The sequence below is a fragment of the Caulobacter sp. BK020 genome, assembly GCF_004342605.1.
GTDB lineage: Bacteria > Pseudomonadota > Alphaproteobacteria > Caulobacterales > Caulobacteraceae > Caulobacter.
Map to the genome: position 1 here is coordinate 1 of NZ_SLZL01000016.1, position 107,821 is coordinate 107,821.

Annotated in this window: 106 protein-coding genes and 3 pseudogenes; 50 read left to right on the forward strand and 59 right to left on the reverse strand. The window is 69.2% G+C overall.

What is annotated here, in order from left to right; translation table 11 throughout:
- The first annotated feature begins 485 nt into the window (after positions 1 to 485).
- The 3 genes from EV278_RS17850 to EV278_RS17860 all read left to right on the forward strand — a co-directional run bounded on the left by EV278_RS17850 (position 486) and on the right by EV278_RS17860 (position 1,747).
- Positions 486 to 824, forward strand: a complete 339-nt coding sequence (locus EV278_RS17850) for a hypothetical protein (protein WP_132094544.1) — start codon at positions 486 to 488, stop codon at positions 822 to 824.
- A 43-nt stretch (positions 825 to 867) separates the two neighbouring features.
- Complete coding sequence (locus EV278_RS17855; protein ID WP_347812831.1) at positions 868 to 1,104, forward strand: DUF2933 domain-containing protein; 237 nt, start codon at positions 868 to 870, stop codon at positions 1,102 to 1,104.
- A 163-nt stretch (positions 1,105 to 1,267) separates the two neighbouring features.
- Complete coding sequence (locus tag EV278_RS17860) at positions 1,268 to 1,747, forward strand: SRPBCC family protein (RefSeq protein ID WP_132094548.1); 480 nt, start codon at positions 1,268 to 1,270, stop codon at positions 1,745 to 1,747.
- 133 nt (positions 1,748 to 1,880) lie between these two features.
- Here the strand turns inward: EV278_RS17860 and EV278_RS17865 are convergent, their stop codons facing one another.
- Positions 1,881 to 2,804 carry a LysR family transcriptional regulator gene (locus EV278_RS17865; RefSeq protein ID WP_207905516.1) on the reverse strand — a complete coding sequence of 308 codons (924 nt, stop codon included), beginning with the start codon at positions 2,802 to 2,804 and terminating at the stop codon, positions 1,881 to 1,883.
- 98 nt (positions 2,805 to 2,902) lie between these two features.
- Between EV278_RS17865 and EV278_RS17870 the strand changes: the two genes are divergently transcribed.
- The 4 genes and pseudogenes from EV278_RS17870 to EV278_RS24680 all read left to right on the forward strand — a co-directional run bounded on the left by EV278_RS17870 (position 2,903) and on the right by EV278_RS24680 (position 5,981).
- Positions 2,903 to 3,736 (forward strand): oxidoreductase, encoded by an 834-nt coding sequence (locus EV278_RS17870; protein ID WP_132094552.1) that lies wholly within the window; start codon positions 2,903 to 2,905, stop codon positions 3,734 to 3,736.
- Positions 3,737 to 3,844: 108 nt separating this feature from the next.
- Positions 3,845 to 5,209: an MFS transporter gene (locus EV278_RS17875; protein WP_207905518.1), complete on the forward strand. Its 1,365-nt coding sequence runs from the start codon at positions 3,845 to 3,847 to the stop codon at positions 5,207 to 5,209.
- A 71-nt stretch (positions 5,210 to 5,280) separates the two neighbouring features.
- Positions 5,281 to 5,403 (forward strand): annotated as a pseudogene (locus EV278_RS17880) (SDR family NAD(P)-dependent oxidoreductase); the annotation flags it as partial.
- Positions 5,404 to 5,585: 182 nt separating this feature from the next.
- Positions 5,586 to 5,981 carry a Tn3 family transposase gene (locus EV278_RS24680; RefSeq protein ID WP_347812829.1) on the forward strand — a complete coding sequence of 132 codons (396 nt, stop codon included), beginning with the start codon at positions 5,586 to 5,588 and terminating at the stop codon, positions 5,979 to 5,981.
- Here the strand turns inward: EV278_RS24680 and EV278_RS17890 are convergent.
- Both EV278_RS17890 and EV278_RS17895 read right to left on the reverse strand, forming a co-directional pair.
- Positions 5,905 to 7,182: an aminotransferase class III-fold pyridoxal phosphate-dependent enzyme gene (locus tag EV278_RS17890; RefSeq protein WP_132094556.1), complete on the reverse strand. Its 1,278-nt coding sequence runs from the start codon at positions 7,180 to 7,182 to the stop codon at positions 5,905 to 5,907. The genes EV278_RS24680 and EV278_RS17890 overlap by 77 nt on opposite strands.
- A 137-nt stretch (positions 7,183 to 7,319) precedes the next feature.
- The gene (locus EV278_RS17895) at positions 7,320 to 7,991 is read right to left on the reverse strand and encodes a TetR/AcrR family transcriptional regulator (RefSeq protein WP_165916691.1); all 672 of its coding nucleotides are present in this window, start codon (positions 7,989 to 7,991) and stop codon (positions 7,320 to 7,322) included.
- A 268-nt stretch (positions 7,992 to 8,259) separates the two neighbouring features.
- Between EV278_RS17895 and EV278_RS17900 the strand changes: the two genes are divergently transcribed.
- From EV278_RS17900 to EV278_RS17915, 4 genes and pseudogenes are all read left to right on the forward strand, one after another.
- Positions 8,260 to 9,204, forward strand: a complete 945-nt coding sequence (locus EV278_RS17900; RefSeq protein WP_243692253.1) for a PfkB family carbohydrate kinase — start codon at positions 8,260 to 8,262, stop codon at positions 9,202 to 9,204.
- A complete protein-coding gene (locus EV278_RS17905) occupies positions 9,204 to 9,875 on the forward strand; it encodes a class II aldolase/adducin family protein (RefSeq protein WP_132094560.1) in 672 nt (223 codons plus the stop codon). Before EV278_RS17900 ends, EV278_RS17905 begins: the two co-directional genes overlap by 1 nt.
- Before the next feature lie 47 nt (positions 9,876 to 9,922).
- A pseudogene (locus EV278_RS17910) lies at positions 9,923 to 10,178 on the forward strand (oxidoreductase C-terminal domain-containing protein); the annotation flags it as partial.
- Positions 10,179 to 10,247: 69 nt separating this feature from the next.
- The gene (locus tag EV278_RS17915) at positions 10,248 to 11,096 is read left to right on the forward strand and encodes a metal-dependent hydrolase (RefSeq protein WP_132094562.1); all 849 of its coding nucleotides are present in this window, start codon (positions 10,248 to 10,250) and stop codon (positions 11,094 to 11,096) included.
- A 135-nt stretch (positions 11,097 to 11,231) separates the two neighbouring features.
- On the opposite strand, the gene EV278_RS17920 is transcribed toward EV278_RS17915, so the two are convergent.
- From EV278_RS17920 to EV278_RS17940, 5 genes are all read right to left on the reverse strand, one after another.
- Positions 11,232 to 14,378 (reverse strand): efflux RND transporter permease subunit, encoded by a 3,147-nt coding sequence (locus EV278_RS17920; RefSeq protein WP_132094564.1) that lies wholly within the window; start codon positions 14,376 to 14,378, stop codon positions 11,232 to 11,234.
- Entirely contained in the window at positions 14,375 to 15,895 is a 1,521-nt protein-coding gene (locus tag EV278_RS17925; RefSeq protein WP_132094566.1) for an efflux RND transporter periplasmic adaptor subunit, read from the reverse strand. The genes EV278_RS17920 and EV278_RS17925 overlap by 4 nt, the downstream gene beginning before the upstream one ends.
- Positions 15,892 to 17,118 carry a TolC family protein gene (locus EV278_RS17930; RefSeq protein ID WP_132094568.1) on the reverse strand — a complete coding sequence of 409 codons (1,227 nt, stop codon included), beginning with the start codon at positions 17,116 to 17,118 and terminating at the stop codon, positions 15,892 to 15,894. Before EV278_RS17930 ends, EV278_RS17925 begins: the two co-directional genes overlap by 4 nt.
- Positions 17,119 to 17,195: 77 nt before the next feature.
- Positions 17,196 to 17,456, reverse strand: a complete 261-nt coding sequence (locus tag EV278_RS17935; protein WP_132094570.1) for a hypothetical protein — start codon at positions 17,454 to 17,456, stop codon at positions 17,196 to 17,198.
- Between the two features lie 83 nt (positions 17,457 to 17,539).
- On the reverse strand, positions 17,540 to 17,944 hold the full coding sequence (locus tag EV278_RS17940; protein ID WP_132094572.1) for a hypothetical protein: 405 nt from the start codon (positions 17,942 to 17,944) through the stop codon (positions 17,540 to 17,542).
- Between the two features lie 429 nt (positions 17,945 to 18,373).
- Here EV278_RS17940 and EV278_RS17945 point away from each other — a divergent pair, with 429 nt between their 5' ends.
- The 3 genes from EV278_RS17945 (at position 18,374) to EV278_RS17955 (ending at position 21,140) form a co-directional block, all read left to right on the forward strand.
- Complete coding sequence (locus EV278_RS17945; protein ID WP_132094574.1) at positions 18,374 to 19,486, forward strand: putative urea ABC transporter substrate-binding protein; 1,113 nt, start codon at positions 18,374 to 18,376, stop codon at positions 19,484 to 19,486.
- Between the two features lie 65 nt (positions 19,487 to 19,551).
- Positions 19,552 to 20,367 carry an ABC transporter permease gene (locus tag EV278_RS17950; RefSeq protein WP_132094576.1) on the forward strand — a complete coding sequence of 272 codons (816 nt, stop codon included), beginning with the start codon at positions 19,552 to 19,554 and terminating at the stop codon, positions 20,365 to 20,367.
- Positions 20,367 to 21,140, forward strand: a complete 774-nt coding sequence (locus EV278_RS17955) for an ABC transporter ATP-binding protein (RefSeq protein ID WP_132094578.1) — start codon at positions 20,367 to 20,369, stop codon at positions 21,138 to 21,140. Before EV278_RS17950 ends, EV278_RS17955 begins: the two co-directional genes overlap by 1 nt.
- A 108-nt stretch (positions 21,141 to 21,248) precedes the next feature.
- On the opposite strand, the gene atzF is transcribed toward EV278_RS17955, so the two are convergent.
- The 12 genes from atzF to EV278_RS18015 form a co-directional block, all read right to left on the reverse strand.
- On the reverse strand, positions 21,249 to 23,027 hold the full coding sequence (atzF, locus tag EV278_RS17960) for an allophanate hydrolase (protein WP_132094580.1): 1,779 nt from the start codon (positions 23,025 to 23,027) through the stop codon (positions 21,249 to 21,251).
- Complete coding sequence (gene uca / locus EV278_RS17965; protein ID WP_132094582.1) at positions 23,024 to 26,695, reverse strand: urea carboxylase; 3,672 nt, start codon at positions 26,693 to 26,695, stop codon at positions 23,024 to 23,026. Before uca ends, atzF begins: the two co-directional genes overlap by 4 nt.
- 10 nt (positions 26,696 to 26,705) lie before the next feature.
- Entirely contained in the window at positions 26,706 to 27,332 is a 627-nt protein-coding gene (locus EV278_RS17970) for an urea amidolyase associated protein UAAP2 (RefSeq protein WP_132094584.1), read from the reverse strand.
- A gap of 11 nt (positions 27,333 to 27,343) precedes the next feature.
- Positions 27,344 to 28,168, reverse strand: a complete 825-nt coding sequence (locus EV278_RS17975; RefSeq protein WP_132094586.1) for an urea amidolyase associated protein UAAP1 — start codon at positions 28,166 to 28,168, stop codon at positions 27,344 to 27,346.
- Positions 28,165 to 28,629, reverse strand: a complete 465-nt coding sequence (locus tag EV278_RS17980) for a CopG family ribbon-helix-helix protein (RefSeq protein WP_132094588.1) — start codon at positions 28,627 to 28,629, stop codon at positions 28,165 to 28,167. Before EV278_RS17980 ends, EV278_RS17975 begins: the two co-directional genes overlap by 4 nt.
- A gap of 187 nt (positions 28,630 to 28,816) precedes the next feature.
- Positions 28,817 to 30,172: an alginate export family protein gene (locus EV278_RS17985; protein WP_132094590.1), complete on the reverse strand. Its 1,356-nt coding sequence runs from the start codon at positions 30,170 to 30,172 to the stop codon at positions 28,817 to 28,819.
- The gene (locus EV278_RS17990; protein ID WP_132094592.1) at positions 30,169 to 30,891 is read right to left on the reverse strand and encodes a YoaK family protein; all 723 of its coding nucleotides are present in this window, start codon (positions 30,889 to 30,891) and stop codon (positions 30,169 to 30,171) included. Before EV278_RS17990 ends, EV278_RS17985 begins: the two co-directional genes overlap by 4 nt.
- On the reverse strand, positions 30,888 to 31,316 hold the full coding sequence (locus EV278_RS17995) for a DoxX family protein (RefSeq protein ID WP_207905519.1): 429 nt from the start codon (positions 31,314 to 31,316) through the stop codon (positions 30,888 to 30,890). The genes EV278_RS17990 and EV278_RS17995 overlap by 4 nt, the downstream gene beginning before the upstream one ends.
- Before the next feature lie 2 nt (positions 31,317 to 31,318).
- Positions 31,319 to 33,178: an amidohydrolase gene (locus EV278_RS18000; RefSeq protein ID WP_207905520.1), complete on the reverse strand. Its 1,860-nt coding sequence runs from the start codon at positions 33,176 to 33,178 to the stop codon at positions 31,319 to 31,321.
- A 92-nt stretch (positions 33,179 to 33,270) separates the two neighbouring features.
- A complete protein-coding gene (locus tag EV278_RS18005; RefSeq protein WP_132094596.1) occupies positions 33,271 to 33,531 on the reverse strand; it encodes a DUF1427 family protein in 261 nt (86 codons plus the stop codon).
- A gap of 50 nt (positions 33,532 to 33,581) precedes the next feature.
- Positions 33,582 to 34,238 (reverse strand): isochorismatase family protein, encoded by a 657-nt coding sequence (locus EV278_RS18010; RefSeq protein WP_132094598.1) that lies wholly within the window; start codon positions 34,236 to 34,238, stop codon positions 33,582 to 33,584.
- 517 nt (positions 34,239 to 34,755) lie between these two features.
- The gene (locus EV278_RS18015) at positions 34,756 to 35,304 is read right to left on the reverse strand and encodes a dihydrofolate reductase family protein (RefSeq protein ID WP_243692254.1); all 549 of its coding nucleotides are present in this window, start codon (positions 35,302 to 35,304) and stop codon (positions 34,756 to 34,758) included.
- A 435-nt stretch (positions 35,305 to 35,739) separates the two neighbouring features.
- Between EV278_RS18015 and EV278_RS18020 the strand changes: the two genes are divergently transcribed.
- The 14 genes from EV278_RS18020 to EV278_RS18090 all read left to right on the forward strand — a co-directional run bounded on the left by EV278_RS18020 (position 35,740) and on the right by EV278_RS18090 (position 44,959).
- On the forward strand, positions 35,740 to 36,687 hold the full coding sequence (locus EV278_RS18020) for a hypothetical protein (RefSeq protein ID WP_132094602.1): 948 nt from the start codon (positions 35,740 to 35,742) through the stop codon (positions 36,685 to 36,687).
- On the forward strand, positions 36,680 to 37,384 hold the full coding sequence (locus EV278_RS18025; protein WP_132094604.1) for a hypothetical protein: 705 nt from the start codon (positions 36,680 to 36,682) through the stop codon (positions 37,382 to 37,384). Before EV278_RS18020 ends, EV278_RS18025 begins: the two co-directional genes overlap by 8 nt.
- A gap of 27 nt (positions 37,385 to 37,411) precedes the next feature.
- Positions 37,412 to 37,594 (forward strand): hypothetical protein, encoded by a 183-nt coding sequence (locus EV278_RS18030; RefSeq protein ID WP_132094606.1) that lies wholly within the window; start codon positions 37,412 to 37,414, stop codon positions 37,592 to 37,594.
- Positions 37,591 to 37,983: a hypothetical protein gene (locus EV278_RS18035; protein WP_132094608.1), complete on the forward strand. Its 393-nt coding sequence runs from the start codon at positions 37,591 to 37,593 to the stop codon at positions 37,981 to 37,983. Before EV278_RS18030 ends, EV278_RS18035 begins: the two co-directional genes overlap by 4 nt.
- 44 nt (positions 37,984 to 38,027) lie before the next feature.
- Positions 38,028 to 38,690 carry a hypothetical protein gene (locus tag EV278_RS18040; RefSeq protein WP_132094609.1) on the forward strand — a complete coding sequence of 221 codons (663 nt, stop codon included), beginning with the start codon at positions 38,028 to 38,030 and terminating at the stop codon, positions 38,688 to 38,690.
- Between the two features lie 25 nt (positions 38,691 to 38,715).
- Positions 38,716 to 39,360 (forward strand): hypothetical protein, encoded by a 645-nt coding sequence (locus EV278_RS18045; RefSeq protein ID WP_132094611.1) that lies wholly within the window; start codon positions 38,716 to 38,718, stop codon positions 39,358 to 39,360.
- A 2-nt stretch (positions 39,361 to 39,362) separates the two neighbouring features.
- A complete protein-coding gene (locus EV278_RS18050; protein ID WP_132094614.1) occupies positions 39,363 to 39,584 on the forward strand; it encodes a hypothetical protein in 222 nt (73 codons plus the stop codon).
- A gap of 1 nt (position 39,585) precedes the next feature.
- The gene (locus tag EV278_RS24090; RefSeq protein ID WP_165916692.1) at positions 39,586 to 40,209 is read left to right on the forward strand and encodes a hypothetical protein; all 624 of its coding nucleotides are present in this window, start codon (positions 39,586 to 39,588) and stop codon (positions 40,207 to 40,209) included.
- A gap of 15 nt (positions 40,210 to 40,224) precedes the next feature.
- A complete protein-coding gene (locus EV278_RS18065) occupies positions 40,225 to 41,688 on the forward strand; it encodes a geranylgeranyl reductase family protein (protein ID WP_132094620.1) in 1,464 nt (487 codons plus the stop codon).
- Entirely contained in the window at positions 41,685 to 43,136 is a 1,452-nt protein-coding gene (locus EV278_RS18070) for an NAD(P)/FAD-dependent oxidoreductase (RefSeq protein WP_132094622.1), read from the forward strand. Before EV278_RS18065 ends, EV278_RS18070 begins: the two co-directional genes overlap by 4 nt.
- A gap of 22 nt (positions 43,137 to 43,158) precedes the next feature.
- Complete coding sequence (locus EV278_RS18075; RefSeq protein WP_132094624.1) at positions 43,159 to 43,353, forward strand: hypothetical protein; 195 nt, start codon at positions 43,159 to 43,161, stop codon at positions 43,351 to 43,353.
- A gap of 34 nt (positions 43,354 to 43,387) precedes the next feature.
- The gene (locus tag EV278_RS18080; RefSeq protein WP_132094626.1) at positions 43,388 to 43,762 is read left to right on the forward strand and encodes a hypothetical protein; all 375 of its coding nucleotides are present in this window, start codon (positions 43,388 to 43,390) and stop codon (positions 43,760 to 43,762) included.
- A 46-nt stretch (positions 43,763 to 43,808) separates the two neighbouring features.
- The gene (locus tag EV278_RS18085) at positions 43,809 to 44,354 is read left to right on the forward strand and encodes a hypothetical protein (RefSeq protein ID WP_132094628.1); all 546 of its coding nucleotides are present in this window, start codon (positions 43,809 to 43,811) and stop codon (positions 44,352 to 44,354) included.
- Positions 44,355 to 44,458: 104 nt separating this feature from the next.
- Positions 44,459 to 44,959: a hypothetical protein gene (locus tag EV278_RS18090; protein ID WP_132094629.1), complete on the forward strand. Its 501-nt coding sequence runs from the start codon at positions 44,459 to 44,461 to the stop codon at positions 44,957 to 44,959.
- Between the two features lie 45 nt (positions 44,960 to 45,004).
- Here the strand turns inward: EV278_RS18090 and idi are convergent, their stop codons facing one another.
- Positions 45,005 to 45,559: an isopentenyl-diphosphate Delta-isomerase gene (gene idi / locus EV278_RS18095; RefSeq protein WP_132094631.1), complete on the reverse strand. Its 555-nt coding sequence runs from the start codon at positions 45,557 to 45,559 to the stop codon at positions 45,005 to 45,007.
- Between the two features lie 366 nt (positions 45,560 to 45,925).
- Positions 45,926 to 46,741, reverse strand: a complete 816-nt coding sequence (locus EV278_RS18100) for a DUF2306 domain-containing protein (RefSeq protein WP_132094633.1) — start codon at positions 46,739 to 46,741, stop codon at positions 45,926 to 45,928.
- Between the two features lie 166 nt (positions 46,742 to 46,907).
- On the opposite strand from EV278_RS18100, the gene EV278_RS18105 reads away from it, so the two are divergent.
- A complete protein-coding gene (locus tag EV278_RS18105; protein ID WP_132094635.1) occupies positions 46,908 to 47,918 on the forward strand; it encodes an AraC family transcriptional regulator in 1,011 nt (336 codons plus the stop codon).
- Between the two features lie 33 nt (positions 47,919 to 47,951).
- Here the strand turns inward: EV278_RS18105 and EV278_RS18110 are convergent, their stop codons facing one another.
- Positions 47,952 to 48,866: a polysaccharide deacetylase family protein gene (locus EV278_RS18110; protein WP_243692255.1), complete on the reverse strand. Its 915-nt coding sequence runs from the start codon at positions 48,864 to 48,866 to the stop codon at positions 47,952 to 47,954.
- Positions 48,867 to 49,453: 587 nt separating this feature from the next.
- Between EV278_RS18110 and EV278_RS18115 the strand changes: the two genes are divergently transcribed.
- Positions 49,454 to 51,367, forward strand: coding sequence for an NPCBM/NEW2 domain-containing protein (locus EV278_RS18115; protein ID WP_132094637.1), 1,914 nt, complete (start codon positions 49,454 to 49,456; stop codon positions 51,365 to 51,367).
- Between the two features lie 76 nt (positions 51,368 to 51,443).
- Entirely contained in the window at positions 51,444 to 52,433 is a 990-nt protein-coding gene (locus EV278_RS18120) for an alpha/beta hydrolase (RefSeq protein WP_132094639.1), read from the forward strand.
- Positions 52,434 to 52,466: 33 nt separating this feature from the next.
- Here the strand turns inward: EV278_RS18120 and nadC are convergent, their stop codons facing one another.
- The 5 genes from nadC to EV278_RS18145 all read right to left on the reverse strand — a co-directional run bounded on the left by nadC (position 52,467) and on the right by EV278_RS18145 (position 59,326).
- Complete coding sequence (gene nadC / locus EV278_RS18125; protein WP_132094744.1) at positions 52,467 to 53,267, reverse strand: carboxylating nicotinate-nucleotide diphosphorylase; 801 nt, start codon at positions 53,265 to 53,267, stop codon at positions 52,467 to 52,469.
- 115 nt (positions 53,268 to 53,382) lie between these two features.
- A complete protein-coding gene (locus EV278_RS18130) occupies positions 53,383 to 53,985 on the reverse strand; it encodes a Uma2 family endonuclease (RefSeq protein ID WP_132094641.1) in 603 nt (200 codons plus the stop codon).
- Between the two features lie 29 nt (positions 53,986 to 54,014).
- Positions 54,015 to 55,544 carry an L-aspartate oxidase gene (locus tag EV278_RS18135; protein WP_132094643.1) on the reverse strand — a complete coding sequence of 510 codons (1,530 nt, stop codon included), beginning with the start codon at positions 55,542 to 55,544 and terminating at the stop codon, positions 54,015 to 54,017.
- Between the two features lie 138 nt (positions 55,545 to 55,682).
- Positions 55,683 to 56,756, reverse strand: coding sequence for a quinolinate synthase NadA (gene nadA, locus EV278_RS18140; RefSeq protein WP_165916696.1), 1,074 nt, complete (start codon positions 56,754 to 56,756; stop codon positions 55,683 to 55,685).
- Positions 56,757 to 57,016: 260 nt separating this feature from the next.
- Positions 57,017 to 59,326, reverse strand: a complete 2,310-nt coding sequence (locus tag EV278_RS18145) for a PAS domain-containing protein (RefSeq protein WP_347812830.1) — start codon at positions 59,324 to 59,326, stop codon at positions 57,017 to 57,019.
- 179 nt (positions 59,327 to 59,505) lie between these two features.
- Here EV278_RS18145 and EV278_RS18150 point away from each other — a divergent pair.
- Positions 59,506 to 59,985: pseudogene (locus EV278_RS18150) on the forward strand (Dps family protein).
- 40 nt (positions 59,986 to 60,025) lie between these two features.
- Positions 60,026 to 61,219 carry a cell wall hydrolase gene (locus EV278_RS18155; protein ID WP_132094648.1) on the forward strand — a complete coding sequence of 398 codons (1,194 nt, stop codon included), beginning with the start codon at positions 60,026 to 60,028 and terminating at the stop codon, positions 61,217 to 61,219.
- A gap of 57 nt (positions 61,220 to 61,276) precedes the next feature.
- Here EV278_RS18155 and trxB read toward each other — a convergent pair whose 3' ends face one another.
- The gene (gene trxB, locus EV278_RS18160) at positions 61,277 to 62,284 is read right to left on the reverse strand and encodes a thioredoxin-disulfide reductase (RefSeq protein WP_132094649.1); all 1,008 of its coding nucleotides are present in this window, start codon (positions 62,282 to 62,284) and stop codon (positions 61,277 to 61,279) included.
- Positions 62,285 to 62,352: 68 nt separating this feature from the next.
- Here trxB and EV278_RS18165 point away from each other — a divergent pair, with 68 nt between their 5' ends.
- Positions 62,353 to 62,727 (forward strand): hypothetical protein, encoded by a 375-nt coding sequence (locus EV278_RS18165; RefSeq protein ID WP_132094651.1) that lies wholly within the window; start codon positions 62,353 to 62,355, stop codon positions 62,725 to 62,727.
- An 87-nt stretch (positions 62,728 to 62,814) separates the two neighbouring features.
- Here EV278_RS18165 and EV278_RS18170 read toward each other — a convergent pair whose 3' ends face one another.
- Entirely contained in the window at positions 62,815 to 63,036 is a 222-nt protein-coding gene (locus EV278_RS18170; RefSeq protein ID WP_132094652.1) for a type II toxin-antitoxin system HicB family antitoxin, read from the reverse strand.
- Between the two features lie 406 nt (positions 63,037 to 63,442).
- On the opposite strand from EV278_RS18170, the gene pseI reads away from it, so the two are divergent.
- Positions 63,443 to 64,495, forward strand: a complete 1,053-nt coding sequence (pseI, locus tag EV278_RS18180; RefSeq protein WP_132094656.1) for a pseudaminic acid synthase — start codon at positions 63,443 to 63,445, stop codon at positions 64,493 to 64,495.
- A 10-nt stretch (positions 64,496 to 64,505) separates the two neighbouring features.
- On the opposite strand, the gene EV278_RS18185 is transcribed toward pseI, so the two are convergent.
- The 10 genes from EV278_RS18185 to EV278_RS18225 form a co-directional block, all read right to left on the reverse strand.
- Complete coding sequence (locus tag EV278_RS18185) at positions 64,506 to 66,962, reverse strand: P-loop NTPase fold protein (RefSeq protein ID WP_132094658.1); 2,457 nt, start codon at positions 66,960 to 66,962, stop codon at positions 64,506 to 64,508.
- Positions 66,963 to 67,085: 123 nt separating this feature from the next.
- Positions 67,086 to 67,961 (reverse strand): SDR family NAD(P)-dependent oxidoreductase, encoded by an 876-nt coding sequence (locus tag EV278_RS18190; RefSeq protein ID WP_132094660.1) that lies wholly within the window; start codon positions 67,959 to 67,961, stop codon positions 67,086 to 67,088.
- A gap of 48 nt (positions 67,962 to 68,009) precedes the next feature.
- On the reverse strand, positions 68,010 to 69,077 hold the full coding sequence (pseG, locus tag EV278_RS18195) for a UDP-2,4-diacetamido-2,4,6-trideoxy-beta-L-altropyranose hydrolase (protein ID WP_132094662.1): 1,068 nt from the start codon (positions 69,075 to 69,077) through the stop codon (positions 68,010 to 68,012).
- A gap of 166 nt (positions 69,078 to 69,243) precedes the next feature.
- A complete protein-coding gene (locus tag EV278_RS18200) occupies positions 69,244 to 69,960 on the reverse strand; it encodes an NTP transferase domain-containing protein (RefSeq protein ID WP_132094664.1) in 717 nt (238 codons plus the stop codon).
- A 111-nt stretch (positions 69,961 to 70,071) separates the two neighbouring features.
- Positions 70,072 to 70,215: a hypothetical protein gene (locus EV278_RS24095; RefSeq protein ID WP_165916693.1), complete on the reverse strand. Its 144-nt coding sequence runs from the start codon at positions 70,213 to 70,215 to the stop codon at positions 70,072 to 70,074.
- A 140-nt stretch (positions 70,216 to 70,355) separates the two neighbouring features.
- Positions 70,356 to 71,513: an ELM1/GtrOC1 family putative glycosyltransferase gene (locus EV278_RS18205; RefSeq protein ID WP_243692256.1), complete on the reverse strand. Its 1,158-nt coding sequence runs from the start codon at positions 71,511 to 71,513 to the stop codon at positions 70,356 to 70,358.
- Positions 71,514 to 71,585: 72 nt separating this feature from the next.
- Positions 71,586 to 72,059 (reverse strand): transcription elongation factor GreA, encoded by a 474-nt coding sequence (gene greA, locus EV278_RS18210; RefSeq protein ID WP_018061146.1) that lies wholly within the window; start codon positions 72,057 to 72,059, stop codon positions 71,586 to 71,588.
- Positions 72,060 to 72,351: 292 nt separating this feature from the next.
- The gene (locus EV278_RS18215) at positions 72,352 to 73,014 is read right to left on the reverse strand and encodes a glutathione S-transferase (RefSeq protein ID WP_132094666.1); all 663 of its coding nucleotides are present in this window, start codon (positions 73,012 to 73,014) and stop codon (positions 72,352 to 72,354) included.
- 141 nt (positions 73,015 to 73,155) lie between these two features.
- Entirely contained in the window at positions 73,156 to 73,443 is a 288-nt protein-coding gene (locus tag EV278_RS18220; RefSeq protein ID WP_132094668.1) for a DUF1294 domain-containing protein, read from the reverse strand.
- Positions 73,440 to 73,904 (reverse strand): hypothetical protein, encoded by a 465-nt coding sequence (locus EV278_RS18225; protein WP_132094670.1) that lies wholly within the window; start codon positions 73,902 to 73,904, stop codon positions 73,440 to 73,442. Before EV278_RS18225 ends, EV278_RS18220 begins: the two co-directional genes overlap by 4 nt.
- 105 nt (positions 73,905 to 74,009) lie before the next feature.
- Here EV278_RS18225 and EV278_RS18230 point away from each other — a divergent pair, with 105 nt between their 5' ends.
- Entirely contained in the window at positions 74,010 to 77,414 is a 3,405-nt protein-coding gene (locus EV278_RS18230; protein ID WP_243692257.1) for a DNA methyltransferase, read from the forward strand.
- A gap of 53 nt (positions 77,415 to 77,467) precedes the next feature.
- On the opposite strand, the gene EV278_RS18235 is transcribed toward EV278_RS18230, so the two are convergent.
- From EV278_RS18235 to EV278_RS18245, 3 genes are all read right to left on the reverse strand, one after another.
- Positions 77,468 to 77,896: a Dabb family protein gene (locus EV278_RS18235; RefSeq protein WP_132094672.1), complete on the reverse strand. Its 429-nt coding sequence runs from the start codon at positions 77,894 to 77,896 to the stop codon at positions 77,468 to 77,470.
- Between the two features lie 168 nt (positions 77,897 to 78,064).
- Entirely contained in the window at positions 78,065 to 81,358 is a 3,294-nt protein-coding gene (gene carB / locus EV278_RS18240) for a carbamoyl-phosphate synthase large subunit (protein WP_132094674.1), read from the reverse strand.
- A 162-nt stretch (positions 81,359 to 81,520) separates the two neighbouring features.
- Complete coding sequence (locus EV278_RS18245; RefSeq protein WP_132094676.1) at positions 81,521 to 82,645, reverse strand: PLP-dependent aminotransferase family protein; 1,125 nt, start codon at positions 82,643 to 82,645, stop codon at positions 81,521 to 81,523.
- Between the two features lie 72 nt (positions 82,646 to 82,717).
- On the opposite strand from EV278_RS18245, the gene EV278_RS18250 reads away from it, so the two are divergent.
- Positions 82,718 to 83,158, forward strand: a complete 441-nt coding sequence (locus EV278_RS18250) for a MarR family transcriptional regulator (RefSeq protein ID WP_132094678.1) — start codon at positions 82,718 to 82,720, stop codon at positions 83,156 to 83,158.
- Positions 83,159 to 83,170: 12 nt separating this feature from the next.
- Here the strand turns inward: EV278_RS18250 and EV278_RS18255 are convergent, their stop codons facing one another.
- On the reverse strand, positions 83,171 to 83,473 hold the full coding sequence (locus tag EV278_RS18255; RefSeq protein ID WP_132094680.1) for a type II toxin-antitoxin system RelE/ParE family toxin: 303 nt from the start codon (positions 83,471 to 83,473) through the stop codon (positions 83,171 to 83,173).
- 1 nt (position 83,474) lies between these two features.
- Positions 83,475 to 83,753 carry a type II toxin-antitoxin system ParD family antitoxin gene (locus EV278_RS18260; RefSeq protein ID WP_132094682.1) on the reverse strand — a complete coding sequence of 93 codons (279 nt, stop codon included), beginning with the start codon at positions 83,751 to 83,753 and terminating at the stop codon, positions 83,475 to 83,477.
- Positions 83,754 to 84,083: 330 nt separating this feature from the next.
- Here EV278_RS18260 and EV278_RS18265 point away from each other — a divergent pair, with 330 nt between their 5' ends.
- The 6 genes from EV278_RS18265 to EV278_RS18290 all read left to right on the forward strand — a co-directional run bounded on the left by EV278_RS18265 (position 84,084) and on the right by EV278_RS18290 (position 87,375).
- Positions 84,084 to 84,275: a hypothetical protein gene (locus EV278_RS18265; protein WP_132094684.1), complete on the forward strand. Its 192-nt coding sequence runs from the start codon at positions 84,084 to 84,086 to the stop codon at positions 84,273 to 84,275.
- Positions 84,253 to 84,906 carry a hypothetical protein gene (locus EV278_RS18270; protein WP_132094688.1) on the forward strand — a complete coding sequence of 218 codons (654 nt, stop codon included), beginning with the start codon at positions 84,253 to 84,255 and terminating at the stop codon, positions 84,904 to 84,906. The genes EV278_RS18265 and EV278_RS18270 overlap by 23 nt, the downstream gene beginning before the upstream one ends.
- Positions 84,903 to 85,529 carry a 5-formyltetrahydrofolate cyclo-ligase gene (locus EV278_RS18275; RefSeq protein WP_132094690.1) on the forward strand — a complete coding sequence of 209 codons (627 nt, stop codon included), beginning with the start codon at positions 84,903 to 84,905 and terminating at the stop codon, positions 85,527 to 85,529. Before EV278_RS18270 ends, EV278_RS18275 begins: the two co-directional genes overlap by 4 nt.
- A 5-nt stretch (positions 85,530 to 85,534) precedes the next feature.
- The gene (locus EV278_RS18280) at positions 85,535 to 86,356 is read left to right on the forward strand and encodes a TIGR00282 family metallophosphoesterase (protein WP_132094692.1); all 822 of its coding nucleotides are present in this window, start codon (positions 85,535 to 85,537) and stop codon (positions 86,354 to 86,356) included.
- Between the two features lie 129 nt (positions 86,357 to 86,485).
- A complete protein-coding gene (locus EV278_RS18285) occupies positions 86,486 to 86,824 on the forward strand; it encodes a DUF559 domain-containing protein (protein ID WP_132094694.1) in 339 nt (112 codons plus the stop codon).
- Between the two features lie 137 nt (positions 86,825 to 86,961).
- Positions 86,962 to 87,375: an organic hydroperoxide resistance protein gene (locus EV278_RS18290; RefSeq protein WP_132094696.1), complete on the forward strand. Its 414-nt coding sequence runs from the start codon at positions 86,962 to 86,964 to the stop codon at positions 87,373 to 87,375.
- Positions 87,376 to 87,466: 91 nt separating this feature from the next.
- Here EV278_RS18290 and EV278_RS18295 read toward each other — a convergent pair whose 3' ends face one another.
- A complete protein-coding gene (locus EV278_RS18295; RefSeq protein ID WP_207905522.1) occupies positions 87,467 to 87,769 on the reverse strand; it encodes a hypothetical protein in 303 nt (100 codons plus the stop codon).
- 108 nt (positions 87,770 to 87,877) lie between these two features.
- Here EV278_RS18295 and EV278_RS18300 point away from each other — a divergent pair, with 108 nt between their 5' ends.
- The 4 genes from EV278_RS18300 (at position 87,878) to EV278_RS18315 (ending at position 91,457) form a co-directional block, all read left to right on the forward strand.
- Positions 87,878 to 88,633: a YebC/PmpR family DNA-binding transcriptional regulator gene (locus EV278_RS18300; RefSeq protein WP_132094698.1), complete on the forward strand. Its 756-nt coding sequence runs from the start codon at positions 87,878 to 87,880 to the stop codon at positions 88,631 to 88,633.
- A 154-nt stretch (positions 88,634 to 88,787) separates the two neighbouring features.
- Positions 88,788 to 89,477, forward strand: coding sequence for an MgtC/SapB family protein (locus EV278_RS18305; protein WP_132094700.1), 690 nt, complete (start codon positions 88,788 to 88,790; stop codon positions 89,475 to 89,477).
- Positions 89,478 to 89,582: 105 nt separating this feature from the next.
- Entirely contained in the window at positions 89,583 to 90,212 is a 630-nt protein-coding gene (locus EV278_RS18310; RefSeq protein ID WP_132094702.1) for a hypothetical protein, read from the forward strand.
- A 309-nt stretch (positions 90,213 to 90,521) separates the two neighbouring features.
- On the forward strand, positions 90,522 to 91,457 hold the full coding sequence (locus tag EV278_RS18315; RefSeq protein ID WP_132094704.1) for a nucleoside hydrolase: 936 nt from the start codon (positions 90,522 to 90,524) through the stop codon (positions 91,455 to 91,457).
- A 74-nt stretch (positions 91,458 to 91,531) separates the two neighbouring features.
- On the opposite strand, the gene EV278_RS18320 is transcribed toward EV278_RS18315, so the two are convergent.
- The 11 genes from EV278_RS18320 to EV278_RS18370 form a co-directional block, all read right to left on the reverse strand.
- Complete coding sequence (locus tag EV278_RS18320) at positions 91,532 to 91,939, reverse strand: MucR family transcriptional regulator (protein ID WP_132094706.1); 408 nt, start codon at positions 91,937 to 91,939, stop codon at positions 91,532 to 91,534.
- Between the two features lie 64 nt (positions 91,940 to 92,003).
- Positions 92,004 to 93,500, reverse strand: coding sequence for a SulP family inorganic anion transporter (locus EV278_RS18325; RefSeq protein WP_132094708.1), 1,497 nt, complete (start codon positions 93,498 to 93,500; stop codon positions 92,004 to 92,006).
- 59 nt (positions 93,501 to 93,559) lie between these two features.
- Positions 93,560 to 94,255, reverse strand: coding sequence for a carbonic anhydrase (locus EV278_RS18330; protein ID WP_132094710.1), 696 nt, complete (start codon positions 94,253 to 94,255; stop codon positions 93,560 to 93,562).
- Positions 94,256 to 94,405: 150 nt separating this feature from the next.
- The gene (locus EV278_RS18335; RefSeq protein ID WP_132094712.1) at positions 94,406 to 95,728 is read right to left on the reverse strand and encodes an ATP-binding protein; all 1,323 of its coding nucleotides are present in this window, start codon (positions 95,726 to 95,728) and stop codon (positions 94,406 to 94,408) included.
- The gene (locus EV278_RS18340) at positions 95,725 to 96,495 is read right to left on the reverse strand and encodes a response regulator transcription factor (protein WP_243692258.1); all 771 of its coding nucleotides are present in this window, start codon (positions 96,493 to 96,495) and stop codon (positions 95,725 to 95,727) included. The genes EV278_RS18335 and EV278_RS18340 overlap by 4 nt, the downstream gene beginning before the upstream one ends.
- 177 nt (positions 96,496 to 96,672) lie before the next feature.
- Complete coding sequence (locus EV278_RS18345; RefSeq protein WP_132094717.1) at positions 96,673 to 96,915, reverse strand: hypothetical protein; 243 nt, start codon at positions 96,913 to 96,915, stop codon at positions 96,673 to 96,675.
- Between the two features lie 41 nt (positions 96,916 to 96,956).
- A complete protein-coding gene (locus EV278_RS18350; protein WP_132094719.1) occupies positions 96,957 to 97,604 on the reverse strand; it encodes a hypothetical protein in 648 nt (215 codons plus the stop codon).
- A gap of 251 nt (positions 97,605 to 97,855) precedes the next feature.
- On the reverse strand, positions 97,856 to 100,186 hold the full coding sequence (locus EV278_RS18355) for a beta-L-arabinofuranosidase domain-containing protein (protein WP_132094721.1): 2,331 nt from the start codon (positions 100,184 to 100,186) through the stop codon (positions 97,856 to 97,858).
- A 375-nt stretch (positions 100,187 to 100,561) separates the two neighbouring features.
- Positions 100,562 to 101,029, reverse strand: coding sequence for a hypothetical protein (locus EV278_RS18360; protein WP_132094723.1), 468 nt, complete (start codon positions 101,027 to 101,029; stop codon positions 100,562 to 100,564).
- Between the two features lie 164 nt (positions 101,030 to 101,193).
- Positions 101,194 to 102,729 (reverse strand): bifunctional glutamate N-acetyltransferase/amino-acid acetyltransferase ArgJ, encoded by a 1,536-nt coding sequence (argJ, locus tag EV278_RS18365; protein WP_243692259.1) that lies wholly within the window; start codon positions 102,727 to 102,729, stop codon positions 101,194 to 101,196.
- A complete protein-coding gene (locus EV278_RS18370) occupies positions 102,726 to 103,706 on the reverse strand; it encodes a peptidylprolyl isomerase (RefSeq protein WP_132094725.1) in 981 nt (326 codons plus the stop codon). The genes argJ and EV278_RS18370 overlap by 4 nt, the downstream gene beginning before the upstream one ends.
- 302 nt (positions 103,707 to 104,008) lie before the next feature.
- Between EV278_RS18370 and EV278_RS18375 the strand changes: the two genes are divergently transcribed.
- From EV278_RS18375 to EV278_RS18385, 3 genes are all read left to right on the forward strand, one after another.
- Complete coding sequence (locus tag EV278_RS18375; protein ID WP_165916694.1) at positions 104,009 to 104,467, forward strand: recombinase family protein; 459 nt, start codon at positions 104,009 to 104,011, stop codon at positions 104,465 to 104,467.
- An 11-nt stretch (positions 104,468 to 104,478) separates the two neighbouring features.
- The gene (locus EV278_RS18380) at positions 104,479 to 105,315 is read left to right on the forward strand and encodes a helix-turn-helix domain-containing protein (protein ID WP_132094729.1); all 837 of its coding nucleotides are present in this window, start codon (positions 104,479 to 104,481) and stop codon (positions 105,313 to 105,315) included.
- A gap of 71 nt (positions 105,316 to 105,386) precedes the next feature.
- A complete protein-coding gene (locus tag EV278_RS18385) occupies positions 105,387 to 105,932 on the forward strand; it encodes a DUF1579 family protein (RefSeq protein ID WP_132094730.1) in 546 nt (181 codons plus the stop codon).
- Positions 105,933 to 106,026: 94 nt separating this feature from the next.
- Here EV278_RS18385 and EV278_RS18390 read toward each other — a convergent pair whose 3' ends face one another.
- Both EV278_RS18390 and EV278_RS18395 read right to left on the reverse strand, forming a co-directional pair.
- Positions 106,027 to 106,518, reverse strand: a complete 492-nt coding sequence (locus EV278_RS18390; protein ID WP_132094732.1) for a hypothetical protein — start codon at positions 106,516 to 106,518, stop codon at positions 106,027 to 106,029.
- A gap of 68 nt (positions 106,519 to 106,586) precedes the next feature.
- Positions 106,587 to 107,606, reverse strand: coding sequence for a beta-eliminating lyase-related protein (locus EV278_RS18395; RefSeq protein ID WP_132094734.1), 1,020 nt, complete (start codon positions 107,604 to 107,606; stop codon positions 106,587 to 106,589).
- Between the last annotated feature and the right edge of the window lie 215 nt (positions 107,607 to 107,821).

Genomic DNA, 107,821 nt, shown 5'->3' on the forward strand with positions numbered 1-107,821 from the left:
CTGCGCAAGATCGCCGAGAACGAACTCTCCAGCCTGGGCGACACCTCCACCCTGGCCGATCCCTCCGTCGTCGATGACCTGGTGAAGAATCGCACCCACGCATGAGGTGCGGCGCTCCGCCCCAACCTGAATCCGAGGCTCGGCCGGAAAACGCCGATCGTTGGGTTCAATCCCAATCCAGAAGGCTTTAGCCTTTCGCTCATGCGTGGCCCAACTCTTGTCGTAGCGGATGACGCTGACGGGGCCGGCGCTGGGCTGGGCGCGGGACCCCAAGCCCGACCGGCTGCGCGAGATCGAAGGCGGCGGTGGCGCTGGAGGCGCGCACCGATCCCAGCGGCCGCGGCGGCGAGGTGATGTCGGGGATATCCTCAACGCTCTCCGCCTTCGCACCGCGAAACTTTGATCTCGAAGGCGTATGGTTGACTTGGATCAAGGCGCCTGACCGCTGTTCTCGGAAGCTGCAAGCATCCGCAAAGGTTTCAACCATGGCCCAGCTGCTTGAGATCCTTCCGCTCCTTGCCGCCCTGACCGCCGCGCCGGCCTTCGCCGCCCAGGCGGATCCGCATGCGGGACACCATCCGGCCGCCCCAGCGGAAACGCCCAAGGCGCCCGCCGCTCCGGCAACCGACGCCAAGTCCGCCAAGCAGGGCTGTCCGATGATGGACGGCGAGGCGCCCGCCAATCCCGTCCCCATCGCCGGCAAGGGGGCCGACGGCAAGATGATGATGGACGGTAAGGCCATGCATTGCATGTCCCCGCCGGTCGCCGCCGAGGGCGTGAGATCGTCCCCCGACCACGACCATCCCGCTCCTGCGCCGAAGTAGCTCGAAAGGAACCGGCATGGCCGACAGGACACGAAGCTTCGCGATGATGACCTTTGTGGCGGCCATCGCGGCGGGCGGATTTTGGCTCCTACGCGAGCACTGGCGGCATGTCGCCGGCTATCTGGGCTATCTGCCCTATCTGCTCTTTCTTGCCTGCCCGCTGATGCACCTGTTCATGCATCACGGTCATGGTCACGGAGACCACGGACATGACCTGTTGCAAGACGGCCGAAACACCCCTCCGGCTGGAGGCAAGCCCGGCCCAGGGCTCCCCCGCTAGCGGCTCCACGGCGTTGGTCGAACCTGCCGGCGACCCGCGCGACCCGGCGGGATGCTGTTGCGCGTCCGGCGATGCGGCGGCAACCGAAACCAAGCCCGCGCCTGTAGCGGACGCCGCGGCAAAAGGCTGCTGCGGCGGCAAGGACTGAGTCCAGGCGTGGTCGATGAAGCGAGCCTTCGAAACCGTCATCGATGTCGCGACCTCGCCCCAGCAGTTGTTCGCCCGTCTTGATGAGCATGCGAGGCTCGCCGCGCACATGCAGCGGCGCTCGGCCATGATGGGCGGCGGCCGGATGACTTACGAATTCGACGAAGGCCGCGGCCAAGCCGTCGGATCGCACATCAGGATGGGTGGCTCGGCGTTTGGTCTTTCGCTCGCAGTCGACGAGGTGGTGACCGAACGCGATCCGCCGCGCCGGAAGGTATGGAGGACGGCCGGCGAGACGCGGCTGATGATCTTGGATGCCTACGAGATGGGCTTTGATCTTGTGGCTACGCCCACCGGGTCGCGGCTGCGGGTCTGGATCACCTATGAGCTTCCCAAGGGCTTGGCCGGCCGCCTGCTTGGCCTGGTGTTGGCGCCCGCCTACGCCCGCTGGTGCGTAGGCCGAATGGCCCGCGACGCCGCCGAGCAATGGGGCTAGCGGTTCGCGGCGGAGGTCGCGACGATTCGTGTTCGGTTCTCACAATCCACCGCCGGCTCAGGCGATCTGGCGCCGTTGGAACTTGAATCGAGGCTGCGAGTCTGCTCCTGGCCCGGCGGCGCCGTCGGAAAACTCAGTCGGGCGCCGCAGCGCCTTGGCGCACCGTGTCTATGAAGGCGCGCAAGGCCGGGCTCATCTGCCGTTGCCGAGCAAAGCAAAGGTGATGGCCAGGGAATGGTTCGCACCAAGCCTCCAGCATCGGGACCAGCCGGCCTTCGGCGATAGCGTGGCGAGCGGTGCGCTCGACCGAGAAGGCGACGCCGGCGCCGTCAATGGCGGCCTTTAGCGCCATGTCCTTGCTGTTGACGATCAGTGGCCCATCGACCTCGACTTCGAACCAGGCGCCGTTCTCGAAGAACTCCCAGCGATAGGGCTGGGCGCGGCCCGGCCACCGCCAGCGGATGCAGTCGTGGCCTAGCAGGTCGCGGGGATGAGCCGGCAGGCCGCGCTCCGCGACATAACTTGGGGCGGCGACAGGAACCTGCCGCACCGGCGGCTCCAGAGGCACGGCGATCATGTCGCGCTCAATGACCTCGCCGATGCGGATGGCGACGTCGAAACCCGACGCCACCGTGTCCACCACCTCGTCATCGACGGTGATGTCCAGGACGACCTTGGGATAGGCGCGGCGGAATGCGGGCAGGATCGGCTGAACGTACAGGTCGGCGGCCGAGCGGAAAACGTGGACCCGCACCGTCCCCGAAGGCTGATCCTGATAGAGCCGGACTTGGCCGACAGCTTGGCTGAGTTCGGCCACGGCGGGGGCGACGCGGTGAAGCAGCGTCTCGCCCGCCTCGGTCAGGGAGACGCTACGGGTGGTGCGGTTCAGCAGACGCACCCCGATCCGGTCCTCGAAGGCGCGCACGACTTGACTGAGCGCCGAGGGCGTGACGCCCAGGGTCTCGGCGGCGCGGGTGAAGCTGAGCGCCCGGCCCACGGCCACGAACGCGCGCAGATGGGCGAAGTCGCCGCTGCTCAGCAGTGCGTCAGTGCTCAAGGTCATTGTTTAGCGCATCTTACAAGCTCACGCAGAATTGGCTCCATTCTGAAGACGCAAAAGGAGGCGCACAAGTCGCGCCTCACAAGGAGCATGCGATGACGAAGCATTGGTTCATTACCGGGATTTCGCGCGGCCTGGGGCTGGCGCTGGCCCAGGCCGCGTTGGCGCGGGGCGACACCGTGGTCGGCACGGTCCGTTCGGGCGCGCCGGAGATCGAGGCGGGGCCGGGGACGCTGCATGTCCTGACACTGGACGTCACCGACGGCGTGGCCATCGAGCGGGTGGTCGCCGAGGCCTTCCGCCGGGCGCAAGGGCGGTTGGACGTCGTGGTGAACAATGCGGGCTACGGCCTGTTGGGCGCGCTGGAAGACGCCAGCGACGAGGAGGCCCAGCGCCTGTTCTCCACCGACGTCTTCGGGCCATTCAGGGTGATCCGCGCGGCCTTGCCCCGGCTGCGGGCCCAGGGCGAGGCGCGGATCCTTAACATCACGTCGATCGCGGGCCGGGCGCCGGGCGTGGGGTCGGCGCTGTACGCCGCGGCCAAGTACGCGTTGGAGGGCTTGACGGCGTCTCTGCACCAGGAGGTCGAGCCGCTGGGCGTCAAGCTGACCGCCGTCGCGCCGGGGGCCTTTCGCACGGACTTCCTGTCGACGCACTCGATCCGTCTGAGCGCCCCAAAGGCTGCGGGCTATGACGCGACGGTCGGCAGGGCCAGGCAGGCTTTCTCGTCGATGGCCGGCCAGCAGCTGGGCGATCCCGACCGCGCGGCCGACGCCTTGCTGCGCATCGTCGATGCACCTGATCCGCCGCTGCACCTGCTGCTCGGCTCCGACGCCTTACGTCGGGCGCGCGCCAAGCTCGCGGCGGTCGAGGCGGAGATCGCGACTTGGGAGGACCTCACGATCAGCACCGACTTCCCGGAAGCTTGAGGTGGAAGGAGGAGCCGTCGCGCGGCGCCGGCAAACCGGAAGGAGACGAACTTGAAGCATGCCCTAGGCCCAGGCGCCCCTCGGGACCCTCGCAGATGGACCGCTCTGGTGATCCTGCTGGCAGGGGCGTTTCTGCCTCCGCTGGATTTCTTTATCGTCAATGTGGCGTTGCCGTCGATCCGGACGGACCTACACGCTTCAGCAGCCGTGATGCAGCTGGTCATCTCCGGCTACGCCACAGCCTATGCGGTGATGCTCGTCACCGGAGGGCGCCTGGGCGACCTTTACGGGCGTCGGAACATCTTCCTGATCGGCATGGCGGGCTTTGCAGCGTCGTCGGCCTTGTGCGGTTGGGCATCGACCGCCCCGACCCTGATCGTCGGTCGCGTCCTTCAGGGGGTGTCGGCCGCCGTCATGGCGCCCCAGGCCCTGGCCTCGATCAATGCGATCTTCCAGGAAGACGAAAAATCCAAGGCGCTCAGCCTGTATGCGATGACGTTTGGACTGGCGTCCATGGCGGGTCTGTTTCTGGGCGGGGCCTTGATCGCGCTCGATATCTTTGGGCTCGGCTGGCGAAGCCTATTCCTCGTCAACCTGCCCGTGATTGCGCTCGCCGCGCCGGCGGCGCTCATCCTGGTGACGGACACACGATCGGATCGTCCAAGCCAGCTGGACGTCGGGGGCGCCGTGCTGCTCGCGCTTGGCCTTTTCGTGCTCATCGCGCCGCTGATCGAAGGTCGTGAGCAGGGGTGGCCGCCGTGGGCTTTCGTCCTGCTGGCCGCCGCCGCCCCGCTCTTGCTCGCGTTCTGGCGATTTGAGCGAAGGCTGGAGATCGCCGGTGGCGACCCGATCGTCGCCCCAGCCCTTCTTCAGCTCCCTGGGCTCATGCGCGGCCTGCTTGCCGCTCTGTTCTTCTACGTCGTTGCGGCCTTCTGGCTGATCTTTTCGATCTACCAGCAAGAGGGACTGGGTCGGACGCCTTTCGCGGCCGGGTTGGCGATCCTTCCGGCCGCTGCCGGCTTCTTTCTTGGCCCGTTCTTCAGTGGGCGCGTGCGCAAAGTGTTCGGGCGGTACGCGGCGGCAGCCGGAATGGGCGTGCAAGCTGCGGGGCTGGCGGCGACGGCAGTTATGATCTCAGCCGGCGTTCCGCGCTTTCTGTTCGTGGCGTTGTTCCTCGTCGGCGTGGGGCAGGGGATCGCGCTTCCGAATCTGGTCCAGACCGTTGTCCGCGGGATCGACAAGACGCGGTCGGGACTGGCGTCCGGCTTGGTCAATTCGATGTTTCAGATCAGTGGGGCGTTGGCGGCCGCGCTGATCGGCGGACTGTTCTTTTCGGTGCTGGGATCGGCGACCGACGCAAAATCTATCGGCCACGCCTACAGCATCGCGGCCCTCGGGATCGCTGTCTGTCTTCTCATCGCTGGATGGCTGTCCAGCGACCCTGCCATCCGCAGGAAAGGTGGCCGCCCATAATCCGCGGACCAGGACGTTCAGGCCCTTCGGCGACCTCGCAGACCGAAACCATCTTACACACAGGAACTGACATGAACGTCACCGCTCTTCGTCTCGCGGGCAAACACGCGCTCGTCACTGGCGCATCCCGTGGCATAGGTGCGGCCATAGCGCTGAAGCTGGCTGAAGACGGCGCCGACGTCGCTATCACCTATGACGGGTTCGGAGGATTCTCGACCTGGGCATTGACGGGCGAGGCAGCATCGGCACGGACTAGAAGCGGTGGGGTTCAGGTCTTCGCGCCCCGTCCGACACCGGCTCCAAGCGCCGCTGGATCGAGCCTTAGCCATTTCCAATCCCCGCACCCTCAATTCTCTGAAACCCTGAACCAATTCAGGTGACTACGAATCTGAGGGTCGGGCGTTCGAATCGTCCGGGCGCGCCATTTTCTCCCAGGCTTATCAATTCGCGCTCGAACTCGGCCGCGTCGCTGAAAGCCGGATCAGTCGCGCCGTCTGTGATGCGCAAGACGCGGTCGGCGTTCAAACGCCCAAATCGCCTTGACGTGGGCTTGGCCGAGATCGGCCGGATCGAGCGCACGCTGTTCACGCTTGGTGGCGCGCCTTTCCGGGCGCAGCCAATGGCGAACCTGGACCCTGGCGAACTTCAGAGGCGCAATCGACGCGGCGAGGCGGCGAGGCGGCGAGGCGGCGGCGCTAGGCGTCGACCATGGCGTGGAGAATGGCGAGCTTGGCCACCGGCTCGAGCGGGCCGGCTTCCCGGACCGTCTTGAAGGCGTCGTCGGCGACGTTCAGGGCGAAGTCGATGTCGGCCTCGGTCATGGCCGCGCAGATGAACATGTTGTGCCAGGGGTGCATGTAGACGCCGCGCCGGATCAGGGCGTTGTTCCAGGCATAGGCCTTGGCCGCGTCGGGATCGTCCTCGAACATGATCAAGGGGATCTGGGCCGGCCCGGTCTGGCGCAGGCCAAAACCGTGGCGTGCGGCGCTTTCGTCCAGGCCTGCGCGCAGGCGCTCGCCCAGGGCGATGGTGCGCTCCAGATAGTCGGTCTCGCGCACCAGCTTCAGGGTCGCCAGCGCCGCGGCCATCGGCGCGGCCGAGAACCAGAACGACCCGGTGACGTAGATCGTGGCGGCCGCCATCCGGAAGGCTTCGGCGCCCAGGAGGGCCGAGATCGGGTGGCCGTTGGCGATCGCCTTGCCCCAGCTGGACAGGTCCGGCTTGACCCCGACCAGCGACCAGCTGCTGTCGCGCGCCAAACGCAGGCCAGCGCGGACGTCGTCGACGATCAAGAGGGCGCCGTGCTCGTCGCACAGCTCCCGGGCCCGGCGGGCGTATGCGGGGTTTGGCAGCTCCTGGTCGACGAAGGTGTCGTGCTTGATCGGCGAGGCGAAGATCGCCGCCAGGTCCGAGCCGGCCTCGCGCACGGCGGCTTCCAGGCTCTCGACGTCGTTGTATTCGTAGAACACCTGGTGGGCGCGGTCGGCGGCCGTGACGCCGCCCTTCAGCGGCGTGCACCAGGGCGCGGCGCCGTGATAGGCGCCCTTGGCCAGGACGATGGTGTTCTTCTTGGTGTGGTTGCGGGCGATCATCATCGCCATGGTCGTGGCGTCGGTGCCGTTCTTGCAGAACATCGCCCAGTCGGCGTGGGAGACCAGGCCGACCATCGCTTCGGCCAGTTCGACCATCTCCGCGCCGGGGCCGGTCAGGGTGTCGCCCTGGGCCGTTCGGTCAGAATAGGCCTTGTCGATGTCCGCATGGGCGTAGCCGAACAGATTGGGGCCGTAGCCGCAGAGGAAGTCCAGATAGCGATTGCCGTCGACGTCCCACATGTAGGCGCCCTGGCCGCGACTGAAGAACTGCGGAAAATCGTCGGGCAGCATGAACACGGACTGGTGGCCGTACATGCCGTTGGGGATCACCGCCTGGGCGCGCTCGCGCAACGCGGTGTCCTTGCTGTTGGTCCAGACCATGTCCGCCTCCCATATGGTAGTTTTCACTACCTTACGGGCGGCGCGGCAGGAATCAAGACCTTGAAGCGCGACAGGGACCGAAAAAGGCCGGGCAGGTGGCGGGCGCCGAAATCGCTTACACTTTCGGCCGCCAAGCTCTAGGCCGGCGTCGGCGCCGTTCGTTTGGCCAGGTCGCGGTAGTAACGACTGATCATCCAGGCGACCTCCTCGAAGATCAGCTCCTCGTCGAGGGTGGGATCCTCGACCAGCATCTCGATCGCCGCGTACTGCATCTGCTCGGTCAGGCGGAGGGCCACGCGCAGCCGCTCGTCGCTGACGTGCGGGAGGTTCTTGCGCAGCATGCCAAAGACCTTTTCCAGCACGCGTTGGCTTGAGGCGGCGCGGACCTCCTGCAGCACGGGAATGGCGCGGATGGCGCGAAGGATCCAGACGCCGCCGGGCTGGCGGCGGGTGACGGCCGTCACGCGTCTTTGCAGATGGATGCTGCTTTCGACCGCCGTCTCCGGGGTCCAGTTGGCCCCTTCCTCCTGCAGCCAGGCGAAGACCTCGTCGTCCTGGGCGTCCATCAGGCGGCGCGCCAGTTCCGAGAGCAGGGCGTACTTGTTGGGAAAATACCGATAGAGCGCCGGCGGCGACAGGCCCGCGCGCTCGCATACCAGATTGGTGTTCAGGCGTTCGAAGCCGACCTCGGCGAGCAGCTCCCCGGTCGTGGCGAGGATCATCTCGAAGGTGTTTATGCCGTTGCGGCGCGAGGGCCGCGACTTGGCCTCAAGATCGGGTTGGGTCACCAGGTCCAGTCTCTTCGTCATCGGATGATCCCACGCCGCCTCGTGGCGCGGGCGGGACCCTGCCCCTTTCCATACCCTCCGCCGGGCGCGCGAGGAAGGGCCGCCCCCGCTCGGCGGGGCGCGCGGGACCCCAAGGCTGCGGGGATGGTTGTACGTCATCAGGTCCTCGCCCAGGCTGTCGGTTGCGGGCGAACAGGGCCGCCTCGGCGGATCGGCATAGCGCCTTGCCAGAACAGATAGTTTTTACTATCATATCCCCGAAATGACAGAACAACCGGGGAGAAACGCCGTGAACAACCAGTTGCTGGCCATCGGGCTGACCACGCTCGACATCGTGGCCCGGGCCATCGACCAGTTGCCGGCGGCTGAGGGAGCCGTGCTGATCGAAGGAGCGGCGTGCGCGCCGGCCGGAACGGCCGCGGCGTGCGCGATGATCGCCAGCCGGCTGGGCCTGAAGGCCGGCCTGATCTCGGCGGTCGGCGACGACATGACCGGCCGCCTCGTCCGCCATGGTCTGGAGACCGAAGGCGTGGACGTCGGGCGGCTGGCCGTCCTTCCGGGCTTTCCGACCTCGACGACCCTGCTGCCGATCGACTCGCGCGGCGGGCGTCCGGTGCTGCACGCCCCCGGCGCCGGCAGCTTCACCGAGGTCGGGCCGGAAGACCACGCCGCCCTCGCTGGCGCGGGCTTCGTGCATTATGGCGGGATCGGCGGCCTCAAGCTCGACGGCGGCGCGGGCGCGGCCTTCCTGGCCGCGGCCAAGGCCGTCGGCGCGGTGGTGACCTGCGACCTGATCGCGCCCCAACCCTCGGCGCTGGCCGAACTTGAGCGCGTTCTGCCTCACATTGACTACTTCATGCCCAGCGCCGTGGAGGCGCGCGGCCTGACCGGCCTGACCGACCTGTCGGCGGCGGCCGACCGCTTCATCGCCCTGGGCGCCAAGGCCTGCATCATTAAGAACGGCGAGGAGGGTGCGTTGCTGGCGGTCGACGGCGCCAAGATCGTGGTCCCGGCCCATGTGGTCGAGGTCGTCGACACCACCAGCTGCGGCGACTCGTTCTGCGCCGGTTTCATCGTCGGCCTCAGTCGCGGCTGGACGCCGTTGGAAGCCTGCCGTCTGGCCGCCGCGACGGCCGCCCTGGTGGCCCAGGGGCTGGCGACCTTCGGGCGCCTGATTGATTTCGAAAGCACGGCGGCGGCCATGAGCCTGCTGCCCTTGAGGGAGGCCGCCTGATGGCGAAGGCGTCGGAAGCTGATCTGCGCGAAGGCCTGGTGGACGTGATGCAGGCTATGGACGCGCGCGGGCTCAATCGCGGCACCTCGGGCAATGTCTCGGCGCGGCTGGAGGGCGGCGCGATGCTGGTCTCGCCCTCCGGCGTGCCGGCCGCGCGGCTGGAGCCGCAGCACATGGTGCTGGTCCGGGCCGACGGCTCGACGCCGGCCGGCGCGCTCAAGCCGTCCAGCGAGTGGCGCATGCATCGGCAGCTGCTCGCGGCCCGGCCTGACGTCAACGCCGTTGTCCATTGCCACTCGCGCTACGCCACCACCCTGGCCTGCGCGGGCCGGCCGATCCCGCCGCTGCACTACATGGTGGCCGTCGCCGGCGGGGCGGACATTCCCATCGCGCCCTATTCGACCTTCGGGTCGGCCGAACTAGGCGCGGGTGTCGTCGAGACCCTGGCCGGCCGCTACGGCGCCCTGATGGCCAATCATGGCCAGATCGCCCTGGCGCCGCGGCTGGACCTGGCGCTGGCCATCGCCGAGGAAATCGAGGAGCAGGCCGCCATCTATTGGGGAACCCTGATGATCGGCGGTCCTACCCTGCTGAGCGCGGCGGAGATCGACGTGGTCCTCCAGCGCTTCGCCGTTTACGGCCAAGGTTCACGGAGCGCCGAAGACCGCTGACGGCTCCGCCGCCAACCTCTCGTCCCGGCCGGCCTCGGCGCCGAGGTCCGTGGTTCTGGTCCGATCAGTATGACCTGAAGCTGCAGATCGCTGGCCTGCCGTTCGAGGCTGGCCGCCAGGTGGTGCGGGGCGACGTCACCGCCGCCCGGTTCGCCGTCTTCCATCTGAAAGGCGCTGTGATCCGAGCGGTCGAGGCGCTCACCCCCCCCCCCCCGACGCACGCCGGTGAGCGCGGACAGGCTCGCCCATCCGACACCGTCCATGAGGGCCGCGGCGGCTAAATCTGACGTTGGCGTCATATAATAGTTTGAACTATCATAGCGCCGGTGTTACGGTCGAGGCCTCGACAGAAGGACGTCCCTGGAGGTTTTGATGAGCACGGCAGCGGCTCCCGCCGATCTGAAGATCATTCCGCGCGACGTGATGTTCGGCCGGGGCAAGAGCAATCCGCGGTTCTGGAACGGCGGCGATCCGGTGGCGACGACGTTCTACAACGCCTTGTCCCTGACCTTCCCGCAGGGGGAGGCCTATTTCGTGCAAAGCGTGCGGCACTATCTGGATATCTTGCCCGAACCGCTGCGCACCCAGGTCAGCGAGTTCGCTCAGCAGGAGGCCTATCACTCGCGAGAGCACATGGCGTTCAATCGCCAAGTCGCGGGCGCGGGCTATGACGTCAAACAGATCGACGACCTGATCCGCCAGGATATCCGCGACACCAAGGAAGAACCGCCGGAGGTGCATCTGGCCGGCACCGCGGCCCTGGAACACTTCACCGCGATGCTGGCCCACGCCTGGCTTAAGGATCCCAGGCATTTCAAGGACTGTCCCGCCGACGTGCGCCGCCTTTGGCAATGGCACAGCATCGAGGAGATCGAACACAAGGGCGTGGCGTTCGACACGTTCCTATACGTCACGCGCGAACTCACGCCGTTCCAGCGCTGGCTGTTCCGGGTGATGGTGATGCGCTCGGTGACGGTCGGCTTCTGGAAGGAACGGGTCCGCGACCTTCATCTGCTCTTCCAGCAGGACGGCATAGACACGCCCAAGACCTGGCGCCGCTTGGCGATCTTCCTGGTCTTCAAGCCGGGTCTCATCACCCAGGTCCTGCTGCCTTACCTGGCCTATTATCTGCCGGGCTTTCATCCCTGGAACCACGACGACCGCGCCCTGGCCGCCAAGGTCGAGCATGGCCTGCGCCTGACCGAGGTCATCCGCGCCTGAAACTGGCTTGGCGCTTCGGGGGGCGACGGGGCGGCGAGACGTGGCGGGGGCGATCGCATCGAAGACCTCGCCCCCGCCAGGCGCGAACCAAGGCCGCCAGCAAGCAGGGCCCGCGTGCGCGACGTGTCTTGAGGCTCATGACAGGATCTCCGGGCGGGGTTGAGAGGACGAAGAGCGCCGGCGCAACATCAGATAGCCGGCCGGGATCACGAACATCGACAGCAGCGGCGCGGTCAGCATGCCGCCGATCATCGGCGCGGCGATGCGGCTCATCACTTCGGCTCCGGCGCCATGGCCCAGCAGAATGGGCATGAGGCCAGCTAAAATCACCGCCACGGTCATGGCCTTGGGGCGCACGCGTAGAAGCGCGCCGTCGCGCACGGCCTGGGCGATCTGTTCCCGGGTCGGGTTCGGCGGCAGGGCTTGCAGCGCGTGCTTGAGATAGATCAGCATGACCACGCCGAACTCGGCCGCGACGCCGGCCAGGGCGATGAACCCGACCCCGGTGGCGACCGACTGGTGATAATCCAAAAGGTAGAGCGTCCAGAGGCCGCCGGTCAGGGCGAACGGCAGGGTGGCCAGGATCAGCCCCGCCTCGTCGAACCGCCGGAAGATCGCGTAGAGCAGCACGAAAATGATCAGCAGGGTGGCCGGCACGACGATCTTCAGGCGTTGCGTGGCGCGCTGCAGATATTCGAACTGGCCCGAATAGGAGAGGCTGACGCCGGGCGGTGTCGGGACCTTTTGAGCCACGGCCTTCTGAAGATCGGCGACCACCGAGGCCAGGTCGCGATCACGGACATCGACATAGACCCAGGTCGTGGGCCGGCCGTTCTCGGTCTTCAGCATCGGCGGGCCATCGGCGACACGGACGTCGGCGACGGTTCCCAAGGTGATCTGCTGGCCGCCGGGCGTCAGCACCGGCAAGGTCCGCAAACCCTCCAGGCTGTCGCGCAGCTCGCGCGGGTAACGAACGCTGATCGGGTAGCGGGCCAGGCCCTCGACCGTTTCGCCGATGGTCTCGCCCCCGATGGCGCTGGAGACGATCGACTGGACGTCGGCGATGTTGAGTCCGTAGCGGGCGGCGCTGGCCCGGTCGATGGTCACGTCGACATAGCGGCCGCCGGTCAGGCGCTCGGCCAGGGCCGAGCCCACCCCCGGCACGGTCTTGGCGACGGTTTCGATCCGGCGCGCGACATCGTCGAGCTGGGTCAGGTCGGCCCCTGAGACCTTGACGCCGATCGGGCTCTTGACGCCCGTGGCCAGCATGTCGATGCGGTTGCGGATCGGCGGGACCCAGACATTGGTCAGGCCGGGAACCCGGACGGTGCGGTCCAGCTCGGCCACCAGCTTGTCGGGCGTCATCCCCGGCCGCCACTGGTCGCGCGGCTTGAGGCGGAGGGTGGTCTCGAACATCTCCAGCGGCGCGGGGTCGGTGGCGCTTTCGGCGCGGCCGGCCTTGCCGAACACGCTCTCCACTTCCGGCACGGTCTTGATCAGCCGGTCGGTCTGCTGGAGGAGGGCGCTCGCCTTTGCGGTCGAGAGGCCCGGCAAGGCCGAGGGCATGTAGAGCAGGTCACCTTCGTCCATCGGCGGCATGAACTCGCCGCCCAGGCGCGACAGCGGCCAGGCGGTGGTCAGCAGGGCGACGGCGGCGACGGCCAGCGTCAGGCGGGGCCGGGCCAGCACGCCGTCGAGCGCCGGGCGATAGAGCGCGGTCAGGCCGCGATTGATCGGGTTGGACGCCTCGTCGGGAATCCGCCCTCGGATCAGCCAGCCCATCAGCACCGGGACCAGGGTCACCGACAGGATCGCCGCGCCGGCCATGGCGTAGGTCTTGGTCAGGGCCAGGGGACGGAAGAGGCGGCCTTCCTGGGCCTGCAGGGTGAAGACAGGGATGAACGACAGGGTGATGATCAGCAGGCTGAAGAACAGCGCCGGCCCCACCTCGACCGCCGCTTCGGTGATCACCTGCCAGCGTTCGACCGGGTTCAGGGCTTGGCCGGGGTGCTCATGCGTCCAGCGTTCCAGCCGCTTGTGGGCGTTCTCGATCATCACCACGGCCGCATCGACCATCGCGCCGATGGCGATGGCCACGCCGCCCAGCGACATGATGTTGGCGTCGACATCCTGGCTCTTCATGACCAGGAAGGCGGCCAGCACGCCCAGCGGCAGGGTGACGATCGCCACCAGGGCCGAGCGTAGATGGCCCAGGAACAGGGCGCAGACCAGGGCGACGACCAGGAACTCCTCGACGAGCTTGCCCGACAGGTTATGGACCGCGCGATCGATCAGGCCCGAGCGGTCGTAGGTGGCGACCACCTCCACGCCCGGCGGCAGGCTGCGCTTCAAGGCCTCCAGCTTGGCCTTCACGGCCGCGATCACCGTTCGCGCGTTTTCGCCCGAGCGGATCACCACCACCCCGCCGGCGACCTCGCCCTGGCCGTTCAGCTCGGCGACGCCACGGCGCATCTCGGGGCCGATCTGGACGGTGGCGACGTCGCCGACCGTGACCGGAACGCCGCCAAGTCCGGTGCGCAGCGGCGCGGCCCGGAAGTCGTCCAGGCTCTTCAGGTAGCCGCCGGCCCGGACCATGTATTCGGCCTCGCCCAGTTCCAGCACCGAGCCGCCGGCTTCGCCGTTGGCGCCTTTCAGCGCCTCGACGACCTGCTGGTGGGTGACGCCGTAGCCGGCCAGCTTCACCGGATCGACGACGACCTGGTACTGGCGGACCATGCCGCCGATCGGCGCGACCTCGGCCACGCCTGGAACCGCCTTCAGCTCGTAGCGCAGGAACCAGTCCTCCAGGCCGCGCAGCTGCGAGAGGTCATGGCCGCCGCGCCGATCGACCAGAGCGTATTCGAACACCCAGCCCACGCCCGTCGCGTCGGGGCCCAGGGCCGGCTTGGCGCTGGCCGGCAGGCGCGACTGGACCTGGTTGAGATATTCCAGCACCCGCGAGCGGGCCCAGTAGAGGTCGGTGGCGTCGTCGAAGATCACATAGACGAAGCTGTCGCCGAAGAACGAATAGCCGCGCACGGTCTTGGCCCCGGGCACGGAAAGCATGGTGCTGGCCAGCGGATAGGTGACCTGGTTCTCGACAAGTTGCGGCGCCTGGCCAGGATAGCTGGTGCGGATGATGACCTGGGTGTCGGAAAGGTCGGGCAGGGCGTCGACCGAGGTCGAGCGTACGGCGAGACCTCCGGCCACGACCAGGACCAGCGCCGCCAGCAGGACGACGACGCGGTTGGCGACCGACCAGCGGATGACGGCGGCGATCATCGGGCCGTCTCCGTCTTGCTGATTTTGCGCAGACTCGCGCCTTGTGGGGTTCGCTCGAAGGCGAAGCTCACCCGATCACCGACCTTCAGGCCCTTGAGCAGATGGGTATCGGCCTGGAAGGCCATGGTCATGGCCGGCCAACCGGTCGCGGGAACCGGGCCGTGCGAGAGGGTCACCGCATCCTTGTCGATCATCTCGACGCGTCCTTCGGCGGTGAGCAGCTTGGCCGCGGGCGTGGGCGTTCCTGGCTTGGCGGGCGTCGCTTCATCGGACATCGGCGCCATGACCGGCTCGGCGGGCAGCGGTCGGACCTGCAGGCCCGAGAGGCTGGCTTCGGAGTCCACCAGGAACTGGCCTGACGCCACCACCAACTGCCCGGCGACGAGGCCGGCCAGGATCTCGGTCTGGCCGCCGGCGTCCTCGCCGGTGCGGACTTCGATCGCCTGGTAGCGGCCATCGCCGCCGGCCAGCATGACGATCGCTCGCCGCCCGGTGCGGATCACCGCTTCGGAGGGAACCAGCAAGGCCCGCTTTTCGGCGCCGTCGAAGGCGACCGTGGCGAAGAGCCCCGGACGCAGGCGGCCTTGCGGATTGGCCAGCTCGATCCTGGCCTGGACCGTGCGACTGTCGCCCTGGACCTGGGGCAGGATAGCCTGGACGCGGCCCTCGAAGCGCTCGTCCGGCCACGCGGCGAAGCTGACGTCGACGGCCTGACCAGGTCTCAGCTTGCCGGCCAGGGCCTCGGGAACGGCGGCGCTCACCCATACCCGGTCAAGGCCGTTGATCTCGGCCAGGGTCTGGCCCATGGCCACGGTCATGCCCGCGCGGACGTCCAGGCGGGTGATCGCCCCGCCGCTCGGCGCGGAAACGGTGATCGTCGTCCTCGGCTGGCCGGCGCGCTCGACGGCCTGGACGAGGCCCTCGGACATGCCCAGCAGCTTCAGGCGCTGGCGCGCGGCCGAGGCCAGGGCCGGATCGCCGGATCGACGCACGGCCAGGTACTCGGCCTGGGCGCCGCCCCAGTCGGGGACCAGGATGTCGGCCAGGGGCGCGCCGGCGGCGATCACGTCGCCCGGCGCGCGGGCATAGACCTTCTGGACGAAGCCGGAGGCCCGCGCCTGGACGACGGCGACGTCACGCTGGTTGAACTCGACGGTCCCAGGCACGGTCAGGCCGCCCGGCAAGCGACCCTCACGCACCTGGACCGTGCGAAGGCCAAGGTTCTGAGCCGCGCTGGGATCAATGCGGACGGCGTCGCCTCCCGCGTCCGCTTCGTCGGCGTATTTGGGGATCAACTGCATGTCCATGAACGGCGACTTGCCGGGCTTGTCGAAGTGCTGGCCAGGAACCATCGGGTCATACCAGTAGAGGGGCTTGCGCTCGCTGGTCTCGGACGGCGCCATCGCCACGGGCTTGGCGGTGAGGCGGGCCAGGCCGTAGCCGCCAGCCCCGGCGACCAATACGAGAGCGGCGGCGCCGGCCACGATGACCGGCGTGCGGGAACGGGCGGGGGTCATTGATCGGTTCCGTAGGTGAGGGTCAGGCGCGCGGCGTCGATGGCGACGGCCGTTTCGCGGTCGAGGGCGGTGAGTTGCGCGTCGGCCAGGCCCACAAAGGCGTCGATGACATCGGAAAGTCCGCTCGCGCCGGCGCCGTAGGCGGCGGTCTCCAGATCGGCGCGTTGCCTGGCCAGGGGCACGAGCCGGTTCCGCGCCCGAAGCCATTGGTCATGATGCATGACGTGGTCGGCGAGATCGGCGTCGAGCTGGGCGCGCAGCGCCCTGCGGGCATCCTCGCGCTGGGCCTGCGCGCGACCAAGGTCGGCGGTTCGCGCGGCGATCATCGGGGCCTGGCGCATGTGCTTCCACAACGGCAGCGAGATCGTCACGCCAGCCGAGACCATGTCGCCGAACATCGGGTCGCGCCGCTGATAGGCGACTTCCCAGCCCCAGTCGGGCGAGGTCTCGGCCTTGGCCAGCCTGGTTCCGGCGTAGGCTTCGCCGACGGCGGCGTCTCGGACGGCCAGGGCGGGATGCTGGTCCAGGCCCGTGCGCAGGGCGGCCGGGTCGAGTTCGGTTGGCGGGGGCGCTCCGGCCGTCGATGGATCATTCTCGCCGGTCCAGCGGGCCAGCTGGGCGCGGGCGCGCGCTTCGCCGGCCTGGACTTCGGCGCGTCGGTCCTCGAGGGTCGCGCGCGCCGTCTGGACCGCGAGCGCCTGGGCCGGGCGGCTCCTGCCCGAGCTGACCGCCGACGGCGCCGCGGACCACAGCGGTTCGAGCTGGGCGAGAATGGCGTCGATCGCCGCCAGGCGGCGGCGGGCGTAGTCGGCCTCGATCCAGGCGATGGCGGCGGCGGTGCGGACCTGACGGGCTTCGAGGGCCGCCTCGGCGCTGGCCGCGGCCACGCCGGCTTCGGCGCGTTCGACCCGTGCGGCGCGCTTGCGGGCGTTGGGCACCTCCTGGGCGAAGCCGACGCGGCCCATGGTCATCTCATCGGCGCCCGAGCGTCCCGCGAGCGGTCCCGAGACCGGAAAGTTGTCGATCCCCAGCGTCAGCTTGGGATCGGGCAGGGCGCCCGCCGGACCAACCTCGGCCTTGGCCGCGTCGATTTTCAGCGCCGAGGCCTTCAGGCTTGGCGCCGAGCGCGCGGCCAGGTCCAGGGCCCGGGCGTAGGTGAGGGGGCTGGCGTTCGCGGACGGCGCGGCCAGGACGGCCGCCGCGCACAGCAGGGTAAGGCGCATCGCGCGCTCCCGTTCTTGGATGTCGAGGAAGGGGCGCGCCGACGGCGGGCCGTCGGCGCGCCCTGGACGCCAGGCCGCTAGGCCGCCTTGTCCATGCAGTGTTCCCGCAGGGCTGGAGCGCCCTTCATCATCGGGCAGTCACAGGGCGCCTGGGCCATGTCCGCCGTGCGCCGGACCTGGATGGTCCGCCGGAACAGGTCGTGCGGGTTGGAGGACGGCGGGGCGACACGGAGGACATGGTCTTTTGCGGGCATGTGCATGTCGGCGGCTTGAGCCGTGGCGGCCAGGTTAAGCGACAGCGCGCCAGCGCCGATCGCCAGGATCATCTTGGAGGTCATCGACCTTCTCCATACCGATTGAAAGCCCGTCCAAGGCGCGACGGGCGAGCGCTGGTCCGAGGCGTCCGCATGCGGACGCGCGTTCAGGCCAGGCTTATCGGTGGAATGAAGGGCGGCGACGGATCGAGGCCGTCATGGTCGCGCTCGGCCACCTGGAAGGTGACGTCGGCATAGAGCGTCGTCGAGGCGAGCGCGAACGAAGCCGGCGGCAGAACGACGACCGCGCCGCAGCCCATCTTGGCGATGCAGTCGGGCGTCATCTTCTTGCACGGGGTCTCGGCCGGGGAGGTGGTCTTGCCGGCGTCGTGGGCCATGTCCTGCGCCATCGTCATGTCGCCCATGCCCGGCATGTCGGCGCAATCCATCATCGACATCGCCGCCATCGACGACGACGCATCCGGCGCCATCGGCATGGCGCGCGCGCTCGCCTGGCCGACAAAGCCGGCCAAGGCGAGCGTCACGACGATGAGGCGCAGGAAGCTCCACATGCGTGGTGGTATAGAACCGACCTCGGATGGAGGAAAGCCGGGCAAGTGAATGTCGCGCTTTCGGCTGTGCGCCGACGTCCTGTGCTGGCGCGCGGAACAGGGCCGCTTAGGGGGCCCAGTATCTGTCGGCGCGGGCCGCCAGCCATGACAACAAGGTCCGGCCGAGGTGCGCCACGAACTTGCTGGCCATGACGCCCTCCATCGCTCCAGGAAGCATGAGCGCCGTGGGCGTTCGGGCAACCGGCGAAAGCCGAGGGGGCGGAGGCTGGCGCGATCAGGCGCGAGAATTGGCGCCGCGGGCCTGAATGGCTCGCTTTTTCGGCAGTTTGGCCGATTTCGCGACGCCGCGATCGACGCGCTCGGTATTACGATTGATGAAATTCGTAATATGCGCCTCTCTGGCGTCAGCGAACGTGGAGGGAGCCGCTGATGAGTGTTCTGTTCAACCGCAAGCGTTTCATCGCGGCCCTGGCCGTATCATGCCTGGCGCTGGCCTCGTGCGGGCAGAAGTCCGGCGACAAGGCGCAGGGCGCCGCTGCTCCCGCCGCGACGGCCAAGACCGAATACAAGATCGGCTGGACGATCTACGCCGGCTGGATGCCGTGGGCCTATGCCCAGCAGTCGGGCATCGTCAAGAAGTGGGCCGACAAGTACGGCGTCAAGATCGAGCTGGTGCAGATCAACGACTACGTGGAGTCGCTGAACCAGTACTCGGCCGGCAAGCTGGACGGCGTGACCGCCACCAACATGGACGCCCTGACCGTGCCGGCCGCCGCCGGCAAGGACACCACGGTGGTGATGATCGGCGACTATTCCGACGGCAACGACGGCGTGGTCCTGAAGAATGGGACCAGCCTGGCCGAGCTCAAGGGGCGTCCGGTCAATCTGGTCGAGCTGTCGGTGTCGCACTACCTGCTGGCCCGCGCGCTTGAGAAGGCCGGCCTGAAGATGAGCGACGTCAAGACGGTCAACACGTCCGACGCCGACATCGTCGCCGCCTTCGGGGCGGCCGACACCAAGGCCCTGGTCACCTGGAACCCGCAGCTTTCCGAGGTGAAGAAGATGCCCGGCGCGACCGAGGTCTTCGACAGCTCGAAGATCCCGGGCGAGATCCTGGACGGCCTGATGGTCAGCACCGAGGCGCTGAAGGCCAATCCGAACCTGGGCAAGGCCCTGACCGGCATCTGGTACGAAACCATGGCCCTGACCGTGGCCCAGACGCCGGAAGGCAAGGCGGCGCGCGAGCAGATGGCCAAGCTGTCGGGGGCGGACCTCGCCAGCTTCGAGGGTCAGCTGAAGACCACCCACCTGTATGCCGATCCGAAATCGGCCCTGGCGGCCACGGTCAGCCCGGACCTGGTCACGGCCAACGATCGCGTGCGCAAGTTCAGCTTCAGCATGGGCCTGTTCGGCCAGGGCGCGAAGTCGGTGGACGACATCGGCATCAGCTTCCCGGGCGGCAAGACCCTGGGCGACCCGAACAACGTCAAGCTTCGCTTCGATCCCAGCTACGTGCAGCAGGCGGTCGACGGCAAGCTCTAGAAACCGAGGCGCGTTTCCGCCATGGGCGGGGACGTGCGTCCTTCACCTCACGGCGGCGAGCGATCATGCGCCTGTTGAACGTCAGACCCCGGGGCGGACTCGCGGTCCTGCTCGGGGCCCTGCCGCTGTTGGCGGCGGCGCTGCTCTATCTGATGGCCTCGCAGGCCCGTCACGCCGATAACCCGCGCGACAAGCTGCTGCCGACGCCGGCCGCCATGGTCGAGGCTGTGCAGCTGATGGCCAAGGTCGATCCGCTGACCGGCCACGCGCCGCTGGTGGTCGACACCCTGGCCAGCCTGGAACGCATCGGCCTGGCCCTGGCGATAGCCACGGCCCTGAGCCTGATCCTGGGACTGGGCCTGGGCCTGCTGCCGCTGCTGCGCGCCAAGTTCGGGCCGCTGGTGGCGGCGATCGCCGTCATCCCGCCCATCGCCGTCCTGCCGATCCTGTTCATCGTCTTCGGCCTGGGCGAGACCGCCAAGATCGCCTTGATCGTCATCGGGGTGACGCCGGTCATGGTCCGCGATCTGGCCGCCCACGTCGCCGCCATCCCGGAGGAGCAACTGGTCAAGGCCCAGACCCTGGGGTCCAGCACCTGGCAGCTGGCCCTGCGCGTGGCCCTGCCGCAGGCCATGCCGCGGCTGATCGACAGCCTGCGGCTGTCTCTGTGTCCGGCCTGGGTCTATCTGATCTCGGCCGAGGCGATCGCCGCCGATGTCGGCCTGGGCTACCGCATCTTCCTGGTCCGCCGGTACCTGTCGATGGACATCATCCTGCCCTACGTCGTCTGGATCTCGCTGCTGGCGGTGGCGATGGACGTGACGCTGAGGCTGATCGCTCGCCGCGCCTATCCCTGGGCCTATCCGGAAAGGGGCCGCTGATGGGCCTGTTGACCTTCCGCAACGTCTGGGTGGAGTACGGCGACAAGGTCGTGCTGGAGAACGTCGACCTGTCGATCGCCCAGGGCAGCTTCGTCTCGATCGTCGGACCGTCCGGCGCCGGCAAGAGCACCTTCCTGCGGCTGATCATCGGCCAGGAGGCCCCGACGCGCGGCGCGATCGACCTCGACGGCGAGAAGCTGCGGGCCGAGCCCGGCCCTGATCGCGGCGTGGTCTTTCAGAAGTATTCGGTGTTCCCGCACCTGTCGGCGCGCGACAATGTGGTGTTCGGCCTGGACTGCGCCGGCTCGCCGCTCCTGGGCAGGCTGACGGGCGGGCGTCGCCGCAAGGCCCTGGAGGAGGCCGACGCCATGCTGGCCGCCGTGGGTCTGGCCGACAGCGGCGACCTCTATCCGGCCAAGCTGTCGGGCGGCATGCAGCAGCGGCTGGCCATCGCCCAGGCCCTGATCAAGAAGCCGCGCATCCTGCTGCTGGACGAGCCGTTCGGCGCGCTCGACCCGGGCGTCCGCCTGGACATGCACGAGCTGATCACCGGCCTTTGGCGCGACAACGGGCTGACCATCATGATGGTCACCCACGACATCAAGGAGGCCTTCAAGCTGGGCACCCGCGTGCTGGCCTTCGACAAGCGCCGCCGCGATCCGCACGCGCCGCATCGCTATGGGGCCACGGCGGTCTACGACTTCCCGCTGGACAAGCCGGGGGCCGCGATCCCGGAAGCTCTGATGGCGATGCAGGAAAAGCCCGCCGCCTGAGGCGCCGACACCTCGCCCTTCGGCAGGCTCAGGGTGAGGTTTCAAGTGATGCGCCCCGTCGGAAATCGTCCTCATCCTGAGCTTGTCGAAGGACGAGGTTTCGGTCCCTCAGAGCGACGCGATATAGGCCCGCCAGCCGCCGAGGGCGGTGATGTCGGTTGCGCCGTCCAGGGCGCGGGGCTCGGCGACGAAGCCCTTCACCGAGGTCCCGTCCTCCAGCGTCACCGTGCCGATCGCCAGGGGCGCAGGGACCTCGGCCGTGAAGGCGCCGAACGCCTCGACGTCCAGTTCGTAGACCTCGACCAGGATGGACGACCCGTCTTCACCCACGTGAACCAGCGCCGGCTTGGGCGGGGTGGAGTTGGCGATGGCGTAGAGCTTGTAGGCCGGCGCGGTCCTGGTGGCGGAGACCAGCCGCGTCTCGCGCGAAGTCAGCTGCCAGTGCAGAGGCATGCCGGCCAGGTGCGCGCCGACCACGGCCAGCTTGATGCCGGGCTTGTGGGGAGTCAGGTCCAGCGGGGGCGTGTCGGCCATGGGGAAGGTCTCCAGATAGCGCTCGGCCAGGTCCAGCAGCGCGCGGTCGGCGAAGGCGGGGCCGACCAGGGTGACGCCAAAGCCGGTGCCGTCGGCGCGGAAACCGGCGGGAACGGCCAGGGCGGAAAGGTCCAGCAGGTTCACGAAATTGGTGTAGAGGCCAAGATTGGCGTTCAGCGCCAGCGGCTCGGCCTTCAGCGCCCTGAGCCGATAGATGGTCGGCGTCGTGGGCAGGAAGAGGATGTCGGCGACCGCCCAGATCGCCTCGGCGGCGCGGCGGTGGCCTTCCAGGGCGTAAAGGCCTTGGAACGTCTCCACGCCGGTGACCGCCAGGCCGCCCTGGACGATGGCCCGCACGGTCGGCTCGATGGCGCTGGGCGAGGCGCGCAGCAGGGGCTCGACGGCGGCGGTGCGCTCGGCGACCCAGGGACCGCTGTACAGCAGTTTGGCCGCGTCCAGCAGCGGGGCGATGTCGATTTCGACGGGGACGCCGCCGGCCGCTTGCAGGCGCGCGACGGCGGTGGCGTAGAGGGCTTCGGACTCGCCGTCGCCGAAGAAGATCCGCTGCTCGGGCCGCGGAATCGCGAACCTCAGGCCGTCCATCGCCGGGGCCGGAGGAGTTGCGGGCGCGCGGCGGGAATAGTCGTCCTCGGAATCGAAGGCGGCCAGCACCTCGTCGACCAGGGCCGCGCCGGCGAGGTCGGTGGCGAAGACGCTGATGCAGTCCAGCGAGCGGCAGGCGGGGACGAGGCCGCGCGTGCTCCAGCGGCCCTTGCTGGGCTTGAGGCCGACCAGGTGGTTGAACGCGGCCGGCACACGGCCCGAGCCGGCCGTGTCGGTGCCCAGGGCGAAGGCGACCAGGCCGGCGGCCACGGCGACCGCCGAGCCGGAGCTGGAGCCGCCGCTGACGAACGCCTGGTTGAACACGCACCGCGGCGCGCCGTAGGGGCTGCGCGCGCCGACCAGGCCGGTGGCGAACTGGTCGAGATTGGTCTTGCCGATCAGCACCGCCCCGGCCGCGACCAGCCGCTCGACGACGGTCGCCGAGCGTTCCGGCGTGTAGGCGAAGGCGGGGCAGCCGGCGGTGGTCGGCCAGTCGCCGACGTCGATATTGTCCTTCACCGCGAACGGTACGCCGGCCAGCGGCAAGGTCTCGCCGGCCGCGATACGCGCGTCGACCGCCCGGGCCTGGGCCAGGATCGCCTCGGCCGGCAGGCGCAGCGTCCAGACCTGCGGCTGGATCAGGTCGTAGTCGGCGACGGCGTCCAGAGCGGCCTGGGCGACCGCGACGGCGCTGGCTCCGCCGCTGACGGCCTGGGCGATGGCTTCGACGGAAAGACGTTCGAAACTCACGCCGCGGCCTCCAGGTCCGGGGTGACGGCGATCACCGGCGCGCCGGCGGCGATGGACTGCGAGGGTTGGGCGTAGACGGCGCTGACCACGCCGGCGACCGGCGTGTTGACGTCGCACTCGGCCTTCATGGCCTCGATGATCGCGATGACCGCGCCGGCCTCGACGCGCTGGCCGGGCTCGACCAGCACCTTCCAGACATTGCCGCCCAGCGGGGCCTCGACCAGCTCGGCGCCCGGCGGGATCTCGACCGCCGCTGTCTCTTGCCCGGCGTCGACGACCTCGGACAGGGCCTCGACCCGCGCGAACTCGCCCCTGGTCTCCCAGTCGGCGCGTTCGGCGTCGAAGGCGGCCTGGCGCGTGGCCTGGAAGGCGGCGATGTCCTCGGCGTTCTCGGCCAGCATCCGCCGGTAGTCGGAGAGGCGGAACGTCTCCTCCTCGATGCGGATCTGGCGGCGGCCCAGCGGGAAGTCGCGCCGCCACTCGGTCAGTTCCTCGGCGCTGACTGGGAAGAAGCGGATCTGGTCGAAGAACCGCAGCAGCCAGGGCTTGCCGTCGGTGAAGGCGTCGGTCTGCCGCCAGGTGTTCCACACCTGGATCGTCCGCCCGAACAGCTGGTAGCCGCCCGGCCCCTCCATGCCGTAGATGCACATATAGGCCCCGCCGATGCCGACCACGTTGGGCGGCGTCCAGGTACGGGCCGGGTTGTACTTGGTGGTCACCAGCCGGTGGCGCGGATCGACCGGGGTGGCGACCGGCGCGCCCAGATAGACGTCGCCCAGGCCCATCACCAGGTAGCGGGCGTCGAAGACGATACGCTGGACCTCGTCGATGCTGGCCAGGCCGTTGACCCGACGGATGAACTCGATGTTGTCGGGGCACCAGGGCGCGTCGTCGCGGACGGCCTGCATGTACTTGTCGATGGTCTGGTAGATCGCCGGGTCCTTCCAGCTCAGCGGCAGGTAGACGATGCGCGAGGGGATTTCGAAGTCGTCCAGCCCGCCCAGCCGGTCCTCGGCGGCGACCAGGATTTCGAGCAGCCGGGCCTGGGTCAGGCGGCGGCTGTCATAGTGGACCTGCAGCGAGCGGATGCCCGGCGTCAGGTCGATCACGCCGGGCAGGGCCAGGCCTTGAAGGTCGAGCAGCAGGGCGTGGATGCGCAGGCGCAGCTCCAGGTCCAGCACGATGGGGCCATATTCCACCAGCAGGTGCTGGTCGCCCTGGCGGCGGTAGATGACGTGTGGGCGGTGACCGTCTTCGGGGAGCTCGGCCAGGATCGGGCTGTCCCCCTCCGTCGGCTTCGCCGCCACCTCGCCCAGAGGGGGAGGATCTATCGCGGTCGCGGAGCGACCTGTGGCGGTCAGGAGGTCTTCCTGCTGCTCCAGCGCCTGCGCCGCCGTCGCATCGTCCACGACCGCGAACCGCACGGTGTCGCCCGGCGCCAGCTGGCCGGCCTTCCAGAGATCGGCCTGGATGATCACGAACGGGCAGACGAAGCCGCCCAGCGACGGGCCGTCCGGGCCCAGGATGATCGGCATGTCGCCGGTGAAGTCGACGGCCCCGATGGCGTAGGCGTTGTCGTGGATGTTCGACGGATGCAGCCCGGCCTCGCCGCCGTCGCGCCGCGCCCATTCCGGCTTGGGGCCGACCAGGCGCACGCCGGTGCGGTTGGAGTTGTAGTGAACCTTCCAGTCCGTGCCGCCGATCATGGCGACATCGGCGGGCGTGAAGAAGTCCGGCGCGCCGTGCGGGCCGGGCAGGACCCGGATCGTCCAGGCCTTGGAGAGCTCGGGACGCAGGTCCGGCGCCAGCACGGGTGAAACCCCCTCCACCGCTCCGCGGTCCCCCTCCCCCAGTGGGGGAGGAATAAGCCGCAGCGCGTCGCCGGCCGTCAGGTTGCGCCCGGCATGGCCGCCGAAGCCGCCGAGGGTGAAGGTCGAGCGGCTGCCCAGATAGGTCGGCACGTCCAGACCGCCCTGGAACAGCAGGTAGCCGCGCAGGCCCGCTTCCGTCGCGCGGCCGATCTTCAGCACCTGGCCGGCGGCGGCCGCGAACGGCGCGTAGGGCTCGACCGGCGCGCCGTCCAGGCGGGCGTCGAAGCGCGCGCCGGTCAGGCACAGCACGGCCGGGCGGTTGAACTTCAGGGTCGGACCGAGCGCGGTGATCTCCAGCCCCGCCGCGTCCTCGCCATTGCCCAGCAGGCGGTTGCCCAGCCGGAAGGCCAGGGCGTCCATCGGTCCCGACGGCGGCACGCCGACGTCCCAATAGCCCTGGCGGCCCGGCCAGTCCTGCACGGTGGTGGCGGGGCCGCCGCTCAGCACCTGGATGGTGTCGGGCGTCCAGGCCACGGTTTCCAGGGCGCGGGTCGAGACCTCGCCGCTGACGAACGGCGCGCTGCGGACCACGGCCCGCAGCCAGTCCAGGTTCGTCTCGACGCCCGCAAGGCGCGTGGCGTCCAACGCCTGCTGAAGCGCCGTCACCGCCGCCTCGCGGTCGGGCGCGGTGACGATCAGCTTGGCCAGCATCGGATCGTAGAAGGCGCTGACCTCGGTCCCGTCGACCACCCAGCCGTCGGCCCGGACACCTTCGGGGAAGGCGACCTCGGTCAGGACGCCGGAACTGGGGCGATAGTCCTGGGCCGGATCCTCGGCATAGAGCCGCACCTGGATCGAGGCGCCCTTCGGCTCGGGCGGCGGCGCGTCGAGGAAGGCGAAGTCGCCGGCCGCGCCGCGCACCATCCACTCGACCAGATCGACGCCGGTGACCTGCTCGGTCACCCCATGCTCGACCTGCAGGCGGGTGTTGACCTCCAGGAAGAAGAAGTCGTCCCGATCGGCGTCGTACAGGAACTCGACCGTGCCGGCGGACCTGTAGTTCGCCGCCGAGGCCAGGCGCACGGCGGCGTCCAGCAGGGCCGCGCGGGTGGCGGCGGGCAGGCCGGGAGCCGGGGTCTCCTCGACGACCTTCTGGTTGCGCCGCTGCAGCGAGCAGTCGCGCTCGCCCAGGGCCACGACCTTGCCGGCCCCGTCGCCGAATACCTGCACCTCGACGTGGCGGGCCTTGCGGACATAGCGCTCCAGGAAGACGCCGCCGTCGCTGAAATTGCCGGTCGCCAGGCGCTGGACAGCGGCGAAGGCCTCCTCGACGCCCTGCGCGTTTTCGCAGACCCGCATGCCGATGCCGCCGCCGCCGGCGGTGGCCTTCAGGATCACCGGGAAGCCGATCCGCTCCGCCGCCTCGAGCGCGGCCTTCGGATCGACCAGGAGGTCGGTGCCGGGGGCCAGCGGCACGCCGTGCGCCTGGGCCAGGTCCCGCGCCGTATGCTTGAGGCCGAAGGCGCGGATGTTGTCGGGCGTGGGGCCGACGAAGGCGATCCCGGCGTCCTCGCAGGCCAGGGCGAAGGCGGCGTTTTCACTCAGGAAGCCGTAACCCGGGTGGATGGCCTGGGCGCCGGTGGCCTTGGCGGCGGCCAGCACCAGGTCGGCGCGCAGATAGCTCTCCGCGGCCGGGGCCGGGCCCAGGCGCACGGCCTCGTCGGCCATCGAGACGTGCAGCGAGCCGGCGTCGGCGTCGCTGAACACCGCCACGGACTTCACGCCCATGGCCTTCAGCGTACGGATGATGCGGCAGGCGATGGCGCCGCGGTTGGCGATCAGGACCTTGTCGAACATCTGCGGCCGCCTATTGGGCGATGATCATGCGCACCGGCGTCGGATCGAAGCCGTTGCAGGGGTTGTTGATCTGCGGGCAGTTGGAGACCACCACCACCACGTCCATCTCGGCGCGCAGGTCGACATAGAGACCGGGCGCGGAGATGCCGTCGACGATGCCCAGGGCCCCGTCGGCCTCCACCGGCACGTTCATGAACCAGTTGACGTTGCTGACCATGTCGCGCTTGCCGCGGCCCTGGCGGGCGTTGGCGACCAGGAAGTTCTCGACGCAGGCGTGCTGAGCCTTGGTGTGGTGGCCGTAGCGCAGGGTGTTGCTCTCGCACGAGCAGGCCCCGCCGATGGTGTCGTGATAGGCCACGGCCGTCGCGGTCACCGTCATCATCGGCGCCCCCTCGTTGGACAGCAGCACCGAGCCCTCCCGCAGGAAGATGTTCTTCTGGGCGGCGATGGTGTCCTGGGCGCTATAGCGTTCAGCATCATCGGCGGCGCTGTAGGCCAGAAAGTCGACGGCCTGGTTGCCCTCCAGGTCGATGATCCGCAGGGTCTGGCCGGCCTTGACCTCGTGCAGCCAGGGCGCGCGGGCGGGGACCACCTCGTCGTGGACGATGTTGGCCAGGGGAGGGGGAGCGATCGCCATGGCGAGGGTCCTCAGCGCGAGAAGTAGTCTTCGACATTCAGGAAGGCGCGCAGGCCCTCGGGCGTCGCGTTGCGGATCGGGTCGGAGGCCGGCGTGACCGGGCCGCACCAGGCGGTGGCGCGCACCGGGGTGACGGCGTAGTCGGGGCGCGGGTCCAGCACGTGCGGGCAGTTGGCCAGGACCACGATCAGGTCCATCTCGGCCCGCAGCGTCACGGACCGGCCTGGGGCGTAGGGCCCGACGTCGATCACCGTCTCGCCGCCCTGGCCGACGCGGACCTCCTTGAAGAGGTTCAGGCAGGGATGGATGTCCTTGCGGCCCAGGCCGAACTTGGCGACGCCCAGCGAGAAGCGATCGCGGGCGTTGGGATGGGCGCCGTGGTTGAAGCCGTCGCCGTACTTGCGGGCGTTGCTGGACTGGTTGGAGGCGCCGCAGAAGGCGTCGTGCGTCCCGGCCTCGTCCTCGACGATGCTGGCCAGCACCCGGCCCATGTCGGACAGCAGCAGGCGGCCCTGGCCCAGATAGCCGTTCCACTGGACCTTCAGGGTGTCGGCGATGTTGAGGCGCTCGACCGGCCGCTCGGCGTTGAAGATCAGCAGCGAGACGGCTGCGTCGCCGGCCAGGTCGGTCAGGCGCAGGCGCGCGCCCCGGGCGATCTGGCGGCTGGCGTAGCCGCCCGGCGCGATGGTCTCGTCCCAGACGACATCGCCGGCCAGGACGCCCGGCGGCAGGTCATGGGCCGCGCTGGCCGGCACGGTGGGCATGGCCTCCACGCGGGTTCCCGCCTGGGCGCGGGCGTGGGCCTGGGCGGCATAGGGGGTGGCGGTGTCGCTCACGGGGACTCTCCGTCGGGCTCGTCGCCGTGGAAGTGCAACGGCGGCAGCAGGGCGGTGGTGGTGACCAGCTTGATCTGCTGGACGCCGCGCACCTTGCGCAGGTCGTCGCACAGATTCTGCAGGCGCTCGGACGGCCCCTGCACCAGCAGGACCTCCATGGCCTGGTCGTCTTCCAGGAAGACGTTCTGGGCCGAGATCACCTCCTTCACATAGCCCAGCTGGGCCTGGGCCAGGGCATGGCGCACCCGGCCGCTCTCGGCGCGGTAGATCAGGGTGATTGTGCCGGCCAGGACCGCGTCGGGCCGCTCGCCGCTGTGCTCGGCCAGTTCATGCCGGATCAGTTCGGCGATCATCTGCGAACGGCTGGGCAGGCCGCGCTCGGCCACCATGGCGTCGAGCTGGGCCATCAGGTCGGCCGGCAGGCTGATGCTCAGCCGCGCGAGGGTGGAGGGCGCATCCATGGGGCTGACCCTTCATGTTATTACGAAACTTGCAACTCGTAATAACATGAAGGGCGCCTTCACGCCCCTGGCGCCCTCGAAAGCGGCGCGAAGCGGCTATTCGTTAGGCAGGTCAAGCCCGTTCACGGAAGGTCCAGTTATCGACGCGGCCCGGGTGTTCGCTCCTGGCGCAATGGCGGCCCGACGTTCAGAAGCGAAACTGGGCGAAGAGCACGGCGAGATCAACGGCGCGGCCGTCCTGGGCGCGCACCGACGGTCCGGCCGCCTGGTGGACCAGCTGGGTCTGGAGTTTGAAGTTGCGGTTCACCTGCCATGACCCGTCCAACTGGACGGCGTCGCCGGCGTCCTTGGCGCGATCAGCGCCGGCGAGCGTCAGCGGAACCAGGGGCTGCAGATAGATCGCGTCGTCGCCCGTCCAACGGCGACGGACGGTGTAGCTGGCCTCCAGGCTGACGTTTTTGCGCGGCGTCACGCCGAGGCTGGGCCGCAGGGCGACCAGGTTGCCCCAGCTCATCAGGCCGGTTTCGTTGAAATAGCCGCCCTTCGGGAACATCGGATTGAAGGTCCCGAGCTTGCCGTCGGTCGGATCCTTGTCGCCCGATCCGAGATCCAGGCGCAGGCCCAGGCGCGGCTTCCAAGGGCGGTCCAAGGTATAGCCGCCGCCCGCCGAGGCGGCGAAGGCGCGGATCCTGCGGCCGGCGAAGCGTCCGCCCTGGACCACGCCCTCGGCCTCGTAATCGACGGCGCCGCGGGTCCCGGCCAGGCGCGCGCCCAGGCTGGCGCGGCGTTCGTCGCCCGTGACCTTGCCAAACCGCACGCCGTCCCGTTCCAGGCCCAGGGCGTAGAGGTCCAGCGTCTGGCGCCGCGACAGCCTTTTGGAAGCGTAGAGGCCATAAAAGCGCTGGCCGTGATTGCGCGTGTCGTCGAAGGCGCCAGGCGAGATCGCGACGGGCTGGAGATAGAAGGCGTCCAGCTTGAGGTCGCCCATCATGTGAGTGAGCCGCACGCCGTCGAAGCTCTGGCGGATGTTGGGGGCTTCCCGCACGGCGATGAAGCGTTGGGTCGGGTTCAGTTGCAGCTCCTGGCGACCCAGGCGCACGCGCCAGCCCTCGGCGGGCGCGACGTCCACGAACAGCACCTGGGCGTCGAGACGGTCGCGGTCGGTGGCCGACGGCGCGTCGCGCTTGCCAAGGTCGCGGTGCAGGCCCAACTCGCCATAGACCCTGACCGCCGAACCCAGATGCAGGTCGCCGCTCAACAGCAGGCGGCCCAGGGCGAACGTATCGGCTTTCTCCCCGCCCAGACCAAAGCGCGGGGCGTCGATCGCGTCGATGCGCAGGCGGGCCTCGCCGCCGAGGCCAAGATGGACGCCGTCGCCCAGTCGGATGTAGCGCAGCGGATCCAGGCCGGTGCGGTCCGAAACGTCCCCCAGATAGCCGTAGTCCTCGTCCGAACGCACCGGCTTGAAGGCCGGGATCTCCGCCGCCCGGGCGACGCCGGCGGTGGCCAGCGCGGCCAGCAGGACGCTCGTCGTGAGCCTCACGACCGTTCCCCCCGGATGGCGTGGAGGGCCGCCAGCACAGCGACCAAGACCGCGGCCAGTATCAGGCTCCAGGCGCCGGCGACCAGCACCCCGACCGCGCCGCCCATCGCGCCCAGGGCGAAGGCCAGGACTGGCGGCCAGGTCTTCAGGAGCCGCGCCTTCAGCGCCTCGTCCAGGCGGCCGCGGGCGATGGCGAGGTCAACGATGTCGATCGCCACTTGGGTGACGTTGCCGGTCATCATGGTGGTCGGCGCCAGATGGGTGAAGACCACGCGGGCGCCGACGTTCTGGGCGGCCATGGCGACCACGCCCACCAGGCCGGCCAGCATGACGGTCGGTTCGTTGGCGCTGGCGGCGGGCAGGGCGTGGACGGTCAGCAGCATGAAGACCAGCAGCAGCGCCGCCTGCAGGGCCAGGACCAGCACCTCGCACGGCTGTCCCCGGGCGTTGCGCCAGCGGATCAGGGCGTAGGTGGCGGCGCACGCGCCGATGAACGCCGGCAAGGCCAGAAGCTTGGTCGCCAGGCCGCCGGCGTCGCCGGCCAGGCCCACGCCCAGCATGACGATGTTGCCGGTGGCGTGGGCGACGAACAGGCCAAACAGCAGCACGAAGCCGATCACGTCGACATAGCCGCCGACGAAGGCCATGCCCATGCCGGTCACGCCGGCCAGACGGGTTTTCCTGGGCAGGGTCGGGGGCAGGACCGGGGGCGGGCTCATGCGGTGCGTTCCTGGCGGTCAAGTCGTGCGACCAGCACGAAGCCGCCGATCAGGCCGATATGCTCGAAGAAGGCGTTGGTCGCCATGAAGCGATCGTGGCCGGCTGGCAGGGTCCAGAAGGCGTTGGCGGTGATCGCCGCCAGCAGGGTGAAGACGCCCAGCATGCCCGCGCCCAGCCATAGCCAGCGACGGGTCAGGATCAGCAGCGGTCCGACGATCTCTACGGCGATGGTCAGGAGGGCCCAGAGCGCCGGCGGCTTCATGCCGAAATGAGCCTGCTCGGCGACGGCGCCCGGGAAATCACCGACCTTGACGGCCGCCCCCAGCAGGTAGGCGCTGACCAGGGCCAGTCGGGCGACATGCGCGGTGGGCCGCCAGTCGAGGACCGCCGTGACGAAGCGAGGGGGTTGTGTCGATCGGATCATGATCACACCGCCCAGCAGCCACAGCCCATCGCGCCCCAGAACGAGCGCGCGTCGGACGTCGGAGCTTCCCGCGTATAGGCGGCCGCGTGGTCGTGGCCGTGCACGTTGCAGCGGCTGGCGCAGCCGCAGACGCTGGCCAGGACGCGGGCGTGGCCGCGCGAGCGGTCCTGGTAGCCGCCGAAGGTCCGGACCGGCGACCAGTCGGGCATCGGCGGCGGCAGAACCGGCGCCAGCTTGTCGAAGTCGCCCTGGCCGTGGACGACCTTGCCGCCCAGCAGGGTCAGCACCGACGACAGGTGCGGGATCTCGTCCTCGGGCACGGTCATGTAGTCGTCGCTGAGCACGGCCAGATCCGCCAGTTGGCCGACCGCGATCTGGCCCTTCTTGCCTTCCTCGTTCGAGAACCAGGTGTTGGCGGTGGTCCACAGGCGCAGGGCCTCCTCGCGATCGACGCGGTTGGCCGGCGGATAGAGGCGTGCGCCGCCCACCGTCTTGCCGGTCACCAGCCAGCTCAGCGAGACCCACGGATTGTAGCTGGCCACGCGGGTGGCGTCGGTGCCCGCGCCGACCGGGATTCCCGCCTTCAGCATCTTGCCGATCGGGGGCGTGGCCTCGGCGGCCTTGGCGCCGTAGCGCTCCATGAAGTACTCGCCCTGGAAGGCCATCCGGTGCTGCACGGCGATGCCGCCGCCCAGCGCGACGATCCGGTCGATGTTGCGCTCGCTGATCGTCTCGGCGTGGTCGAAGAACCAGTGCAGGCCGTCGAAGGGCATGTCGCGGTTGACCTTCTCGTAGACGTCCAGCGCCCGCGTGATGGTCTCGTCATAGGTGGCGTGCAGCCGCCAGGGCCAGCGGTTCTCGACCAGGTGACGGACCACCGGCTCCAGGTCGCTCTCCATATTGGCCGGCATCTCGGGACGCTCGACCCGGAAGTCCTCGAAGTCGGCGGCGCTGTAGACCAGCATCTCGCCCGCGCCGTTGTGGCGGTAGGTGTCGTCGCCTTGGCCGGGCTTGACCTGCTTGGACCACGACTGGAAGTCCGACAGCTCGGCCTTCGGCTTCTGGGTGAACAGGTTGTAGCTGATGCGCAGGGTCAGCTGGCCGTCGGCGTGCAGCTTCTCGATGATCTCGTAGTCGTCGGGATAGTTCTGGAAGCCGCCGCCGGCGTCGATCACGCCGGTCACGCCCAGCCGGTTCATCTCGCGCATGAAGTGCCGCGTGGAGTTCAGCTGATATTCCGGCGGGAGCTTCGGACCCTTGGCCAGGGTGGCGTAGAGGATCGTGGCGTTGGGCTGGGCCAGCAGCAGGCCGGTCGGCTCGCCCGAGGCGTCGCGCTGGATCTCGCCGCCCGGCGGGTTGGGCGTGTCCTTGGTGTAGCCGACGGCGCGCAGGGCGGCGCGGTTCAGGAGGGCGCGGTCGTAGAGGTGGAGGATGAATACCGGCGTCTCGGGCGCGGCGGCGTTGATCTCGTCCAGGGTCGGCAGGCGCTTTTCGACGAACTGATGCTCGGTGAAGCCGCCGACCACCCGCACCCACTGGGGCGGCGGGATGTTGGCGGCCTGCTTCTTCAGCATGGCCATGGCGTCGGCCAGGCTCGGCACGCCGTCCCAGCGCAGCTCCATGTTGTAGTTCAGCCCGCCGCGGATGATGTGCATGTGGCTGTCGATCAGGCCGGGGATCACCCGGCGGCCTTTCAGGTCGATGATCGTCGGGTTCGGACCGGCGGCGGCGCGGACCTCGCCTTCCTCGCCGACGGCGGCGAACTTGCCGTCGCGAACCAGGGCGGCGTCGGCGCGCGGGTTGCTTCGGTCGAGGGTCGTGAACTTGCCGTTGATCAGCAGAAGGTCGGCTTGAGGGGGCATTAGGCCGGGGCTCCGGGAGAAGGCGGGACTGGAGACGAAGGCCGCGCCGAGGGCGACGGCTTGTCTGCGATTGAGGGGGCGACGGTCCAAGGTCATGCCTGGTCCTCCGGCTTGCGCGGATCAACGGCTTGCGGGCCGAGAACCTGGCCGGCGCAATCGGAGGTTTTCAGATAGGCCACGACCGGGGCCTTGGTCATCAGGCGCTTGGCGACCGGAACCGCCTGCTCGCCCAGCAGCATGCCCATCAGGCCGAGCAGGGCGATGGCCGGCGGGGCGGGCGAGCGCACCCCCAGCAGCGAATAGATCACCCCCACCAGGAGGCCGGCGCCGAGGGACAGCAGATAGGGTTTCATCACCGCGCTCCAGACGAGAAGGGGCGAGGCCGAAGGCCTCGCCCGGGATGTCAGTGGCCTTCCGACGCGCCGAACATGGCCTTGGCGTAGGTGACGCCCAGGCCGTAGGCGCCGCCGAACTGCTTGGCCACGCCGGTGGTCATGTCGTAGGTCTCGGTCCGGGCCCAGTCGCGTTGCATCTCCAGCAGGTACTGCAGCGAGGTGATCGGCTGGGCGCCGGCCTGGACCATGCGGGTCACGGCCCGTTCGTGCGCTTCGTCCGAGACGTCGCCGCAGGCGTCGGTGATCACGAAGACCTCGAAGCCCTGGTCCAGCGCCGACAGGGCGGGGCCGACGATGCAGACCGAGGTCCACAGGCCCGCCAGCACGATGCGGGTCTTGCCGATGGCGTTGACCTCGGCGATGACGGCCTCGTCCTCCCAAGTGTTCATCGAGGTGCGGTCCAGCAGGGACTTGCCGGGGAAGGGCGCGGTGACCTCCGAGAACATGGGGCCCGAGAAGCTCTTCTCGGCGACGGTGGTCAGGATGGTCGAGGCGCCGAAGCCAGCGGCGGCGCTGGCGACCAGGGCGGCGTTGGTGCGCAGCAGGCTGGCGTCGATCGACTTGGTGGCGAAGGCCATCTGCGACTGGAAGTCGATCATGATCAGGGTGTGGTCGGTCGGCGTCAGAAGGCGCGCGCCGGGCGTGGCCTTGGCTTGCAGGGTCATGGCTTTGTTCCGTTTTCCTCGTTTGGGCGAACCGTCACGGCCGCGCCGTTTGATCCGATGAGGTGAGCTTGACCCGGATCAGTCGGGTCAGAAATGGAAATGGTGGAAACCCATCATTTCCATTTTCGCTCTCGTAGCATCGGCGACGCGGCCGATCCTCATGGCCTGGGCCGACGATGTCTTGTCCGAAACATGCGTGCGCGAGTTTCAGGGCTGGCGCGAACGGCCACCGGAGCAAGGCGGCGCGAGGACTTTCCGCGACCGATGATCGGCTGACGACCCGCCAGCCTTGGACCGGCGACGAGGACCTCCAAGATCAGACGGCGCGCGCGTGCTCGCTGGCGCGGGCGGTGTTTTAGGCGCAAGAGCATCGCGCGGAAAAGTGGACGCTGGCTTTTCGAAAAAGCTATGTGAAAACAAAAAGATATAGAAAATCGGGCGATTCCCATATCGCGCGATTTGCTCCAGGTCGTCGCGACGCCTCGGGCGCTGGCCTCGAAGGCGCGGGTCGGCGAGTTCAGCGACGGACGCGGTAGCGAATGTGCGTGGCCTCGGGCGTATCGATCACCCGAACGATCTCCAGCTCGATGCGCGACGGCAAGACCTCGAACAGTCGGCGGCCACCTCCGAACAGGACCGGTATCTGGTGTATCTGCAGTTCGTCGAGCACGCCGGCTTCCAGCGCCCGTTGCGCCGTATAGGCGCCAAGCACCAGCACGTCCCGGTCGCCGGCGGCGGTCTTCGCCTGCGCCATGGCGCTGGCGATCCCGTCGTTCACGTATTTGACCAACGGATAGTTGGCGACGGACGGCCCGGGCGGCCTGTGACTGGGTACGAAGATCGCGACACCCTGATTGTCGCCGCCCCAGTGATCGACCTGCTCCACGGTTCGCCGACCCACCAGAATCGCACCCGGCGCGTTCCATTCGTCCCACAGCTGTCCGACCGGGCCGGTCGGTCGGGAAAAATCCCCGTACCACGCGTGCAGCCGCATGAAGTCGTCGCCGCCGGGATTGCCCACGTCGTCGTTGGGCCCGGCGATATACCCGTCCAGCGACATGGACATGAAGAGCACCGATGCAGACACTGTTATCTCCCGTGGTCTTTTCCAAGCCGGGGCGGCGGGCGGGCGGATGCTCGTCCAGGCGAGCGCAGCGCCGGCGGACAGTCTTGACGTTCTTAAGGACGCCCGAGCGACGCTGACGCCGACATCCCGAATGCGGATTTTGGGCGCCGCCCTGGCTCGCAAGGACCGAACCCCGGCGTATTCGAGAATGACGTGTGGGTTACCACAGCCAAATCCGGGTTGATCCTCCCGCTCCAACGGGTACTGTTGCACGCGAGGGTAGCGGTAAGCGTCAGTGCGACCTTTCGTGGATAATGGTCAAGCTTTGCGTTGCGGATGGCTTGTCGTTGTCAGGCGCGTCCGCGTAGTCGCCCGACGGTCCCGTCGTCATGACGGAAGGTCCGGGCGGTCGTCACCGTCAAGGATACGAGCGCCATGGCGCCTCCTGGAGGTTATTCCTCGACCGCTGAGTGGGAGCCTGGCCCGCAGGCTCAGTCGCGGCTGAACGCGCTGTTCAAGCGCTACCGCTCCGGCGTCGGCGATTGCCTCGAGCCGATCGTCCGCCAGTACGACCCGGTCATGCTCGAGGCCAGGCAGGGCGAGTATCGCAAGATGCTCGAACTCAGCGCCAAGATGAACGTGGTCGGCCACGCGTGCACCGAGATCGGCGGGTTCGACTACGACGAGCGACGCCACATGATCGGCAGCCTGTTCGGCGCCTGCTGCTTCCTGGCCGACAGCTTCATCGACGACTTCGGCGAGGCGGCCACCGCCGACTATATCGAGCGGCTCGGCGCGCTGCTCACCGAGGGCTGGTTCGACCCCCGAACCGATCGCGAGCGGCTGTTCTTCGTGATCGCCTCGCGGCTGTTCGCCCAGCGCGACGTCCTCCACCCCATCGTGCGCCAGTCGGTGCTGCAGCTCTACCTGGCCCAGAAGGAGGACGTGAACCTTCGCGCCACTCGCAAGGCCGGCGACGGCCGGCTTACCCGCGGCCAGCTCAACACCCTCAAACGCTGCGCCCGCAACCGCAGCGGCCACGCCATCCTGGTGCTGTCGGCCTTCCTGCTGCCGGAACTGCCGCTGAGCTATCTGGCCCGCCTGTTCTGGGCCGGCGCTCTGGTCATGTACATCGACGACCATGGCGACTGCTGGTCGGACCTCAAGGACAACCGGCTCACCTTCATGAACCAGGTGAGCCGTCCGGAGCGGACCCTGGGACGGCTGTTCCACACCCACATCCGCCAGCTGGCGTCCGGGCTTCCGGACGGGGACGGGCGTGACCTGCTGATCGCCTTTCTGACCCGCTACTACCTCACGCGGCTGGAGAAGCACCGGCAGCAGCGCGTGAAGGGGGCCGCCGCCTGGGCGATCTATGAGTGAGCGCCTGTCCCTCTCGCGTGCGGCCTTGGTCGACACGGTCGGTCTCCGGATCCAGGAGCTGCACGCCTCGGGCAAGCTCCCGGGCGACCAGCCGCTGCTGCGGATCGACAATCGCGAGCGGGCGCGGGAGGCGCCCTTCCAGTTCGACGCCGCCAAGGGACAGCTCCATCGCACCGGCTGCCGAGCCATTCCGCCCGGCTCGAACTCGGCGCTCTACGGCGTGTGGGAGGTCAGGGCCGAGGATCCCGTACAGGGATGCTCGCGCTGCAATCCCATCGAGGCGCCGCCCGCCGTGGAGCCGGAGGGCGGCCCACGGGCCGAGGCGAAGTCCCAGGCCGACCCCAAACCTCAGGCCGAGGCGCAGGCCGAAGCGAAGAGCGCTGGAAGCCGGCCGCAGGACGACCACGCGGTGGATCTGCTCTACGGCTTTCTGTCCATCGTCACCCAGTTCGGCGGCGTGTTGCGCGAGCGTGGCCAGGAGTATCGCCGAAGCCGCGCCGGGGCGGCGGTGGGCGCGCGGTTCGAGAAGATCTACGCCGAGGTCAACGAGGGCGAGCGGCGCGTGCTGGACGTGCTGACCTCCTCCCTCGACACGCTCGCCGTAGCGCTCCGCGACATCGAGAGCGGCCTTCATGGCGAGCAGCCGGACGGCGCCGGAGTTTCGGCGACACGCTCGCGACCGCACGAAGCGCCGTAGGGGAGAGGGACCGTCATGCCAAGGATCGTGATCACGCTGCACCTGGGACCGATGGTCAAGATCGACATCGAAGGCTCCAGCTGTCCCGAGATCGCCGAGGCGCTGGCCGGCTTCGAACGCCTCAACGAAACGGTCGACAGCATGTTTTCGGACCTCGCGCGACGCGTTTTCCCGGATGGCGCGCCCATCGGGGAGGAGGAGGCGTCATGACCCGCAGGCGGATCGAGTTCGAAGGCCATCCCAAGCTCGCGGCGCGCGTGCGGATGAAGCCCTTTCAGTTCGAGGTCGCGAGCCGCGGCGCGTTCGAGCTCTCCGTCGGCGACGTCCACCTGCATTTCGACGAGATCCCCATCCATCTGCGGATCCCCTTCCTGCGACGTCGCGTGCTGGCCGGTTCGGTCGGCCCGTTCGGCGTGCGCATGCAGCCCCTGGAGGCTCGGGTTCGGGCGGCGGAGGTCGTGACCCAGGGCGTGCTGGGCGGCAAGGACTCTGGCCTCGACCTCAACCTCGACGGCGCTTGCCGGGCCGCCATCGACATCCGCGAAGACCCCTTCGACGACGATTGTGACGACGACCCCTGTGAGAGGCCGGTCGAATGATGCATCACCACCCCCGCCCTCACCAACATGGCCGACGTCATGGCGTGATCACCGACGTCCACCGTCAGGTCGTCTGCCGTCATCAGGTGGAGATAGAGGTCTGGCCGCCCCGCGCCGAGGTCCAGTTCCACGACGACTGGACCGGCAATCCCGCCAACGCCCAGGTCCGTTTCGAGGCGCAGGTCTACAACTCCTCCCAAGGCCACACCTGGGAGACGCGCGACCTGAACGGCGGACCGGGGTTGGGGACGATCGACGCCTCGGGCCTGTACCGCTCGCCGCCCAAGGGCGCGCTGGCCAGCGGGACGACCGAGCTGGTCGTGGCGACCTCGCGGGAGGATCCGCTGCGCAAGGCCTATGCCTGGGTGACCCTGGTCGGGCTCGGCCCGCGGCCGGTCGAGGCGGCGGAGGTGGCCGTCTTTCCGCGGCGGGTGAACCTCTATTACCGCAACGGCGCCAACAACAACCTGATCGACGATTGCAACAAGCAGCGCCAGTTCGAGGCGACCGTCTTCCATTCGGGCGCGCAGGTGGAATGGCTGGTGAACGGCGCCCCGCAGGGCGTGGTCGGGCCATGGTTCCTCTACCAGACCCCCGCGAACGGCGCGTCGGCGGTCGTCACGGTGCGCGCGCGGCTGCAGGGCGATCCGGCCGTGTTCGCCGACGCCAAGGTCTCACAACTCAACTACGATTGGCCGGGCGTATGACGCCCCGCCCCCCTGGAGGGTCGGCATGGACATAGACCTCAAGTCCACCCACTACACCGAGGCGCTCCCGATCGCCCCGCTGACGATCAACCCGGTGACGCTCACGCCGGTGACCGTCACCCCGATCGCCGTCCATCTGAAGGAACTCAATCAGGTCGCGCCGCTGTCGGTGGAGTCGCTCAGGGTCGACCATGTGCGCCACGTCGATCCGCTGCGGATCGAGCAACTGAACATCTCCAGCTTGCCGACCGTGAACCTGGCGATGAGCCAGATGCCGGCGCTGGACATCAACGTGCGGCGCGTGCCGCCCGTGGCGGTGGCCATCCAGCAGCAGTTCGAAATGAACTCGAACTATACGATGACCGCCCGGCTCTTCGGCCTGCCGCTGATGCGCATCCTGCTTTCCGGCCGGACCACCATCACGCCGAAGGACTGCGCCCGCCGCGAGCAGTCCAGGAGCCACGAGCGCAGCTTCCCGGACGTGGCGGCCCTCGGCGCCCCCGGCGTTCCGAGCCGGGCGATCGAGACCTGCGTCCACACCGTGCGCCGTTCGGCGTCGCCGCCCGCGCGTCGCCATGGCGTCATTCCCGGCGCGCCTCGCGTCGGCTTCTCGCTGCCGCAGGCCGAGGCGCTGGCGCCCGCGGCCGGCGGCGCCGTGAATGGAGGCTGAGGATGGGCCATCACCCCTCGCGCCTGATCACGCTGGGCGAGAACCTCGCCGCCCTGGTGGAGACCGGCGGCCTCGCCGTCCTGGCGCTGGGCTCGCTGGCCCGCACGGTGGTCGGCGCGCCCTTCCGGGAACCACATGAGGGCTGCGGTTGCGGCTGCCAGCCGGTCCGGCGTCACGATCGCTGCTGCTACGCGCCGCCGATCCATCGTTGCGGAGGCTGCTGAGATGGCGGTCGACACCTCTTCCGGCGACGCCGCGGCTGAAGTTGGGGGCAAGCCCCCGCCTGGACCGGCCCCGGGGGCGGAGCTCCGCGAACGGCTGGACCAGATGGGGGTCATCCTGGCCAAGGGGCTCGACCTCGCCGAGGCGGGCGTCAGCCTGGGGGCGACCATCCTCAATCGCGTGAGCGTGGCCGCGCAGCAGAAGATCCGCGAGGGCCTGGACGCCGCGGGCCAGCCGCAGCCCGCGGCCGCCGGCGCCGCGCCGGAGGAACCGGTCGAGCCTGGCGAGGCCGAGACGGCCTATGGCCTGGCCAACCGCCTGCCGCTGACGCCCGGCGGCGAGGTGAGCATCTCCTTCTCAATCAACAACGACTCCATGACCGAGGTCAGGAAGGTCGAATTCCGGGTGCAGGGCTTCGCCGGAGACACCCGCCAGGCGGCGATCGACGCCGCGGCCTTCGCCGTCAAGCCCGCGCAAAAGACCATTGCGCCAGTCGATTTCGAAAAGTTCGTCCTGAAGGGCGTCGTGCCCGAGACGGTCCCGCCCGACGTCTACCGAGGCGTCGTCGTGGTTCGTTCGGACAAGGACCTCTTCATCCCCGTCGTCCTGGTGGTGACCCCGCCGTGAGGTGAGCCGCGTGAGATGAGCACGCTCTATGACGTCATCGTGGTGGGGGCTGGGCCCGGCGGATCGAGCGCCGCGACCTTCCTCGCGCGCGAGGGCGCCAAGGTGCTGGTGCTCGACAAGTCGACCTTTCCCCGCGACAAGGTCTGCGGCGACGGGCTCACCCCGCAGGCGGTCTACTGGCTTGAGCGGCTGGGCTGCGCCGAGGCGGTGCTCGCCCACACCAAGGGCTGCATCAAGACCGCCGACGTCGTCATCAACGGCGAGAAGGTGCTGACCGGCGGCTATCCCGCCGACACCCTCTATCCCGACTTCGCCATTCTCCTGGACCGTCGCAGGCTCGACAACATCCTGCTGGAGCACGCCATCGCTTGCGGTGCGGCGTTCCAGGACGAGGTGCTGGTCAGGGACGTCGAGGTCGGCGCCGAGCACGCCACCGTGATTGCCCAGCGCGGCGGCGAGCCCGTCGAATATCGAGGCCGGATCGTCATCGGCGCCGACGGCGTCAGCTCCGCCGTCTCCCGCGCGATCGGCAACACCCTGAAGGCCGGGGTGATGGCGGTGTCGCTCAGGGCCTATTTCCGCGACGCCCGCTGCGACGGCGCCCAGATGAAGGTCTATTTCCACCGGGAATACTTCCCCGGCTATGGCTGGGTGTTCGTCGACGACGAGGGCTTCGCCAATATCGGCCTGGGGCTCCTGCAGGACCGGCGCTTCCCCGTGCGCCACAAGCTGGGCGCCAGCTTCCGCCGCTTTATCGACGAGGATCTCGCCGACCTCCTGGCCGGCGCGACCCAGTGCGGTCCGTTCTCCGGAGGCTCATCGGGTTTCTTTCGACCGAAGTCCATCTCCGCCGAACGGGTGATGCTGATCGGCGACGCCGCCAACCAGGCCGATCCGCTGAACGGCGGGGGCATCCACAAGGCGATGGAGAGCGCCTGGTGCGCGGCCGAGGCCTGCGGCGCGGCCCTGGCCGACGGCGATTTCTCGGCCGCCGCCATGCGGCGCTACGCCGACCTCTGGAGCCGCGAGTGGGAGGCCGACTGGCGCACCGCCGAGCTGTTCATGTCGATCGCCAAGAATCCGGCCCTTTGCGACTTCAGCCTGTTCGTGCTGCGGCAGATGGGCCGGCTGACCATGTCGGACGACGGCTTCCGCGATTTCGCCGGCGGCATATTCGCCGGGATCTTCTCGCAGGACGCCTGGCTCGCGCCCCGCGCCCTCTACCAGGCCTTTCCCAAGCGCCCCGCCGCCTGGCTTGAGCTTTTGCAGGCGAGCGGCAGGGAGGTGGGCGGCGGCGTCGCGGCGGGGAGCGTCAATCTCGCCGCCGGATACATGGCCGCCGCCGCCCGCACCGCCGCCAGGATGGCCCGGGACCCGATCGCCAACATGGACTGGAGCCTGGACATGGCGTCCAAGGCCGTCTGGCTGGCGCAGAACCGCCTGGACGGGCGGCGTCTCGCGGGAGCCGGACCGCCATGACCGTGCACGACGTCATCGTCGTCGGGGCCGGGGCGGGGGGATCGGCCGCGGCGAGCCTGCTGGCGCGCCAGGGCGTCAACGTTCTGCTGCTCGACAAGTCAGCCCCGCCGCGCGACACCGTCCGCTGCGACGGGCTGATGCCCCAGGGGGTCTACTGGCTCGACCGGCTGGGTTGCGCGCCCGAGGTGCTGGCCGAGGCCCGCGGCTGCATCAAGGCCTGCGATCTCTACCTTGACGGCGACCATCTGCTGACCGGCCGCTTCCCCGACGACACCGCCTATCCGGACTTCGCCCTCCTGGTGCTGCGGCGCCGGTTCAACGAGATCCTGCAGGCCCACGCGACGGGGTCCGGCGCCCGTTTCGAAGGTGGGACAATGGTCCGTGGGTTGGCGTGGGACGGCGGCGGCGTCCGCGTCTTCGCCGACGCCGGCGGCAAGGCCGTCGAGCACCGCGCGCGCATCGTCATCGGCGCCGACGGGCCCAGCTCCGCCGTCTCCCGCGCGATCGGCAACAACCTGAAGGACGGGGTGCTGGGACTGTCGGTCCGGACGACCTACGCCGGGGTGCGATGCGAGGCGGGCATCCGCGTCTATTTCAACCGTGATCTCTTTCCGAGCTACGGCTGGATGTTCATCGACGAACATCAGAACGCCTGTGTCGGGGTGGGCTGCGCGGTCGATCCCAGGTTCCCGCCGGCCGACAACCTGGGCCCGGCGCTGCGGCAGTTCGTCGACACGGACCTGAAGGCGACGCTGGAGGGCGCCCGGCGGATCGGGCCCTTCTCCGGCGGCATCGCGCCCCATTTCAGGCCCGAGGCCATGGTCGCCGACGGGGTGGTGCTGATCGGTGATGCGGCCTGCCAGGCCGACCCCCTCAATCGCGGGGGTATCCACACCGCCATCGAGAGCGCCTTCTACGCCGCCGACGCCTGTCGTCTGGCCCTGGACGCCGGCGATTTTTCGCGCGCCCGGCTCGCGCGCTACGAGGCGCTATGGAGCGCGCACAGCGAGGACGACTGGCGCGCCTCCGAGATCTTCATGTCGCTGGCCAAGAATCCGGGCCTGAAGGACCTGGCGCTGTTCCTGCTTCAGCAGATCGGGACGCTGGGCGAGGCGGATCCGCGCTTCGGCGACTTCGCCAGCGGCGTGTTCAGCGGCGTGATCTCCCAGTCGAGCTGGCTGAACGCGCAGGCCCTCTACCAGGCGGCCCCGAAGGATCGCGCGACCTGGGCGACCCTGCTGCGCGAGAACAGCAGGAGCAGGTCCAGCGCGGCGGCCGGCGCGGTGAACCTGGCGGCCAAGGCCGCCGCCGCCGCCGTCCGGAGCGGCGCCGGACTGGCGCGCAAGCCGGTCGCCTCGCTCGGCTGGGCGCTCGAAGTCCTCACCAAGACCATCACCCTCGCCGACCGACGCTTTTCGACGCCCAGGGCGTCATCGCTAGAGACCTGAAATCGCAGGAAAGGCCCACGCCATGTCTTCGCTCTTCGATTCCGTCCGAAACCTCATTCACGACACCGCCGACGGCCTGATCAGCGCCGATGTCACGACCAAGGTGTCGGACATGTACGCAAGCTTCCTCAGTGCGGGCCTGGGGATAGCCAACGACACCCTGAAGGTCGTGCGCGACGTCACCGCCCCGCCGCCGCCCGCCCCGCCCGGACCCTGAACGCCCCGTTCCCAACCCCGCCAAGGAGGTCGTTATGTACACCGGATACTGGAGTCCCTGCGGCGACGATCAGCCGCCCGGCCACCACCATCACCCCGTCAGTCCGGCCATGCTGCTGGCCCGGGAGATCGACGTCGACACGGCCACGCCCTCCAAGGACGGCCTGGTCGGCGGCGCGCGGCCGGTCTTCCTGTCTCTCGAATACCTGGTGGACGCCGGAGCGGTTTCGCCCACGGTGAAGATCACCACGGCCGCCGGCGGCTCCAGCGCCACCTGGAGCGATGATGCGCCGGCCGAGGGCTACACCGTGCGCCAGGCCGTCCTGAGCGCCGCCCCGGGAACCAAGGTCACCGTGGCGGTGAACAATGTGCTCGCCCGCCTCAGATGGTGCGAGCTCGTCTGCTGCTGAAACCTTCCCCGACAGGCCCGCGCGCGGGCGCGAATGGAGACACGTCATGAGTTCAGCCCAGTACGCCAAGTCAGCCGGCCCACGAGTGCTGCCGTTCGCGTTTCACGGACACGGGCATGGCCCGGGGACCTGCAAGTCGTGCGGCTGCGATTCCGCGGAGTGCCGCTGCGGCTGCCGGCAGTGCCGCAAGGAAGCTAAGGAAGTCACCTACACGGCCCAGGCCAAGGCCGTTGTCGGCGGCAACGTCGCGGGAAGCCTCGCCGCCGCCCACCTCGCCCAGGCGGCCGGCGCCAGCGCCGCGGCGGCGGACGCTCCCAATGCGGTCGCCCCGGCCACGGCGTTCGTCGGCGGCGGGTGCTGCGTGCATATCTCGCTGGAATACGCCCCGATCACCCCGACCGCTCAGTCGGCCGTGGCCATCATGGTCCGCGACACCGAGGGGACGGTGATGCTTTGGGAGAAGATCGACCCGCCGGGGACCCACTACCAGGTCAAGGAGAACGTCGTCACCACCAAGCCCGGCGCCACCATCCTGCTGTTTGCCGTCAACGCGACCGTCAGGGCGCGCTGGTGCGAAGTGTTCAGCTGCTAGAGCAAATCGCCCGATTTGCTCTAGTCTTTTGTTTTCGCATCGCTTTTGCGGAAAACCGGCATCCACTTTTCCGCGCGATGCCCTAGACCCAAGGAGAACCAGCCATGGCGAGCGACGCCAAGTCCACGACGGCCGCCGGCCCGAACAAGGCGCAGGCGGAGTTCGACAAGTACGCCCAGCGCCGGCGAGCGCAGGCCGCCGGGACGGGGGCGGACGCGCCCGCCGGCGCGGGCTTTTTCCCGGGCGAGGGCCTCACCTGGGCCGTGCCGCTTGGAGTCGGCATGGCGCCGGCCTTTCCGAGCGGCCCCGCGTCGGGCCAGGGACCGGGTTCGGGGCCAGGCGGCGGCGGTCCCGGCGACTCCGCGGGCGGCTTGACCGAGAGCATCGGAACCACGGTCCGGCTCGGCGTGGACCTCCTGAACGCGGCGCTGGTCAACGGCGTGAAGATTCTCGGCGGCTTCAGCGGCGCCTATGGCCACGGCGCCCATGAGGGCTGTGGATGTGGCTCCGGATACGTCTGCGAGAGCTGCTGCGAGCCGTCATGCTGCGCGCCGGACTGCTGCGGCTGCGAGTGCTGCCGTCCCGGCGTGGGAAGCTGTTGTTGAGGCCGGACCGCGACGACCCTTGTCTCTGGCTCGGCGACCTTGCGGTCAGCTGGGTGGGGCCAAATCGGCGACGGACCCGCCGAGCGGTTGCGCCGCATGACGCAACCGCTCGAAGTAGATTCTGAACCAGGGCGTATAGTTGAGGGGGCGCTGAAGCATGTCCTCGGCGATCCAGGCCGGATCCCGCCAAGCCCAGCCCATGGCTTCGTCGGGATTCGCGACGGGATCGCCTTCATGACGGCCCAGGAAGACGTGGGCGATCTCGTTCTCGGTCAGGCCGGCGCAGACATCCGCCGTATATCGAACCTGCGACAACAGGTTGAGAGGGCACTGGATACCCATCTCCTCCCACAGGCGGCGAGCCGCGGCGGCGGCGGCCGTCTCGCCCGGCCGGGGATGGCCGCAGCAGGCGTTACTCCAGAGCGTGCCGGAGTGATACTTGTCGGCGGCGCGCTGTTGCAGAAGCCATCGCCCTTCGCGATCCACGACCAGCACGGACACGGCGCGATGCAGGCTGCCGAGACGGTGCGCGAGCAGCTTCTCCGCCGATCCAAGCGCGCGATCGGCTTCATCCACCAGGATGACCTGTTCGTCTTCCACTACGCAGGACTCCCGAGAGCTGACCGGCCGGCCGCCTGGTCTACCGCAAGGACTCCGCCGTCTTGATCCATCCGCGAAGCCCTGCCGGAGCGCTTGTCGGGAAGATCCTCAAGCTCCCGAATTGGAACCCTTGCTTCCGAAATGTCGTCGCAAGGCCTCGCCATCGGTTCCGCCCAGGTCTGCCCTTCCGCCATACCCTTGCTCCGACTGGCGCTGAAGTCGAACGCACCCGCGCCGGGAGCCGCTGCAACCCAAGCGTTCGGGAACATGTTCCGAAACCGATCAGAACTCAAGCCGCCCGCCCAGGCCCACCAGAAAGACACCGCTCCAACGCGCAGGCGACCGGAGCGGGCGCAGTGCTCCCCATTAGAGGTACGGGGCCCACATCAAGGTCACCGTTCCGAAGACGCCGATCGCGGTGAAGGCCGCGGCGGCGAGCACCAGGGCGGCCGCCGACGCCTTCAGGACGCTGTTGGCGCCTTTCCCGGCCGCGACGTAGAGCTCCAGGATCGCCAAAGGGATCAGATAACTGCCAAAGGTCAGGACGATGTCGGCTGGTCCCGACATGTCGTCGGTCATCCCCACGGGGGCGCGGTTGACGACGACCCAGCCCATCAGCCCGATCCTGAGGAACCAGACGCCGCTGACGACCATGAAGGCGCGCATGGCCCAGATCCGATGACGCTCGAACCGCCGCTTGACCGCGTGCCGCCAGGCCAGGCTGGCGAAGATCAGGATCAGCATCGCGTTGACGAGGATCGCGACGGCCGAGATCTCCGACAGCCGGGTTTCCCGAACGACGGACAACCAGATCCCGCTCAGCGCCATGAAGATCGCCATGGCGAGGAAGACGCGGCCGGTCCAGCGATGCAGCCGCGCCCAGCGGCGGCGGAGGCCGGGGATCAATTGCATCAGCCCGCAGACAGTCACGACGGCGGCCAGCAGGACATGGGCGGCGAACACGATGTTGCCGGCCCTGTCGCCGGGGATGTAGCCGTCGATCAGAGGCTTGTCGTTCCAGCCGGCGAAGTCTCCGGTCGCGGTTCGCACGCCGTAGAAGGCGAGAATGAAGCCGATGAAGGCCGTCTGGCCCACCAAGGCGACGATGAACCAGAGCCGGCCCGTCCAGGCCAGGGCGGCGCCCGTATCCAACGGAAGCGAGCGTGGAGATGGGATAGACATGAAAGCTCCTGACGAGACCCTCGACACCGAGGTCGTCGGCAGGGATGTGTTCGGCGCGGACAGAGGTCTCGCCGATTTGGAAATCGGCTAGAGATTCTTTCGAGAAGGATCTGGCGGTGGACAGGCCCTCGCCTCCTGCGCCATTTTCCGCTGGCGGAGAGGGGCGATGGGATCGGCGGCGACATTGGGGTCTTCCATCGCGGCGGTGCGAAGGGGTTTGGGCCCCTGGCGCTCGTGGAGCCGGCTGCAGGTTCACGCCGCGATCGCGACGGCGTCGTTCGTCTGCTACATCCTCGGGCGGCTGCTCGATGGCCGCGCTGCATTGTTTTTCTCGGTGATCGGCGTTGGGGCCTGCGGCTGGGCCTGGCTGGCGGCCCGCGCGCTCTTCGACCCGGCCGAGCAGGACGCGCGGTGGCCTCGCGTCGTGGCTTTGACCGTCGCCGTCTCTGGAGCCCTGTCCGCCGCGACGCCGGCTTCGGCGCTTGTCGGGCGTGTCGCCGAGAACGTCTATGCGCTGAGCGGCTCGGCCGCCTTGCTGCTGACCTTCGTCGAGCCGTTTCAGCGCTACGCGCGCGACCTGGCGGTCGGCGAAAAGCGGTTTCGCGCGCTGTTTGTCGCAACCTACGCCCTGCTGGTGGCCGTTGCGGTCCTGGGGCTGCGCGCCGTCGGCGAGGCGCCCGAAGAGGCCGTGCGAGACGACCTCGTCAAAAGCGCCTGCGCCTTTGCGGGGCTGGGCGCGCTGGTAGGCGCAGTCTGGTTTCGGCGCCGCCATCCGCTCACGCGGGCTGCGACCACCTCACGCCGCGTTCCGACGGCCGATGACTGGCGATTGGCCGAGCGCTTGCGAGGATTGCTGGCCAAGGAGGCGATCGAGCGCCAGACCGATCTCAAGATCGGCGACGTCGCCGCGCGCCTGGGAGAGCCCGAATACCGGGTATCCCAGTGCATCAGCGCCGCGCTCGGCTTTGCGAACTTCAATCGCTGGATCAACCATCACCGGATCGCACGCGCCAAGGACCTGCTCGCCCAGGCCGACGAGCAACGGTCGATTCTCGAAATCGCGTTCGTGTGCGGCTTCTCGTCCCTCGGTCCGTTCAACCGCGCCTTCCGCGACGAGGTGGGCATGACCCCTCGGGTCTACCGCACGACGATGCGCGGGACGAAGATCCAGACATAGCGCTTGCCTGAGGATCGGCCTGCGGCGCGCGCTTTAGTGTTTCGCGTCCGGGTGCGCCTTGGCCCAGTCCAGCGCGCCCTGCAGGGTGGTGACCCAGACCTCGTCGCGGTGGGCGGCCAGCCAGGCGACCAGCTCGCGGTGCGCGGGGTCGGACACCTGGAGGTAGTCGCCGCCGACGCCGTGGAACAGATAGACCGCCATGCCGCCCCCGGTTTGCGCCTCCTTGGCGAACGCGATCAGCTGCGCTCCGGTGACCGCCTCGTCGAACCCGCGTGACGGGATGTGCATCGGATCCATCCGGCCGACATCGGCGCGCAGATCGTCGGGCGAAGTGTAGACCCCGCGCGCATAGGTCACCAGGTTCGCGGCCCTGAGGGTCTCGATATAGTCGACGCCGCCCGCCAGGGTCTGGCCGCACGGCGAGGCGAATCCGTGGGTTGGCTTGCCGTCCAGCGCGGTCAGAAGCACGTTCTGCTGCTCGATCTCCCTCAGCATGGCGGCCGGCGTATAGGCCTCGGACGTGTAGCGGGGCTCGGTGGAAAATTTGGAGGCGGGGCAGGGATGGAAAAGGGTATGGTTGGCCAGTTCGTGGCCTCCCGCGCCCACGGCGCGCCAACGCGGGATCGCCGCCAGCTTCAGGCCGGTGAGGAAGAAGGTCCCCTTGAATCCAGCCTCGTCCAGCACCGGCACGGCGTGGTCGAGCTGGGAGTCCAGCGCGTCGTCATAGGTCAGCACCACCGCCGCCTTGGCCCCTCCGGGCCATTGCGTCGCCGATGCGGCCGACACGCCGCAGATCAAGCTCAGCGCGAGCGCCAGAAGCGTTTTCATCGTCATCCCCCCTTGCCGTCGAACGCGGCGTGATTCTTGCCGCCGCTCACGCGACACCCTGGCGTTCAACGCCTTGCCATCGTCGACGATCCAGTCAAACCGATCGAAGATGTTGGACATCGGCCGGTAGCGGCCGCCCAACGCCCCTTCTGGCCACCTTCAAAAAAAGACGCCCGGGTCCGAGGGCAGGATCAAGCCCATTCCAGACCCGGGCGGGACCGCACCGGGAAGGAGGGGGCAGTCATCAGAGGGCATTATAGCTGCAAACTCTACCATCAGAAAGTCACTTGTGAAAAGATTTTTATCTGCAAAATTTACGCTTGCTGGGAGGCCAAGATCTGATCTGGCGCCGTAGGCGCATGTCGCCGGCCTGCGCTATCTCGGCGACGCGCTAGCGCCAGCGCAGTGTCGAAAATGCCACGTTCTCACATATAAAAACATTTTCCCCCAGAAAGCTGCGACGGAAAGGCGCCTAGCTATTGTAGGACAAATCAACAGCGCCGATCGGCCTCTCAGCGGCGCTCATGACGGCGGGGCGAGAAGTTAGACTGGCGAGAGTCCCCCTGAACGACGGTTGTGCGTAGGGAGCATGGGTCAAGCCCGGCGAAGTCGGACATTGACCGAAATCCGATGTGAAGGTCCTGCTGTCCAGAGAGGCGGATCAGGTCTGAAGAAGAAGTCGTAATGGTAAACATGGTGGGGAAATCATGAGGCGTTCTGGCGTAATCGGCTTTCTGGCGTTGGCGCTATGTTATGGCGCGGCGGCCTACGCCGCGGACGACCCGCTGGCGCCGACCGGTCACTGGACCGCGGTGACGACGGGACAGGCGGCCAAGCCCCCCATGGGGTGGAACTCGTGGAACGCCTTCCACACCGACCTCACCGAAGCCAAGGTCCTGGACTCGGCCAAGGCCATCGTCGACAGCGGCCTGGCCGCGAAGGGCTACCGCTACATCAATATCGACGACGGCTGGTGGCTGAAGCGGCGGACCACGGACGGCCGCATGATCGTGCGCACCTCGATCTTTCCGTCCGCGGCGGTCGGCGGCGCCGAACAGACCAGCTTCAAGCCGTTCACGGACCGTATCCACGCCATGGGCCTGAAGGCCGGCATCTATTCGGACATCGGCGCCAACAACTGTTCCCAGGCTTTCGTGCCCAATGCGCCGAACCAGCCCGAGGGCACGGTCGCCGAGCGCGAGGTCGGGCTGTACGGCCACATCGATCAGGATATTGAACTCTACTTCAAGGACTGGGCGTTCGACTACATCAAGGTCGACGCCTGCGGCATCCGCGCCTTCGGCCAGGACAACGGGAGCGTCAAGTCCGGCAAATACCGGGCGCTCGATCCGCTGATCGACATCAAGGAAATCCGCCGCACCGACATCCCGGCCGTCCGCGCGCTCTATCAACAGGTCGCCGACGCCCTGCGCCGAACGAACCCCGACGGCGACTACATCTTTTCGATCTGCGCCTGGGGCTCGGCCGACGTCCGCGCCTGGGCCAAGGATGTCGGCAACCTGTCGCGGACCAGCGACGACATCACGCCCAGCTGGACGCGGATGCTGGCCAATTTCGACAGCGCCGCCAACCGCGCGCTCTATGCGCATCCCGGTTCCTGGAACGATCCGGACATGCTGTTTGTCGGTCACGGCGACTTCGATGAACACCATCTGATCGAGGCCAAGTCGCACTTCGCGCTGTGGTCGATGCTGTCGGCGCCGCTCCTGATCGGCTATGACCTGAGGAACGCGCCGCAATCGCTGATGGACATCCTTGGCGACAGCGACCTCATCGCCATCGACCAGGATCCGGCGGGCAACCAGGCTGTGCTGGCCTACGACACCGACGACGTCCAGATCCTGGTCAAGACCCTGAGCAACGGCCACAAGGCGGTGGCGATCTTCAATCGCGGCCTGGCGCCGACCGAGGTGACGTTGACGGCCGGCCACCTGAAGTTCGCGGGAACGGCGCCGGTGACGCTCAAGGACCTGTGGACCGGCGAGACGGTGCCCGCCTTCTCCGGCGAGACCAAGCTGCATCTCGATCCGCGCCAGACGCTGGTCTTCGACGCCGCCGGCGCGCGCACGCTCTCCAATGGCCTCTATCTGTCGGAAATGCCCGGGCGGGTGAATCCGGCCGTCGACGGCGTGGTCATGCCCCAGCCCGATCCGACGATCCATCGGATGCGCAATCCCTGGGGCGGCACGACCGACGACGGCGAGCCGCCGGCCTATACCGGATGGGGCGGGGCCCAGGCCGACGCCACGCCCTATCGGCAGACCTTGCGCATCGACGGCAAAGCCTATGGGACGGGCCTGGGCGTGCTCGCCAACTCGCGGTTCGAGGTTCGGGCCGACGGTCAGTTCCGCCGCTTTGTCGCCGAGGTCGGAGTCGATGACTCGACGTTCGATGCGGACGACGCCGTGACCTTCTCCGTCTATGGCGATGGCAAGCTGCTGGCGACGTCCAAGCCGACCCGCTTCGGCCAGACGGCCCAGACCCTGAGCGCCAACATCGCCGGCGTGAAGATCGTCGAGCTGGTGGCGCGGGGCCAATCCGCCAAGAACAAGGCGCCCACCGTGGTCACATGGGGCAATGCGGCCCTGCTCAGCGACTAGGGCCGCGGCGACGGCGTCGCTGTTGAACCGCCAGCCCCCAAGTGCGGCTGATTTTTAATGCAATACAGGAGCTTCCATGAGCCTCTCACGACGCGATCTGGTGAAATCGCCCTTGGTCTTGGCCGGCGCGTCGGCGATCGGCGTGGGGGCGGCGACCAAGGCGCTTGCCCAGTCCGGTGCGGCGGGCGCGGGCGAGGTCATCGGCCTGTGGCCGCATCCGCCGGCCGGGGCCTTGAACCCCAACATGGCCGAGGTCATCGAGCAGACTTCGACGAGCCCGGGCTATAGCAGCCGGCGCACGAAGGGCGTCTCCAAGCCGTACATGATCGCCTTACCGGCGGCCCAGCCCAACGGTTCGGCCATGCTGATCATTCCGGGCGGCGGCTTCGAGTGGAACTATTTCGACCATGAGGGCTACCACATCGCCGAGATCCTGAACCGGGCGGGCATCAGCTGTTTCGTGCTGATCTACCGGCTGGCGAGGGACGGCTGGGACGATCCGGCCGCTGTCGGGCCGGCCGACGCCCAGCGGGCGATGCGCCTCATTCGCGCCAACGCCTCGCGCTTCCAGCTTGACCCGGAGCGGGTCGGCGTCATGGGCTTCAGCGCCGGCGGTTTCCTGACGTCGACGCTGGCGACGCGGCATTCGACGCCGTTCTACAAGCCGGTCGACGCCGTGGACCAGCTCAGCGCCCGCCCCCTGCTGACCGCGCCGATCTATCCGGTGCAAAGTGTTGACCCGGCCTATGCCTATGGGGGCGTGGCGCCGTCCCTGTTCGGCGGCCAGCCCACGGCGGCCCAAATCCGCAAGTGGTCGCCCGATCTCAACGTCACCTCGACGGCCGCCCCGACCTTCCTGGTGCACGCCGAAGACGACGACGCCGTGCCCGTGGCCAATACGGTGCGGCTTCGCGACGCCATGGTCGCGGCCAAGATCACGGTCGAGACCCACCTGTTCGCCCATGGCGGTCATGGCTTCGGTGCGCGCCCTCAAGCCGGCAGCCCGGATGGCCCGTGGCTGCCCCTGTTCGTCAACTTCGCACGTCAGGAAAAGTTGTTCGTTTAGGGGGGCAAGTCGAACCGGCGCGCGGACGCCCGCTCAGACCGCGTCCAGGCCGATGTCCAGGGTCAGGGCCGAGTGGGTCAGGGCGCCGACGCTGATCACGTCCACCCCCGTCTCGGCGATGGCCCGCACGGTGGTCAGGTTGACGCCGCCCGAGGCCTCCAGCACCGCCCGGCCCTTGGCCAGGGCGACGGCGGTCTTCAGGTCGTCGAGGCTGAAATTGTCGAGCATGACCACGTCGGGGCCGTGCTTCAGCGCGTCCTCCAGCTGGTCCAGCCCGTCGACCTCGACCTCGACCTTGACCAGGTGGCCGGCGAAGGCGCGGGCCCGGCGGACGGCCTCGCCGACCCCGCCGCAGGCGGCGACGTGATTGTCCTTGATCAGGATGGCGTCGTCCAGGCCGAAGCGGTGGTTGATCCCGCCGCCGCAGCGCACGGCGTACTTTTCCAGGGCGCGCAGGCCGGGCGTGGTCTTGCGGGTATCGACGATCGTGGCCCCCGTGCCCTCGACCAGGCGGACATAGGCCCGGGTCAGGGTGGCGATGCCCGACAGCTTGCCCAGCAGGTTCAACCCCGTGCGCTCGGCGGCCAGGACGGCGCGGGCGTTCCCCTCGGCCCGGGCCAGGATCGCGCCGGGCGCGGCGTCGGCGCCGTCTGGGGTGACCACCTCGAACGACGCGGTCGGATCCAGGGCGGCCAGGGCCAGGCGCGCGCAGGCCAGGCCGGCGATCCGGCCGTCCTGCCGCGCGGCCCACACCACCGACAGCTGGGCGTCGGCGTCGATGCAGGCCTGGGCGGTGATGTCGCCGGCCCGGCCCAGGTCCTCGGCCAGGGCCATGTCGATGATGGGGCGGACCAGGAGGTCGGGCAGGGGGACGATGGTCGGGGAAAGGGAAACGCTCAAAACAACTCCGACAGCGGAAGGCTGATCTGCGGGGCGAACACGGGTGAGGTCAAAACACCGTCTCCAGGGCGATTTCGGCGCCTGGGGCGAACAGCGGCGACACCCGGTCGGCGGCGCCGAACACCAGGCTGTCGCTCCAGGCTCCGTCGACCGGCGCGCGGAAGACATGCAAGCGCGCGCTCTTGACGTCGATGACCCAGTATTCGGGGACGCCGGCGGCGGCGTAGGCGTGGCTCTTGGCGCCGAGGTCGCGGCGCAGGGTGCTCAGCGACGACTCGATGACCAGGAACACCTGGTCGGGGCGCAGGAAGAAACCCTCGGCGTCGCGGGCGATCACCGCGCCATCGGGGTCGAAGGCCGAGGTCTCCGAAATCCTCACCGTGCCGCCGTTGAGCACCTCGAAGCGTTGGTCCAGCCCCAACTGTTCGATGGCCCTGTCGACGGCCCGGTTGAGCCGGGCGGAATAGCGCGAATGCAGGACCGATTCCGACGGCATTCTCACGAGCCTCCCCTCGACCAGCTCGACGCGTCGATCGCCGTCCCGTGCGAACACGCCGGCCCGGACCATGGTCTCCAGATCATCGACCGTCAGGAGAAAGTCCGACAGGCCTTGCTCGGCGAACCCGTCGTCCGGAAGGGAAGTCGCGCTCATGATCGCATCTCCGTTCCTGAAACGTACTCCTACTCCGCCGCGTATCGCAAGCCGGCGGGGAGGGCGGCGTCCAGGGTGACGAAGGTCCGCTCCGGCAGGGCCGTGGCGGGGAAATCGGCGCGGAAGTGGCCGCCCCGGCTTTCCTGGCGGGCCAGGGCGGCGCGCGCGATCAGCTGGGCGGCGACCAGGGTCGGGGCGGCGCCTTGGGCGGCCTCCAGGGCGTCCAGGACGGCGACCAGGCGAGTCAGGCCGTCAGCGTCGCGGATCACCCCGGCGTCACGGCTCATCGCCTGGCGCAGGGCCTGCAAGGCGCTGTCCGGGAGATCCGGCGCGGGCGTCGCGGGCAAGGGCTCGCCGCCCGGGACCAGGCCCCTGGCCGCCCGGCCGGCCCGGGCTCCGAACACGGCGGCCTCCAGCAGGCTGTTGGAGGCCAGGCGGTTGGCGCCGTGCACGCCGGTGGCGGCGCATTCGCCGGCTGCCAGCAGGCCGCCCAGGCTGGTGCGGCCATCCAGGTCGGTGGCCACCCCGCCCATGTGGTAGTGCACGGCCGGCGTCACCGGGATCGGCTGGACGCGGGGATCGATCCCGGCGGCCATGCAGGCGGCGAACACGGCTGGGAATTCGTGCGGGAAGTGGGCGCCGACCGCCGCCGTGGCGTCCAGGAACGCCCCGCGCCCCGCCGTGCGCTCGGCGTGGATGGCGCGCGCCACCACGTCGCGCGGGGCCAGTTCCCGAGCGGGATGATAGTCGGCCATGAAGGCGCGGCCGCGTGCGTCACGCAGGATTGCGCCCTCGCCGCGCAGGGCCTCGGTGGCCAGGGGCGCGGGGTCCTTGCCGATGTCGATGGCCGTGGGGTGGAACTGCACGAACTCCGGATCGGCGATCTCGGCGCCGGCCAGGGCGGCCAGGCCCAGGCCCTCGCCGCGCACCTGGGCGGGGGTGGTGGTGACGGCGTAGAGGCCGCCGACCCCGCCGGTGGCCAGGATCACGGCCGGCGCGACGATCTCGACCAGGACGCCGTCGATCTCGGCGATCAGCCCGACCACGCGACCGGAAGCGTCCTGGAGCAGCCGGCGGGCGCGGGCGTTCTCGCGGGCCTCGATCGTGGGCGCGGCGCGGACGGCGGCGACGACCGCGGCCATGATCGCGGCCCCGGCTCCGTCGCCGCCGACCCGGGCGACCCGGGCCTTGGCGTGGGCGGCCTCAAGGCTCAGCACGAAGCCGCCGTCGGCTTGGCGATCGAACGGCGCGCCCAGGGCGGCCAGGGCGCGGACGGCGGCGGGGCCCTCGGTGGTCAGCAGCTCGACCGCCGCGGGATCGCACAGCCCCGCGCCGGCCGCGAGGGTGTCGGCGGCGTGCAGGGCCGGGGCGTCCTCGTCCGACAAGGCCGCGGCCATGCCGCCCTGGGCCCAGGCGCTGGAGCAGCCGGTGGCCAGCAGGGTCGGCGACAGCACCAGCGCCTTGCCGCCTGTTTCCACGGCGGCCAGGGCGGCAGTCAGTCCCGCCAGGCCCGCCCCAAGGATCACGGGGCCGTCGAAGGTGATGCGGTCGTGGGTCAACGCGACGGCTCCTCTCAGGGGCCGATATCCTCGTGCTTCGACAGGCTCAGCATGAGGATATCAACTGTGGCTCGGTCGCCCTCATGCTGAACCTGTCGCCAAAGACGACCAGCGGACGAGGGCGTCCGTTGCGGCGGGTCAGATCAGCTCCACGTCCACGTGGTGCTGGGCCTTGACCAGGTCGTAGCGGGCCGGGACCGTCGGCGGCGGCAGGTCGATCATCCGCTGCACGGCCAGCCGGGCGCGCAGGGCGACGGCGGGGTCGACCGTCACCTCGTACTGGTCGTGGACCAGGGCGTCGTGGATGTTCCGCAGGCTGATCCGCTTCATGTGCGGGCACAGGTTGCAGGGGCCGATGAACTGGGTGCCCGGCGACTCCGCCTGGACGTTGGAGGCCATCGAGCACTCGGTGATCAGCACCACCTGCTTGGGCTTGCGCAGCGCCACATAGTCGTTCATCGCCGCGGTCGAGCCGGCGAAGTCGGCTGCCTCCAGGATCTCGGCCGGGCATTCGGGGTGCGCCAGGATCTCGGCCTCGGGCCAGGCGAAGCGCATGTCGGCGATGTCCTGGGCGGTGAAGCGCTCGTGCACCTCGCAGCGGCCGGCCCAGGCGATGATCTTCACCGTGGTCTGGCGGGCGACGTTGCGGGCCAGGAACTCGTCGGGGATCAGGATCACCTTGTCGACGCCCCACTCGCGCGCGGCCCACTCCACCACCTGAACGGCGTTGGCGCTGGTGCAGCAGATGTCGGTCTCGGCCTTCACGTCGGCGGTGGTGTTGACATAGGTGACCACCGGCACGCCCGGGTGGCGCTGCTTGATCAGCCGCACGTCGGCGCCGGTGATCGAGGAGGCCAGGCTGCAGCCGGCCCGCAGGTCGGGGATCAGCACGCGCTTTTCGGGGGCCAGCACCTTGCTGGTCTCGGCCATGAAGTGCACGCCGGCCTGGACGATCACGGCCGCGTCGCACTTGGCCGCCTCGCGGGCCAAGGCCAGGCTGTCGCCGACGAAGTCCCCCACACCGTGGAAGATCTCGGGCGTCATGTAGTTGTGGGCCAGGATGACGGCGTTCTTCTCGCGCTTGAGCCGGTTGATCTCGGCGATCAGCGGCGCGTGGGTTCGCCATTCGAGCGGGGTCACATGATGCTTGACCTTGTCCCACATCGCCGCGGTCTGGGCCTCGACGTCGGGCGTGAAGGGCAAGGAGCCCATGGGGGGCGAGAAACCGTCAGCCACGTGAACCTCACTTATGCTCAATCTGAGCATTTCAAGGGCTTCAAAAAACGCCGGAAACGGAGAGCTTTCCGCCTCGGCGTCGCCCCTTATGCTGAATTTGAGCAAAAGGGATGGATCACATATAGACCTTCCGCGGCGGCTTGCAAAGGGCGGGCGTGAAAATCCGTGTTCGGGGTTTTCGGAGACGAAGCGTGAGCCCGGAGCGGGCGGGGCCGAAGGGCCTCCCCGTCGAACGCCTAGACCTTCGCCTTACCGCCCTTCCTCGACGCCTTGGTCGGCACGTGGCGGTCCCAGGCGTCGGCCATGGCCTGGGCCAGGGCGTCCAGGGCGTAGGGTTTGCGCAGCAGGGGCCAGGGGGTGTCGTGGGCGCGGACCAGTTCCTGGCCGGTATAGCCGGAGCTGAGCAGGATCGGCAGTTCGGGCCGCTCGTGCGACAGGGTCACGGCCAGGTCGACACCGCTCTTGCCGCCCGGCATGATCACGTCGGTGATCACAAGGGCCACGGTCGGGTCGGTGCGGGCGATGGCCAGGGCCTCGTCGGCGGTGGCGGCCCGGCTGACCATGTGGCCCAGCTCGTCGATCATCGCCGCGATCAGGTCGCCCACCTCGGCGTCGTCCTCGACCAGCAGCACGTGCGAGGTGGCGCGGGTGGCCGGCGGCTGGGCGGTCAGCACCTCGACCGGCGAGAAGGCCTCGCGCACCGGCAGCATCATGGCCACGCTCGTGCCGACGCCCAGCTCGGATTCGATGCTGACCTCGCCACCGCTCTGGCGCACGAAGCCGTAGACCTGCGACAGGCCCAGGCCCGTGCCCTTGCCGACCGGCTTGGTGGTGTAGAAGGGCTCGAAGGCCCGCTCCAGGGTCTCGGCGTCCATGCCCGCCCCGGTGTCGCGCACCGCCACGCGCAGATAGCGGCCGGCCGGCAGCTCGCCGTCCGGCTCGGCCAGGTCGACGCCCTCGGAGGCCACGGTGATCCGGCCGCCGGGCGGGGTGGCGTCCCGGGCGTTGACCACCAGGTTCAGCAGGGCGGCCTCGAACTGGCCGGAGTCGGTCAGGGTGGTGCGGCCGCCGGCCCTCAGGTCCAGGACCAGGTCGACGCCTTCCCCGACGGCGCGGCGCAGTAGGCTCTCGCTGTCGGCGATCATCGTGTCGATGCGGCAGATCTCGGGGTTCAGCGGCTGGCGGCGGGCGAAGGCCAGCAGGTGCTGGGTCAGCTTCTCGCCGCGCCGGGCCGCCGACTGGGCCGCGCTCAACATCCGCTCGCGCCGCTTGTCGTCCTCGGGATTGCGCTGCAGCACGTCCAGCGCGCCGATGATCACGGTCAGCAGGTTGTTGAAGTCGTGGGCGACCCCGCCGGTCAGCTGGCCGATCGCCTCCAGCTTCTGCGACTGGGTCAGGGCGGCCTGGGCGGCGTCGCGTTCGGCCAGGGCCTCCTGCACGCGGTCGGCCAACAGCTCGTTCAGCCCCGTCAGCTTGGCCTCGGCCTCCTTGGCCTCGGTGACGTCGAAGGCGATGCCGATGAAGCCGATGAATTCGCCGCCCGGCCCCAGGCGCGGCTGCGAGAACGACTTGAGCCAGCGCATCTGGCCGTCGGCCCGGCGGTAGCGGCCTTCCAGGCTGAACGGCTTGCGAGAAGCCTCGCCGGCGATCTGGGCCTTGAGGATGGCCGGCAGGTCGTCGGCGTGCAGGCGCGAGCGCCAGTCCAGCACCAGGGCCTCGTCATAGGTCACGCCCGCGAACTGCACATAGGCGGCGTTGACGAACAGCCGCAGGCCGTCGTCGCCGCTGATCCACATCAGGGCCGGGGCGCTGTCGGCCAGGGCGCGGAAGCGGGCCTCGCTCTCGCGCAGGCTCTCCTCGGCCCGGCGGCGCTGGGTGACCTCGAAATTGACGCCCAGCATGCGCACGCCGCGGCCCGCCTCGTCGCGGATCACCTCGCCGCGGCCGTGGATCCAGCGCTCGCCGTCGGGATGGCCGGCCAGCCGGTATTCGACCTCGTAGTGTCCGCTCTTCACCGCCTCGCGCAGCGTGGCCTGGACCCGGGCGCGGTCGTCGGGATGGACCACCTCGACCAGGCGGTCCAGGTCGAGCGGACCCTCGAGCGGCAGGCCCAGGTTGCGGCGCGCGGTCAGCGACAGGTCCAGGACGTTGTTGCGGATGTCCCACTCCCACGGGCCGACCCCGGCCGAGGTCTGGGTGACCCGCAGGCGGGACTCGGCCTCGGACTGCCGCCGGCGGGCCTCGGCCAGCTTCAGGATGCTGGCGCGCAGGCCCGCGGCCACGGCGGTGGTGATCAGCGACGAGATCACGAACAGCACCAGGGTGGCGATCTGGCTGCGGTTCATGGCCTCGCCGCCCAGGCCGCCGAGCAACCAGCTGGCGAAGACCACGCCCGCCGCGATCGGCGCCAGCCCCCACCGCCAGCCGGCATAGAGGGTGACCAGGATCATGGCCGGGAAGAAGGTCTGGGTCGCGCCGATTCCCGCGGTCAGACCCAGCAGGGCCAGCCTCAGGCCGATCGCCGCCAGGATCGCCGCGGCCGTCACCAGGGCGGCCCGCCAGGCGGACGGCGGGATCCCCGGGATGAGCCACGCGATTATGGTGTCAGGCCAAGCGCGCCCACCGGCTTTTGCGTGGGGATCTTCAATCTTCATGGGGCTCGTACATAACCGCTTGCCTGAAGCATGGACACGCTTACCTAGGACACGCAACACGGGAGATTACGATGGCCGCGAACCTGAACACCGGCTTCACCGCGAAACAACGCGCCGACGTCGTGGCGGGTTTGAACAAGGTTCTGGCGGACAGCTATGCGCTGTATCTGAAGACCCACGGTTATCACTGGAACGTGCGCGGCCCCAACTTCCAGGCGTTGCACGTGCTGCTGGAAGGCCAGTACACCGAGCAGTGAACGGCGCTGGACGCGATCGCCGAGCGCATCCGCGCCCTGGGCGAACTGGCGCCGATGGGCTACGCAGCGTTTGGCAACCTGTCCAGCATCAAGGACGGCGACGCCGAGAAGGAGTGGGAGGGCATGTTCCAGGAGCTGCTGACCGACAACGAGACGGTGATCGCCACCCTGCGCGACGCGTTCAAGGCCGCCGACGACGCCGGCGACGAGGCCACGGCCGACCTCTACACCCAGCGCCTGGCGGCCCACGAGAAGCACGCCTGGATGATCCGCTCCACGCTCGGCGGAAAGTGATCGCACTGGAACCTTCGTGCTGGATCTAGACCGACAGGCCATGATCAGGGCCGCCGGGGCGCTGGTCGTGCTCGGCGGCCTTTCCGCGTGCACCAACGGCGTCCCGCCGGCCGGGACGGGCCGGGCCGCCGGCCTGACGACCATCACCGGCTCGCTGTCGGACGCCGGCCTGGCGCGCTACGCGGCCGACATGGACCCGGCCATGCTGGCCCTGGCCCGCCGGCACGACCCCCAGCCGCACAAGGACTATTGGGGCCGGGTGCCGGGCTGGGAGAAGCTTGACCTGCACGTGATCCCGCGCCTGGGCGATCGCGATCCGGACTTCGACGAGGCGCGGATCATCAACGACCTCAAGGCGGCCTCGCCCCTGGCCGTGGAGCCGTCGCGGCCGTTCGTGCTCACCGGCGCCAAGGATCAGCGCGACAAGGCCCTGCTGTGCATGACCCAGGCGGTCTATTTCGAGGCCGGCTTCGAGCCGATCGAGGGCCAGCGGGCGGTGGCCCAGACGGTGATCAACCGGGTGCGCCACCCCGGCTATCCCAAGTCGATCTGCGGCGTCATCTACGAGGGCGCGGCGCGCGGCACGGGCTGCCAGTTCAGCTTCACCTGCGACGGCTCGTTGCAACGGCCGATCAGCCCGGTGGTCTGGGCCAACGCCGAGATCGTCGCCAAGCAGGCCCTGGCCGGCCACGTGATGAAGGACGTCGGGACCGCCACCCATTACCACGCGGCCTATGTCTATCCGTACTGGGCGCCGACCCTGGTCAAGCTGCGCACCATCGGCGCGCACGTCTTCTATCGCTGGACCGGACCGTCCGGCGCGCAGGCGGCCTTCCGCGGCCGCTATTCGGGCGACGAGACGGTGTCGGCCGACATCCTGATGGGCGCCGATCCGCGCACGCTGGAGGCGGCCCCGCCGGGATCCCTGGCCGCGGTGGCGACGGGGCGCGAGGCGCTGGTCCCCGTGGCCACCGGCGAGGCGGCCAAGATCGTCAGCCCCGAGGGCGTGGTCGAGATCCTGCCGCCGATGACCGGTGATCCGGCGGCGGCCATGCGCGGCGGCCGTCGCCTGCCGACCCCGGAAGAGATCGACAAGATCAACAAGGCCCTGGGCGCGCTGGAGGCGCCGCCGGTCGACACCACGGTCAAGCCCGTCGAAGCCGCCCCGCCGCCGCCTCCGCCGCCCCCCAAGCCGAAGGCCCGGCCGCCGAGCCTGGTCAACCGGCTGGACTGAGGACCAGCCCAATATCCCCTCATCCCGACCTTCGCCGGGATGAGGGGCTTTGGAGGATCACCACACCCCGATCTTCTCGGCCTCGTGGTGGCTGATGGGGTGGTGGGCCTTCTTATGGTCTTCCTCGGCCAGGAAGCGCACGGCCTCCAGGGCCGCCATGCAGCCCATGCCCGCGGCCGTGACAGCCTGGCGGTAGATGTCGTCGGTGACGTCGCCGGCCGCGTAGACGCCGGCCACGGCGGTCGAGGTCGTGCCCGGCTTGACGCTCAGATAGCCGCCGGCGTGGGTTTCCAGCTGGTCCTTGAACAGTTCCGAGGACGGCGCGTGGCCGATGGCGATGAACACGCCGTCGCATTTGACCGTCTGCGCCTCGCCGGTCTTGACGTTCTTCAGCCGCACGCCCGTCACGCCCATGGGATCGCTGTCGCCCAGCACCTCGTCGATGGCGCTGTCCCAGATCACTTCGATCTTGGGATGGGCCAGCAGGCGCTCCTGCAGGATCATCTCGGCCCGCAGCTCGTCCTTGCGGTGGACCAGGGTGACCTTGCTGGCGAAGCTGGTCAGGAACAGGGCCTCTTCGACGGCCGTGTTGCCGCCGCCGACCACCACGACCTCCTTGTTGCGATAGAAGAAGCCGTCGCAGGTGGCGCAGGCCGACACGCCGAAGCCCTGGAACCGGCTCTCGCTCTCCAGGCCCAGCCACTTGGCCTGAGCGCCGGTGGCGATGATCAGGGTTTCGGCGAACCAGTCCTGGCCGCTGTCGGTGGTGATGTGGAACGGGCGCTTGGAGAGGTCGGCGCTCAGCACGATGTCGCTGACGAACTCGGTGCCCACGTGCTCGGCCTGGGCCTTCATCTGGTCCATCAGCCACGGGCCCTGGATCACGTCGGCGAAGCCGGGATAGTTCTCGACGTCGGTGGTGATCGTCAGCTGGCCGCCGGGCTGGATGCCGGCGATCAGCACGGGCTTGAGCAGCGCGCGGGCGGCGTAGATGGCGGCGGTGTAGCCGGCGGGACCGGATCCGATGATCAGGCAGCGGGTGTGACGGGGTTCGGGAGTCGACATGGGCGCAGATATAGGGCCGATTCCGGTTTGGCGCGATGGCGCGGCGCGGATTCTGGGGGATCGACGCGATGATCGGGTTCAAGGGGGCGCCGACGGGGATCCTGGTCGGCCTGGCGTTCGCCGGCCTGGCCTGGCTGATCACGGGCATGGCCAGCGCGGCCCTGATCTTCGGCGTGGTGTTCGGCGGCGTGATCTACGCGGTCACGCGCTACCGGATCCTGTACGGCAAGCCGGCCGCCGACGGGGGCGGCGGCTCTAGCGACGTCGATGACGATGCGACCTGGAGCTACGAAAGCGCCTCTTCCGCCTGGATGTCGGGCACCTCCAGCGACCCGGCTCCCTCCGATGACGCCTGCGCCGACAGCGGGTCGGACAGCGGCTCGAACGACGGCGGAAGCTGCGACAGTGGCGGCGATAGCGGGGGTGGCGGTGGCGCGGATTGAGGTTATCATCCCCTCATGAACCCGCTGCTCGAGCGCATCACAGTTGAGCCCGGCGAACGCCTGACCCATGCGGTCTGAAACGATCTGCTAGGCGTAGAAACGTCTGTTCGCTGGCTGAGGAATATGGCGACCCTCCGCCTTGGCGTGCGCGATCCAGTCGGCAATCGCGATGCCGGCGTTGTGCATGGCCTCGGCTTCGGTTTCACCGTCCGAAATGCAGCCCGGAAGATCGGGAACTGTCGCGAGAAAGCCGCCGCCTTCTTCCGCGACAACGGGCTCGATAACGATCCGATAGGCGCCGCTAGGCATCGTTCGCAGGTCCTCGCACCCTGAAAATGTAGGCTACGAGCAGCCTGATGTATACGGGCTTGATCGGCCGCCTGGCTGGAATGGTAAGGATTTCAAAGGCCGAAGGGTGGGATAGCGTGTAATGCGACCCACCGCCGGCCGGGGCTTTGCATGTGACGCCGAAATGTTGGCAAACCTTCTCCACATCCCCGATACGCCAATCCGCTTTTGGATTGCGCGCCATTCCATCAAATAGTTTTTGCCCGACCGACAACGATCCCCCTTGTTAATGAGGGATGAGAACACAACGAAAACGCCGATGCAATTCAGCAGTCGAGGATCGCGAATGCGAGCGCCAAACGATTGACGCCTCGTCCACCAATTCAGGGTTAACATCACCCGAAAGTCCCGCGTGAGACGCCCGCCCATGACCGCCCCCTTCATCGAGATCGCCGGCCGCCGGATCGGCGCCGACTATCCGCCCTACGTGATCTGTGAACTGTCGGGCAACCACAACGGCAGCCTGGAGCGCGCCTTGCAAATGGTCGATGCGGCCGCCGACACCGGCGCCGACGCCATCAAGCTGCAGACCTACACCGCCGACACCATCACGCTGGATGTCGACCGGCCCGAGTTCAGGATCCATGGCGGCCTGTGGGACGGGCGCAGCCTGCACGAACTCTACCAGGAGGCCCAGACCCCCTACGAATGGCACGGCGCCCTGTTCGAGCGGGCCGCCAGGCGGGGCGTGACGATCTTCTCCAGCCCGTTCGACGAGAGCGCCGTCGAACTGCTGGCCGGCCTGGACGCCCCCGCCTACAAGATCGCCTCTTTCGAAGCCGTCGACCTGCCGCTGATCCGCTACGCCGCCCGCCAGGGCAAGCCGCTGATCATCTCGACCGGCATGGCCAACCTGGCCGAGATGCAGGCCGCCCTGGACACCGCCCTGGACGCCGGGGCGGCGGGCGTGCTGCTGCTGCATTGCGTGTCCAGCTATCCGGCGAGCTTCGAGGACGCCAATGTCCGCACCGTGGTCGACATGGCCCAGCGGTTCGGCTGCCCGATCGGCCTGTCGGATCACACGCCAGGCGCGGCCGCGGCCATCGCCGCGGTGTCGCTGGGCGCCTGCGCTGTGGAGAAGCACTTCACCCTGGCCCGGGCCGACGGCGGCCCCGACGCCGCCTTCAGCCTGGAGCCGGCCGAGTTCCGCGCCCTGTGCGACGACACCCGGAACGCCTGGAAGGCCTTGGGCGGCGTCAACTACGACCTTCTGGGCAGCGAGCGCGGCAACCGCCAGTTCCGCCGCTCGCTCTACGTCACCGCCGATGTCGCGGCCGGCGAGACCCTGACCCGGGCCAATGTCCGCTCGGTGCGTCCTGGAAACGGCCTGCCGCCGGCCGACTACGACGCCGTGCTCGGCCGCCCCGCCGCCCGCGCCCTGAAGCGGGGGGAGCCGCTGGCCTGGGACATGGTGGGATAGGGCTTTCGCCTCAGGCCGGCCAGTCGGGCGGCGTTTCCGCGGCGGGCTTGTTCCGGGCGACGGCCTTTCTCGCGGCGGGCTTCTGGGGGGAGGCCCGGGCGACCTTCGCCGATGATGAGGCGGGCGCCTTGGTCGCGCGTCCGGTCGACTTCGGCGCGGCGACCGGCTCGGCGCGACCCGGCGTGCCCATCAGCTTGAGCAGGGTCTGCGCATCGCGGGACCGACCTGGGTCGGAAGCGATCGTCGGCGCGTGCCGGGTGAGATCGAGGCTGACACGCGTGCGCTGGGCGTCGGTCATGAGGTACGCGTAGCGGATAAGCGCCTGGATGCACCAATAGTGCTCGAAGGGGCTCGCGAAATCGCCGTTGTAGGCGAGGAGCCACGGCAGATTGACCGGCGTCTGATGCATCATCGCGATCATGATCCGCATCAAGCGTCGACCAGGCCGATCGCCGACAGCCAGATCGGCCAACACCTCGAGCGCTTGCTTCGGCGTCAGTCCCTCGGCCTTCATCATCGCCTCTTCGGCGAGATCCGTCATTTTCTGCGTTCGCGGCGCGCCGCTGGGTTCGGTTTTCCGGATGGTCTCATAAAGCCGCGCCAATTCATCGAACACGGAGACCTCGCGGCCCGGGACGCCGGACGGCCTGACCACCCGGGGCAGGACGGACAGCACCCGGTCAATTTTGAACGTCGCGAGGGAATATGGCTCGGATGACGAGCCCGACCGGCAACCGAACCTGAGCAGGTCGACGCTCCCAGGCTTGTCCAGCCAGTGATAGGGAGCGTCACGTTGTTCCCGGGAGAGGAAGGCGGCCGCCTGGAGCTTGCGAAGCAGATCCGGATCCTGCTCCAGAAGGAAACGGAGATCAGGGAAGCGCAGCAGCAGGGCGACAAACTTGCCGATCTGCTCGGGTGTGGCGTCAGGCCCGCGGTCGCCCTCTCGATCGAACAGGCCCAGGTCGCTGGCGATGTAGAGCGCCAGGCGGAAGGTGTTGATGAACTGCTTTATGCGCCTGGGATTATATTCGAACAGACTAGCGACCGCCCTGACGATGTCGCGTATGCGATCGGAGTCCCTGTCCACCTGGAGCCGGATATATTCCCGTTCCGCCGCCGCCTCGGGCGAAGGCGGTGTCGGCCCGAACGACAACGGCGGGTCAGCCACCGCCCCCTCCACGGGGCCCGCCGTTCCCCCTCTAAAGCTGTTGGAAAGTCTCGGCTTCCAAAAGGCCCAAAGCCGCTCCCCCCAGCCGGGCGGAGGGAGCGGGTCGTCCTTGAAGAAGCTTTCCAGTGCTTGCTTGTCGGTGGCGACGGGCAACGAGAAGCTGATCTGGATGAACTTCTCAAGATAGCCGTATCCGAAATAGAGCGGCGTATGATTGTCCTTTTCGTCATTGGGCTTCCAGTGGGCGGTATCGCGCAGGAAGGGCAGGATTTCCTTGTACTTCTGGGCGATCCCGGCGGCGACCTTCTCGCGGTCCATTCCGATGACGAAGACCAGGTTGCGGGTGTCGCCGATCATCAAGTTGATCGCCTGCATCAGGTCGGCGGCGCGCGGTACGTCGCAGCGGTCCAGGTCGTCGATGAAGATGAAGACTCGCCGATCGCCGGCATAGGCTGAGACGAGGCGGTTCAGGTCGAGATGGAATTCCTCGATGAACGCGGTGTGGCCCTTGTAGTCGGGCTTGGCGATATACTTCTCCAGCTCCAGGGGCAGCGGCATCTTGAGGAACGCGCGGAACTTGTAGAGCCCAGCCAGGCCGAGGGCCGCGATCGAGCCAAACGCGCCGGAGGAGGCGACGACGCGCACGGCCAATCCAAGGTCGTTGTCGGTCGGCTCCGATTTCGGCTTCTCCGGTTGGACCACGACCAACCAGTCCAGAAGCGCCTTCACCTTCCCAGGATAGGTCGTGACCAGATGCCAGGCTTCGAAGACGCCCATCAGCATCGCCGCCAGTGACAACAGGAAAAAGCCCAGCGCCCACCCGTTCAGCCGCTTGAAGAACAGCGCCACATCGCCGCGCCAGGCCTGGATCAGGCCCACTTCAGCGCGCAGCGACTTGACGAAGGCCAGGGCGAAGGCCGCCCAGAGCGCGTCCTGCTTGTCGTGCCGCCAAGCGTTGAAGCGCACGCTTAGCGCGGTGTGCTCGCGCGGCGCTCCCGCCGCGCTCATCCCGCCCGCCCATCGCGGCAGCCGCCAGGACAGCGGCGTCCGCTTGCGCACGCCGCCGATGGCGTGTTCCAGCTGCAGCAGGAAGGAGGACTTGCCGCTGCCCCATTCGCCTTCGATGGAGATGGTGAGCGGCGGCTTGGTGGCCTCGGCGGTCAGGAAGCGCGCTATGGCCTCGACATAGGGCGTGAAGCCCAGGCGGTCGATCGACGTCGCTCCATCGCTCAGGGCGCTGCCCGCGATCCCGTTGGTATCAACCTCGTCGCGCTGGACCCTCGGTCCTTCGTCCGTCATCCCAGTCCGCCCCCCGGCAAAGACGCAACGCGAAGAGCGTTGCAGCTCTCCTTATGCTTGAGGTAAGTCAACGCGCGTCATGGGGTTGAGGCAAGGGGCTATTTGGATCCGGACCGCTCTTGCCTAAGGCAACAGCCCCAGCCGCTTGCCCACGATCCGGTCCAGGACCCGCTTGGGCAGGAGGTCGGCCATCAGCATCTGCATCGGCTGCGGCGTGATCGTGTAGCGGACCCGGGGCTTGGCGGTGGTCAGGGCGGTATGGACCGCCTCGCCGATCCGTTCGGCGGGCAGGCCCGACTTGCCGATCGACAGCATGTAGGCGCGCAGGCGGTCGAGGGGCGGGCCGTAGACGGTGTCGGCATAGGCGCTGGTGTCGGTTTCATCGGCCTTGTCCCAGATCGGCGTGGCCACCGCTCCGGGGGCGATCACCACCACGTCGACGCCGAACGGCAGCAACTCGCGGCGCAGGGATTCCGACAGGCCTTCCAGCCCGAACTTGCTGGTGCAGTAGGGGGCCATGAAGGGATTGGCGTTGCGACCGCCGACCGAGCCGATGTTGACGATCCGGCCCGGCTTGTCTGGAGGCGGTCGGCCAGCGGCCGGCTTTCGCGCCCCGACCAGCGGCGCGAAGGCCTGGGTGGCGATCACCACGCCCGTCAGGTTGACCTCCAGCTGCCGACGCCAGTCGTCGATCGGCAGGTGCAGCAGCGGGCCGGCGACGGCGATGCCGGCGTTGTTGACCAGGCCGACCAGCGGACGCCCGCCCAGCGCCGTCTCGACCCGGCCGGCGGCCGCGCGCACGGCGGCCTCGTCGGTGACGTCGAACAGCAGCGGGGTGACGGCCGGCCCGAACGCCGCGGTCAGCCGCTCGGCGTCGGCGGCCTTGCGTACGCTGCCGAACACGTGGAAGCCGCGCTGCGTCAGCACCTGGACCACGGCCCAGCCGATGCCGGTGGAGGCGCCGGTGACGACGACGGATCCCTGGGCTTGGTCGTTCATGCTGCTGACTCCCCCTGCTCACGCGCAGGATGAGCGAGGTGAACGCTGTTATCCAGCCTGTTTCCGCGCGATCAGGTCCAGGAAATGCGCCGCCACGCGGGCCGCGCCGCGTCCGTCGCAGACGGCGGCCGAGGCGGCCGACAGGCGATCGCGCAGCGCCGGGTCGGCGAGCAGGCGGGAGAGCTCGGTGGCGAAGGCCGCCTCGAAGCCCGGTTCGGCGACCTCCAGGGCCAGGACGGCGTCGGCCCGGGCAAGGGCCTGGCTGGCCTCGCCCTGGTTGGCGGCCAGCACCAGCAGCAGGGTCGGCAGGGCCAGGACGCAGCGCTCCCAGCTGCTGGAGCCGCCGGCCCCGACGGCCAGGTCGGCCTCCAGGGTCAGGCGCGGCATGTTCTGGCTGTCGACGTGCAGGACCAGGCGGGGCTCGCGGGCGGCCAGGGCCCGCAGGCGCGGCAGGCTGGGCGCCCCGGAGCCCAGGACCACGTCCAGCACGGCCTTGCCGGCCCCGCCCGGCTTCAGGCGCGGCAGGATCAGGTCCACGACCCGGCCGGTGATCCCGCCCACGTCGGTCAGGCCCAGCGACACCAGGACGCGCCGCACCGGTGGGGCGTCGGCGCGGCGGGCCAAGGCTTCCCGACGAAGCGCGGCGAAGGCGGGGCGGACCGGGGCGTGGCTGGGACCCAGCAGCAGCTCGGCGTGCGGCGGGATCAGGCCGTCATAGTCGGCCGCGGCGCGGGCCGGGCCGGAGTCGAGGATCAGGTCGGCGGCCAGGGCCCGGTCGGCCAGGTCATCGATGACCAGGACGGGCCGGCCGTCGGCGATGGCGCGATGATCGGGCGCGGACAGGCCGTAATGGTCGACGACCACGGCGTCGAAATCCCGGGCCGCGCGCGCGGCGGCCGCGATCAGGCCGGCCGGGGTCTCGGCCTCGGCTTCGACCCGGGTCATGTCCGCCCCGAAGGCGTCTAGCACCGCCGTCGCGGCGGGCGGGGCGACGAAGGCGCAGGCCGCGCCCGCGTCTTCCAGCGCCCGGGCCAGGGTCAGGCCGCGCATCACGTGGCCGCCGCCCACGGCGGGACCGGCGTCGGCCACGAACAGGATGCGGGGAAAGGGGGTCATGCCGGTCCTGCTCCCTCGGATCCGCTCATCCCGGCGAAGGCCGGGACCCAAGCCGAGTTTGCAGGACGGTTCCAGCGGTCCCGCGCGCCCGAGCCTTGTCGGGCAAGCCGCATGGGTCCCGGCTTTCGCCGGGATGAGCGGAGAGGGGAATGGACGCGCCTTGCCCTCACAGCCGCCTCACGCCCCCGAAGGTCGCCAGGTCGGGCCGCTGCTCCAGCAGCCGCCGCACGTCGGCCGAGGTGAAGGCCCGGTTGGCGGGGTAGAGGGCGTCATAGACCGCGGCCGCGAAGGCGTAGTCGGCTGGACCCTCGACCGCCCAGCGCACCTCGCCCTGGTCGGGCTGGGCCAGCAGGGCCAGGGACGACCAGCGGACGGGCGGCGGCGGGGCCTTAGGCGCATCGCCGGCGTGCAGCCGCAGGGCCGCGCTGTCGGCCGCCAGGCGGCGCAGGCCGTCGGCGGTGATCACCTCCACCCCCTGGCCGGCCGGAAAGGCCGCCCCGGGCGAGCGATTGGTGGTGTGGTCGGCGTGTTCGGACAGGTGCAGGTCGATCGTCGCGTCGATCAGGTCGGGGTCGACCAGCGGGCTGTCGTCGCCGATCCGCATGACGTGGTCGGCCGGGTGAGCGTCCAGCGCCCCGGCCAGCCGGGCCAGCTCGTCCTGCGGCGGTCCGCGGTGGACGGCGATCGCCTCGCGCCGGACCACGGCCTCCAGGGCGTCGTCGGCCGGGTCGGTGGTGGTCGAGACCACGATGCGGTCCACCCGCCGGGCGCGCGCCATCCGCTCGATCTGGCGCACGACCAGCGGCGCCCGGGCCAGCGGCATCGACGGCCGGCCCGGCAGGCGTTCGGAACCCATGCGGGCCTGGAGGACGGCGAGGATCAAGGGGGTGATGGTGGGTCAGCGACGATGGAACTTGTCGACCAGCCAAGCCGTCAGCAAGGCCAGCGGCGCCGCCGACATCAGAAACAGAATGGCTTGGATGGACGGGTCCATTCAATCCTCCACACGGGTCAAAGCATAATGCAGCAGGGCCTGCAGGACAACAAACCCCGCCGTCGCCACGATCATCCGCGCGAGGTCAAAGCGACCCGAGCTCAGCGGTTGCACGACCGCCGAGATGAAGACCGCCACGGACATGGCGTTCAGCGTGGTGGCCAGAGACTTTCGTCGCTCGTTGCGATCGGCCCTGCCCAGGCCCGGCGGGAGAGGCGGTTGCTCCGTCGTGCTGAGAACATAACAAGAACGACTTATTCGTGCAATGATCGTGTTGGCTCGCCTTAGGCGGGTTCTCCCCTCCGCGCGTCCATCCGCGCCACCACCTCGGCCGCCGCCCGGCCGGTCTCGTCGACCGGCGCATAGGTCCAGCCGTGGAAGGCCCCGCCATAGGGCCGGGCCGCGCCCAGGCTCTCCAGTTCCTGGTGGAACAGGCGGAACTTCAGGCTCTGGCCGTCCATCTTCAGGACGAACACCGGCTTGCCCGTCGAGGCCGCCTCGACGGCCATGTTGGTGGAGTCCTCGGTGACCAGGATGTAGTCGGCCGCCGCCAGGAAGGCGAAATAGGGATTGGGGCCCTGGCCGTCCCAGATGATCCCCGGCAGATGGCGCAGGCGGGCCGTCAGCAAGGCCTGGGCCGGCTCGGGCGTGCGCCGCGAGAAGGTCATCAGCAGGCTGCCGCCCTCCTGCTCCAGCGGCAGCTGGATCTGGTGGGCCATCTCGGCGGCGCGCATGGCCGACAGGTCGAAGGCCCTGGACTTGCCGCCCAGCAGCACCGCCACGCGGGGTCGGGGCAGGGCGTCGATCTGCTTCTTGAACCGGGCGTACTCGCTGTCCAGCCGTTCGGCCGTGACCCGGTGCGGCGAGCCGGTGATCGGCAGGACGTTGTCGCCCGACAGGCGGTCGTGCCGGGGCGGGATCACCAGGTCGAACATGTGGGCCGGAACGCGCGGGTCCTGGATCTGGACCACATAGGTCTTGCCGCCCGACCAGCGCCGGGCGCGGATCGACAGGGGCAGGGTGGCGCGGCCGGCGGCGATCCACAGGTCGGGCCAGGGCGGCTGGATCTCGCTCTCGGGCGTCAGCCAGCGGCGCGGCAGCCAGTTGGCCCACCAGGGCAGGCGGCCGGTCCGGCCGCTCCAGCCCACGCGCTTGACGACGATGCGGGCCGGGACCTGCCGGGCCACGGCCTCGGCCAGGCCCACGGCCTGGGCCTCGATGCCGGCCCGGCCGTCCGAGATCGCCCAGATCGTGATCGGCTCCCGGGCGACGGCCTGCGGACCGGCGGCTTCGGCGGCGAGTTCCGGGGGCGGGGCGACCTCGCTCCGCGGCTCGACGGCCTGGGCGGCGCGCGCCTTGGCCGGAGCCTTGCGAGCCCGGGCGGGTTTGGGCCCCGTCGCCTCGGATGTCTTCTTTTCAACCACGTCGGTGATCCCGGCCATAGCAAGACGGCGCGCCGGCCAAGCTTCAGCGGCCGGCGCGTCGCCTGCAATGTCCCCGGAATGGGGCTTAAGCTAGACCCATTCGACCTTGAGGATCTCGTAGGCCTTGACGCCGCCGGGCGTGTTGACCTCGACCACCTCGCCGACTTCCTTGCCGATCATGGCGCGCGACAGCGGCGAGCTCAGCGAGATGCGGCCCGACTTCACGTCGGCCTCGTGCTCGCCGACGATCTGGTAGCGGGCCTCTTCCTCGGTGTCCTCGTCGACGACGCTGACGGTCGCGCCGAACTTCACCTGCTTGCCCGACAGTTTCGAGACGTCGATGACCTGGGCCCGGGCGATCTTGTCCTCGATCTCGGCGATGCGGCCTTCGATCCAGCCCTGGCGTTCCTTGGCCGCGTGATACTCGGCGTTCTCCGACAGGTCGCCATGCGACCGCGCCTCGGAGATCGCGGCGATCACCGCCGGCCGTTCGATGGTCTTCAAACGCTTCAGTTCTTCGTCGAGGGTCTGGTAACCCCCGGCGGTCATCGGCACTTTTTCCATTGCGGATTTTAGCTCGGTTCGCCCAAAGGGAGGAAGACGCCCGGACGTTGGCGCGGACGACCGGGGGCTGAGAGGATAGGCGCCGCGCGGGCGATAAGCAAGTACCCGCCCCTTAAAGCGAAGCTTGGCCTCGTCGGCGGCCAGGATCAAGCGCGCTGGCGGGGGCGTGGTTCCATCCTGAAACCTGGAACGGGGACATGCGCTCGTCGCGTGTCCCCATCGGACGCGAGGCGGTCAATCGGCTGGCGTGCTGGAGGCTCTGGGGACTGGCACAAGTGCATGTCCCCGCCCGTCACGCATAGTCGTACGGTCCGCCGCGCTCCAGGGCCCGGCGGTAGGCCGGGCGGGCATGGATGCTATCCAGGAACGCCTTCACATGCGGACGCGAGGCCGCCCCGGCCCGGGCGGCGCCGGCCTCCAGCGGGAAGCTCATCATGATGTCGGCGGCGGTGAACTCGGGCCCGGCGAACCATTCGCTCCTGGCCAGCTCGGCCTCCCAGTAGTCGATATGGCTCTTCAGCTGCGGATCGACGAAGCCGCTCTGGGCCTTGGCGGCGACGGCCTTGACCAGGCCCTTCAGCAGGCCGGGCGCACGGGCCGGTAGGGCGGTGAACACCAGCTTCAGCAGCAGCGGCGTCATGGCCGAGCCTTCGGCGTAGTGCAGCCAGTAGGTCCAGCGCAGGCGTTCGGGCGTTCCGGCGGCGGGGACCAGCCGGCCCTGGCCGTAGGTTTCGACCAGGTATTCGACGATCGCCCCGGTCTCGGCGATCGTCTTGTCGTCGTCGGTGATCACCGGAGACTTGCCCAGCGGATGGACGGCCAGCAGCTCCGGCGGAGCCAGCATGGTCTGGGCGTCGCGCTCATAGCGCTTGACCTCGTAGGGAACGCCCAGCTCCTCCAGCAGCCACAGCACCCGCTGGCTGCGCGAATTGTTCAGGTGGTGGACGACGATCATGGCGCGCTCCCCGAGGCTGGTGGCAAGGGTGGCATGGCGGCGTGCACGTCAGTCAAGGGGGGGCTCGCGGGAACCATCGACAACAGCATCGCCGGCAGCCGCAGGACGTCTTGCGCGTGATCCCCGTGCGCGCCGCCCCCTCTAACCGGCGCGGCGGGTGCACCACACCGTCGTCCCCACCACGACCGCCACCACCTGGACGAACACGATCAGGGCCAGCCAGGCGCCGAATGGCTGCTTGCGGGTCTTGTGGCGGAACACCGGCCTGGCCAGCAGGGCGCCGGGGCTGCCGCCCAGGGCGGCCAGAAGCAAGAGCAGGCGCTCGGGAACCCGCGTCCGACCGTCGATGGCGGCCAGCTTGTCCCAGCCGAAGACCAGGAAGGTCGCCAGATTCAGGACGCCCAGGAGCAGGGCGGCCAAGCCGATCATGCGGGGGCGTTGACCAGGTGGAGCGGCGGTGCGTCCAGCGGCCGCAGGTCCGGCTCGACCCAGCCCCGGCGCGCCGCGACGCTGAACAGCCGCTCGCGCGACCAGAAGGTCAACGGCCAGGCCTTGTCGCCCATCGGCGTGGCCAGCAGACGCGCGGCGGCCTCGCTGTCGGAGATCCCGGCCGGCAGGGTCGCGACGAAGGCGCGGATCGCGGCCAGATAGGCCTGGGTGATGGTCTCGTGATAGCCGCCCGTGTCGTCGTTCACCCCGCCGACCGCGACATTGTAGGTCTGGATGATCCGCGGCATGTCGCGCTCCAGGCCGTCGTTCCGTGTACGGACCAGATACAGGGTGGCCGTAAGGTGGGCGGCGTGGGTCCACTCCGCCTTGGGCAGGCTGTGGTCGAGGAGGCGCCGGACCAGGGCGGCGATTTCGGCGTCGGCGTAGGGGGCGTGGGACACGGCGGTTCTGCAAGGACGAAGGTGGCTCGGCGCTAGCACGGGCCGCGCTGAACGCCTAGCGCCGCTTCACCGAAGTGGCCTATGGTTGAGAGGACAGTAGGGGGCGTGACCGAACCTATGAACATCGAGGACTTCATCACGCGCTGGACGGCGCGCGAGGGCGGCGCCGAGCGCGCCAACTACCAGATGTTCCTGTCGGAGCTATGCGACGTGCTGGGCGTACCCCGCCCCGATCCGGCGGGCGCCGAGCGCGATCTCAACGACTACGTCTTCGAGCGGGCGGTCAGTTCGACCGCCCTGGATCGGGCCAGCGCCAAGCGTATCGACCTCTACAAGAAGGCCGCCTTCGTCCTGGAGGCCAAACAGACCCACGCCAAGGGAGGAACCAAGGCCGCGCCGGATCAGCTGCCCTTGCTCCCCGCCGAACCCGAACACCTTGGCCGCCGCTCGACCGCCAAGGGCTGGGACGTGCTGATGCGCAAGGCCTTCAACCAGGCCAACGACTATGTCCACCTGTTGCCCACAGACCATGCCGCCCCGCCGTTCCTGATCGTCGCCGATGTCGGTCACTGTTTCGAGATCTATGCCGACTTCTCCGGCACCGGCCGGGGCTACGCCTATTATCCCGACCGCAAGGGCTTCCGGATCTATCTCGACGAACTGCGCGATCCCAAGATCCGCGCCCGGCTGGCGACGATCTGGACCGACCCGCACAGCCTGGATCCCACCCGCGAGTCCGCAAGGGTCACCCGCGAGATCGCCGAGCGCCTGGCCGCGGTGTCCAAAGGCCTGGAGGCCCGCAACCATCCGCCTGAGGAGGTGGCGCTGTTCCTGATGCGCAGCATCTTCACGATGTTCGCCGAGGACGTGGAACTGCTGCCCAAGGGGGCGTTCACCAACCTGCTGGAAGAGTGCCTGGACAGTCCCGCCGCCTTCGCCCCGCTGCTCAAGGAGCTGTGGGAGAAGATGAACGAGCCCGACCACGACCGGCGATTCTATTCGGCCTTCAAGACCCATCTGCGCTATTTCAACGGCGGGCTGTTCGAGAAGGCCCGGGCCTTTCCGCTGGGCAAGGAGGAGATCGGCGAATTGCTGGCCGCCGCCCGCCGCGACTGGCGCCAGGTCGAGCCGGCCATCTTCGGCACCCTGGTCGAACAGGCTCTCGACCCGGCCGAGCGCCGCCGCCTGGGCGCCCACTACACGCCGCGCGCCTATGTCGAGCGGCTGGTCAATGTGACGGTGATGGAGCCGCTGCGGGCCGACTGGCGGGCGGCGCGGACCAAGGCCGAGGCCCTGGCTGACGCCGGCGACGAGAAGGGGGCCCGCGACGCCGTGCGCGCCTTCCATCATCAGTTGTGCGCCACGCGGGTGCTCGACCCGGCCTGCGGCACCGCCAACTTCCTCTATGTGTCGCTGGAGCTGATGAAGACTCTGGAGGCCGAGGTCCTGGAGACCCTGGTCCAGCTGGGCGAGCCGGAGAGCATCGGCCTGGAGACGGTCGACCCGCATCAGTTCCTCGGCATCGAGCTCAATCCTCGCGCCGCGGCGATCGCCGAGCTGGTGCTGTGGCTGGGCTATCTGCAGCAGCACTACAGGGCGCGCTCCAGCCACCCCGCCGAGCCGATCTTGCGGGCGTTCCACAACATCGAGAACCGCGATGCGGTGCTGATCTGGGACGGCTATCCCCTGACCACGGTGGTCGAGCAGAACGGCGCGCGGGTCGAGACCTACCCGAACGCCAGGCGGCCGGAATGGCCGGAGGCGGAGTTCATCGTGGGGAACCCGCCGTTCATCGGCGGCAAGGACCTGCGCTCGCGCCTGGCGCCCGGCTATGCCGAGGCCTTGTGGAAGGCGCACAAGGCCATGAACGATAGCGCCGACTTCGTCATGTACTGGTGGGACCGCAGCGCCGAGATCCTGGCTCGCAAGAAGACCATCCTGCGCCGCTTCGGCTTCGTCACCACCAACTCGATCACCCAGGTTTTCCAGCGCAAAGTCATGGAGCGCCACCTGAACGGCAAGCCGCCGATCAGCCTGATCTTCGCCATCGGCGACCACCCTTGGACCAAGGCCGGCCGCGAAAGCGCCGCCGTGCGCATCGCCATGACCGCCGCCGCCCGGGGCAAGCTGGACGGCGTGGTCTGGGAGGTGGCGAGCGAGACTGGGCTGGACACCGACGAGCCAGCGCTGACCTTTACCGAGAAGCGCGGCAAGGTGAACTCGGACCTGACGGTCGGGGTGGATGTCACGCGGGCTCGGTCGCTGATGGCCAATGACGGCATTTGCTCACCAGGATTTAAGCTGCACGGCTCTGGTTTCATCGTCACGCCGGCTCAGGCCGAACACTTGGGCTTGGGCAAACGGCCCAGGTTGGAGCACCATATTCGGCTGTATCGCAACGGTCGCGACCTGACCGCACGACCGCGCGATGTCATGGTGATTGACCTATTCGGCCTGACCGCAGACGCAACGCGCCGTGACTATCCAGAAGTCTATCAGCATCTTCTTGAGGCAGTGAAACCCGAGCGAGATCAGAACAATCGCGCCGTGTACCGGGACAACTGGTGGATCTTTGGAGAACCGCGTCGTGACATGCGCCCCGCGCTTACCGGACTCGGCCACTATCTCGCGACCGTTGAAACAGCGAAGCACCGCGTTTTTCAGTTACTCGACGCCGCCGTCGCCCCTGATAACAAGCTGATCGTGATCGCTGACGACGACGCCGCGACGCTGGCGATTCTATCCTCCCGCATCCATACCCACTGGGCGATCTCGGCCGGGGGCTGGCTCGGTTTCGGCAATGACCCCGTCTATGTGAAGTCGTCGGTTTTCGATCCCTTTCCCTTCCCCGATCCCTCCGACACCATCAGAGCTCGCCTCCGCGCCCTCGGCGAGGAACTCGACGCCACCCGCAAGACCGTGCTCGCCGAGCACGCCGACCTGACCCTGACCGGCCTCTATAACCTGCTGGAAAAGGTCCGGGCCGGGACCGAACTGACGCCGATCGAGGCCGACCAGAAGAGCCGCGGTCGGGTGCTGATCCTCAAGGAATTGCACGACCAGATCGACACCGCCACGGCCGACGCCTATGGCTGGCCGCGCGACCTGACCGGCGAGCAGATTCTGGAGCGGCTGGTGGCCCTGAACGCCGAGCGGGCCCGCGAGGAGGCGGCCGGCCAGGTGCGCTGGCTGCGACCCGACTACCAGATCCCCCGCTTCGCCAAGGGCGCGGCGGCCAAGAGCGGCGAGCTGGACCTGGGCGAGGCGCCGGCCGCGGCGGGCGAGGACCTGCCCGACTTCCCCAAGAACGCCGCCGACCGACCGCCGGCCGTGCTGGCCGTGCTCGACCAGGCCGAGGCCCCGCTCGACGTCGCCGCCATCGCCCGGTCATTCAAGAAGGGTGGCAAGCGCATCGAGCAGGCGGTCGCCAAGGTCCTGCCCGGCCTGGTCCGCTACGGCCACGTCACCGCCCTGCCCGACGGCCGCTACGCCGGGCGCAAGGCGATTTAAGGATTGTCGATGACCCCGACGCCTCCGGTCCCCGCCTGTGACCCCGTCTGTCGTCAGACCGTCGTGCTGTCGTACACCACCACGCGGGCCCAGAGGTGGCCGCAGTCCCTGACGAACTTCTGGTGGATGGGGTGGACCTGATAGGCGGCCTGGTCCTCGACGCTGTCGAAGATCATCACCTCGGAGACGTGGTAGCTGTTGTCGACGACCTCGCGCTTTTCGGTCGAGGCCGGCGTGCCGACGTAGAGCTGACGGACGACCTCGACGTCCTTCAAGGTCCGCACGCCGGCGATCAGGCGGTCCAGGTCTTCCTGGGAGTCCGGGTTCTTCAGCCAGAAGAGGGCGTGGTGGATCACGGGCAGGGTCGTCTCCCTCGGCGCGGGCTGGACTGGCGCAGGCTGGCCCGAGGCGGCCTGGGCCGAGCTGGCGGCGGTCCCGGTGGTCAGGGCGGCGGACAGGAAGACGCGGCGATCGAGGGGCATGGTCCAGGGCTATCGCGCGGCCGGCGCGAAGGCAACGGGCTTCCTCGGATTTGGCCGCCCAGCGGCTGGGGACACGCCCTTGCGGCGTGTCCCCAAATCAGGCTCGGCGGCTCGTCCCCTCCGCGTTCGCAGTGGGGGACACGCCGCAAGGGCGTGTCCCCAGTCCGGTTACGCGTAGCTCTGCAGCGGCCGCACCTCGAGCGCCTCGGCTGGGGCCGAGGAGATCGCCTGGGCCGCCGCCAGGGCGCCGGCGCTGGTGGTGTAGTAGGGCACCTTCATCATCAGGGCCGTGCGGCGGATCTCGAAGCTGTCCTCCAGGGCCTGCTTGCCCTCGGTGGTGTTGAACACCAGCTGCACGCCGCCGTTCTTCATCACGTCGACGATGTGCGGGCGGCCTTCCAGCACCTTCTTGACCAGCTCGACCTCGACGCCCTGCTCGGCCAGGTAGCCGCGGGTGCCGACGGTGGACAGCACCTTGAAGCCGGCCGCCTGCAGCAGCTTGACCGGCTCGACAATCCACGGGCGGTCGCTTTCCTTGACCGAGACGAAGGCCGTGCCCGAGGTCGGCAGGCTGACGCCGCCGCCCAGCTGGCTCTTGGCGAAGGCGCGGGCGAAGGCGGGCGCGAGATTCTGCTCGCCTTCGCGGATCCAGTCCAGGCCCATGACCTCGCCGGTCGAGCGCATTTCCGGGCCCAGCACCGTGTCGACGCCGGCGAAGCGGGCGAACGGGAACACCGCTTCCTTGACCGCGATGTGGTCGTAGGGGGCGTCCTTGAGGCCGAAGCTCTTCAGGCTCTCGCCGGCCATGATCTTGGCGGCGATGGCGGCGACCGGCTGGCCGATGGTCTTGGCCACGAAGGGCACGGTGCGCGAGGCGCGGGGGTTCACTTCCAGCACGTAGATGCGCGGGTTTTCCGAGTGCGGCTCCTCGATGGCGAACTGCACGTTCATCAGGCCACGGACGTTCAGGGCCAGAGCCATCTGCACCGTCTGGCGCTTCAGCTCTTCCACCGTCTCGGCCTTCAGCGAGAAGGGCGGCATCGAGCAGGCGCTGTCGCCCGAGTGGACGCCGGCTTCCTCGATGTGCTCCAGCACGCCGGCCACGAACACGTCCTGGCCGTCGCACAGGGCGTCGACGTCCACCTCGGTGGCGCGGCTCAGATAGTGGTCCAGCAGGATCGGGTGCTCGAACGAGATCTCGCCGGCGTTGGCGATGTAGCGTTCCAGGTGCTCGTGGTCGCGGATGATCTCCATGCCGCGGCCGCCCAGCACGTAGGACGGACGCATCACGAACGGGAAGCCGATCTTGTCGCCTTCGGCCCGGGCCTCGTCCCAGGTGCGGGCGATGGCGTTCTCGGGCTGGGCGATGTCCAGGCCGTTCAGCAGCTGCTGGAAGCGCTCGCGGTCCTCGGCCAGGTCGATGGCGTCGGGGCTGGTGCCCAGGATCGGCACGCCGGCCTCTTCCAGGGCGTGGGCCAGCTTCAGCGGGGTCTGGCCGCCGAACTGGACGATGACGCCGGCCAGCTGGCCCTTGCTCATCTCGACATGCAGCAGCTCCAGCACGTCCTCGGCGGTCAGCGGCTCGAAGTACAGGCGGTCGGAAGTGTCGTAGTCGGTCGAGACGGTCTCGGGGTTGCAGTTGACCATGATCGACTCCACCCCGATCTGGTCCAGGGCGAAGGCGGCGTGGCAGCAGCAGTAGTCGAACTCGATGCCCTGGCCGATCCGGTTGGGACCGCCGCCCAGGATCACCGCCTTCTTGCGGGCCGACGGCAGGCTTTCGCACTCGGGGACCTGGCCCAGGGCCCCGGTCTCGTAGGTGGAGTACATGTAGGGCGTGGTGGCCGCGAACTCGCCGGCGCAGCTGTCGATGCGCTTGAACACTGGCCGCACGTCCAGGGCCTGGCGGGCCTTGCGGACGGCGGTCTCGGTGGAGCCGACCAGCTTGGCCAGGCGGGCGTCGGAGAAGCCCTGGGCCTTCAGGGCGCGGAAGCCTTGCGCGTCGGTCGGCAGGCCGCCGGCCCGGACCCAGCCCTCCTGGCGGACCAGTTCGGCGATCTGGCGCAGGAACCACGGCTCGTAGGAACAGGCGGCGTTGACCTCGTCCACGGTCAGGCCGTGGCGGAAGGCCTGGGCGATGACGCGCAGGCGGTCCGGCGTCGGCGTGCCCAGGGCCCGGATCACGGCCGCGCGGCCGGTGTCGGGATCGTCGGCGCCGGCGATCTCGACCTCGTCAAAGCCCGACAGACCGGTCTCCAGGCCGCGCAGGGCCTTCTGGACGCTTTCCTTGAAGGTGCGGCCGATGGCCATCACCTCGCCGACCGACTTCATGGCGGTGGTCAGCAGCGGCTCGCTGCCCGGATACTTCTCGAACGCGAAGCGCGGGATCTTGGTGACCACGTAGTCGATCGACGGCTCGAACGAGGCCGGGGTCGCGCCGCCGGTGATGTCGTTCTTCAGCTCGTCGAGGGTGTAGCCGACGGCCAGGCGGGCGGCGACCTTGGCGATCGGGAAGCCGGTGGCCTTGGACGCCAGGGCCGACGAGCGCGACACCCGCGGGTTCATCTCGATCACGACCATGCGGCCGTCGGCCGGGTTGACCGCGAACTGGACGTTGGAGCCGCCGGTCTCGACGCCGATCTCGCGCAGCACGGCGATGCTCGCCGCGCGCATCCACTGGTATTCCTTGTCGGTCAGGGTCAGGGCCGGGGCGACGGTGATCGAGTCGCCGGTGTGGACGCCCATCGGGTCGATGTTCTCGATCGAGCAGACGATGATGCAGTTGTCCGCCGTGTCGCGGACCACTTCCATCTCGTATTCCTTCCAGCCCAGGACGCTTTCCTCGATCAGGACTTCGGTCGTGGGGGAGAGGTCGAGACCGCGCGCGACGATCTCCTCGAACTCCTCGACATTGTAGGCGATGCCGCCGCCGGTGCCGGCCAGGGTGAAGGACGGGCGGATGATCGCCGGCAGGCCGACGAACTCCAGCCCCTCGCGGGCCTCTTCCATGGTGTGGGCGGCCTTGGAGCGGGGGCTTTCCAGGCCCAGCTTGTCCATGGCGTCGCGGAACTTCTGGCGGTCCTCGGCCTTGTCGATCACCTCGGCCTTGGCGCCGATCATCTCAACGCCGAACTTGGCCAGCACGCCGGCGCTTTCCAGGGCCAGGGCGGTGTTCAGCGCGGTCTGGCCGCCCATGGTCGGCAGCAGGGCGTCGGGGCGCTCCTTCTCGATGATCTTGGCGACCATGTCGGGCGTGATCGGCTCGATATAGGTCGCGTCGGCCACGTCCGGATCGGTCATGATCGTGGCCGGGTTCGAGTTGACCAGGATGATCCGGTAGCCCTCGGCGCGCAGCGCCTTGCAGGCCTGGACGCCCGAATAGTCGAACTCGCACGCCTGGCCGATGACGATCGGGCCGGCGCCGATGATCAGGATCGAGGAGATGTCAGTTCTTTTGGGCATGGAAAACTCGCGCGCAGAGACACGGTCGCGCACATCCGCGCGCCCGCTGCCGACCATCTTGCAGGTTAAGCCGCCCGTTTAGAGAGGGAGTCGGGTTGGCGCAAGCGTGCTTTCGCCGGCCGTGGTTACCTGTCGGCCCGGTGTGTCGGAGGAAGCGCGGCCTCAGCCCCGCAGCAGCTCGCCGATCACCGCCAGGCCGCGCTCGGCCGCCTCGGGTTCGGCCAGGCTGAAGTTCAGCCGCATCGTCGGGCTGGCGCCGCCCTCGGCCAGGAAGTGGGCGCCCGGGGTGAACAGCACGCCGCGCTCGACGCAGCGCTGGAGCAGGGTCTCGACATCGACGCCGTCGGCCAGGGTCAGCCAGAAGAACAGTCCGCCCGGCGGCAGGGTCCACGCGGCTCGGTTGCCCAGGCGCCGGGTCAGGGCGTCGGCGAACGTGTCGCGCTTGCGGCGGTAGAGGTCGCGGACCTGCTCCATTCGCTCGGCGCGGCCGGGGTCGTTCAGGTACTGCAGCACCATCCACTGGCTGAGCCGGTTGGTGTGCAGGTCGGCGGCCTGCTTCAGCTGGACCAGCAGCGGGAACAGGTCCGGCGAGGCGGTCAGGTAGCCTAGGCGCAGGCCCGGGGCGACGGTCTTGGAGAACGAGCCCTGATAGATCCACGACCCGCCGGCCATGTCGGCGCAGACCGGACGGCGGTCGCAGGGTTCATAGACCAGGTCGCGATAGGGGTCGTCCTCGAACAGGATCACGTCATGGGCCCGGCAGGCCGCCGCCGTGGCCGCGCGTTCGTCGGCGGTCCAGCAATGGCCGGAAGGGTTCTGAAAGGTGGGGATGATGTAGGCCATGGCCGGCGGAGCGTCGGCCCAGGCGGCGCCGGGGCTCGACCGGTCGATGATCTCGAACCGCGCGCCGTAGAAGCGGAACACCTGCAGGGCGGCCAGGTAGGCGGGCGACTCCACGGCCAGGACCGTGCCGGCGTCGATCACCAGCTTGCCGGCCAGGTCGACGCCCTGCTGCGAGCCCGACAGCACCATCACCCGGTCGGGCGCGGTGTCCAGGCCCAGCTCGGCCAGGTCCTGGGCGATCCGCTCGCGCAGGGCCGGCTCGCCCTCGGTGGGGCCGTATTGCAGCAGGTCGCGCGGCGGCGGGGGCAGGTCGAGACCCGCGAAGGTCTCGGGCGAGGGCAGGCCGCCGGCGAACGAAATCATGCCCGGGCGCTGCGACACGTTCAGCATCTCGCGCACCGGCGAGGGCTTGATATCCGAACTCCGCACCGACAGCCGGGCCATCGCGTTCCTCCCAACAGTGTCAAAGACCTTGACCTATCGACACGATGGGCCGGCGCGGCCTATTATGTCAATATGCTTGACCTGGATGATCCTGCCCCGTCGGGCGATTTGCATGCCGCGATCGAGCAATTCTATTTCGCCTATCGCGGCTTTACCGATCGTCCCGACCGTATTCTGGAGCGGCGGGGCCTGGGACGGGTGCATCACCGCATCCTCTACTTCATCGGCCGCCGGCCCGACGTCTCGGTGCGCGGCCTGCTGGATCTGCTGGCCGTCAGCAAGCAGGCCCTGAACGCGCCGCTGCGCCAGCTGATCGAGATGGGCTTGGTCCGCGCCGTAGCTTCGACGCAGGACCGCCGCGTCAAGCGCCTGGCTCTGACACCCGCGGGCCGCAAGCTGGAAGCCGAGCTGACCGAGGCCCAGACGCGGCATCTGCGCGCCGCCTTCGACCGGGCGGGGAAGGAGGCCCAGCGGGGGTGGCGCGCTGTGATGGAGGAGCTGGTGAAGGGGTGAGCGGCCGAGGGGTCAGGTCTCGAACATCGCCGAAACGTCTTGGCCGCCGTGGAAAATCCGATCGATCACCACCTCGGACGGCGTGACGTGAAAGGCGATGGCCGTCCGTCGTTCGAACCCCAGGAGACGTAGACCTGGGCGAACGTCATCCCGTTGGCGGCCCTGTTCCGGAAAGTCGGCCAAGGCCACGCAACGGGCTTCCAGTCGAGCGATATAGTCCATGGCGGCGTTGGGCGCGCCTCGCCCCGCGATGTAGCTGTAGAGTTCGAACAGGTCGTTCCGCGCTTCGGGCGTGAAAGTGACCGTTCGTGTCACCTCAGGCTTTTTTCAGCCGGTTGGCGTGATGCGCACGGATAGAGGCGAAGACGTCCGTGGCGGGTATGCCGCGTCCAGGATCGGCCTGAATGGCGTCATAGGCGGAAGCGACGTCCTCGCGAAGCCAACGCTCGACGGCGGCGTCGCGCTCCTGCAAGGCCCGGAGGCCCGCCCGCACCACCTCGCTCGCCGAAGCATAGCTGCCGGACGCCACCAACTGGTCGACGTAGCTCGACTGCTCTGCGGGCAGGCTGACGGTGCGTTTGTTGACGACGGACATGGCGGGATTTTAGCAAGCGGTATGACTTCTGCATACCTCTCAATGCGACGCGCGAGAAGCAAGTGCGACAACGCCCCCCTGGCGTCTGGGCCTCCGAACGCCTATCTTCTTCCCCGGCGGGTCAGCTGTGGCCCTCGTCGAAGATTTCTATTCCCAGGGACCTTAATCTCTCTATCGGGATCTGTTCCCTCCCGTGGCCGTGGCTGCGGGAACACGGAGCCCACCTGTTACTAACAGGTTCGAGTGGATTGAAACGTCTTCACGGTTCTTCACGGCGCCGCCACCTCTCCCCCTCTTGTTCACGATTTGGTTCGTGCCATACTTCCGGTCATGACGAGCCCGCAGAAGAAATCGACCCCGCGCAAGGCGAAGGCTGACGCCAGCCGGCAGGATCGTTCGGTGATCTATCGCGGGATCAAGATCCAGCCGATGGTCGGCAAGCGGTCCGCGCTGGCCGAGGCGATCCGGGAGGATTTCCGGACCATGAACGATACGACGCGTGACCCTGCGTCCAAGGGTTAGGTTTCCGGCGGCGCGTTCCGTCTTCATCAACTGTCCATTCGACACCGATTTCCAGCCGATTTTTCGGGCGATGGTCTTCACCATCGTGGTGTCCGGCTATCAGCCCCGCTGCGCGCTGGACTCCACCGACGGCGCAGAAGTGCGAGTGAACAAGATCGCCCGGCTGATCGGCCAATGCGACTGGGGCATCCACGACCTGTCGCGGGTCGAGGTCGCGCCCGGCGGTCTGCCGCGGTTCAACATGCCGATGGAACTGGGTCTGCACCTTGGCGCCCGCCTGCTGGGCGAAGGCCGCCATCGTCGCAAGCGCGCCCTGATCCTGGACGCTGAGCGCCACCGTTACGACGCCGCCCTGTCGGATATCAGCGGCCAGGATATCGAGTCGCACGGCAACGATCCCGACGAAGCGATCCGCTGCGTCAGAGATTGGCTCTCCGACCATCGCCCACGCGACGCGCCTCCCTTGCCTGGCGCCCGAGCGATACGAGGGGATTATCGCCTTTTCAACGCGGAGCTCGCCGACCAATTAGCCCGTCGGCGGCTCGACCTTGAAACGCTGACCCACAGTGATTTTGTCTATGCCATTCGAGATTGGATCGAGTTCCGTGCGGATCGAGAGTTCATCGGATGACCATCGCCGATCCCGCCGCCGCCAAGACCGCCCTGCGGATGTTCGTCCGCAATCGCCGCAAGGCCCTGGCGCGCGAGCATCCCGAAGCCGACTGGAGGCTCGTCGACGTGGCCCGGGGGCCGCTGACCGAACGCTTCCCCAATCCGCGCGGCAAGGTCGCGGCGCTGTATCACGGCCTGGGCTCTGAGCTTTCGGCCCGGGCCCTGGCCGACTGGCTGGCCCAGGCCGGCTGGACCCTGGCCCTGCCCAGCGTCGAGGGCGCCGACCGGCCCGAGAGCCAGGGCGGCCACAGCGGCCACATGGTGTTCCGGCGCTGGACGCCCGGCGAGCCCCTGGTCCACGACTCCATCGGCCTGGTCGCCCCGCCTCCCGAGCGTCCGATCGTGCAGCCCGACCTGGTGGTCACGCCCCTGCTGGCCTTCGACCGCCAGGGACGCCGCCTGGGCCAGGGCGGCGGCTATTACGACCGGGCCCTGGCGGCCCTGCGCGCCCGCAAGACGGTGCTCGTGCTGGGCCTGGCCTATGTGGGCCAGGAGACACACGGCCTGCCTGATGAGCCCCACGACCAACGATTGGACGCCATCCTGACGGAAAGCGAGTATATCGCCGTCCGAGAGGACTGAAATTCATGCGTTTTGCTTTCTTCGGCGACGTGGTCGGCAAGTCGGGCCGCGACGGCCTGGCCGATCACCTTCCCGCCCTGCGCCGCCAGCTCCAGCTGGAGTTCGTGATCGTCAACGCCGAGAACGCCGCCGCCGGCTTCGGCATCACCGAGAACACGGCCCGCGAGCTGTTCGAGGCCGGGGCCGACTGCCTGACCCTGGGCAACCATAGCTGGGACCAGCGCGAGGCTCTGACCTACATCGTGCGCGAGCCGCGCCTGATCCGCCCGGCCAACTACCCGATCCTGTCGGACGCGCCCGGGCGGGGCAGCCACCTGTTCCAGACCGAGGGCCGTCGGACGATCTATGTCGTCAACCTGCTGGGCCGGGTGCACATGGACGCCATGGACGACCCGTTCGCCGCCGCCGACCGCGAGCTGGACAAGGCCCCGCTGGGCCAGGTGGCCGACGCGGTGGTGGTCGACATGCACTGCGAGGCCACGTCCGAGAAGATGGCCATGGGCCACTATTGCGACGGCCGCGCCAGCCTGGTGGTGGGCACCCACACCCACGTGCCGACCGCCGACGCCCAGGTCCTGCCGGGCGGCACGGCCTACCAGACCGACGCCGGGGCCTGCGCCGACTATGACAGCGTGATCGGCAACCAGAAGGACGAGCCCCTGCGCCGCTTCACCACCAAGATCAGCGGCGGTCGCTACACCCCGGCCTCGGGTCCGGCCACGGTCTGCGGCGTGTTCGTCGAGACCGACGACCGCACCGGCTTGGCGATCCGCGTCGAGCCGATCCGCGTGGGCGGGCGGCTGAAGGAGACGGTGCCGGCGGTGTAGTCACCCTCTCCCGGAGGGGAGAGGGAGGGGCCCGCGCCGAAGGCGTGGGAGGGTGAGGGGTGACACCGTCAAAGTGAAATCCCGATTCCTTTGCTTGTCATGTTCCCGATTTGATCCGTTCATCGCGCGATGAACCCGATCCCCAACGCCCGTCGACTTCGGCGCAGCCAGACCCTGGCCGAGGAGAAGCTCTGGGCGATCGTGCGCGGTCGTCGCCTCGCTGGTTTCAAGTTCCGCCGCCAAGTCCCGATCGACCGCTATTTCGCGGACTTCGCCTGTTGGGATGCGAAGCTCATCGTGGAATTGGACGGTCCGTCGCATGTGGACCGGGAACTTCATGACTTGGCGCGAACCGAGGTTCTGGAGCGGTCCGGGTATCGCGTCCTGCGGTTCGACAACGAGACCGTGCTGGCTGATCCCGGGCGCGTGGCCGAGATCATCGGCGCGGCGCTCCGGCTGACGGCGTGACCCCTCACCCTCCCACGCTGCGCGCGGGCCCCTCCCTCTCCCCTCCGGGAGAGGGTGATGGAAGACGCCGCGCTTGCGCCCGTCACACCTTCGGCCAACAGTCGCCGCCGCGACCTCAACCCGCAAGGAGCCTGCCCATGACCGACGCCATCTACACCGCCCATGCCCACGCCGTCGGCGGCCGGCAGGGCACGGCCAAGTCCGACGACGGCCATCTGGACGTCAAGCTGGCCTTCCCCAAGTCGATGGGCGGCGACGGCGCCGGGACCAATCCCGAGCAGCTGTTCGCGGCCGGCTACAGCGCCTGCTTCCTGGGCGCGCTGGGCCTGGTGGCCCGCAACCAGGGCGTCAAGCTGGGCGAGCACAGCCTGGACAGCGAGGTCGACCTGATCAAGGACGACACCAGCTTCCACATCGGCGTGCGCCTGACCCTGAACGCCCCGGAGCTGGACCGCGAGACCGCCGAAAAGCTGCTGCACGCCGCCCACGCGGTCTGTCCATACTCGAAGGCGACGCGCGGCAATATCGATGTCGAGCTGAAGGTGGCGTAGAGGCCGACCGGGGACGCGCCCTTGCGGCGTGTCCCCAAGACCAACGCCGCGCTTGAACAGGGGGCACGCCGCGAGGGCGTGTCCCCAGCCGCTATCGTCGTTCCACGAGGCGCCCGACGATCAGTTCGTCGATTTCCAGCCGGCGGATCCGCGCGCGGCCGATCGACAGGCGGCCGATGGCCAGGGCGCCGATCGCCAGGGCTCCCACGGCCAAGGCGCCGACCGCCAGGCCGCCCAGCGCCGCCGCGCCCGTCGAGAGAGCCCCGGCCGCCACGGCGCCCGTCGCCAGGGCCGAGGGCTGGTCGGCCGCATTGATCGCATCCTGGTCCTGCGCCTCCAGAGCCCCCAGGCGAGCCGGGTCGAAGGGTTCGGACAGAAAATCGGACGGGGTCATCAAGCGCCTCCAGAACGGGAGTCTAAGCTTGGAGGATGACAATATGGGGCGCCAGGCGCTAGAAGCGCGCCCTACCTTTCCTTCGCAGACCAGAGAAGAGCCCCGCGAATGGCCGGCCACTCGAAATTCAAGAACATCATGCACCGCAAGGGCCGCGCCGACGCCGCGCGCTCCAAGCTGTTCTCCAAGCTGTCGCGGGAGATCACCGTGGCGGCCAAGGCGGGCCTGCCCGACCCGAACATGAACCCGCGCCTGCGCCTGGCCGTCAACAACGCCAAGGCCGAGAGCCTGCCCAAGGACGTCATCGACCGCGCGATCAAGAAGTCGCAGATGGGCGACGCGGCCGACTACACCGAAATCCGCTACGAGGGCGTCGCCGCCGGCGGCGTCGGCATCATCGTCGAGGTGCTGACCGACAACAAGAACCGCGCCGCCGCCAATGTCCGCTCCTATTTCACCAAGATGGGCGGCAACATGGGGGCCACCGGCTCGGTGACCTTCAACTACGACCGCGTCGGCCAGATCACCTATCCGGCCAAGGCCGCGTCGGAGGACGAGATGATGGAGGCCGCCATCGAGGCGGGCGCCGACGACGTGGTGTCCGACATGGACGAGGAGGGCGAAGGCCACACGGTCTACACCGCCTTCGAGGACCTCAACGACGTCGCCGCCGCCCTGGAGGCCAGGTTCGGCCCGGCCAGCAACACCAAGGTCGCCTGGCGGCCCAAGAGCCAGGTCCCGGTCACCGGCGACGCCGTGGCCACCCTGATGAAGCTGCTCGACGCGCTCAACGAGGACGACGACGTCCAGGACGTCTATTCCAACGAAGAGATCAGCGACGAGGACGCCGCGAAGCTGGGCTAGGGCGAAGGCCCCTTCAGTCGGCTTCGCCGACAGCTCCCCCAGAGGGGGAGCAGCCGCACCGCGCTAGCTCCTCCCCCTCTGGGGGAGGTGGCCCGAAGGGCCGGAGGGGGCTCTCGCGCGGGAGCCTCACCCGGCCTTCGTCCGTTCCCCCCTCATGGACGCGCTCCTGCAACTCGCCCTCCCGATCCTCGGCGCCCTGGCCGCCGGCGGGGCGATCGGGTTCGAGCGGGAGTATCGGGCCCGGCCGGCGGGCCTGCGCACCCACATGCTGGTGGCCCTGGCCTCGGCCCTGCTGATGCTGGCCGCCGTGCACCAGATCACCTGGCTGGAAGGCGCGCCGAACGAGGTCGTGCGCATCGATCCGGTCCGCATGGCCCACGGCATCCTGACCGGCGTCGGCTTCCTGTGCGGCGGGGTGATCTTCCAGCAGGGCGCCTCGGTGCACGGCCTGACGACGGCGGCCTCGCTGTGGGTCACCTCGGCGATCGGCACCCTGTTCGGGGTGGGCCTGTACGAGCTGGCGATCGGCGGCACGGTGCTGTCGCTGGTGGTGCTGAGCGCCGCCCGCTGGCTGGACCGCCACATGCCGCAGAAGAATTTCGCCGAGATCACCGTGCGGTCGCGCCGCGACGCGGTGATCGACGAGGCCGAGCTGCGGCGCATGCTGGAGGCCTTCGATCTGGAAGGGGCTCGGGTCTGCCAGGAACTGGCCGAGGGCGGAGCGGTGTTCGCCCTGTCGGGGCCGTTCTCCGGGCGGGGCGTGCTGCGTCTCGACGAGCTGTCGGCGGCCCTGCGCGCCGACCCCCGCGTGCTGGAATTCGCCATCCGGCCGCGCAAGGACTGAAAATCCCCGGTTGTGCCCTGAAATTTTTCACGCGCTTTCGACGCGGCCTGAGCCGAATCCGCAAGCTGGAGTGTTTGGTTCCCGGACCACCAGGTGGGGTACGCCATGGAACGTCTTCGCTTTCGCACGCTCGAGGAGATCCTCTACGAGCTGATGACCGGGCTGCTGTTCTACCCGCGCACTCTGTGGCGGGTGCTGCTGGAGCCGGCCCAGATCGCCGACGCGGCCGGCGAGCGGACCGCCGATCGGGTCAGTCCGCCGCTGTTCCTGCTGATCTCGATCCTGGCGGCCCACGGGCTGGACCTGGCCATGGGCGACGAGATGGGCGAGGCCGCGGGGGGCTTCGACCCCGCCCCGCTGCTGTTCCGGGCCCTGGCCTTCAGCCTGTTGCCGCTGGTCCTGGCGGCCGGCGTGCTGCGGCGCGAGGGGCGGCCGGTCAATCACGCCACCCTGCGGACGCCGTTCGACCTGCAATGCTTCTACGCCGCGCCGCTAGCCATCTCGGTCTCGGTGGCCGTCGTCCTGGTCCGGGCGGGGACGCCGCCGACGCGGCTGGCGGGCGTTCTGCTGGGACTGGGCGCGGCGGCTTGGCATCTGTGCGTCCAGACCCGCTGGATCCGTGCCCGCCTGGCCGTGGGACGTTTCCGCGCCCTGGCCGTGGCCCTGTGGCTGACTGGCGTGGCCCTGTTCTTCTGCCTGCTGTCCACGCCGCTGATCTTCGGCCTGGGGAGCTAGGGGGAGATTCAAAGACCGCGCTCCCCAAACGTCCGTCATTCCGGGCCTTGTGCCAGGAACCCCTGGTTCAGCTTGCACGTGAAGCGCTTTGGCGCGCTGGCGCGCCACACGCCCGCACCTGCGGCGGCGCGAGGGGTTCCGGGCACAAGGCCCGGAATGACGAATAAAAGGTGGGCTCGAAAAAAGGGTCGACCAGCGTCAAACCGGCTGGATGTCGATCCGTCCTAGCGCGGATCTGGGCTGATAAAGCCTGCGTGTACGGGCGGCGCCGTCTTCTCGCGGTGGTCCGGATCGCGCTATGCTGCGGCCATGCCGCTGCGCCTGCACATCGACACCGACTGCGGCGTGGACGACGCCCTGGCCCTGGCCATGCTGGCGCGTTCGCGCGACGCGGTGGAGATCGTCTCGGTCTCGGCGGTGTTCGGCAACACCTATGTCGACCAGGCGGCCGCCAACGCCCGCGGCGTGCTGCGCCTGGCCGGCTGCCCGGCCGAGGTCTATATCGGCGCCGGTTCGGGCGTGGCCAAGCGCCGGGTCGAGCGGATGCGCCCGGCCCACGGCGTCGACGGCCTGAACGGCGCCGGCTTCTCGCAGCGCTGGAAGCTGCCCGAGCTGGACCGGGGCCAGGGCGGCAGCCTGCTGGCCTTTCGCGCCCGGGCGCGGGTGGCCGGCCTGTTCCTGGGTCCGCTGACCAACCTGGCCCAGGGCCTGCTGGAGGACGCCGGGGCCTTCCGCGGCTGGGGGCCGACGATCATGGCCGGCGCCTTCGCGGTCGAGGGCAAGGCCAGGGGCGGGGCCGACTTCAACAGCTGGAGCGACGCCGAGGCCCTGGCCCGGGTGCTGGAGCGCGGAGTCCTGCCGCGGGTCGTGCCGCTGGACGTCACCTCGCGGGTCACCCTGACCGCCCAGGCCATGGCCGAGGGCTCGACCGCCTGCGGCACGCCGCTGTCGGCCCGGCTGAACAAGGCGATGGCGCCCTACATGGCCTTCCACCGCCGGGCCTGGGGCCTGGAGAACGGCTGCCACCCGCACGACGCCGTGGCCGCCGCCAGCCTGGTGGCCCCGGAGCTGTTCGCGTTCGAGCCGGCGCGCCTGCGGGTGCTGACCGACGGCGAGCACCTGGGCCGCCTGGAGCGGATCGACGGCGAGCCCAACGCCGAGCTCTGCGTCTCCGTCGACGCGCCGGCCGTCGAGACCCTGCTGCTGGCGCGGCTGTTCTGCGCGCCGGCGCTGCATGGGGTCTAGAGCCTTGTTTAACGCATTTTCTGACGACGAACCGGCGTCCACTTCGTGGGAAAATGCTCTAGCCAGCCCGGGCGCTACTCGGCCGCGACCGCAAAGGCGCCGAGTCGGCCGCGGCGCGCGGCTTGCGAGCGAAGATCCGAGAAGCTGCGGGCCACCATGGGATAGTCGTCGGGCAGTCCCCATTTGGCGCGATACTGGGTCTCGGTCAGGCCCTGCTGCTTCAGGTGGCGGCGCAGCGAGCGATAGCGGCGGCCGTTCTCGAAGCTGACGATGGCGTCGGGCGTGACGCTGGCGGCGATGGCTTCCGGGCTGGGCGGTTTGATCGGCTCACCGCGGGACAAGGGCGCCAGCACCGCCTCCAGGGCGGCGTAGGTGCGGGCGGCGAGCCCGGGCAGGTCGTCGGGCGAGACGAGGTTGCGGCGGAGATAAGCGCAGAGGACGCGCGCGGCGATCTCGGCGGCGCGTTCCTGGGCCTTGGTCATCGGGATGTCTCCAGAAAGGCGCCCAGGAACGGAGGCCGTTCCTGGGCTGGGCGGGGCAGTGGGATCAGTGGGCGACGGCGGCGCGGAGACGGTCGCCGAACGCGCAAGGGCTGGGCAGCTCGACCTTCACCCCGGCTCTCGCCTTGCCTTTCAGCCAGTCGCCGAGGGCTTCGGCGCAGGTGTGGTCCAGGCAGGTCAGGGCCCGGGTGTCGAGACGGACCAGGCCCCCGTTCGGCGCGGCGTCCAGGACCTTGGCGATCTTGGGCAGCTGGACGAAGGTCGCCGCGCCCTCCAGGCGGATCTCACTCTCGGTCTCGCTCAGCGCGCGCTGGGCGACCCGCAGGCGCATCTTCCGCAGATTGGGGATCAGCTCCAGCAGCGTCAGGGCCATGCCGATCAGCACGCCGGTCAGGAGGTTGGTGGCCACCACCGCCACGAAGGTCGCCGCCCAGATCACCGCGGGCAGCAGGCCGTAGCGGGCGAACAGGTGGCGGACATGCTGCAGGCTGACCAGCTTCCAGCCGGTGACCACCAGCACCCCGGCCAGGGCCGCGCTGGGAACCTGGCGCAGGAGCCAGGGCAGCAGGGCGACGAAGGCCAGGATCCAGGCGCCGTGCATCATGGTCGAAAGCCGCGACACCGCTCCGGCCTGGACGTTGGCCGAGCTGCGGACGATCACGCCGGTCATCGGCAGGGCCCCGACCGCGCCGCACAGCATGTTGCCGACGCCCTGGGCGAACAGCTCCTTGTTGTACTGGGTGCGGGGACCGTCGTGCATGCGATCGACCGCGGCTGCCGACAGCAGGGTCTCGGCCGAAGCGATGAACGCCACGGCCAGGGCGGTCAGCAGCAGCATCGGATCGGCCATCCGGGCGAGGTCGGCCGCGCCGGGCAGGGCGATGGCCGCGGCGATCGATTCCGGCACGGCGATCTTCTGGACGTCGAGGCCGAAGCCGACGGCGACCAGCGTGCCGGCCAGGACGCCGAGCAGGGCGCCGGGAACCAGCTTCAGCTTGGCGGGACGGAACTTCTCCCACGCCACGATCGAGCCGATGGTGACCAGGCCGACCACCAGCGCAGCCTCGACCGCGCCGAGGCTGGAGAACGAGACGCCGCCCAGGGCCGCGGGGATGGCGGCCAGGTTCTCAAGCCCGTGGGCCTTGGGCTTGTCGGCGAACAGGACGTGGAACTGACCGGCGACGATCAGCACCCCGATGCCGGCCAGCATGCCGTGGACCACGGCCGGCGAGATGGCCCGGAACCATTGGCCCAGCTTCAGCGCGCCGGCGACCAGCTGGATCAGGCCGGCCACCAGCAGCAGCGGGCCCAGCATCGAAAGGCCGTGCTTGGAGACGATCTCGAAGACGATGACCGCCAGGCCCGCGGCCGGGCCGCTGACCTGCAGGGGCGAGCCGGCAAGGGCGCCGACGATGATCCCGCCGATGACGCCCGTGACCAGGCCGCGCTCGGCCGGGACGCCCGAGGCGACGGCGATGCCCATGCACAGCGGCATGGCCACCAGGAAGACGACGATCGAGGCGGTGAAGTCGCGCGACAGCATCGCCGGGAATCCGAGCTTTCCGCCCGGTGACTCCTTGGGTGAGGTGATGGCGGCCTGGGTCATTCGGCGGCGATGCCCAGGTGGTCGGCCGCGACCATGCGGCGGGACGGACGCTGGGCGACCGGCAGCGGGGCGCCTTCATAGACCTGCTCGAACTGGCCGGTGTCGCCGTTATAGGCCTGGATCTGGCCGGTCTCGATCTCGAAGAACCAGCCGTGCAGGGTCAGCTCGCCCTTGGCCATGGCCGAGGCCACCGACGGATGGGTGCGCAGATGGTTGATCTGGACGACGACGTTCTCAAGCGAGAGGGCTCGTGTCCGGCCGTGCTCGTCCAGGTCCTGATAGCACGAGCAGACCACGCTGTGGGCCGCATGGGCGTGGCGCAGCCAGGCGGCGACATTGGGCATCTTCTCCAGCGCCTCGGGATGGGAGAAGGCCTTCATGGCCCCGCAGTCGGAGTGGCCGCAGACCACGATGTCGCGCACCCCCAGCGCCACCACCGCATATTCGACCGCCGACGACACCCCGCCGTTGGCCTGCGAGAACGGCGGCACGATGTTGCCGGCGTTGCGGCAGACGAACAGGTCGCCGGGATTGGCCTGGGTGATCAGCTCGGGCACGACGCGGCTGTCGGCGCACGAGATCATCAGGGCCTTGGGACTCTGGCCATGGCTGGCCAGGCGCTCGTAGAGGGCGCTCTGGGCGGGAAAGACCTGGCCGCGGAACAAGGCGGCGCGTTCGAGAAACTGTTCCAAGGGACCTCCGTCGATTGGCCGCCGCGGCGCCGAAAAAGGGGGGACGGCGCCGCGGCGGGGCGTCACGGCGAGGATCGCCAGACGCAGGGACGAAGGTGGTTTTCGGGTTTTGCTGCGATGCAGCGGCTTTGTGACAAAGGATGTCTGCCGCTACAGCGCCGGCAGCCGCAGTTCGACGCGGAGGCCGCCTTCAGGGCGGTTCTTCAGGACCAGCACGCCGCCTTCGCGATGCAGGATCTGCTGGACGATGGTCAGGCCCAGGCCCAGGCCCGCGGTGTTGCGGGCTCGGGCGCTGTCCAGGCGATTGAACGGTTGCAGCACGTGGGCGAGCTCCGCCTCGGGGATGCCTGGCCCTGAGTCCTCGACCGCCAGCACAGCCGCGGCGCCCTCGCGCGTCAGGGTCAGCTTCGCCTCGCCGCCGTAATGCAGGGCGTTTTCGACGATGTTGCTGATCGCGCGTTTCAGCGACACCGGGCGGGCCTGGACCGGCAAGTGGTCGAGGCCGTCATAGGCGGCGGGCCGCCCGGCGTCGACGGCGTCGTCGACCACGGTCATGGCGATGGCGGCCAGGTCGGTGCGGCGCCGGGGCTCTGGGTCCTCCTGGCCGCCCAGATAGGCCAGCAGCGAGTCGAGCATGGCGGTCATCTCGTCGACATCGGCCTCCAGCGCCTCGCGGGCCTCGGGGTCCTTGACGAAGCCGGCCCGCAGGCGCAGGCGGGCCAGAGGGGTGCGCAGGTCGTGGCCGACGGCGGCCAGGGCGTCCGTGCGGGCCCGCAGCAGGCCGGCGATCCGGTCCTGCATGGCGTTGAAGGCCTTGGCCACCAGCTTCAGGTCGCCGGCCCCGGTTTCGCCGATGCGCACATGGGCGTCCTGGCCCACCTTGTCGGCGGCCTCGGCCAGGGCCCGTAGCGGACGGCTGAGATTGCGCAGCACCAGGGCGGCGGCGGCGATGACGCCCAGGCCCAGGATGAAGGCCGAGCCGACGCTGCTCAGCAGTACCGCCCAGGGCGCGGCCCGGATCTTGGTCTTCAGGGTCAGCCAGGTCCCGTCACGCAGCCGCAGGGCCACCTTCAGGTGGGTGTCCCGAGGTAGGGCCTGGCCCAGCTCCGCGTTCAGGTGCAGGTCCCGGCCGCGCAGGCTGGGCTCGGCGTCGCGGAACTGGTCCTTGAGCTTGTGCTCGGCCGAGCGCTCGCGGTCGACCAGGCCGGACTGGGGCGACCAGACCAGCCGGCCGACGCGGTTGGACAGGGCCGCCGCCCGCGCGGGGCGTTCCGCGGCCGGGATGTTTTCCAGGATGTTTTCCGCGGCGACCAGCTGGTCGGCGGCGCGCCGGACCTGGTTGTCGCGGTTGGGATAGATGCGGCTGTTCTCGAACAGGATCGAGCTGCCGATGAACTCCAGGGCGACGGCCAGCATCAGGACCAGGGTGACCTGGCCGCCCAGACGCTGCGGCCACAGCCGCCAAGGCTTCATCGGCGCTCCACCGCCGCGGTGAACAGATAGCCGACGCCGCGCACCGTCCGCAGCAGCGCCTCGGCCTGGCCGGTGACGGCCAGCTTCCGGCGAAGGCGGCTGACCAGCACGTCGATGCTGCGGTCCGAGGCGTCCGAGAAGCGGGCGCGCGACATCTCCAGCAGGCGCTCGCGGCCGATCACCCGCTGGGGCGAGGTGACGAAGGCCAGCAGCAGGTCGAACTCGGCCCCCGACAGTTCGACGAAGGCCCCGTCGGGCGACAGCAGCTCGCGACGGCCCGGATCCAGGCTCCAGCCGGCGAAGGTCATCTGCTGGTGGCCACGCGGCCGGCTGGACTGCGACCCGCCCTGGGCCCGGCGCAGGATGGCGCGGATGCGGGCGATCAGCTCCTTCTTGCTGAACGGCTTGCCGATATAGTCGTCGGCGCCGAGCTCCAGGCCGATCAGGCGGTCGGTCTCGTCATCGCGGGCGCTCAGCATGACGATCGGCACCTCGCTGTCGCGCCGGATGGCCCGGCACAGGTCGAAGCCGTTGCTGCCCGGCAACATGATGTCCAGCAGGATGAGGTCGACGGTGTTGGTCTCGAGAAGCCGGGCCATCTCGGCGCCGTGGCCGGCGCTGAGCGGCTGGAAGCCTTCCTCGCGGAGCAGCCGCATCAGCAGGGTGCGTAGCGCGGGATCGTCCTCGACGATCAGGATGGTGGGCGCCAGCGGCGCTGTCGCCATCTCACGCGGCGGGACGATCGTTCCGTGGCCTGAATAATCCATATGCTCGGGGTACTTAGGCGCGGCGACCGCGCGAACAAGATCGGTTTCGATGATTTTCCGTCCAGGCTCGAACGGAAAGCCAGGCGGTGAAGCCCTCGCGCGCCGCGGGGGGAGGGGGCGCGCGAGGGCGGGCCGCCTGGGTCTCTTGCGCCCTTGAGCGGCTGTGCGACGCCGGGCCTAGCTGGCCCGGCAGGTCTCGGATGCCGCGCCGTCCGGCTTGCCGGCGTCGGCCCTGCGAGGCTCTCCGGCCTTGGGCGCGGCGCAGTCGGAGGGCGAGCGGAGCTCGGCGGCGCGCTTCTTCTGGAGGGCCTTCTTGGCCACCTCCTCGGTGAAGGTCAGGCCGGTGCCGACAGGACCAGCGACGGCGGGGGACGCCGCCAGGCAGACGGCGGTCAGGCCGATGGATGCGAGAACTTTCATGCGGGAAACAAACTCCGGGACATCAGGGGTGGAAGGGTGGTTCAGCCGTCCGCCGCGGTGTCGGCCTCGGCCTGGACGGCGGGCAGGGTGCGGCGGTAGCCGTCGACGGCCTTGAGCAGGCCTTCGATCTCGGCATGGGTGATGGCGGTGCGGTGCTCGTCGCCGCTGTCGGACTTGAACTTGAAGCTCCAGGCGCCGGGCTGGGCGGCGGCGCGGCGCAGCTCGCTTTCGGAGATCTCGAAGGCGACCTCCTCGCGGCACAGTTCGGGCGCCTCGAACACGAAGCAGTAGCCGGCGTTGTCCTTGATCCTCGTCACCGGCGCGCGGACCGGCCACTGGCCGGTTTCGTAGGCCACTTCACCATAGCCCCGGACCGGGCCCATATAGGTGAGGACCTGGCGGACCTCGAACCGCGTGGCGCCGGAGCGCTTGTCGACCACGGCGCGCAGGTGGTTGTCGTTGCTGGGCGCCCGGAACAGGCCCTTGCCGGTCTGGAAGCCGCGCTCGGAGCTGATCACGGTCTCGATGTCCAGCGGGTCGTCGACGACCTGGGCGCGGGCGTGGAAGTGGTCGGCGCCGAGGGCGACCTGCCGGGCCGGCAGCGGCGTGGACTCGGCGCTCGCCGCGCCGCCGGCGGCCAGGCCGGCCATAGCGGTCAGAGCCAGCAGGGCGGTACGGGTCTTGGTCATCCTTGGTCTCCCGAACGGGGCCGCTCCATGGGGAGCCGCCTTGTGGGTTCGAGAGTGGCGAGGCCGCCTTTCGGCTCTGCATCGCGTTTGTGACAAAGGATGACAGCCGGAGCGGGCGCGGGGGAGCGCCCGGGCCGTCGATCCGGCCGCTAGAGCAAATCGCGCGATATAGGAATCGCACAATTTGCTCTAGTTTTTTGTTTTCGCATCGCTTTTACGGAAAACCGGCATCCACTTTTCCGCGCGATGCTCTAGCCCGCCATCACCCGCGCCTCGTAGACCAGGGCCGCCTTGTCCCCCGCCTCAAGCCGCACTCGCGCCGGGCCCGCGCCGGGCGGCAGGGGCACGTCCACGGCGAAGAAGCCGTCGCGCTTGTCCGCCGGGGTCTCGACCACGCCGACGGGCGCGCCGTCGACCAGGACCTTGACCCTCTGGCTGGCGTCCTGTCCCCAGTAGACCAGTTGCAGGCTGATGCGTCCGGGGCGGCGGTTCAGCGTCATCTCCAGCCAGCCGCCGGGATTGAGCTTGCGGCCGCTGCGGCCGTTCAGCTGGATGATCTCGCCGTTCGCCGCCGTCACCCGGTGGTCGACCTCCGGCTGCTGTTCGCCCAGATAGACCGCGTCGACGGTGCGGGCCACGGCGTCGATGCGGGCCTGCTCGGCCGCCACGAAGCCGGACCCTTCCGCGGCCCAGCGGGCCTTGGTGAAGACCGGGGCGTAGACGGCCGTGCGGCGCTCGTACTGGGCGTAGAACGGGCTGAAGGCGGCTGTCCCGCCCGTGGCCAGGTCGGCGACATAGGCGTGCGGCGCCGGGCCGGCCTTGCGCAGCAGCGTCGCCGGAGGGCCGTCGCCCACCAGGGCCGGGGCGGCCCGCTCGAACGGGCGCTCGGCCGGACCAAGGTCGGCGGCCAGCACCAGCGGACCGCTGAGGAAGGCCACCAGGTTGGGATCGTCCGGCGTCGGCTCGGCCCGCAGCGCCATCGGCAGCACCAGCTCGACCCGGTCGCCGGCCTTCCAGCGGCGCCTGAGACGGGCGTAGCCGTCACCGCCCCGACGCCCCATCGGCGTCCCATTGACCTTGATCACCGGGGCCGCGCACCAGGCCGGCAGCCGCACGGCGATCTCGCGCTCGCCGGCCGGGGCCCGTTCGACGTTCAGCCGCACGAGGCCTTCCGCCGGATAGCGGGTGTCCAGGTCGATCGCGAAATCCCCGTCCGGCAGGTCCAGGCGCGAGGGGATGAAGAGGTTCAGATAGAGGGTGTCGCCGCCGCGCCACCAGACGGAATCGGCGTGCTTGGCGTGACTCTCCATGCCCGAGCCGACACAGCACCAGAAGCTGTCCTCGGGCGTGGAATAGCTGCGCCGCCCGCCCGCCGCCATCGGCATGAAATAGACGAACATGCCGTCGCTGGGCCGCTGGTGGGCCATGATGTGGTTCAGCTGCGCCCGTTCGTAATAGTCGAACAGCGACCCCTGCGGCGCCCAGCTCCACAGGCGGCGGGTCAGCTTCAGCATGTTGTAGCTGTTGCAGGCCTCGCAGGTGGTCTCGGCCATGTGGCGGGCGATCTCGTTCGGCTTGCCGAAGTGCTCGCGGTCGGAATTGCCGCCGATGACATAGCTGTGGTTCTGGGTGACCACCTGGTGGAAGAACCGCGCCGCCCGGGCCTCGGCCGGATCGCCGCCCACCTCGTACAGCCGCGCCAGGCCGATAACCTTGGGGATCTGGGTGTTGGCGTGCCGGCCGGCCAGCTCGTCGCGGCCCTGGGCGATCGGATCGAGCACCGCCCGGTGGCGCAGCCGGCGGGCGACCTTCAGCCAGCGCTCGTCGCCGGTCAGGGCGTAGGTTTCGGCATAGGCCTCGTTGATCCCGCCGTGCTCGGCGACCAGGATCTGCTGCACCTGCTCGTCGCTCAGGCCTTCGATGATGATGGCGAAATAGCCGGCCAGGCCCACGGCCACGTCCAGGGCCTTGGGCGTGCCGGCCAGGCGGTGGGCGTCCAGCAGGCCGGCATGGACCTTGTGCCAGGTGTAGATCGGCACCCAGCCGTCGTTGAGGCTGAAGCCGGTCGAGCGGATGTCGCCCCGGCGCAGCTCCTCGAACACCTGCTTGCCGCCCGCCGGATCGGCCTGGCCCCAGCGGGTGGTCCCGGCGACATAGCCGTCGCCATGGGCGGCCTGCACGCGGGCCAGTTCGGCGACGATGTAGGTCAGGCGGTCCCTCAGCTCCGGGTCGCCCGTGCCGGCCACCTGCAGGGCGCAGGCGCTCATGTAGTGGCCCAGGGTGTGGCCGGCGATGCTCTGGGCTTCCCAGCCGCCATAGACCGGGGCCTTGACCGGCAGGCCGGCGCCCTGGTGGAAATTGTGCAGCAGCCGGTCGGCCGAGAGCGAGACCAGATAGGCGCGGTTGGCGGTCTGGGCCTGCTGGAAGATCGACGGTTTCAGCGTGACCTGGCGGGCCGGCACGGGTTCGGCGACCACGCGGCCGGCCGTGGCGACCGCCAGGGCCGGCGAGGCCGCGCCCGCGAAGGCCAGGGCGCTTGAGGCCAGCAGAAAGGCGCGCCGGTTCGGCCGATCAAGATCCATGGCGCTTCCTCTCTTGGAGCTTTTGTCTGATTTATTGCCGCAAAAAAAGCACAATGGGCGGAAAGGCTCAAGGTCGGCTTCGATGCTCTGATCCCAACGGCCGTTGAGTTCGACCCCTCCCCCTATCGTCGTCATCCCGGGCCTCGTGCCCGGGACCCCTGGTTCAGCCGGCGGCGAAGCACTTTGGCGCGCCGGCGCGCCCCACCTCCGCACCTGCGACGGACAAAGGGGGCCCGGGCACGAGGCCGGGATGACGAGTTATTTGGGGCGTGGTCGGAATTGACGGCGCTTGCTCTCAAGACGGATTATCGGCGGCCTGGGCTTTCGCTAATTGTCAGACAAGACGCGAGCGGTGTCGCGGCCGAGGACTTTCCCTCAGTTCGGCCGCCCGTCGGGCTCCAGCTCGAACGCCGCATCCAGGGTGACCTCGTCGACGACGATTCCCTTCAGCGCCGCGTCCAGCACTCCGCCCAGCGACGTCCAGACGAAGGCCAGCTGCTCCAGCACGGCGGGCAGGCGTTCGGGCTCGAAGCCGGGATAGAGGTCGGAGACCAGCCATAGGCCGGTCAGCTCATCGAAGCCGAACCGGCAGCCGATCATGCGGAACTGGGCGCGGGCGATGGTCTCGAACAGGGCGTCCAGGCTGCGGGCCTGGTCGAGGTCGGTCGGGTCGAACACCTGGCAACGCACCTGCAGCCAGTCGCCCTCGGGGAACAGGTAGAACGCTCCGCCGTCCTCCGCCCCCGAGACCTCCAGGCCGCGGTCGATCTCGGCGACGACATAGCCGGCTTCGCGGCAGGCTTGGGCGATGTCGTGGAGGGCGATGGGGGTGTCGTCGGTCATGGTCGGATCCGATCACGGGTTTAGGCGAAACGGGAGCGTCATGCGTCCTTCGAGGCTCCGCTTCGCTGCGCACCTCAGGATGAGGGCCGCAGTGCAATGAGATCCTCATCCTGAGGTGCGCGCTCCTGGGCGCGCCTCGAAGGACGCACGGCGGTCAGGGAACGCTAGCTCCGGTAGTCCCCGTTGATCGCCACATATTGCTTGGTCAGGTCGCAGGTCCAGACGGTGGCCGAGCCCTTGCCGACGCCGACGTCCACCGAGACCTCGAACTCCTGCTTCTTGACGTACCGGCTCATCGCCGCCTCGTCGTACTCCGCCGAGACCAGGCCGTCGCGGGCGGCGTAGAGGTCGCCGAACCTGACGCTGATCTTCTCGCGATTGACCGGCTCGTCGGCGCGGCCCACGGCCATGACGATGCGGCCCCAGTTGGCGTCCTCGCCGGCGAAGGCGGTCTTGACCAGCGGGCTCTCGGCGATGGTGCGGGCGATCTTGCGGGCCGACAGCGGGCTCTCGGCGCCGTTGACGGTGATCTTGACGAACTTGGTCGCGCCCTCGCCGTCGCGGACCAGTTGCAGGGCCAGGTCCAGCAGCACCGCCTCCAGCTTCTCGCGGAAGTCCGCCAGGCGCCGGTCGCCGGCTCGATGGATCTTCGGGGCGCCGGACTTGCCGGTGGCGAACAGCAGCAGCGTGTCGTTGGTCGAGCGGTCGCCGTCCACCGTCACGCAGTTGAAGGTGGTGCGGGTATAGAGGCTGACCAGGGTCTGCAGCGCCGCCGGGGCGATGGCCGCGTCGGTGGCCACGAAGGCCAGCATGGTGGCCATGTCGGGCGCGATCATGCCCGAGCCCTTGCAGATCCCAGCGATCCGCACCTCGTGGCCGTCGATGGTCGCGGTGGCGTAGGCCCCCTTCGGGAAGGTGTCGGTGGTCATGATCGCCGAGGCGGCGCTGGCCCAGGCGTCCTCGGTCAGGCGGGTTTCCACCAGGCGCAGGTTCGAGGTGATCTTGCTGTCGTCGAGGATCACCCCGATGACCCCGGTCGAGGCCATCATCACGTCGCGCTGGCGGCAGTCGAAGCGCTTGCCGACGGCCGTGGCCACCCGGCGCACGGCGTCGGCGCCGGGCTTGCCGGTGAAGCTGTTGGCGCAGCCGGCGTTGACCACCAGGGCCCGCACGTCCGCGCCGCCGCTGGCGGCCAGCTGGCGCTTGCACCAGTCGACCGGCGCCGAGCCGACGCCGTGGCGGGTGAAGACCCCGGCCGCCGAGGTGCCCTCGGCGAAGCGCATCAGCAGCATGTCCTCGCGATCATGCTTGTAGAAGCCGGCGCGGCCGGTGGCGATCTCGACCCCGGCGATCGGCGGGATGGTCGGGAACGGCACGGCCAGGGGCGAGACGGCCAGGCCCGGCTTGCCCGGCGCCCCGGCCGCGGCGGGCGCGGTCGCCGGCTTGGCGGCCTGGACCGCTTCGGGAGAGCCCGTATTGGCGTCCTTCTGGGCGCGGCGCAGGCCGGCGCGCTTGAGGGCGGCGGTCAGGGGGTCGACCAGGGCCCGTTCCAGGGTCTGGCCGACGCTGGCCCCGACCTGGCCGACGATCTCGGCCGGGCTCGGAGCGCTGGCGGCCGCCGGAGTCTTGGCGGCCTTGGCGGTGGTCTTGGCCGCCGTCTTCGACGCGGGCTTGGAAGCCTTCTGGGGGGTCTTGGTCATTTCTTGGCCGGAGCTTGAGCGGGGGCGGACGCCGGCAGGGCGTCGTCGAGGTCGGAGGAGGGCGCCTGGTCGGCGGCGCCGGGCGGGGCCGAGGCCGGCTCCTGCGGCGCGCCGGGCACGGCCTGGGGCTTGCCGGTCAGCATCTCGACCTTGGCCCCGCCGCGCAGCTTTTCCAGCAGGTCGCGGACCTGGTCGTAGGTCAGGAAGCGCACGATCTGCGGCCGGGCGGCCTCCAGGGTGATCGGCTCTTCCAGGCGCTTGTCCTCGACGCGCAGGACCGCCCAGCCGCCTTCGGTCTGGAACGGACCGACCAGCGCGCCTTTCTGGGCGTCCTTCAGGGCCACGGCGTAGGCCGGCGGCATGACGTCGACGGTGAAATAGCCCAGGTCGCCGCCGTTGAAGCGGGTGGCCGGGTCGGTCGAACGTTCCATGGCCAGGGCGTCGAACGAGGCGCCGGCGGTCAGCAGCTTCTTGACCGCCTCGGCGTCGGCCTGGCTGGCGACCAGGATCTGGCGGGCGCGGATCTCCTCGCTGCGCTTGGACAGCTTCTGCTGCTCGGCATAGAGGCCGCGAATGGCGTTCTCGTTGACCGCCTTCTCGACCACGGTCTCGACCAGCATGTCGCCCAGGATCCGCTCGCGGGCGGCCGCCAGGCGGCGCTGGGCCACGGGGTCCTTGTCCAGCTTCTGCTTCAGCGCCTCGGCCGCCAGCAGCTTCTGGTCGATCACCTCGTCCAGGCGCTGGCGGAACAGGTCCGAGCCGATGTCCAGCGGCTCGCCCTCGCTGATCAGTCCCTGGGCCACGGCCTCGCGCTTGACGTCCGAGGCCCAGACGGTGTGGCCGTCGACCCGGGCGACGGCGGTGTCGCCGGGCTCGGGCGGGCGTTCGTCGGCCTTGTCGCGACCGCAGGCGGCGACCAGCAGGCTCAGGACGGCGACGGCGACCAGGGCGGGACGGCGAGACTTGGCGATGTTCATCAGGGGCCGATCTCCGGCTGACTCTCTTCAAGCGCTCTAGCGCGGTTTAAGGCCAAGAGGAAACAGCTTCGCGATCTCGCCGCGCCTTGTTGTAAGTGCATTCGCTGTGAATGGCGCTCACCTCAAAGAAAGTGTCGTCATTCCGGGCCTTGTGGCGGGAACCCCTTGTATCTGGATCGCAGCGCCATTGCGTGATGGCTTTGAGCCGCGATCCAGATACAAGGGTTCATATTTTATCCCCGGCCTTTCCGTCTCGCCCCCTAGCCTCGCGGCGCGATCTTCGCCACACAGCGGCCATGCGCATGGTCGGCTATCTCAGGGTTCCGCCCGTCAGGGGCGTGGTGATCGACGGGCCGCAGTCGCAGCGGCTGTTCGAGGCCGGCTGCGACCAGCTGTTCCACGACCGCTGCTACGGTCTGGCCGTGCACAAGCCGGGCCTGGACCAGGCCCTGGCCGCGATGAAGCCCGGCGACGTGCTGGCGGTCATCAACCTGCACGCTTTCGCCGCTCACCTGGTCGACCTGCTGGAAGTGCTGGCGCGGCTGCAGGCGGCCGGAATCCACCTGCTGACCCTGGCCGAGGGGATCGACACCCGCCAGCCCGGCGGCTTCTTCGTCGCCTGCGCCCGGCTGGCGACGTTCCACGACCAGCGCCGCATGGTGCGCACGGCCGAGGAGAAGATCGTGCGCGAGGGCGGCCGGCGGCCGGTCCCGGCTGGACAAGCGTCCGATCCGCTCCCAGATCTGGATCCCGACGCCTGAGGAGAACGACCATGGCCGCCGCGTCCGCACCGAAGCGTTCCCAGGACGGGCGCCCCGCCATCGGCGTGCTGCTGCGCGAGCAGCGCGAGCTGCGGCGGATGAGCCAGCTGGATCTGGCCCACGAGGCCGGCGTCTCCGCCCGCCATCTTGGCTTCATCGAGATCGGCAAGGCCCAGCCGGGGCGGGAGGTCATCTCGCGCCTGGCCGACGCCCTGGGCCTGCCGCTGCGCGAGCACAACGCCCTGCTGCTGGCGGCCGGCTACGCCCCGCAATACGGCGAGCGCGATCTGGCCAATCCGGCGATGGGGCCGCTCAGCCAGGCGATCGACCTGATCCTGCGCCACCAGGAGCCCTATCCGGCCTTCGTCATCAGCCGCCGCTTCGAGGTGCTGGCCGCCAACGACGCGGCGATGCGGGTCAACGCCTTCCTGATGGAGGGGCGGGCTAGCCCGCACACCAACCTGCTGCACCAGGTGTTCGATCCGCACGACTTCCGCCCGGTGATCGCCAACTGGCCCGAGGTGGCGGCCAAGTTCGTCCGTCGCCTGCAGGACGAGCTGATCGCCTCGCCGGCCGACCCGGAGATCCGCCGCCTGCTTGACGAGATCCTGCGCTATCCCGACGTTCCGGCCGCCTGGCGGCTGCGCGAGCTGGGCGCCGAGCCCGAGCCCGTGCTGACCATGGTGTTCAACAGCCGGGCGGGGCCGCTGCGCTTCTTCGAGACGATCACCACCTTCGCCGCCCCGCGCGACGTGACCCTGGACGAGCTGCGCATCGACTGCGCGTTCCCGGCCGACGCGCGCACCGCCGAGGTCTGCGCCAGGCTGGCGGCCGGCGAGCTGCACTGACCCGCGAGGTAGTTGCGGCCGTCCGCCCGACCGCGCACGTCTTGCCGGTGTTCGATCGGGAGGAATGGAAGATGCGGATCGGGTTCAGGACGGCGGTGATCGTGGCGGCGGCGATGCTCGGCGTGGCCTCGGGCGCGCGGACCGAACCGCTCGGCGCCGAGCACGCGGCCCTGGCCCGCTTCGCCGGCCACTGGAGGGTCAGGCAGAGCTACTGGACCAGCCCCGACAAGCCGCCGGTCGTCGACCAGGGCGAGGCCGACCTAGCCATGGTGCTGGGCGGTCGCCACCTGCGCCAGGAGCTGAGGATCGCCGCCAAGGACAAGCCGTTCCAGGGCCTGGGCTATATCGGCTACGACACCGCCGCCAGGACGTTCTTCAGCACCTGGATGGACGTCAACTTCACCGGCCTGATCGTCGCCAAGGGCGGCTATGACGCCGCGGCGGGGCGCTATACCTTTCTCGGCGAAACCCCCGACTTCGACCATCCGGGCAAGTCGATCCCGCTGCGCGAGGTGCTGACGCGGGTGGACGAAGACCACTTCACCTACGCCTATTACGAGACGCGCGACGGGCGGGAAGCCCAGGCGGTGCGGCTGGACTACACGCGGGTGCGTTAGGCCCACCGGTGGAGTGAGTGGAGCCCCTGCAGACTACGGGATTCTCCGCCGGGCGTGCGTTTGCCGGTGAAGCTCCCGTTCGCCGACGTCTTCACTAATCTCGCGCTGCTTTCACAGCGGTCGGCGTGGTGAATGTGCAACAGGCCTGGATTGACGTCGCGCCCTTTTCCGGCTCGACCGGTACGAAGCCGGACCCGTCCCTGACGTAGATGATGTTGCCTTCGACATGGTCGATGCCGGCTTCACCGATAACGGCGAGGTAGTAGGTCTTGTCAGGCTCGATATTGATCTGGAGCTCGGCATTGCTCTGCGCCGAAAGCAGGGGCCAACCCAATTTGAACTTGTGAACTCCGGCGGCGAGTCGAACCGCCGTGAAGCTGTTCTGCTTCAGGGTGGCGACGTTACGGCCATCGACCTTCAGGGTCGTCGACCACAGGGTCGGTTCGGCATAGGCACGGAAGACAAAGACGTTCTCGCTTCCGGTCGGGGCGGCGGCCTGGGCTGAAACCTGGGCCGGGGCGGGCGAGGCGGCCAGGATGGCGATCACGCCCAGAGCGGACGAGGCGAACTTTCCGTGCGACGCCATTCTGTTCCTTACTGCTGATCTGGCTTCCATCCTAGGTAGCGGCCCAGGTGAACTCAACAGTCTAGTTCTCAAGCCATCGCCTTCAGCGCCGCGCCCAGTTCCTCGACCATCTCTGGCGTCGTGGCCCAGGAGCACATGAAGCGGGCCGTGCCGTCCAGGAAGCGGTAGACGAACCAGCCCTTGGCCCGCAGGCGCTCCAGGGCCGCGTCGTCCATATCGACGAACAGGCCGTTGGCCTCGACCGGGTGGCGCAGGGGGAAGGGCATCAGGGCGGCCAGCTTGCGGGCCATGGCGTTGGCGTGGGCCGCCCGGGCCGCCCAGGCGCCGCCGTCGGCGGTCTCGCCCAGCAGGCCCAGCCAGGGCGCGGCCAGGAACCGGCCCTTGGAGACCAGCTGGCCGGCGTGCTTGAGGCGGGCGTCGAGGCGCCGGGCCAGGCTGTTGTCCAGGAACACCACGGCCTCGGTCGGGGTCGAGCCGGCCTTGGTCCCGCCGATCACCAGGATGTCGACGCCGATCTTCGCCGCCCGCCTGAGGTCGAAGCCCGCCGCCACGGCGTTGGCCAGGCGCGCGCCGTCCAGGTGGACGCCGTAGCCCCGGGCCTTGGCCGGCGCGATCAGGGCGGCCAGATCGTCGGCGCTGTAGACCGTGCCGTATTCGGTGGCGTTGGTCAGGGACAGGGCGGCGGCCGGCTGGCGGTAGGAGACGTCGGGCTCGTTCAGGGCCAGCTCCAGGCCGGGCAGGGCGATCTTTCCCGAAGCGCCCGGCAGGCCGACCAGGCCCACGCCCTGGCCGAAGAAGCCCGGGGCGCCGGTCTCGTCGGTGCAGATGTGGGCGTGCTCGTGGGCCAAGACCGCCTCGTGCGGCCGGGCCAGGCAGGTCAGGGCGAAGGCGTTGGCGGCCGTGCCCGAGGCGGTGAACCGCACCTCGGCGTCGGCGTCCAGCAGGGCGCGGATGCGGTCGGCGGCGGCGGCGCTGACGTGGTCGGTCCCATAGCCCGACGCCGTCCCGGCGTTGGCGGCGACGATCGCCGCGATGACTTCCGGCATGGCCCCGGCGACGTTGTCGGAGGCGAAGTCGTAACGGGCCATGGGCAGGGTCTCGAGTGGATGGCGGACAGACCGGATGCCATGGCCGGGGCGGGAGCGTCTAGGGCAGGATTGCTCCACTCTCCCCCTCTTTCCTCGCCATCCCGGGCCTCGTGCCCGGGACCCCTTGTATCTGGATCGCGGCTCGAAGGCGTGATGGCTTTGAGCTGTGAAGGGACCGGTGGCCACCGGTCCCTTCACGCGGCTCGCGGCGCCCG

What these genes read in the sequence shown, in the direction of transcription:
- EV278_RS18265 (WP_132094684.1), top strand. Translation starts at nt 84,084, where the DNA reads ATGACGAGCCCGCAGAAGAAATCGACCCCGCGCAAGGCGAAGGCTGAC.
- EV278_RS18345 (WP_132094717.1), bottom strand. Translation starts at nt 96,915, where the DNA reads ATGAAAGTTCTCGCATCCATCGGCCTGACCGCCGTCTGCCTGGCGGCG.
- trxB (WP_132094649.1), bottom strand. Translation starts at nt 62,284, where the DNA reads ATGTCGACTCCCGAACCCCGTCACACCCGCTGCCTGATCATCGGATCC.
- EV278_RS18290 (WP_132094696.1), top strand. Translation starts at nt 86,962, where the DNA reads ATGACCGACGCCATCTACACCGCCCATGCCCACGCCGTCGGCGGCCGG.
- EV278_RS18260 (WP_132094682.1), bottom strand. Translation starts at nt 83,753, where the DNA reads ATGTCCGTCGTCAACAAACGCACCGTCAGCCTGCCCGCAGAGCAGTCG.
- EV278_RS18305 (WP_132094700.1), top strand. Translation starts at nt 88,788, where the DNA reads ATGGACGCGCTCCTGCAACTCGCCCTCCCGATCCTCGGCGCCCTGGCC.
- EV278_RS24090 (WP_165916692.1), top strand. Translation starts at nt 39,586, where the DNA reads ATGGCGGTCGACACCTCTTCCGGCGACGCCGCGGCTGAAGTTGGGGGC.
- EV278_RS18185 (WP_132094658.1), bottom strand. Translation starts at nt 66,962, where the DNA reads ATGACGGACGAAGGACCGAGGGTCCAGCGCGACGAGGTTGATACCAAC.
- EV278_RS17855 (WP_347812831.1), top strand. Translation starts at nt 868, where the DNA reads ATGATGACCTTTGTGGCGGCCATCGCGGCGGGCGGATTTTGGCTCCTA.
- EV278_RS17850 (WP_132094544.1), top strand. Translation starts at nt 486, where the DNA reads ATGGCCCAGCTGCTTGAGATCCTTCCGCTCCTTGCCGCCCTGACCGCC.
- EV278_RS18020 (WP_132094602.1), top strand. Translation starts at nt 35,740, where the DNA reads ATGGCGCCTCCTGGAGGTTATTCCTCGACCGCTGAGTGGGAGCCTGGC.
- EV278_RS17930 (WP_132094568.1), bottom strand. Translation starts at nt 17,118, where the DNA reads ATGCGCCTTACCCTGCTGTGCGCGGCGGCCGTCCTGGCCGCGCCGTCC.
- EV278_RS18360 (WP_132094723.1), bottom strand. Translation starts at nt 101,029, where the DNA reads ATGACCGACGACACCCCCATCGCCCTCCACGACATCGCCCAAGCCTGC.
- EV278_RS18000 (WP_207905520.1), bottom strand. Translation starts at nt 33,178, where the DNA reads ATGCCCCCTCAAGCCGACCTTCTGCTGATCAACGGCAAGTTCACGACC.
- EV278_RS18115 (WP_132094637.1), top strand. Translation starts at nt 49,454, where the DNA reads ATGAGGCGTTCTGGCGTAATCGGCTTTCTGGCGTTGGCGCTATGTTAT.
- EV278_RS17955 (WP_132094578.1), top strand. Translation starts at nt 20,367, where the DNA reads ATGGGCCTGTTGACCTTCCGCAACGTCTGGGTGGAGTACGGCGACAAG.
- EV278_RS18065 (WP_132094620.1), top strand. Translation starts at nt 40,225, where the DNA reads ATGAGCACGCTCTATGACGTCATCGTGGTGGGGGCTGGGCCCGGCGGA.
- EV278_RS18370 (WP_132094725.1), bottom strand. Translation starts at nt 103,706, where the DNA reads ATGAACATCGCCAAGTCTCGCCGTCCCGCCCTGGTCGCCGTCGCCGTC.
- EV278_RS17860 (WP_132094548.1), top strand. Translation starts at nt 1,268, where the DNA reads ATGAAGCGAGCCTTCGAAACCGTCATCGATGTCGCGACCTCGCCCCAG.
- EV278_RS18235 (WP_132094672.1), bottom strand. Translation starts at nt 77,896, where the DNA reads ATGCCCCTCGATCGCCGCGTCTTCCTGTCCGCCGCCCTGACCACCGGG.
- EV278_RS18025 (WP_132094604.1), top strand. Translation starts at nt 36,680, where the DNA reads ATGAGTGAGCGCCTGTCCCTCTCGCGTGCGGCCTTGGTCGACACGGTC.
- EV278_RS17940 (WP_132094572.1), bottom strand. Translation starts at nt 17,944, where the DNA reads ATGTGGAGCTTCCTGCGCCTCATCGTCGTGACGCTCGCCTTGGCCGGC.
- EV278_RS18310 (WP_132094702.1), top strand. Translation starts at nt 89,583, where the DNA reads ATGGAACGTCTTCGCTTTCGCACGCTCGAGGAGATCCTCTACGAGCTG.
- EV278_RS18155 (WP_132094648.1), top strand. Translation starts at nt 60,026, where the DNA reads ATGATCAGGGCCGCCGGGGCGCTGGTCGTGCTCGGCGGCCTTTCCGCG.
- EV278_RS18190 (WP_132094660.1), bottom strand. Translation starts at nt 67,961, where the DNA reads ATGAACGACCAAGCCCAGGGATCCGTCGTCGTCACCGGCGCCTCCACC.
- EV278_RS18395 (WP_132094734.1), bottom strand. Translation starts at nt 107,606, where the DNA reads ATGGCCCGTTACGACTTCGCCTCCGACAACGTCGCCGGGGCCATGCCG.
- pseI (WP_132094656.1), top strand. Translation starts at nt 63,443, where the DNA reads ATGACCGCCCCCTTCATCGAGATCGCCGGCCGCCGGATCGGCGCCGAC.
- EV278_RS18170 (WP_132094652.1), bottom strand. Translation starts at nt 63,036, where the DNA reads ATGCCTAGCGGCGCCTATCGGATCGTTATCGAGCCCGTTGTCGCGGAA.
- EV278_RS18295 (WP_207905522.1), bottom strand. Translation starts at nt 87,769, where the DNA reads ATGACCCCGTCCGATTTTCTGTCCGAACCCTTCGACCCGGCTCGCCTG.
- EV278_RS18335 (WP_132094712.1), bottom strand. Translation starts at nt 95,728, where the DNA reads ATGAAGCCTTGGCGGCTGTGGCCGCAGCGTCTGGGCGGCCAGGTCACC.
- EV278_RS18110 (WP_243692255.1), bottom strand. Translation starts at nt 48,866, where the DNA reads ATGTCCAACATCTTCGATCGGTTTGACTGGATCGTCGACGATGGCAAG.
- EV278_RS17915 (WP_132094562.1), top strand. Translation starts at nt 10,248, where the DNA reads ATGAGCACGGCAGCGGCTCCCGCCGATCTGAAGATCATTCCGCGCGAC.
- EV278_RS18205 (WP_243692256.1), bottom strand. Translation starts at nt 71,513, where the DNA reads ATGGCCGGGATCACCGACGTGGTTGAAAAGAAGACATCCGAGGCGACG.
- EV278_RS18130 (WP_132094641.1), bottom strand. Translation starts at nt 53,985, where the DNA reads ATGAGCGCGACTTCCCTTCCGGACGACGGGTTCGCCGAGCAAGGCCTG.
- nadC (WP_132094744.1), bottom strand. Translation starts at nt 53,267, where the DNA reads ATGGCCCTGGCCGAGGACCTGGGCCGGGCCGGCGACATCACCGCCCAG.
- EV278_RS18075 (WP_132094624.1), top strand. Translation starts at nt 43,159, where the DNA reads ATGTCTTCGCTCTTCGATTCCGTCCGAAACCTCATTCACGACACCGCC.
- EV278_RS17995 (WP_207905519.1), bottom strand. Translation starts at nt 31,316, where the DNA reads ATGATCCGATCGACACAACCCCCTCGCTTCGTCACGGCGGTCCTCGAC.
- EV278_RS18250 (WP_132094678.1), top strand. Translation starts at nt 82,718, where the DNA reads ATGCTTGACCTGGATGATCCTGCCCCGTCGGGCGATTTGCATGCCGCG.
- EV278_RS18285 (WP_132094694.1), top strand. Translation starts at nt 86,486, where the DNA reads ATGAACCCGATCCCCAACGCCCGTCGACTTCGGCGCAGCCAGACCCTG.
- EV278_RS18120 (WP_132094639.1), top strand. Translation starts at nt 51,444, where the DNA reads ATGAGCCTCTCACGACGCGATCTGGTGAAATCGCCCTTGGTCTTGGCC.
- EV278_RS18380 (WP_132094729.1), top strand. Translation starts at nt 104,479, where the DNA reads ATGGCCGCCGCGTCCGCACCGAAGCGTTCCCAGGACGGGCGCCCCGCC.
- EV278_RS24095 (WP_165916693.1), bottom strand. Translation starts at nt 70,215, where the DNA reads ATGTCCGTGGCGGTCTTCATCTCGGCGGTCGTGCAACCGCTGAGCTCG.
- EV278_RS18035 (WP_132094608.1), top strand. Translation starts at nt 37,591, where the DNA reads ATGACCCGCAGGCGGATCGAGTTCGAAGGCCATCCCAAGCTCGCGGCG.
- EV278_RS17920 (WP_132094564.1), bottom strand. Translation starts at nt 14,378, where the DNA reads ATGATCGCCGCCGTCATCCGCTGGTCGGTCGCCAACCGCGTCGTCGTC.
- EV278_RS18215 (WP_132094666.1), bottom strand. Translation starts at nt 73,014, where the DNA reads ATGATCGTCGTCCACCACCTGAACAATTCGCGCAGCCAGCGGGTGCTG.
- EV278_RS18385 (WP_132094730.1), top strand. Translation starts at nt 105,387, where the DNA reads ATGCGGATCGGGTTCAGGACGGCGGTGATCGTGGCGGCGGCGATGCTC.
- EV278_RS18320 (WP_132094706.1), bottom strand. Translation starts at nt 91,939, where the DNA reads ATGACCAAGGCCCAGGAACGCGCCGCCGAGATCGCCGCGCGCGTCCTC.
- EV278_RS18245 (WP_132094676.1), bottom strand. Translation starts at nt 82,645, where the DNA reads ATGGCCCGGCTGTCGGTGCGGAGTTCGGATATCAAGCCCTCGCCGGTG.
- EV278_RS17890 (WP_132094556.1), bottom strand. Translation starts at nt 7,182, where the DNA reads ATGGTCTGGACCAACAGCAAGGACACCGCGTTGCGCGAGCGCGCCCAG.
- EV278_RS18085 (WP_132094628.1), top strand. Translation starts at nt 43,809, where the DNA reads ATGAGTTCAGCCCAGTACGCCAAGTCAGCCGGCCCACGAGTGCTGCCG.
- EV278_RS18340 (WP_243692258.1), bottom strand. Translation starts at nt 96,495, where the DNA reads ATGGATTATTCAGGCCACGGAACGATCGTCCCGCCGCGTGAGATGGCG.
- EV278_RS18300 (WP_132094698.1), top strand. Translation starts at nt 87,878, where the DNA reads ATGGCCGGCCACTCGAAATTCAAGAACATCATGCACCGCAAGGGCCGC.
- EV278_RS17950 (WP_132094576.1), top strand. Translation starts at nt 19,552, where the DNA reads ATGCGCCTGTTGAACGTCAGACCCCGGGGCGGACTCGCGGTCCTGCTC.
- argJ (WP_243692259.1), bottom strand. Translation starts at nt 102,729, where the DNA reads ATGACCAAGACCCCCCAGAAGGCTTCCAAGCCCGCGTCGAAGACGGCG.
- EV278_RS18375 (WP_165916694.1), top strand. Translation starts at nt 104,009, where the DNA reads ATGGTCGGCTATCTCAGGGTTCCGCCCGTCAGGGGCGTGGTGATCGAC.
- EV278_RS17945 (WP_132094574.1), top strand. Translation starts at nt 18,374, where the DNA reads ATGAGTGTTCTGTTCAACCGCAAGCGTTTCATCGCGGCCCTGGCCGTA.
- EV278_RS18280 (WP_132094692.1), top strand. Translation starts at nt 85,535, where the DNA reads ATGCGTTTTGCTTTCTTCGGCGACGTGGTCGGCAAGTCGGGCCGCGAC.
- EV278_RS18010 (WP_132094598.1), bottom strand. Translation starts at nt 34,238, where the DNA reads ATGACCCTGCAAGCCAAGGCCACGCCCGGCGCGCGCCTTCTGACGCCG.
- greA (WP_018061146.1), bottom strand. Translation starts at nt 72,059, where the DNA reads ATGGAAAAAGTGCCGATGACCGCCGGGGGTTACCAGACCCTCGACGAA.
- EV278_RS17905 (WP_132094560.1), top strand. Translation starts at nt 9,204, where the DNA reads ATGGCGAAGGCGTCGGAAGCTGATCTGCGCGAAGGCCTGGTGGACGTG.
- EV278_RS18105 (WP_132094635.1), top strand. Translation starts at nt 46,908, where the DNA reads ATGGGATCGGCGGCGACATTGGGGTCTTCCATCGCGGCGGTGCGAAGG.
- EV278_RS17925 (WP_132094566.1), bottom strand. Translation starts at nt 15,895, where the DNA reads ATGACCCCCGCCCGTTCCCGCACGCCGGTCATCGTGGCCGGCGCCGCC.
- uca (WP_132094582.1), bottom strand. Translation starts at nt 26,695, where the DNA reads ATGTTCGACAAGGTCCTGATCGCCAACCGCGGCGCCATCGCCTGCCGC.
- EV278_RS18350 (WP_132094719.1), bottom strand. Translation starts at nt 97,604, where the DNA reads ATGACCAAGACCCGTACCGCCCTGCTGGCTCTGACCGCTATGGCCGGC.
- EV278_RS18315 (WP_132094704.1), top strand. Translation starts at nt 90,522, where the DNA reads ATGCCGCTGCGCCTGCACATCGACACCGACTGCGGCGTGGACGACGCC.
- EV278_RS18390 (WP_132094732.1), bottom strand. Translation starts at nt 106,518, where the DNA reads ATGGCGTCGCACGGAAAGTTCGCCTCGTCCGCTCTGGGCGTGATCGCC.
- EV278_RS18220 (WP_132094668.1), bottom strand. Translation starts at nt 73,443, where the DNA reads ATGATCGGCTTGGCCGCCCTGCTCCTGGGCGTCCTGAATCTGGCGACC.
- pseG (WP_132094662.1), bottom strand. Translation starts at nt 69,077, where the DNA reads ATGACCCCCTTTCCCCGCATCCTGTTCGTGGCCGACGCCGGTCCCGCC.
- EV278_RS18275 (WP_132094690.1), top strand. Translation starts at nt 84,903, where the DNA reads ATGACCATCGCCGATCCCGCCGCCGCCAAGACCGCCCTGCGGATGTTC.
- EV278_RS18100 (WP_132094633.1), bottom strand. Translation starts at nt 46,741, where the DNA reads ATGTCTATCCCATCTCCACGCTCGCTTCCGTTGGATACGGGCGCCGCC.
- carB (WP_132094674.1), bottom strand. Translation starts at nt 81,358, where the DNA reads ATGCCCAAAAGAACTGACATCTCCTCGATCCTGATCATCGGCGCCGGC.
- EV278_RS17935 (WP_132094570.1), bottom strand. Translation starts at nt 17,456, where the DNA reads ATGACCTCCAAGATGATCCTGGCGATCGGCGCTGGCGCGCTGTCGCTT.
- EV278_RS18050 (WP_132094614.1), top strand. Translation starts at nt 39,363, where the DNA reads ATGGGCCATCACCCCTCGCGCCTGATCACGCTGGGCGAGAACCTCGCC.
- EV278_RS17990 (WP_132094592.1), bottom strand. Translation starts at nt 30,891, where the DNA reads ATGAGCCCGCCCCCGGTCCTGCCCCCGACCCTGCCCAGGAAAACCCGT.
- EV278_RS18325 (WP_132094708.1), bottom strand. Translation starts at nt 93,500, where the DNA reads ATGCTGTCGCGCGACTTCACCGCCTCGATCGTCGTCTTCCTGGTGGCC.
- EV278_RS18045 (WP_132094611.1), top strand. Translation starts at nt 38,716, where the DNA reads ATGGACATAGACCTCAAGTCCACCCACTACACCGAGGCGCTCCCGATC.
- nadA (WP_165916696.1), bottom strand. Translation starts at nt 56,756, where the DNA reads ATGGGCTCCTTGCCCTTCACGCCCGACGTCGAGGCCCAGACCGCGGCG.
- EV278_RS17980 (WP_132094588.1), bottom strand. Translation starts at nt 28,629, where the DNA reads ATGGATGCGCCCTCCACCCTCGCGCGGCTGAGCATCAGCCTGCCGGCC.
- EV278_RS18070 (WP_132094622.1), top strand. Translation starts at nt 41,685, where the DNA reads ATGACCGTGCACGACGTCATCGTCGTCGGGGCCGGGGCGGGGGGATCG.
- EV278_RS18015 (WP_243692254.1), bottom strand. Translation starts at nt 35,304, where the DNA reads ATGTCCATGTCGCTGGACGGGTATATCGCCGGGCCCAACGACGACGTG.
- EV278_RS17895 (WP_165916691.1), bottom strand. Translation starts at nt 7,991, where the DNA reads ATGACGAAGAGACTGGACCTGGTGACCCAACCCGATCTTGAGGCCAAG.
- EV278_RS18165 (WP_132094651.1), top strand. Translation starts at nt 62,353, where the DNA reads ATGATCGGGTTCAAGGGGGCGCCGACGGGGATCCTGGTCGGCCTGGCG.
- EV278_RS18080 (WP_132094626.1), top strand. Translation starts at nt 43,388, where the DNA reads ATGTACACCGGATACTGGAGTCCCTGCGGCGACGATCAGCCGCCCGGC.
- EV278_RS18005 (WP_132094596.1), bottom strand. Translation starts at nt 33,531, where the DNA reads ATGAAACCCTATCTGCTGTCCCTCGGCGCCGGCCTCCTGGTGGGGGTG.
- EV278_RS17870 (WP_132094552.1), top strand. Translation starts at nt 2,903, where the DNA reads ATGACGAAGCATTGGTTCATTACCGGGATTTCGCGCGGCCTGGGGCTG.
- EV278_RS17970 (WP_132094584.1), bottom strand. Translation starts at nt 27,332, where the DNA reads ATGGCGATCGCTCCCCCTCCCCTGGCCAACATCGTCCACGACGAGGTG.
- EV278_RS18355 (WP_132094721.1), bottom strand. Translation starts at nt 100,186, where the DNA reads ATGGATCTTGATCGGCCGAACCGGCGCGCCTTTCTGCTGGCCTCAAGC.
- EV278_RS18090 (WP_132094629.1), top strand. Translation starts at nt 44,459, where the DNA reads ATGGCGAGCGACGCCAAGTCCACGACGGCCGCCGGCCCGAACAAGGCG.